Raw genomic sequence first — 115,343 nt, 5'->3', positions numbered from 1 at the left:
TCTGCTGCTGGTTTTGCGGTTTCAGTGGTGGTGGTTTCCGGGGCTTTGCCACAGGCTGCCAGACCAAGCGCTATCGCAACGCTTAAGGCTGTTAAGGTAATTTTTTTCATCCGAAGGGTTCCTGCCAAAATTCAGAGGGTTGACTAACTGAACCATACTACTCTTGGCGGCGTTTTTTTGTTAATGGAAGTTGTAACAAAATATAAAAAAACCGGCAATGCGAAGCAGTTGCCGGTTTTTTCACTCAAAAGCTAAGCTTATTTTTTCTTGGCTTTTGGATTTGGCAGGTCCGTAATAGAACCTTCGTACATCTCAGCTGCTAAACCAATAGATTCGTTTAAGGTTGGGTGAGCATGGATAGTCAGAGCGATGTCTTCAGCGTCTGCACCCATTTCTACTGCTAAGCAGATTTCACCTAACATTTCGCCCGCGTTAATACCAACAATAGCTCCACCTAAAATACGGTGCGTTTCTTTGTCGAAAATTAACTTAGTGAAGCCTTCAGTACGGGCTGAAGCGATAGCACGGCCAGAAGCTGCCCAAGGGAAAGTTGCAGTTTCAACAGCAACGCCTTTTTCTTTAGCTTCTTTTTCAGTGATACCTACCCATGCCATTTCCGGATCTGTGTAAGCTACAGAAGGAATGCAACGTGGGTCGAAGAAATGCTTCAGACCAGAAATGACTTCAGCAGCCACATGGCCTTCATGCACAGCTTTGTGCGCTAACATTGGCTGACCAATCACGTCACCGATAGCGTAGATATGAGGTACGTTAGTACGCAGTTGTTTATCTACATTGATAAAGCCACGCTCATCTACATTCACACCAGCTTTTGCAGCATCTAACAGCGCGCCGTTTGGACGACGGCCTACTGCCACTAAAATTTTGTCGTAACGTACAGGTGTCGCAGGTGCGTTTTTGCCTTCGAAGGTCACATACAAACCATCAGCTTTAGCTTCAACAGCAGTCACTTTAGTCGACAGCATAATGTTGAAGTTATCTTTGTTGTATTTAGTGTAAACCTTCACCAGATCAGTATCAGCAGCAGGAACCAACTGGTCAGCAAATTCAACTACAGAGACTTTAGAGCCTAAAGCACGGTACACAGTACCCATCTCTAAACCAATGATACCGCCACCTAATACCAGCATTTCGCCAGGAATGTCTTTTAATTCCAGAGCGCCGGTAGAGTCGATCACACGGGCATCATCTTTTGGAATAAATGGCAGAGCAACAGGCTCTGAGCCAGCTGCGATAATGGCGCTGTTAAAAGTAATAGTGGTATCACCAACAACCAGCGTATTTGGGCCAGTGAATTTGCCATAGCCAGTCACTACTTTGACTTTACGCATTTTAGACATGCCAGATAAGCCGTTGGTCAACTGACCTACAACTTTGTCTTTCCAGGCGCGGATTTTGTCTAAATCGATTTGTGGAGCACCAAAAGTCACACCGTGTGATGCCATTTCTTTCGCATCGTCGATCACTTTGGCTACATGTAATAAAGCTTTAGATGGGATACAGCCAACATTTAAACAAACACCACCAAGTGTGCTGCGTGCTTCAACTAAAGTCACTTCCAGACCTAAGTCAGCAGCGCGGAATGCTGCAGAATATCCACCAGGGCCGGCGCCTAACACCACAACTTGAGTTTTGATTTCGTTGCTCATCGTTTTACCTTTTTATCTTTTGCTAAGATAGCCGTAAGTTCATGCAGACGGCCAGGAAATAAAGTGACGGAATTTTATCACCCTACCTGAAAGATGTCCCGTATCTTTTCAGAGCACAGGACAACTTTCAGTCGTGTTTCGTCTTACATAATGATCTGACGAATATCCGCCAGATAAGATGCCAGAGTCGCAGTGAAACGCGCAGCTAAAGCACCATCAATCACCCTGTGGTCATAAGAGACAGACAAAGGCACCATCAGGCGTGGTTCAAACTCTTTACCATTCCACTTAGGTTTGATATCAGATTTTGACACACCCAGAATAGCCACTTCAGGCGCATTGACGATAGGCGTAAAGGCCGTACCACCAATGCCGCCTAAACTAGAGATGGTGAAACAACCACCCTGCATATCTGCAGCAGTCAGTTTACCTTCACGGGCTTTTAACGAAATATCCTGCAGTTCGCGGGATAACTCGATAATGCCTTTTTTATTCACATCACGTACCACAGGCACCACTAAACCGTTTGGTGTATCAACAGCTATACCTAAATGCACGTATTTTTTCAGAATAAGGCTGCCGCCATCTTCCGATAAAGAGCTGTTAAAGGTTGGGAACTCTTCCAGAGCTTTCGCCACAGCTTTCATAATAAAGACTAACGGGGTGTATTTAACGCCCATTTTCTTTTTATCTGCCAGCGCATTTTGCTCTTTGCGGAATTCTTCCAGAGTTGTGATATCAGCTTCGTCGAACTGAGTCACATGCGGAATACGCACCCAGTTGCGGTGTAAGTTAGCACCAGATAATTTCTGAATACGGGATAAAGGTTTCTCTTCCACAGTACCAAACTTGCTGAAATCCACTTTTGGCCAAGGAATTAAATCAAAACCCACGCTGTTGCTACTGCTGGTAACATTGCCTTTGCCTGAAGCCACTTGTGCAAGAATGTTTTTCACATAATTTTGCACGTCTTCACGCTGCACACGGCCTTTACGGGCAGTACCAGTGACCTTGCTTAAATCCACACCAAACTCACGGGCCAAACGACGCACCACAGGAGATGCATGAGCATAAGCCTGATTCTCGGTAAATTCGCTTGCAGGAGCCGCTGGTGCAGCAGCCGGAGCTGATACTGCAGGCGCAGGAGTTGCTACCGGAGCAGGCGCAGCTACAGTAGCCGGAGCTGCTACAGCTGCAGCGGCCGGAGCACTGCCAGCCACTTCAAATACAAAGACCGAAGAGCCTGTTTGTACTTTGTCGCCAACTTTGACTTTGATTTCTTTGACAGTACCAGCAAATGGCGCTGGCACTTCCATTGAAGCTTTATCACCTTCCACCGACAACAGCGATTGATCAGCAGCAACAGTGTCACCTACTTTCACCATCACTTCAGTCACTTCAACAGCGTCACCACCAATATCTGGTACCTGGACTTCTTTTAACTCTGCAGCTGCAGGAGCAGCCGGAGCCGATGCAACCGGAGCTGGTGCAGCCACTGGCGCAGGAGCCGCGGCGGCTGGCGCTGCAACCGCAGCACCTTCAGCTTCAAATACCATAATCAGCGAGCCGGTTTTTACTTTATCGCCAGCTTTGACTTTAATTTCTTTGACAGTACCGGCTTGTGCAGCTGGTACTTCCATCGACGCTTTGTCGCCTTCTACCGATAACAATGACTGGTCCAGTGCAACTTTGTCGCCCACTTTCACCAGTACTTCGGTGACTTCAACTTCATCCGCACCTATGTCCGGCACATGAATTTCAATCGTCATGACAAATCCTCTTATGCGTACAGTGGGTTAGTTTTATTGGTGTCGATGCCAAAACGGGCAATGGCGTCCGCCACTAACTGCTTGTCGATTTCACCGCGTTTAGCCAGTTCACGTAACGAAGCCAGAACTATGTAACCTGCGTTCACTTCGAAGTGACGACGCAGATTCTCACGGCTGTCAGAACGGCCAAAACCATCTGTACCCAGAACTTTATAAGACACCGCAGGTACAAAAGAACGCACCTGATCGGCATAGTTTTTAATGTAGTCGGTCGCTGCAATAGCAGGAGCTGAACCTAACACTGTGGCAATATATGGCACTTTTTCTTCAGCCATAGGATGCAGCATGTTAAAGCGTTCACAATCCTGACCATCACGAGCCAGCTCGTTAAATGAAGTCACAGAGAACACATCTGAACCTACGCCATAATCTTCACTTAAAATTTCAGCCGCTTTACGCACTTCGTTCATGATAGTGCCGCTACCTAACAGCTGAACCTTGGCTTTTTCACCGACATGGCTTTCCAGTTTATAGATACCACGACGAATACCTTCTTCAGCACCTGCAGGCATAGCAGGGTGATGGTAGTTTTCGTTCATCACTGTGATGTAGTAGTAAATATTTTCCTGTTCAGTACCGTACATACGACGGATACCGTCCTGAATGATCACCGCCAGTTCATAAGAATAAGTCGGGTCGTACGAAATACAGTTTGGTACTGTGCCTGCCAGAATATGGCTATGACCATCTTCGTGCTGCAAGCCTTCACCGTTTAACGTAGTGCGGCCAGCAGTAGCACCTAACAGGAAACCACGGGCTTGCTGATCACCAGCTAACCAGGCCATATCGCCGACACGCTGGAAACCAAACATCGAGTAGTAAATATAGAACGGGATCATCGGCAGATCGTTAGTGCTGTAAGAAGTAGCAGCGGCTACCCATGACGCCATAGCACCCAGCTCGTTGATACCTTCCTGCAATACCTGACCTGAAGTTTCTTCTTTGTAGTAAGACACCACAGCGCGGTCTTCCGGCGTATAGGTCTGGCCACGAGGGTTATAAATACCAATCTGACGGAATAAACCTTCCATACCAAAAGTACGGGCTTCGTCAGCAATAATAGGCACAATTTGCTGGCCGATATTTGGATCTTTCAGCAAGACGTTCAGTGAACGCACAAAAGCCATAGTGGTGGAAATTTCACGCTTTTGCTCTTCAAGCAAAGGCTCAAATACGTTCAGCTCTGGCAGAGTTAAAGCCTTAGTGAAATTCGGTAAACGCACTGGCGTATAACCATTTAACGCGTTACGACGGGCATGCAGATACTGATGTTCAGGTGAACCTTCAGGCAGCTGAATATAAGGCAGGCTTTGTACATCTTCTTCGCTGATGTAGTCTTCCAGATTCAGGCGCTTGCGGATTTGCAGCACATGGGTCATATCCATTTTCTTGACCTGGTGCGCGATGTTTTTGCCTTCAGCCGCTTCACCCATGCCATAACCTTTAATGGTTTTGGCCAGGATCACAGTTGGGCGACCTTTGGTTTCCTGAGCAGATTTAAAGGCAGCATATAACTTGGACGGCTCATGACCACCACGTTTTAACGCGAAGATTTCTTCGTCTGTCATATCAGCCACTAAAGCTGCAGTTTCAGGGTAACGTCCGAAGAAATGCTGACGGACATAAGCACCATCTTTGGCTTTGTAAGTCTGGTAGTCACCGTCTACAGTTTCGTTCATCAGCTGCAGTAACTTGCCTGTGGTGTCTTTGGCTAACAGCTTGTCCCAGCCACTGCCCCATACCACTTTAATCACGTTCCAGCCGGCGCCGCGGAATAAACCTTCCAGTTCCTGGATGATTTTACCGTTGCCCATCACAGGACCATCTAAACGTTGCAGGTTACAGTTCACCAGGAAACACAGGTTATCCAGCTTTTCACGGGCCGCAAAAGATAAAGAACCACGGCTTTCCGGCTCATCCATCTCGCCGTCACCTAAGAAGGCATAGACACGTTGTTGGCTGGTGTCTTTCATACCACGACCATCTAAATACTTCAGGAAACGGGCCTGATAAATAGAAGTGATAGGACCTAAGCCCATAGAAACAGTAGGGAACTGCCAGAATTCAGGCATTAATTTAGGGTGTGGGTAAGAGGATAAACCTTCACCGCCAACTTCCTGACGGAAATTGTCCAGTTGATCAGCGGTTAAACGGCCTTCAACAAAAGCACGGGCATAGATACCCGGAGAAATATGGCCCTGGTAATACACCAAATCGCCGCCGTCTTTTTCATTCGGCGCACGGAAGAAGTGGTTAAAACAGGTTTCGTAAAACGCAGCTGAAGACTGGTAAGACGCCATGTGGCCACCTAAATCCAGCTCTTTTTTCGAAGCGCGTAAAACGATCATAATAGCGTTCCAGCGGATCACTGAACGGATACGTTTTTCCAGATTAACATCACCCGGATACGCAGGTTCCTGCTGTGGCGGAATGGTATTGATGTAATTGGTGGTGATGCCTGTTGGCATATCCACGCCTTCCAGACGAGCCTGTTCCAGCACTTGTTCTAACAGGAACTGAGCGCGCTCTACACCTTCGGTGCGAACTACAGATTCAAGAGCCTCTAACCATTCTTTGGTTTCGAGCGCGTCGATGTCAGTCTTATTGACTTCAGACATATCAAAGTTTCCTTAATCAGTTCCACGCCAGAGAGCGGAACATTAACAGTTAAAAAGTATGCTTACGCTCATTCGCTCTGTTGTGAACGTCTGAGCGAGCGTTCAATGCGTGAGCGCTCCCGGTCAGCTTCCAGCAATGCCTCTTCGATAAAGGCTAAATGGCTGTTGCTGGCTTGCCGGGCTTGCTCCGGCTCGCCATTGATCACCGCTTGCATCAGGCGATGCCTGTGCGAATTCAGCTGGCTCACTATGCCTTCTTTTTCCCGCAAAACTTCAAGGTTTAACTTGATGTTTTGCTCTACCAGCGGCGTTAAGCCGCGCACCAAATGCAAAAGCACCACATTATGCGATGCCTCTGCAACCGCCGAATAAAACTGGCCAACAGACCGCGCTTCAGCGTCTAAATCCTGTTGCTGCTGAGCAGCACAAATTTCTTCGTAACGTTGTTTAATCAAGTCGTAGTCAGCTTGTGTACCACGCAATGCTGCGTAATAAGCGCAAATGCCTTCTAAAGCGTGACGAAACTCCAATAGATCAAATTGCGACTCCGGGTGACGACCAATCAGAGCAAATAGCGGATCGGTTAAACCCACAGCCAGATTTTCACAAACATAAGTGCCACCACCCTGACGGCGATTGACTAAACCTTTGGCTTCGAGCTTCTGAATCGCTTCACGTAAGGATGGACGGGAGACATCAAATTGCAGCGCAAGTTCACGTTCAGGCGGTAACTTTTGTCCGGGCGTAAAAGTACCTTCCAGCAGCATATGTTCCAGTTGCTGGACTATTTGGTCGGACAATTTGGCTGGTTTGATTCTCAGACTGGACATTTCCACCTTGATGTTAAGTCTTTGGTTATTGTTTTGGCTATTTCAAGTTGACCACTTGTAAATTGGTCTTACCAATTCAATTTAGTGCGGCATAACTTAGCAGAAAGGAATCAAACTGTAAATTAAACTGCGGAATTATGCGACCAAAGCGGGCAAATAATTAGAGCAATAGCTCAAAAATGAAGAGAGGAAAATACAGCAAGAAAATTGGTCTGACCATTGATAATGAATACATACCGTCCTTCCATGGACATCGTCGCAACACTGTTCCCTACAGTTGCGACATACCGTCCTTCCATGGACATCGTCGCAACATTGTTCCCTACAGTTGCGACATACCGTCCTTCCATGGACATAAAAAAAGCAGCCGAAGCTGCTTTCTTATATTTGTTCTGTTTAACCCAGCCAGCCTGACAGTGTCAGCACTGCGACTAAAGCGAGAAAAAACAGCACATTACGTTTAGCTAACTGCACCATACAAGCGGTTTCTTCTGCACAGTTATAGGCATCATCAGGCAAAGGCTCAGCGGCTTTGGCTACTGTGGTCACCACTTTATCTGCAGGTGTTGAGAAGTCGCCTAAAAAGGCTAACAACGCAGCAGAAGCACGGGAGAAATGCCCCACCAAAGCTAAACCTACACCAAATAAACGTGCCGGCACCCAGTCAGCCCAAAACATCAGTTGCTGGAAGACAGCAGGAATATCAGGTGTGGCTTCAACAAATTCAGCAGTTTCATCACCTTCTTCAGCCAGTTTTACCGGTTTATCCCAGCTGGCAGGTTCATTCATCTGGCGCAATAAAGCGTAAGTAATAGCCCCGGCACCACCTAAAATAGCAAACCAGAACAATACTGCGGCGTAATAACGAAAGTTCAACCAGACCAGACGTTGGCCATAACTTAAATCAGCATCGGTTAAACCCACGTCCGCGCTTAATTGCTGCATAGTTAAAAAGGCAGCTTCGTTATCCGCTCTTTCACTGGCATTTAAATACTGTTTGTATAACTGGCGGTAATGCCAGCAACCAATACACACCAGCAATACCAGCGTGTTCAGCACTAAAGTCACCAGGCTACTGCCGATTAACCACAGCACCAACGCATATACAATGCCAGGCAACAGCACCCAGAGGTATTGGCCTTTGCTTTCGCTGACTAATTTGGACAAACCTGAGCTTTGACTAACAGACAGGTACTTTTTGGCATAAAACAAAAACTGCCATGCCTCACTGCGAACCGCCAGCCGTTCAATAATTAAGGCGATAAGCATACTGATCAAGGTCATTTATCCATTCTCCTTTAACGCAGATTGATAACGGTCCCAGTCAAACGACGGACCAGGATCGGTTTTCCGACCCGGCGCAATCTGCTGATGTCCCACAATACGATCCAGGCTGATAGCCGGAAAGTCTTGCATCAGTTGTCTGGTTAATAGCACCAGACTTTGGTACTGCGCCTCTGTATAAGGCAAATGTTCAGTACCCTCTAATTCTATTCCTATCGAAAAATCGTTACAGTTTTGCCGCCCGTTAAATTCCGATACACCGGCATGCCAGGCTCTATAGTGAAAAGGTACATACTGCCGGACCAAACCGTTTCTGAAAATAACACAATGCGCCGATACCCGTACGCCAGCTAAATCAGCAAAACTGTGATCGGCCTTTGTATCCAAAACACCCATAAATAAATCATCGATGTAGCTGTTGCCAAACTGGCCCGCAGGCAAACTGATGCAATGGATCACCAACAGGCTGATATCAGCGATATCTGGTCTCAAGTTCCAATGTGGACTTGTGCGCTGTTCAAGTTCTAAGGAAACCTGATCTTGATTCACCCTACGGATCCTGTTTTGCAAAAGCGCTTCATGCTCGGTTAAGCTGGAGCCTTTATTGTCAACCCTGAGACTTTGGAATGCAAGCATCTGACAATACAACTAAATTAGGTCGATTATTTAGCTGGATCAGTTGGCTGCTGTTGCTTGGGCTACTGTACTGGTTTTTTGAAGATCAGATTTCGTTACAAATAAACCCCAATCAGCAGCTGCAAAGTCAGATTGGTAGTAGCGGTGAAAAAGTCACAGTGCTCAAACGTAACAAAGCCGGCCACTATGTGGGTACCGCCTTGTTTAACGGCGTACCTATGGAGTTTATGCTCGATACAGGGGCTACAGTAGTCGCTGTATCAGAGCAGGCCGCACAAAAGCTGGGCATGGCCAAAGGCCAGCGTTATCAGGTCAGCACGGCCAATGGACCAGCCGCTGCGTACGACAGCAAACTGAACAGCCTGCAACTGGGTGATATTATGCTCACCGACATACGCGCCAGTATCACACCAGGCTTACATGGCACAGATATTTTGTTAGGCATGAGTGCCCTAAAACAATTAGAATTCAGCCAACAACAGGATGAGCTGAAACTAATCCAACGCTAATTTTTAATAGGCTTTTAGCCTGTGACAACTGCGGAACTATAAATACAGATGATTAACGTCCCTTACCTTACTGATTTACAACGGGATATTGAACTGACTGTTCGTCAGGCTCTGGCTGAGGATTTAGGCCATTTACCGCTGGAGCAAGGTGATATTACCGCGTCTTTGATCCCAGCAAGCCAACAAGCCAAAGCAACTATTATCAGCCGCGAAGACTGCGTGTTTTGTGGCAGCGCCTGGCTGACCGAAGTGTTTCGTCAATTGTCCGCAGAGGTTCAGGTGGAATGGTTTGTTCAGGATGGTGATAAAGTTACTGCCAACTCCGTCTTGTGTGAGCTGACAGGCCCAGCCCGAATTTTATTAACAGGCGAGCGCACCGCGCTTAACTTTATCCAGAGTTTAAGCGGTACAGCCACTACGACGGCTTTGTATGTGGCGTTATTGGAAGGCAGCGCCACCCGCTTGCTCGATACCCGCAAAACTTTGCCTGGTATGCGTTTGGCTCAGAAGTATGCTGTGGCTTGTGGTGGTGGTAAAAACCACCGTCTGGGTTTGTACGATGCGTTCTTAATCAAAGAAAATCATATCGCAGCTGCTGGATCTATAGATAACGCGGTCAACATAGCGCGGCAAAATTTCCCGGGGAAACCTGTCGAAGTCGAAGTGGAAGATCTGATTGAGTTTGAGCAAGCTCTCAAAGCGGGCGCTGACATTATCATGCTCGACAACTTCCATATTGCCGATATCCAGCAAGCCGTCAGTCTGAACAAAGGCCGGGCTAAACTGGAAGTATCAGGCAATATCACTGCTGAAGCTTTACGTTCGTTAAGTAGTACAGGTGTGGATTACATCTCCAGTGGTGCTTTAACTAAAAATCTGCAGGCCATTGATTTATCGATGCGTTTACGCAGTATCTGAATCGAAATTAGCAGATGAGACTTTGGCCTCATCTGCTGTCATTCGTCGCAGCGACCAGCAAACTGATAAAAGGCTGATACACTTTATCTAGTGTTCCCGCACCGCTGTGATCGCTATGAATCCTGTCTCTCTATTGCAAGGCACTGTCAGCTACTGGCGTGACGACAAAGGTTTTGGTTTTATTACAACCGATACTTCAGAGCGGGTGTTTTTTCATATCCGCGACTTCACGCAGCCACCGGCAAGGCGTCCACAGCAAGGTGACAGACTGAGCTTCCAGCTGGGTTTTGACAAACAACAACGCTCTTATGCTCTGTCGCTGCAACTTGAAGAAAGTACCCTAGCGCCGACAAAGCCAGCCAAAGCAACAGGACCAAACTTTTATCAGATCCAGCAGCAAGCCTGGTGTTTCCGCTATTTGTTTTTTGCCCTGCTGTTACTGTCTTTATTGGCTGGCTCTTTTGCTTTGACGGTGCCTCTGTTTTATCTCGAAGCCAGTCTCTTTACGTACTGGCTGTATCAAATCGATAAAAAACTGGCCGCCAGTGGACAAAGCAGTCGCTTACCTGAAGAGAGTCTACAAATGTTCAGCTTAATCGGAGGTTGGCCTGGTGCTCTGGTTGCACAAAAACGTTTGCACCATAAAGTACATAAGATGCCCTTTCAACGTGAATTCCGTTTTGTGATTTATGGTAACAGCTGCTTTTTGTTATGGCTTTTATCCGATTCAGGTGCTGAGTTTTTACATAAAGTAGCGCTGTTCTAAACAGAGCCTACTGAACACTGTAGAATGCCAGCGGAAAATGCGCTTTAAAAATCAGTAATTTAACTCACCATTCACTTTTTCGACCCGCTTTGTTTGCAACTACAATTAAACATCAGGCCAAAGCTTGCTTAATAACAAATATTAACCAGAATTAAGTAGCCCCAAAAGTGGGCAAACCAATCAGGAGATGTTCCATGAAACGTAATCAAGGTTTTACCCTTATTGAATTAATGATAGTTGTTGCCATCATCGGTATATTAGCTGCTATTGCTTTACCTGCATATCAGGACTACACAGCCAAAGCTAAAGGTTCAAATGCAGTCGCATCCTTAGGTGGTCAAAAAATTAAAGTGGCTGAAGCTTATGCCACCAGCGGTACTTTAGGTTGTACCGACACCGCTGGTACAGCTATCCCGGATTGTACGGGTAATGGAGTGCTTGCACTGACTTATGATGGTATTACTGCGACCATGACACCAGCAGCCCCGGCCGCTGCCGGCGAAAACATTACCTGGACTTGTGCTCTGACTGGTACTGGCGCTGTTCCGATCAAAGGCTGTGGTATTTAATTCTGGCTATCTGCACGGACAACGGCTCTTCGGAGCCGTTTTTATCCCGCTGAAACCACACAGGGCCAGCTTTACCATAGAGGATCTGTATGGCATTAAACCCAAGCTCAATTTTACTCAAACGTTTGCATCAGGCGAATCTGGTTGACCCGCAGATCACCGCCAAACTGTTGCAGGAAAAAAGTCATCAGTATCAGACCATTGCCGATTTGCTGATTGGCGAAAAACTGATTCAATCAAAAATACTGGCAGAAGCCGCAGCCTCTTTCACCTTACATAGCGCTTTGGATTTAGACTTTTTTGATATCAATGCCATCCCGGAGCAGCTTCGTAACGAAAAACTGATTCGCAAACACCACATCCTGCCGCTGAGCAAAAGACACAAAACGCTGTTTCTTGCTGTCGTTGACCCGACGGATATGACCTCTGTAGAAGATTTTGAATTTAATACCGGCCTGAACGCCGAAATGATAGTGGTCGAGTTTGATAAGCTGCACAAAGCCATCGACAAGCTCTTTGATACCACAGCCACTGACAGCTTTACCGATACGCATTGGGATTTGGCCAAAATGGGTCTGGCCGGAGGTGAAGAAGAAGACACCAAAGCTGTGGGGTCTGACAGTGAAGATCAGCCTATTATTTCTTTTATCAACAAAATGCTGCACGACGCTATTCGTAAAGGTGCTTCGGATCTGCATTTTGAGCCTTACGAAAAAAGCTACCGTATCCGTTTCCGTATTGACGGTATTTTGCATGAAGTCGCATCACCGCCTGTGGCTTTATCCACCCGCCTTTCTGCCCGTTTAAAGGTGATGTCCAGATTAGATATAGCCGAAAAACGCGTGCCTCAGGATGGCCGCATTAAACTGAAACTATCACAGAAAAAGTCGATCGACTTTCGGGTCAGTACTTTGCCTACTTTGTGGGGCGAAAAAATAGTCATGCGGATCCTCGATTCCGACAGCGCTATGCTAGGTATTGATATTCTGGGTTACGAGGCAGAACAAAAGCAGCTGTATCTGGACGCCTTAGCCCAACCACAAGGCATGATTCTGGTCACTGGCCCGACAGGCTCAGGTAAAACCGTCTCTTTGTACACAGGGCTGAATATTCTCAATACCGAAGAAACCAATATATCCACAGCTGAAGATCCGGTGGAGATCAACCTGCCAGGTATTAATCAGGTACAGGTCAATCCAAGAGCAGGCCTGACCTTCCCTTCCGCGTTAAAAGCTTTTTTACGGCAAGACCCTGATGTCATTATGGTAGGTGAGATCAGGGATATTGAAACGGCTGAAATCGCCATTAAAGCGGCTCAAACCGGGCATTTGGTGTTAAGCACCTTACACACTAACTCGGCACCTGAAACCTTAACCCGCCTGCTGAATATGGGTGTGCCAGCCTATAACGTCGCAAGCTCAGTCACGCTGATTATCGCTCAGCGCCTGGCCCGGCGCTTATGCAACCATTGCAAAGCTGCTGAACAGTTGCCTGAGCAGGAAGCGTTAAAACAAGGCTTTTCTGCCACGCAGCTCAGCCAACTCAAACTGTTTAAGCCTGTAGGTTGTGATCATTGCACTGGCGGTTATAAAGGCCGTTTGGGCATTTATGAAGTGATGCCTATTACAGCCCAAATTGCAGCCAAGATTATGGCAGGAGCAAATTCGCTGGATATTGCCGCTCAGGCACAAGTGGAAGGATTCCCAAACTTACGCCAGTCGGCGTTAAAAAAAGCAGCTGCAGGCCTTACCAGCCTGGCTGAAGTGAATAGGGTGACCAACGCCTAAGCTATTACAAAGCGCAGCAAGGATCAGAACCATGGCCGAAGTAAAACTCAAGCAGCTGGATATCTTCCTGTGGAAAGGCATTAACAGAAGAGGCAAAACCAGCAACGGTGAAATCAGGGCTGGTTCTGTGGCTGAGGCCAAGGCTTTGCTTCGGCAACAAGGCTTTACTCCTTCTTCAGTGAAGAAAAAAAGCAAACCTCTGGCTTTTACTCAGCCATCGATCAAATCCTCGGATATTTCTGTCGTCACCCGACAAATAGCTACTATGCTGGGCGCTGGTGTGCCTTTGGTGCAAAGTATTGATTTGATTGCCAGCGGTGCAAGTAACGAAACCTTACGCCAATTGATGGCAAAAATATCCGTCAAAGTCCAAGGCGGTACGCCATTATCTGAAGTCCTGCGTGAGCATAAAGAGCATTTTGACGAACTCTATTGTGATTTAGTCAAATCCGGTGAACAGTCTGGTGCTCTGGACAGAATTTTTGACCGTATAGCCATTTACAAAGAAAAAGCCGAAGCGCTGAAATCTAAAATTAAAAAAGCCATGTTTTATCCCATAGCAGTGATTGTGGTCGCGGGCATAGTCACCTCCATTTTGTTGATTTTTGTGGTGCCACAGTTCGCTGAAATTTTTGGCAATATGGGTGCAGAGCTGCCAGCTTTTACCTTGTTTGTGCTGGGTATCTCAGAGTTTATGCAAAACAACTGGTATATAGCGCTTGGTGTTGTAGTAGCTGTTGTGGTTGCCATGTCTAAGTCCTATAAATCCAATCAGAGTTTTAAAGTCGCTGCCGACCACGCCATTTTAAAACTGCCGATTATCGGTATGATTTTAAATAAAGCGGCAGTCGCTCGTTACGCTCGCACTTTATCCACCACTTTTGCGGCCGGTGTGCCATTGATTGAAGCTTTGGAATCTGCAGCAGGAGCTGCAGGCAATGAGAAATACCGGGCTGCTATTTTGTCAGTGCGCGAAGAAGTGGCTGCGGGTAATCAAATGCATCTGGCAATGAAAAATACCGCGTCTTTTCCTGAAATGGTGAACCAGATGGTGGCGATAGGTGAAGAGTCTGGGGCACTGGACAGTATGCTGTCCAAGGTCGCGACTATTTACGAGCAGGAAGTAGATGATGCGGTAGATGGCTTAACTGCCTTGCTTGAACCCTTGATTATGGCGGTGTTAGGTGTCTTAATAGGCGGACTTATTATTGCGATGTATCTTCCGATCTTCCAACTGGGCAGTATTGTGTAATGGATTTTTTCTCTCCTCTGGTGCAAGTGTTCGAACAGTCTGTACTTACTTTTTATATCATAGTGACGCTTTTTAGTCTGGCAGTCGGTAGTTTCCTCAATGTGGTGATTTATCGATTGCCTAAAATGATGGAATTGGCCTGGCAGCAGGATTATCAGCAGTACTTTAGTCAAAATGCTGAGCAAACAAAAACCAGATTTAACCTGGCTTTACCACATTCACATTGCCCTAAGTGCCAGCATCAGCTATCTGCTTTGGATAATATTCCGCTAGTCAGCTGGCTGCTGTTAAAGGCCAAATGCCGTTATTGTAAAGCCCCTATCAGTGTGCGTTATCCGGCTATTGAAGCCTTTACAGGCTTATTGTCTCTGCTGGTGGCTATGCATTTTGGTGTGACAGAACAGACGCTGATTTATTTAGTGGTGACCTGGTGCCTGATTGCCTTGTCTTTTATTGATATCGATAAAATGTTGTTGCCGGACCAAATCACTCAGCCATTACTCTGGTTTGCTTTATTACTCAGCGTCACAGGCTTTACTGTGTCCCCCACCGACGCATTGATAGGCGCTGCTGCAGGTTACTTAAGTTTATGGTCAGTATTCTGGTTATTTAAACTGGTCACAGGTAAAGAAGGCATGGGCTATGGTGACTTTAAACTGCTGGCTATTTTTGGTGCCCTGCTCGGCTGGCAATTATTGCCACTGATTATTTTATTATCTTCCGTGGTAGGTGCTGTGTTGGGTTCGCTGATGTTGCTGGTTCAAGGCAAAGGCAAAGCAACCCCTATTCCTTTTGGGCCCTATATAGCGGCTGCAGGCTGGATTGCGATTTTATGGGGCAAAGATATTACTGCCTGGTATCTGGGCACTATGGGTCTTTAGTCAGCACAAGGCAGTTAGAGTTATGTCCGGATATATAGTAGGTCTGACCGGCGGTATAGGCAGCGGTAAAACCACTGTCGCCAATTTATTTCATGACTTAGGCGTGCAAAGTGTAGATGCCGATCTGGTTGCGCGTGAAGTGGTGATGCCGGGAGAACCGGCCTTGGCAGCTATAGTGGAACACTTTGGCGCTGGCATTTTGCAGCAAGATGGCCAACTGGACCGCGCAGTATTGCGAGCCAAAATCTTTGCTGATGCAGCCGAAAAGCAGTGGCTGAATCAACTATTACATCCCCTGATCCGCCAACGCTTGTTGCAGCAGTTGCAGCAATGCACATCAAGCTATGCGCTATTGATTGCCCCTTTGTTGCTGGAAAATAAGCTACAAACCTATACAGACCGCGTGCTGGTTGTCGATGTGCCTGAAGCGCTGCAACTCAGTCGCACCATGCAGCGAGATCAGGTACCGGCCGAGCAAGTACAAAACATCCTGCAAAGCCAAATAGCGCGGCCAGAGCGTTTGCATCTGGCTGACGACGTGCTGCTTAATACAGTACCGGTTTTTGAGCTTCAACCGCAGATACAGCAGCTACATAGCCGTTATCAGCAGTTTGCCAAGGAAAAACTAGCAAAAAGCTCTACTTAGGTTTATGGTAATGAACATTGTTAACAAATGTTTCAGTTATGACTTCAATCATCTACGAACATCCGCTGAACGAAAAAGTACGCACCTATTTACGGGTGGAGTACTTGTTTCAGCAAGTCACCAAGTTGCTGCCACTGGAAACAGAATGGCAACAACAGGGCTTTTTTACCTCGTTGTTTTCGTTGATTGAAGTATTGGAACGTAATGATGTTCGCCCTGATCTGATCAAAGATGTCGAACGCTGTGAATCTGCTTTGGTGAACTGGTCACGTCATCCTTCGATTTCGGATGAAATGCTGCAAAGCATGTTACAAAAAGCAGTGCGTTTGCAAAGTGATTTATTAAGGTGCGGCAAGTTTGCCACCAGCTTAAAAGAAGATAAATTCCTTGCCCCTTTACGTCAGCGCTTTTTTATTCCCGGAGGCACCTGCTACTTTGATTTACCTCAGCTGCAATACTGGTTCTCACAGCCGTTAGCTCAACGCAAAAAAGCAGCGCAGGACTGGCTGGATCAGTTGTCTTTGGTGGAAACTGCCATCTCCTATGTACTGACTTTTATCCGCGAACGGGGTCAATTTCAGCCATTAGTCGCCGAAAATGGTTTTTTCCAAAGCAATACCGAACAGTTTGAATTGCTGCGCATTGAGTACTTAATGGAATACCAGAGTTACCCTACCATTAGCGGTAACAGATACCGTTACGCCATACGTTTTATGCAGCTTTGCGACAGCTTAGGTCGCACCACCATGGATAAAGCTATTCCTTTTAAGTTAGCCTGCTGTTAATCCCCTTCGTACTTGAAGCCACAGCGTTGTTGACTGCGCTCTTTCGCCCCAATCACATAGACTGCTATGTTCATGGGGTCTCATTCTCTTGTCGCCTAGCTGCAACTCCAATTACTTTGGGTATTTATGCTCGCTTGAAATCTGCAGTCTGCGGTACACTAGCGCACTTTTGAATTAGCTTCCGGAGTACGCCTTATGGCCACTATCGTCAAATGCCCGACCTGCCAGAAAGAAGTCGTCTGGGGTCCAGAATCCGCTTTCCGGCCTTTTTGTTCTGACCGTTGTCGTTTAATAGATTTAGGCGCCTGGGCCAATGAAGAACACAAAATACCGGATAAAGGCCGTGCCGACTTGCCGCTGTCAGAGCAGCAATTAGAGCAGTTAGAAAATGAGTTATTGGAACAAGATAACGAATTCTTTAAATAAATCCGTAGGGGCGGGTCTTGTACCCGCCCGTCTGTTGACACCGCGGTACAGATGAACGGGCAGGGACAAGCCCTGCCCTTACATGGTGCCGAATTCGGCCAACAACTTATCTAAAATCGGCTGATTCGCATCAGGAAACTGATACTGATTGAGTTCAGACAAAGGCACCCAGCGCACTGGTTGCCCTTCCAGACCTTTAGCTTCCCCTGCAAAGTCTTGCACCAGATGAATATCCAGTAACACTGTCTTTTCAGGGTAGGCATACTGCAGTTCAAACCAAGGGTTTGAACCGGCAATATCCAGATCCACTTCTTCTTTCAGTTCACGCGCTAAGGCTTCTGAAGTCGTTTCACCTGCTTCTACTTTGCCACCAGGAAACTCCCAGCGACCGCCCTGATGCAATTTATCCGGCCGCAGCGCCAATAACACCTGCTGCTCTTTTAAAATCACACCTACAGCTACGTGAACTACTTTGAGCGTCATGATTTAAACCAACTTACCGTGACACTGTTTGTATTTCTTACCTGAGCCACAAGGACAAGCGTCGTTACGGCCTACTTTTTCCGCATCACGAAACACAGGTGCAGGACTGGTTTGTGGTACTTCAGTGGCTACCTGTTCCATTTCTTCGTGCTGGAACTGCATATCGGTACTTTCGGCTTTACGACGTTGCTCTTCTACAGCATCAACATCTTCGGCAGCACGGATTTGCACGCGTGACAATACGCCAATCACGTCCAGTTTCAGGCTATCGAGCATAGTGGAGAACAACTCGAAAGCTTCACGCTTGTATTCTTGCTTCGGGTTCTTCTGCGCATAACCACGTAAGTTAATACCCTGACGTAAGTGGTCCATCGCAGCCAAATGCTCTTTCCAGTGCGTGTCCAAGCTTTGCAGCATCACTGATTTTTCAAACTGGCGCAGCACTGAAGGACCGACCATATGCTCTTTCAGCTCGTAGGATTTATCGACCACTTCGTGGATTTGCTCACGCAGTTTTTCTTCAAACAGTTTCTTATCGTCAGCCAACCATTTAGCAATAGGCATGTCGATGGCAAAATCAGCGCGGAAACGGGCTTCTAAGCCTGGAATGTCCCACATCTCGTCCAGAGACTGAGGTGGAATGTATTGATCCAGCACAGAGGCAACCACGTCGTGTCGGATAGCATTGATAGTTTCAGAGATATCAGCCGCATCCATCAGTTCGTTACGTTGCTCGTACACCACTTTACGCTGGTCGTTCGCCACGTCATCGAATTCCAGTAATTGCTTACGGATATCAAAGTTACGGGCTTCTACTTTGCGTTGTGCATTTTCAATAGCGCGGCTAACCCATGGGTGTTCAATGGCTTCGCCTGGCTCCATACCCAGTTTACGCATCATGCCAGCCATACGGTCTGAAGCAAAAATACGCATTAAAGCATCGTCTAACGACAGGTAAAAACGTGAAGAACCCGGATCGCCCTGACGGCCTGAACGACCACGTAACTGGTTATCGATACGGCGCGACTCATGACGTTCAGTACCAATGATATGTAAACCACCAGACTCAATCACAGCGTCATGGCGTTTTTGCCATTCCTGTCTGACCTGTTCAATCTGCTCTGCACTGGCTTCACCTAAAGCAGCCAGTTCGGCCTGCAAGTTACCACCTAATACAATGTCCGTACCACGACCAGCCATGTTGGTCGCTATAGTCACAGTGCCCGGCTGACCAGCCTGAGCAATAATTTGTGCTTCGTTGGCGTGGAACTTAGCGTTTAATACCTGATGCGGGATTTTGGCGTCATGCAACAATTTCGACAGATACTCAGAACTTTCGATTGAAGCTGTACCGACCAGAATAGGACGTTTCAGCGCACGGTTCTCTTCAATGTCTTTGATAATGGCCTGATACTTTTCTTCCACTGTTAGATAGACCAAATCGGCCATATCTTTACGCACCATAGGTCTGTTGGTTGGAACTACTATAGTTTCTAAACCATAAATAGACTGGAATTCAAAAGCTTCAGTATCTGCTGTACCTGTCATACCAGCCAGTTTGTCGTACAAACGGAACAGGTTCTGGAAAGTGATAGAAGCTAAAGTCTGGTTTTCGTGGTTAATATGCACGCCTTCTTTGGCTTCAATGGCCTGGTGTAAACCTTCAGACCAACGACGGCCTTCCATAGTACGGCCTGTATGTTCATCAACAATAACGATTTCGTTATCTTTGATCACATAGTCCACATCTTTCTTAAACAGGTTGTGCGCGCGTAAGGCGGCATAGGTATGGTGCAACAAAGTAATGTTGGCAGCGGAAAATAAAGAATCGCCCGGTTGGATTAAACCTAACTCCTGCAGAATTTCTTCGACACGGATTTGACCCAGTTCAGTCAGATAAATTTGTTTGGCTTTTTCGTCGATGGTGAAGTGACCATCGCCCATAGCGCCTTCTTCATCTTCTTTTTCCTGCTTCAATAGCTGAGGCACTACAGTGTTAATCACTCGGTACAACTCAGAGCTATCTTCAGCCTGACCAGAGATAATCAGCGGGGTACGGGCTTCATCTATTAAAATAGAATCCACTTCATCGATGATGGCATAAGCCAAATGACGCTGCACACGCTCAATGGCAGAAAACGCCATGTTGTCGCGCAGATAGTCAAAACCAAATTCATTGTTCGTACCGTAAGTGATGTCGGCACTGTAAGCGGCTTGTTTATCCAAATGCCCCATACCAGGCACGTTAACACCGACAGTCATACCTAAGAAATCAAATAAAGGTGCGTTAGTTTCAGCGTCACGACGGGCTAAGTAGTCGTTCACTGTAATCACATGCACAGACTGACCACTTATAGCATTTAAGTACGCAGGCAAAGTAGCGGTTAAGGTTTTACCTTCACCTGTACGCATCTCAGAAATTTTGCCCTGATGCAGCACTATACCGCCAATCAGCTGTACATCGAAATGACGCATCTTGAAGATACGTTTACTGGCTTCACGCACTGTGGCAAAAGCTTCTGGTAATAAATCATCCAGCGTTGCGCCATCTGCGAAGCGCTGTTTAAATTCAGCGGTTTTTAATTTGAGTTCTTCATCGGATAAGGCAACAAAAGAAGGTTCCAGGCTATTAATCAGATCAACCGTTTTTTTCAATTTCTTTAAATAACGATCATTACGGCTACCAATTAATTTGGCGAAAAATTTTCCAAACATTTTATAAATACCACTTCTTGGTTGAGACTCGATCCGAGTCCGGCCTGAGCCTTTTTTTAACCCGTTCACCTGACGCTTTAGGTAAGCGGGTATATATTATTGGGTACGGCGATTAACAAACATCATAGGGTCAATTTGTTGACCATTTTTCAGTACTTCGTAATGCACATGCGGCCCTGTTGAACGGCCTGTGTTGCCCATAATGGCAACTTCCTGACCTTTGGTCACCATCTGTCCAACCTGAACAGTGGTTGCCTGAGCATGAGCATACCGGGTGCGATACCCATCACTATGCTCAATTTCAACCATTTTACCGTAACCAAAACGTTCACCAGCCCAGGTCACAATACCACCTGCTGTTGCAAAAATAGCATCGCCTTCTTTACCGGCAAAATCTACCCCACGGTGCACTGCGGGTTCACCACTAAAGGGGTCGCTGCGCACCCCAAAACTCGACGACAAGTAACCACTTAATACAGGACGGCCGGATAACTGGACGCTTTTTCCTATATGGTGATTCAAATCCAGAGATTCAAGCATGGCAAAACGGGTTTGTTCTGATTGCAAATTCTGCTCCAGCTCATTGAGCTGCAACAACACGGCATTCAGTTCAGCCAGACTGATTTCAGTCGGCGTTTGCGAAGGGCCACCCATCGCTGGAGTCTCGTGTAAATTAAACTCTTCGGTCGACAGATCAGCAGCGTCAATTAAACGTTCACCGACCATATTCAGTCGGTTCACCTGAGCCTGCAGCGTCGCAACTTTGGCAGTTAATGCGGCCAGCTGATTCTCAGCACGACGGCGAATCTCAGCAATTTCTTCTGTTTCTGCAACGCGGCTCAGTTGAGCTTTCTCAAGTTCGGCATTGCCTTGCTGAAACAAATTAGCAAAGGCTGCACCAGCGCCAGAGGCGATACAAAACAATAAGACGGCCGTGACTGTCAGTTGCGATGGCGTACTGCCAAAGCTGAAGTGGCGATGTCGGCCACGATAGAAAACTGTTACACTCATGCAACCTCAGTATAAATTCATAAGTTAAGATGGCGCGCTATTCTCAGAAACCAGTGGATCTAAGTCAGTTGCTGCAACAAAGCTCTTTGTTGTCGACCATGCAGCATGCCGATCTGTTGCGCCAACTTAATACCGAATTAGCGCAGTTTCTGCAACTGGATCCATCCGGTTTTTGCAAAATTAGTACCATAAAAGCGGGTCGCTTAGTTATTTTGTGCCAATCGCCCGCTTGGGCGACCCGGCTGAAAATGCAAAGAGAGGCCATTCTAGACAATTTCCGCCAGAAAATCTCGCCGGATTTGGCAGGTATCGACATTGAAGTCTCACCCAATACCCAGCTGCAATATGTCAAAGCGGAAGAAATCAAAACTGAAGGACCTAAAATCTCTGAACAAGCGGCGGTGTATTTACTGGCTTTAGCACAAAACAGTGAAGGTGAGTTAAAGCAGAAACTACAAAGGCTGGCAGAGCTGGCTCAAAAGCCTCGCCCTGCCCCCAAGACTTAGGCCAATTGTGGTGCTAAGTATGATATTGGCATTTGCGCTTCTTTATCGAAGCTGACAAATTCCCAGTTCGCCTGTTCAGCAAGTACTGCAGACAACAACTGGTTATTTAAAGCGTGGCCCGTTTTATAAGAGCGGAACTCGCCCAGAATGCTGTAACCGGCCATATATAAATCACCGATTGCATCCAGAATTTTGTGTTTGATAAATTCGTCTTCGTAACGCAGACCGTCCTGGTTTAACACCCGGAATTCATCCAGCACTACGGCGTTATCAAAGCTGCCGCCTAATGCCAGATTATTGGCGCGTAAATATTCAATGTCCTGCAGGAAACCAAAAGTACGGGCACGGCTGATGTCTTTAATAAAAGACGCAGCTGAGAAGTCGAGCTTCATGCGCTGTTTGGTTTCAGAAATCACAGGGTGATCAAAGTCGATGGCAAAATCCATACGGAAACCGTGATGTGGCACAAACTCAGCCCACTTGTCACCGTCTTCAACCCGTACTTTTTGCTTAATGCGGATAAACTTTTTGGCTTTTTTCTGTTCGCTGATACCGGCTTCCAGTAACAGGTAAACAAAAGGGTTGGCACTGCCGTCCATAATTGGAATTTCAGCAGAGTCCACTTCGATAAACAGGTTATCGATACCTAAACCAGCCACAGCAGCCATTAAATGCTCGGTGGTGGACAGGCGTACGCCGTCATCGTTGATCAAACACGTACACATCACAGTGTCGCCCACTAATTCAGGGGTGACTTTAAAATCAACGATCGGGTTCAGATCGACACGCCGGAACACAATACCGGTATTATCAGGAGCAGGCCGGAGAGTAAGCGTAACCTTTTCTCCCTTGTGTAAACCCACCCCGATCGAGCTGATTGATTTTGCAATGGTACGTTGTTTAATCATATTTTTTCCTGTTCAAATATTGAACAAATCCAAAATGGCGGCGAAGCATAACATAGCTGACCAGCTATGCCAACCTTTGAGCCTTTTGTAAGCTGACTAAAAATTAGTCAGCTTGTTTACGTAAAAACGCCGGAATATCGAAAATATCGATGTTCGCTTGTTTTTCGGCTACTGGCTTACTTTGCACATTAGGCACTTCTAACGGCGCTTGTGACATGTCACGAGCAGCGTTGCCCTGATGGTGAGCATAGCTTGTACCAGCATTGCCATAAACGTGCGCTGAACGAACTGGTTCATGACGGTGATTTGGCACCAGGCTGATGTCAGGCTTACGCTCTGCACCTATACCTGTGGCAACCACAGTGACACGAAGTTCATCAGACATATCAGGATCAATAACAGCACCTACTACAACAGTAGCATTTTCTGAAGCAAATGCTTTAACCGCATTACCTACAGTTTCAAACTCTTCAATGCTGATATCCAGGCCAGCCGTGATATTCACCAGAATACCCTTAGCACCTGATAAATCGATATCTTCCAGTAACGGGCTGGAAATCGCTTGTTCAGCGGCTTCTTCTGCACGGTCCGGACCTGAGGCACGGCCAGTACCCATCATAGCAGTACCCATTTCTGACATCACTGTACGCACGTCGGCGAAGTCGACGTTAATCAGACCAGGACGAGTGATCAGCTCAGCAATACCTTGCACTGCACCTAACAACACGTTGTTAGCCGCTTTGAACGCATCGAGCAGACTGGTGCCTTTGCCTAAGACTTTTAATAATTTGTCGTTAGGAATGGTGATTAATGAGTCAACATGTTTTGCCAGCTCAGCAATACCTTCGTCTGCATAAGCAGAACGTTTTTTGCCTTCGAACGGGAATGGCTTAGTGACAACAGCAACAGTCAGGATACCCATTTCACGGGCTACTTCAGCCACTATCGGAGCAGCACCAGTACCAGTACCACCACCCATACCGGCAGCGATAAAGATCATGTCCGCGCCTTGCAACGTTTTCTTGATCGTTTCACGGTCTTCTTCTGCAGAACGACGGCCTACATCAGGGTTAGCACCAGCGCCTAAACCTTTAGTCACGCCAGCACCCAATTGCAGGGTCATATGGGCAGAAGAATTACGCAGCGCCTGCGCGTCAGTATTGGCAGCAATAAACTCAACACCTTCGATGTTGCTTGCAACCATATACTCAACAGCGTTACCGCCACCACCACCAACACCTATTACTTTAATGACAGCTTCTTCGCTGTGGTTTTCCATTAACTCAAACATAGCTCTCTCTCCGTTTTAGTACGCTTACTCAAAAAAGTTAAAATTCGCCTTTAAACCAGCTGGTGAGACGTTTCACCATGCCGCCGACCGACTCGCGGGCAGCAACAGCTTTTCTCTGCTGGGTCCGCATGTCTTTTCCATAAATCAATAAACCCACTACGCTGGCGTAAGCCGGGTCCTGTACATATTCTCTTAAACCTGTAATGCCAATCGGGTAACCCAACCGCACCGGCATCTGGAACACATCTTCAGCAAACTCAATAGCACCTTCCATTTTGGCGGTACCACCGGTCAGCACTATGCCTGCGGCAATTTGCTCTTCCAGACCAGAGCTGCGGATTTCTTCCAGCACCAGTTCAAACAATTCCTGATAGCGCGGTTCTACCACTTCAGCCAGGGTATGGCGTGACATGCTGCGGGCCGGACGACCACCCACGCTTGGCACTTCAATGTTTTCTTCTTTGCCTACCATGCTGCGCAGTGCACAGGCGTATTGCACTTTGATATCTTCGGCGTGGCCTAAAGGCGTGCGGAAGATTTTGGCAATATCGCTGGTGACCTGATTACCGGCCACAGGGATCACTGCGGTATGGCGTAAAGCGCCATTGGTAAAGACCGAGATATCTATAGTGCCGCCGCCCATATCGACCACGCAGACACCCAGCTCTTTTTCATCATCCGTCAGCACCGCATAGCTTGATGCCAATGAAGAGAAAATCAGCTGGTCGACATGCAGCTCGCAGCGCTCAGCACATTTTTCGATATTTTTTGCCATATCATTGGCGCACGTGATGATGTGAGCCTTGGCTTCCATCCGCACCCCTGACATGCCGATTGGGCTTTTAATGCCTTCCTGCATGTCGACTGAAAATTCCTGTGGCAGCACATGCAACATGCGACGCTCAGCTGAAATAGGCACTGACTTGGCGGCATGGATCACGTTGATCACATCTTCAGCTGTCACTTCGGCATCGTTGATTGGCACCATGCCACTTTCGTTCTGACAACGAATATGTTTGCCGGTAATACCTAAATACACAGAAGACACGCGGCAATCGGCCATCAGTTCGGCTTCTTCCACGGCGCGGCGCACAGACTGCACCACCAGGTTCAGATCGTTGACACCACCTTTGTCCATACCACGGGCCACATGAGTACCCACACCAACAATACTTAATTGATTGTCAGCGGTAATTTCGCCCACTAAGGCTTTTACCTGTGCTGTGCCTATATCTAAGCCAACGATAAGATCACGTTCTGTCGACTTTGTCATCTTGTTCTCTTTGTTCTGGCGCTTCGACCCAACGTACAGCGACGCCTGTGTCATAACGCAAATCAACTTCGGCAACTGCCTGAGTTTTATGTTTACTAATCACAGGGTACAAATCGATAAACCGCTGCACCCGCTTTGCCGTATCTTCACGGCCCAGAGTCAATTGAATGCCCTCTGCTAAATTCAGTTGCCAGGCCTGACGGGCTGACACTGTTAATCCTGTTGCCGCATGCTGATGGACAGTCAGCATTTGATTCAATTGATTGAACATGGTCAGTGCATCCTGCTCGGCCCCGTCCGGACCTTGTAACTTTGGCAATGGCTGCTTTAGTTCAGCGACAGGAGCGACAAAGATCTGACCTTGTTGATTGAGTAAATATTGGTCATTCCATACCGCGACTGGCTTATGTTCAGTCACCACCACCACGAGCGTATCAGGCCATTGTTTGCGCACGGCTGCCTGAGCTACCCAGGGTTGTTGCTGCAGAAACAGCTGCACCTGATCCACGTTCAAATTAAAAAAGTTACCCAGATACTGTTGTTGCAGCTTTTGGTTTAAACCTGCAGCTTCAATCTGAGAAAAATCGCCATAGACCTTCACTTGCTGGATAGGTGCACTTTGTTGATCCTGACTCCAGAGCCAGATCTGATAACCCATCCAACAGACAAACCAGACAGCAAAGCAGAAAAAGGCAACACCAGCCCAGAAGGCTTTGTTAATAGGTGCGCTCACTGTCTTGCCGTTTTTGGTCATAAGGTCTGTTCTAAAATCTGCAGAACTAACTGCTCAAAACTTAAACCCGCTGCTTTCGCCGCCATAGGCACCAATGACTTCTCCGTCATGCCAGGCACAGTATTGACTTCCAGCAGATAGAAATTACCCTGCTCGTCCAGCATCGCATCAACACGGCCCCAGCCTGACGCACCAACAGCAGTAAAGGCAGCAGCTGCAGCTTGTTGCAAAAAGGCAGTCTGATCGGCTGTTAAAGGCGCAGGACAAAGGTATTCAGTGCTATTGGACTGATACTTGGCTTCATAGTCATAAAAAGAGCGGGGAGTACGCATTTCAACTATGGGCAGTGCCTTACCGTTTAATACAGTCACGGTAAATTCGCGGCCCTGGATCCACTGTTCAACCAGTACATCCGAATCGTATTTAGATGCCACAGCTAAGGCCTGTTCCAGCTCTTGTGCAGTGCTTGCCGCACTCATGCCGATACTGGAGCCTTCATTCGCTGGTTTCACCATCACTTTACCAGCTAATTGCTGCAAAATATCCTGATAATTCAGTTGTTTTCCAGCTTCAGCCACTAAAAATTTTGCTGTAGGCAGGCCTTGTGCCTGAAACAGCCATTTGCAGCGGATTTTATCCATCGCCAGGGCTGAACCTAAAACGCGGCTACCCGTATAAGGTAAACCCATCAACTGCAAAGCACCTTGCATAGTACCGTCTTCACCACCACGGCCATGCAGCACTATAAATACACGGTCAAAACCAGCTGAAGTTAAAGCACTTAACGGCTGATCTTTTGGATCAAAAGCATGAGCGTCAACACCTTGCTTTTGCAAAGCGGCCAGCACAGCGGCCCCAGAACGTAACGACACTTCACGTTCTGCTGAGGTTCCACCAAACATGACTGCTACTTTGCCAAATTTGCTGCTCATACTTCAAGCTCCCTCACTTGGCTTTAATACAGAAATTGCTAATTTAGCAGCCGCCAGTTGTTTGGCCAGCGCACCTATATTGCCAGCGCCCTGAGTCAGCAGCACATCACCGTCCTGCAACACGTCAGCTAAAGCAGCAGGTAAATCGGCAGGTGTAGCCACATAAATAGGGTCCAATTGACCACGGGCACGAATAGAGCGGCATAAGCTGCGGCTGTCTGCGCCAGGAATAGCGGCTTCGCCTGCAGCATAAACTTCAAGCAATAACAATAAATCAACAGAAGAAAGCACTTTGGCAAAGTCTTCGTATAAATCACGGGTTCTGGTGTAACGGTGTGGCTGATAAGCCATGACGATACGGCGCTCTGGCCAGGCGTTACGAGCCGCAGCTAAAGTGGCAGCGACTTCGCTTGGATGGTGACCATAGTCATCGACCAGCAGCACTTTACCACGGCCTGTATCAAACTCACCGTACTGCTCAAAGCGACGGCCTATGCCTTCGAATTTTTTCAGCGCAGCTAAAATGGAATCCGTTGCTATGCCTTCATCTTTGGCCACAGCAAAAGCAGCTGTCGCATTGAGCGCATTATGACGGCCTGCTAAATTCAGCTCAATCTGACTGGCTACGCCGTTTTTATCAGTAATAACAAAATGGCTTTGAGTGCCGGTCTGGCCGAAGTCGCTGATGACATAATCTGCATCTTCACTAAAACCATAAGTAATGACAAAACGGCCAATTTGTGGGATCAGCTCACGCACGACAGCATCGTCGATACACATCACGGCCACGCCGTAAAATGGCAGGTTATGGCAAAACTCCAGATAGGTGGCTTTCATTTTTTCAAAGTCACCCTGATAAGTTTCCATATGATCAGGTTCAATATTGGTGATCACTGACGCCATAGGCTGCAAATGCAGGAAAGAGGCGTCGCTCTCGTCCGCTTCGGCAATTAAATAACGGCCAGCACCAAGGCGAGCATTGGTGCCTGCAGAATTCAGTAAACCACCAATGACAAAAGTGGGGTCAGTGCCAGCTTCGGCAAAAATAGAGGCGATTAAGCTGGTAGTAGTGGTTTTACCATGGGTACCGGCAATAGCAATGCCATGGCGGAAACGCATTAATTCAGCCAGCATTTCAGCACGGCGCACCACAGGAATACGGTGTTCAATAGCAGCAGCCACTTCCGGGTTATCAGTTTTAATAGCACTGGAAACGACAACAACGCTGGCACCTTCGATGTTTTCAGCTTTATGGCCAATCACAATACAGGCACCTAAGGACGCTAAACGATCGACCACTGGGTTTGGTGCTATATCTGAACCCGAAACTTTATAACCTTCATTGACTAATACTTCGGCAATACCACCCATACCAGCGCCGCCGATCCCCACGAAGTGGATCCGCTCTACTCTGCGCATTGCATTTTTGTTTTGTTGGTTGCTCATTTAGTCTTACCTATCACTTCACCACAGACTCTAACAACTTGTTCTGCGGCATCATCTATTGCTGTTCTGCGGGCATTATTTGCCAAATGACGCAGTGCACTTTTGTCCTGCAACCAGGACTGGAGTAAAGGCAACAAAGCACCTTTACTGAATTCGCTTTGTGGCAGTAACACTGCCCCTTGTTTTTGCACTAACCAGCTGGCGTTGGCCGTCTGATGATCATCAATAGCCGACGGCAAAGGCACAAAAACTGCCGCTACGCCGGCACACGCCACTTCAGAGACTGTTAAAGCACCAGCGCGGCAAATCACTAAATCAGCCCAGGTGTAAGCCGCAGCCATATCTTCAATAAATGCACTGGCACTGGCCTTTAATTCAGGCAAAGCGGCATAAGCCTGTTGCACTTGCTGCTCCATCGCCTTACCGGTCTGATGCCGTATTTCCAGCACACCAGTCTGAGATGCTTGTGCAAACAGAGCAGGTAATTGCTGGTTAAAGACTTGCGCACCTAAACTGCCACCTACCACTAATACTTTTAAACTTGGAGTGGGCGCCTGCAGTTGTTTTTGGCCAGACACAGCCAGCACTTCGGCACGCACAGGGTTACCCACTACTAATCTGTCTTTGCGATCGGCAAAGGCCTGTGGAAACGCCACTAACACTTTTTTGGCAATACGAGCCAACAATCTGTTGGTGGTGCCCGCTACTGCATTTTGCTCATGCACTATTAAAGGCTTACCCGCTAACCAGGCGGCTAAACCACCAGGCCCACTGGCATAACCACCAAAACCTAACACCAGTTCAGGGTTCAATTGCTTGACTAAAGCACGGGCCTGACTGATGGAGCGCCATAACATCAGCGGCGCTTTGACTAAGCTCTTTAAGCCTTTACCCCGTAAACCAGCCACAGCAATGCTGTGAAACGGGAAACCAAACTGCGGCACTAAAGTCGCTTCCATTCGATCCGCTGTCCCCAGCCAATGAATACTCCAGCCTTGTTGTTTTAACAATTCAGCCACAGCTTTAGCAGGGAAAATATGGCCACCAGTGCCGCCCGCCATAATCAAAGCTGTTTTTTGCTGTTTGTCAGTAGTCTGCATCAGCTCAGGCATGAGGACCTCCACTGATGGCATGACGACCTTTCAGCCGTACTTCAAAATCAATACGGATCAACAAAGCTGCCGCCACTAACATAATGATCAAGCTACTACCGCCTGAACTGACAAAAGGCAAAGTTAAACCTTTGGTGGGCAATACGCCGCTTGCCACCCCCACATTGACGCAGGTCTGAAAACCAATCCAAATCGCCAGCGCATAAGCTAAAAAGCCGTGAAAGCTCATGCCTTTAAACAAGGCTTTGTTGCCAATCCACAAAGCACGGCTGACCAGTAAAAACAGCAAACTCAAGACCACAAACACACCAATCAGGCCTGTTTCTTCTGCAATCACCGCAAAGATAAAGTCGGTATGAGCTTCTGGTAAATACTCAAGTTTTTGTACGCTGTTACCCAGGCCCTGACCAAACCAGCTACCACGACCAAACGCCATCAAAGATTGCGTGAGCTGATAACCACTGCCAAAAGGATCGGCCCATGGATCTAAAAACGAGGTCACACGACGCCAGCGGTATTCGCTGTATAAAATCAGCACACCAATAGCTGCAAGACCTGTGAAAATTAAACAGAAAAACTGCCATAACTTAGCACCAGCCAGAAACAGCAACACCACTGAAGTGGCAAACATCACAATGACGGTTCCAAGGTCTGGTTGCATCAGCAGTAAAACGGCCAGAATAAACATAATGATCAAAGGTTTGATAAAGCCTTTGATGTTTTCCCGCACTTCTTCATGCTTACGAACCAGGTAGCTGGACAAGTAGACAAAAAAGAATAATTTGGCTGGTTCAGCCGCCTGAATATTGATTGGGCCTAACGCCAGCCAACGGGTTGATCCATTGACATTGCGCCCCACCAGCAAGACAGCGATCAATAACACCAAGGCCAGCATCAGCAATAAGATATTGGTTTTGTGCCACCAGGACACTGGTACATTCAGCACCACATAAGACACACCTAAACCTATCACCAGATACACCAGATGACGGATAGTAAAATGCATAGGATTGCCATATAAACGTTCTGCCACAGGCACTGAAGCACTGGTGACCATAATGATGCCAACACCAATCACCAAGACCAGCAATACCAAAAACAGCTTGTCGTAGCTGTTAGCTTCGTCGCGCTGCCACCACTGAGCTATGGCTTCAGTGGGTGAAGGGATCAAGTTCAGCAGCATTTGCTTCATAACCACACCTTCTGCACAGCCGCGGCAAACTGCTGGCCACGGTCTTCGTAATTTTTAAACATATCTAAGCTGGCGCAGGCTGGTGATAACAACACCAAATCATTAGCAGTGGCCAGTTGAGCTGCAGTTTTTACTGCAGCCATTAAATCTCTCACTTCAAAGCTGCCCGCTTTCAGCGCAGCAATAGCAGGACCGTCCTGGCCTAAAGTAATTAAGTGATCGACATCACGATTCAGCACTGTTGCCAATTCACTGAAATCAGCACCTTTGCCATCACCGCCTGCTATTAAAATCAATTTGCCTAGAACTTCAGGGCGTAAACCTGCAATAGCAGCAAGAGTCGCGCCGACGTTAGTAGCTTTAGAGTCGTTGACCCAACGCACAGCTTTACTGTCCAGCACTAACTGGCAACGGTGCGGTAATGAGGTAAAGGTTTGCAGCGCTTTGACTAAGCCATCACGGCTTGCACCGGCTGCTAAAGCTAAAGCACAGCTGGCCAGGGCATTAAACTGGTTATGCAAACCCACTATGGTCATTTCACGCACTGGCATTAAAGGCGCGCCCTGAACCAACAACCAGCTTTCGCCCTGATGTTGAACCACACCGTAGTCAGAACCTGCTAAATCTAAAGCCAGGGCAGGCACCGAAGTTTTTGGCGTCGTTAAAGCATCGGCTTTATTGTAAATCGCCAGCTCCGTGCCCTGATAAACCCATTGTTTGGAAGCAGCATAAGCGGCCATAGTGCCGTATCTGTCCATATGATCTTCAGTCACATTTAAAATACAGGCGGCTTTGCTTTGTAAAGAATGAGTGGTATCCAGCTGGAAGCTCGACAGCTCCAGCACAAATACATCGGCATCACTTTGCAGCGCGTCCAGAATAGGCAAACCAATATTGCCCGCTGCTACAGCCCGTAAGCCGGAACATTGCAGCATATGGGCGGTTAAACTGGTGACAGTCGACTTGCCATTGGCGCCGGTAATAGCCAGCACAGGTTTCTGGTTTTGCAGTGCAAACAGCTCGACATCACCAATTAGATGAGCACCTTGTGCCAAGGCAAAACGTATAGCCGGATGTTTAGGATCTAAGCCAGGGCTGACCACCAACACATCCATATGAGCTAAACGGTTCGCATCCAGTTCACCTAAATAAATACCGTCCACTTTGTCGGCCGGAATTTGCTCCAGCCCTGACACTTTTAAGCGCGTATCCATCAGCACTGGTTTGACGCCTTGTTTCAGCAAAAAGCGCACTGTGGCCAGACCTGAAAGGCCTAGTCCTATCACAGCAACACGTTTTCCCTGGAACAACTTAGCGTTCATTTTTTATCTCAGTTTTAAAGTAGCTAAACCAATCAGCACAAAAATAACGGACAAAATCCAGAACCGCACAATAACTCGTGGTTCAGGCCAGCCTTTTAATTCGTAGTGGTGGTGAATAGGCGCCATACGGAAAATCCGCTGGCCCCGTAATTTGTAAGAACCGACCTGCAAAATTACAGACACAGTTTCCATCACAAAAACGCCGCCCATAATAAAGAGCACTATTTCCTGACGGACTAAAATGGCAATCACGCCCAGCACAGCACCTAAAGCTAAAGAACCTACATCGCCCATAAAGACCTGAGCCGGATAGGTATTAAACCAAAGGAAACCCAGGCCAGCGCCGACTAAAGCAGCACAGACCACCACCAGTTCACTGGCATGCGGCAGATAAGGAATATTCAGATAATTGGCAAAATTCACGTTACCGCTGGCGTAAGCTATGATGGCAAAAGCAAAGGCCACCATAATGGTTGGCACTATGGCTAAACCGTCTAAACCATCTGTTAAATTCACCGCGTTGCTGGTACCTACAATGACGAAGTAACACAAAGCAATAAAGATAAACCCCAGCTGTGGCAGCACATCTTTAATAAATGGCACCACTAAACTAGTCTCAGCCGGACGTTCTGCCGAGGCATACAGGAAAAAGGCGATAGCCACGGCAAACAAGGACTGCCAGAAGTATTTCCACTTGGCGATCAGACCCTTCGGATCCTTGCGCACTACTTTGCGATAGTCATCAATAAAACCAATCCAGCCAAAGCTAATCAGCGTAAAAATAACTACCCACACGTATTTGTTCGCCAGATCGGCCCATAACAGAATACTGGTCAGTACTGAACCTAAAATCAGCAAACCGCCCATAGTCGGAGTGCCTTTTTTCGAGAAATGGCTTTGTGGGCCATCATCCCGTACGGTTTGACCAATTTGCAGTTGTTGTAACTTAGCGATCAGCTTGGGGCCAAAATACAGGCTCAGCATTAAGGCCGTTAAAATACCCAGAATAGACCTGAAGGTCAGGTAGCTGAATACGTTAAAGGCATTGATATATTGAGTTAAATACTCGGCTAACCACACTAACATGAGCTGATCTCCTGCTGACATCTTTCTAGCAAGTCCTGCACGACCAATTCCATTTTGGCGCTGCGCGAACCTTTGACCAGCACAGTCGCATCAGACTGCTCATCAAGGATCGGGCTTAACTTTTGGATCAGTTGCTGACGGGAACTAAAATGGGCCCCTTGGCCGTTAAATAAATCACTGGCGCTCTGTGATAACACACCCAGGGTGAATAACAGATTAATCCCCTTTTGTTTGGCGTATAAACCTACTTCTTCATGGTACAAACGGGCATCAGCGCCCAGTTCGCCCATATCGCCAAACACCAATACTCTGAAACCGGGATAAGTCGCCAATAAGTCGATAGCGGCCTTAGTGGATTCAGAATTCGCGTTGTAGGTATCGTCAATCAAACGTAATTTATCACTGGCTACTGTGACATTAATGCGGCCTTTGACTGGCTTCATTGCCGCTAAACCCAACTGCACATCGGTCAGGCTGGCACCTAAAGTCAAAGTAGCAGCAGCTGCTGCTAAAGCGTTAGCCACATTATGTTTACCAGGTAACACCAACTGAATAAAAATACGGCCTTGTGGGCAAACTAAATCAAAGCTGGCACAGCCTTGCTCATTCAGCACTATATGTTCAGCGGTAAAATCAGCCGCCTGAGTGCTGCTGAAGGTCAACACAGTTTTATCCTGCAGACGCTTTAACCAGTAATCAGAAAATTCGCTGTCTAGTGGCACTATAGCAACGCCATCAGCACCTAAAGAGCCATAAATTTCGCCTTTGGCACGAGCTACACCAAACAAGTCACCAAAACCTTCCAGATGGGCTGCTGCCACATTGGTGATAATAGAGACTTCAGGTTTCACCAACGAAGAGGTGTACGCAATTTCACCTAAATGATTGGCGCCGAGCTCCATCACTGCGTACTGATGCTGCTCTGTTAAACGTAATAAGGTTAAAGGCGCACCAATATCGTTATTAAAGTTGCCGGCTGTCGCCAGCACATTACCGATACGGTCTAAAATAGCGGCCATCATTTCTTTGACTGTGGTTTTACCGACACTGCCAGTCACAGCCACAGACTTAGGATTGACCTTTTGTTTCACAGCAGCACCTAAAGCACCCAAAGCTAAACGGGTGTCGGCGACAATAATTTGCGGCACTGCTACAGGCAGTTGCTGATCAACAATCAAAGCCACAGCGCCTTTGGCAATCACTTCAGCAGCAAACTGATGACCATCAAAGTTCGGGCCTTTTAAGGCAATAAACAAATCGCCTTGAGTAATATTGCGGCTGTCTGTGCTGACGCTCTGAATTTGAATATCAGCGCCAACCAGTTGTCCCTGCACTAACTGTGCTATTTCTTTTGTTTGTAAAGGGATCATAAAGCAGTCTCCGTCACCAGTTGTCGGACAAAGGCACGTTCGTCGTAGGGTAAAACTTCATGGCCAATGATTTGATAATCTTCGTGGCCTTTACCGGCGATCAATACCAGATCACCAGCCTTGGCTTGTTCCAAAGCAGTGCGTATCGCTGTTTTACGGTCTGTGATCAGCTGATACTGCTGTTGGGTGCAACCTGCGGCTATATCCAGACAAATCGCCATCACATCTTCAGTGCGTGGATTGTCGGCAGTAATAATTAACTGATCCGCTAAACGCTCCGCGATAGCCCCCATTAAAGGCCGTTTGCCTTTATCACGATCGCCACCACAACCAAACACCACCCAAAGTTGGCCCTGACAATGGTTACGAACTGCTATTAAGGTTTGCTCCAGCGCATCAGGCGTATGGGCATAATCAACCACAGCCATCACAGCGCGGTGGGCCTGATAAAACTGTTCGATACGGCCAGGCACACTGCACAATTGCTCTGCAGCACCAACTAAAGCCTCAAAGCTATGGCCTAATTGCAGCATGGCCCCCATAGCGGCTAAAACATTTTGAATATTAAATTCACCCAGCACTTTAAGCTGCAGCTGCTGTTGACCTAAATGGCTGCTTAAACGGAACTGATAACCCAGTGCGGTGATTTCCAGTTGGTCGTAAGCCAAATACTCGCTATAGCCCTGGCAATCTTTGAGCTGACCATAAGCCAGCACAGGCAGAGTGCAGTCAGCTGCTAATTGGCGGCCAAAGTCGTCAGAGACATTAATCACAGCTTTTTTGGCTAAATCTGCTTTAAACAACAACGCCTTGGCTTCGCCATAGGCTTGCATAGTGCCGTGATAATCCAGGTGATCGCGGGTTAAATTGGTAAACACAGCCACTTCAAACTGCAGGCCAGCGACACGTTGTTGCACTAAGGCATGAGAGGACACTTCCATAGCCACTAAAGCACTGCCCTTAGCGGCTTCAGTCGAAAGGATACGGTGAATATCCACCAGATGAGGAGTGGTGTTATTCAAAGCGGTCAGGCTACGGTAATCGCCATACCCCAAAGTGCCAATCACAGCGGCTTGTTGCTCTAACAACACCGCCAACTGATTGACAAAAATAGCAGTACTGGATTTACCGTTGGTGCCGGTAATACCCACAAGTTGCTGCGCCTGATGCGGATAAAAAGCGGCAGCCAAGACGCTCAGCAATTCAACTAGCTTAGGGACAACCACAATACGTTCATCATTCAGCGCGCTTTGAGTATCAGTCAGTACCACTACAGCACCCGCTGCTAATGCTTTTTCAAGAAACTGATTGCCATGAGTTTTAGTACCAGGCAGCGCCAGAAACACATCACCTTTTTGTACTTCTGAACTATTGATGCGTAAATGCTGTAATGGCAAAGCTGCCACAGAAGTTGGCAGCTGGATTGCAAAAGGAGTCAGCCACAGTTGGAGTGAGTTAGCCTGCATTGGGCACCCCACTGACTTTGGTAATACGGCTATCGTTGGCATCAGGTGCGATATTTAATAACTGCATCGCAGCACCAGACACGGCAGAGAACACAGGAGCCGCGACTTCACCACCATAATAATAATCGCCGCTTGGTTCGTTGATAATAACTACTACAGCAATGCGAGGGTTTGAAATAGGTGCTATACCAGCAAAAGAGCCAATGTAATCATCGCTGTAACCACGGATACCAGCTTTTTTCGCAGTACCTGTTTTACCACCTACACGATAACCTGGTACTGCAGCTTTTTTCGCGCTGCCACCAGGGCCAACTACTGCTTCTAACATGGCGACCATATTGTCAGCATGCTCTTCGCTGACCACTCGTTCACCTAAAGGCTTTTTATCACTTTTGAAAATAGACAATGGGTAAGACACACCACCATTGGCGATGGTGGCGTAGATACGGGCCAGTTGCACTGCGTTGACGGTAAAGCTATAACCAAAAGAAATGGTCGCTAACGCATGCTCACCCCAACGGCGTTGTTCACGTAACACACCAGGAGTTTCACCTGTCAGGCCTAAACCCGTTTCTGAGCCGACGCCCATCTTGTAATACATATCAAGGAACTTGTCGGTCGGCAGACCTAAAGCTAAGCGGGTCACACCTATGTTACTGGACTTGCGCATAATGCCAGTCAGGTCCAAATCGCCATAACCATTGATATCCCGCACTAAACGACCGCCAATACGCACAGGGCCATAACCAGTTGAAATCACTGTATCCATAGTGGCAGTGCCATTTTCCAATGCTGCTAATACAGGCAAAGGTTTAATGGTTGAACCTGGCTCGAAGGTATCGGTAATAGCGCGGTTACGGTATCTGTTGCTATCGGTATTTTTTCTGTTGTTTGGGTTGTACGAAGGAGCATTAGCCAAGGCCAGTACTTCACCGTTATGCACATCCACTACGACAACAGAGCCAGAGGTAGCACCAAACTGCATCACAGCTTTTTTCAGCTCACGGTAGGCCACAGCCTGAATACGCTGGTCGATACTCAGTTGAATATTATTGGATGCCTGACCATCGGTTTGTGACAGCACTTCAATTTCACGGCCTTTGGCATCTTTACGTATAGTTTTGAGTGCAGGTTTGCCGGTTAAAACGTCGTTAAACTGACGTTCAATGCCTTCCATGCCCTGATCATCCACATTGGTAAAACCCAACAAATGCGCAGTGACTTCACCGGCCGGATAATAACGGCGTGATTCCTGCTGAAAGGCAATGCCCGGAATTTTTAGCTGTTTAATGTAATCCACTGTGGCAGGACTAGCCTGACGTTGCAGATAGACAAAACGTTTGGAGTCATCGGCACCAATTTTATCCGACAGTTGCTGCGGGCTGATTTGCAGCATATCCGCCAGTGCATGCCAACGACGTTCATCAATTTTGTGTCTGCTGCGCAGCACCAGTTGTGGGTCAGCCCAAATCGACTGCACAGGAACGCTGACCGCCAGTTCTTCGCCGTTGCGGTCTAAAATCATACCGCGCATCGCAGCGTCAGATTTCACCCTTAAGGTGCGCATATCACCCTGTTCCAACAGCATTTCAGGTTCTAACACCTGCAAATAAGCTGCACGGATAATCAGGCCGCTGAATACCGCAAATAAGGACACAATTACAAAAGCAAAACGCCAACTGATGACAGTCGGCTGTTGATTCTTTTTCGCCTGCTTTTTAGGTGCTGCTGGTTTCTTTATCATGGTTCCTGCACCACCACATCTTGCGGGCCGCTGGGCCTGACCATATTCAGTTTGGTAGCTGCCAGCTCTTCCACCCTGCTGTGTTCAGACAAAGACCGTTGCTCCAGCAACAAGTTGCGCCACTCCATTTCCAGGGTGTCGCGATGTTGCAGTATTTTATCTTCGTGCATGGTCAGTTGGCGGTTCATATGAGTGAACTCCACCACAGCTAAAGCTGAACCTAAACAGCACAACATCAACACCAGCAGAAATTTATGCTGCCAGATATCGCTGATGATCAGACGGTTCAGTTTAATGGCGCTCATGCGGTTTTCTCCGCAATACGTAATACAGCGCTACGGGCTCTGACGTTGTTTTCCAGTTCAGCGTCCGACGGCATAATAGCTTTGCCAATCAGCTTTAATGGCGTGTACAGGTTCAGTTGGTCTTGCGTTAATGGCAAACCTTTAGGAATGGCAGCGCCTTTGCTTTTCAAACGCATAAACTGCTTCACCATCCGATCTTCCAGCGAATGGAAGCTGATCACTGTTAAACGGCCACCAGGTTTTAATACGTGTACAGCAGCGTCCAGCGCAGTTTTGATCTGGTCCAGCTCGCTGTTGATATAAATGCGAATGCCCTGAAAGCTGCGCGTCGCAGGATGTTTTTTCTCTTTATGACTTTTTGGGACCACAGTGCTGATTAAGCTGGCCAGCTGAGCTGTGCGGGTCAGTGGTTGCTCACTGCGGCTGTCGACTATGGCATTGGCTATACGCCAGGCTGACTTTTCTTCACCGTATTCACGCAAAACAAAAGTAATGTCTTCCACATCAGCTTTGGCCAGCCAGTCGGCAGCAGAAATACCTGATGTTGGATCCATACGCATATCCAGTGGGCCATCACGCATAAAGCTGAAACCACGTTCAGCGTCATCCAGTTGTGGTGAAGACACACCTAAATCCAGCAATATACCATCGACTTTGCCGGTAATACCTTTGTCTTCAGCAATTTGAGCCAATGCAGCGAAAGGACTATGGGTAATAGAAAAACGTGGGTCGGCCAATAATGGCTGGGCGGCAGCAATAGCAGCCGGGTCGCGATCAATACCGTATAAACGGCCTTGTTCACCTAATTTAGATAAGATCACTCTGCTGTGACCACCGCGACCAAAAGTACCGTCGAGATAAATCCCGTCGGGTTTAATGGCTAATCCGTCTATGGTCTCGGCCAATAAAACGGAGATATGGGCGCTTTGATCCATCAGAGTACAAAATCCTGCAGCCGTTCGGAGATCTCAGCGTCGACGGACATATCACGTTCAATTGCCATATCTTCGGCAACACGTTTATTCCACGTCTCTTCGTCCCAGATCTCGAATTTATTAAGTTGTCCGACTAAACGGATGTTTTTTGTCAGGCTGGCATGGCTTCTTAGTGGCGCAGGTAATAGAATGCGGCCGCTTTTATCCATGTCACAATCCGACGCGTGGCCTATCAATAAACGTTTAAAGCGCAACTCTTGTGGGTTTTGGTTGGATAAACGCTGCAGCTGTTCCGCAACATCTTCCCATTCAGGTAATGGATACAGCAGTAAACAAGGATCTTTGGTGTGAATAGTACAAACCATGGCACCTTCTGCATCAGCAAATAAGGCATCACGGTAACGCGTTGGCAGCGCTAACCGACCCTTATCATCCAATGTTAAAGAAAACGACCCACGGAACATATTAATCCCACTTCATTGTTGTTTGATCCTGATATTTGATCCACAAATACCCACAATTTCCCACTGATGTACAGTTTAGGGCCGCAGAAGAAAGCTTGTCAAGGTGAAAACCCCTTTGTTTGATCATGATAGATCCAGTAAAAACAAGGCTTAGCGCGAAGATCCTGATTTCTGTGGGGAAAAGTGGAAGAAAAAAACCTTAAAATACTTTGAAATATTTTATTTAGTTACGCATAACCCAACACTTCAGACTAATGGCTTGCAGTATGCGACTAAGGCGCTGTTACTAAACTGATTACAGCGATTTTTTAGAGCAAAGGATAGTTATAACCTTATGATTTTGATTGAAAAAAACTAATATCCTGATGGAAGAAAGCAGTTAGAGCTGAGATAAACGATAATAACTGCAAAAGCTTATCCCGCTCAAAACGAAGCAAAAAAAACGTGAAAAAATGCGAAAATCCAAACAAAGAAACCAACCATAGAAAGGGATTTAAAGTAAGCGAGCGCTCACAATCAGACATAAAAAAGCCCTGTCTGCCATAAGACAGTCAGGGCGAAAAACAGGAAGTTCAGCGACGCACTGCAGAAGCAGGTCGGGCTAACTGAAATATATCAGCAGCAACCCTGCTGTAACCTGAACCACCAATACGACTGATTAAATCCATTTTGTAGGGATCAGGCATGCCATTGGCATCCAATAATGTGGGGTTGATATAAATCGCCAGCACTTCTGCAAAAATCACTTCACAGCTTGGATTTTCCGGCGGATAAGGTTGTAACCTGGATAACCTGCATTCAAGAGCTACCGGAGCTAATGCGACACGAGGTACTTTGATTTGGCTGGACGCCGCTTGCTCCAGTCTGGCTAAGTCAAATTCACTTTCATCTGCTGGCACTGCAGCTGCGCTGATATTCATTTCATTCGCCAGCGCATGCGGCACCAGATTGACTACAAAATCCCGGGTCGCTTCAATATTTAAACTGGTGTCTTTGCGACGGCCATCGGCTTTATGCTGAGTGGAGATCATCAAGGTCGGCGGCTGGTCTGTGATCATCTGAAAAAAACTAAAAGGGGCTAAATTTAATACGCCCTGTGCAGACAGACTCGATACCCATGCGATAGGACGAGGGGTAATAGTGCTGGTTAACAGCTTATAGGCAGCTGAAGGGTCCAACTGCTGCAGATCAATCCACATTAATAACTACTCCAAAAAGATAAAACTAAACCCAACAGTGCGGCTCCCGCTATCACTCGCATCAACCCCTGCTTTGCCACAAACAAGGCAATAGCCGCCAGTACAGTGATCAATACAGCTTGCCAGTCGATGGCCCCGGCAAAACCCGTTGGCCACACCACATGGTAGGCAAAAAACAGCGCTAAATTAACAATAACCCCGACGACAGCAGCGCTAATTGCCGTTAATGGCGCTGTGAGCTGTAACTTGCCTTGAGTGGACTCCACCAGCGGGCCCCCTGCAAGAATAAAAATAAAGGAAGGTAAAAAGGTAAACCAGCTGACCAGAAGCGCGGCTGTAATACCGGCCTGCAACATTAAATCAGGGCCAAAGCTGGCATGCACATAAGCGCCAACAAAAGCGACAAAAACCACCACCATAATCAGCGGCCCAGGTGTGGTTTCCCCTAAAGCTAAACCATCCATCATCTGCCCAGGCGTTAACCAACCAAATTTATCCACAGCGCCCTGATAGACATAAGGCAACACAGCATAAGCCCCTCCAAAAGTAAGCAGCGCAGCTTTGGTAAAAAACCAACTCATTTGGGTCAGTTGATGTTGCCAGCCCAAACTAAAGGTCAATACCAGCATAGGCAGAGCCCAAAGGACTAAACCACAAGCTACTACCACCACAAAGCGGCTCCAGCGAAATAACGCATGTGAAGGAGTTGGGGTTGTATCGTCAATCAAAGCCGGACCATAACTTTTTTGGGAAGCCGCATGACCGCCAGATGAAAACACTGCAGGTGTCACTTTACTGCCGATAAAACCAATCAAGGCGGCAGACAAAACAATGAGCGGGAATGGGAGTTTGAAGGCAAAAATAGCGACAAAAGCAGCAACAGCTATAGCCCATAATAACAGGTGTTTCATCACCCGCCCGCCTATACGCCAGGCTGCATGCAGCACTATGGCGGCTATCGCAGGTTTAATACCATAAAACAAAGCTGCCACCCAGGGGTGCTCGCCATAGACCAGATAACCCCAGGACAGCAGCACTAAAAGCAGCAAAGACGGTAGAATAAACAACAAACCCGCCACCACGCCACCCAAAGTGCGGTGCATCAGCCAGCCTAAATAGGTCGCCAGTTGCTGCGCCTCAGGCCCTGGCAACAACATGCAATAATTCAGCGCATGCAAAAACCGGCTTTCACTGATCCAACGGCGTTTTTCGACCAGCTCAGTATGCATCAGGGCAATCTGTCCGGCAGGCCCACCAAAGCTGATACAACCCAGTTTTAGCCAAAACCAGAAGGCGTGCCAGAAGGGAATAGCTGTTGCTACCTGTTTCATTTTATCCTGCCCAAAAGTGTTGCAATCCCCAGCCTACCAAACCAGGCATGCAGCCTCCAGTCAAAGTAGTTGAATTGACTTCACTTCTGCTAAAACCAAAGATTAAAAATCCGGCTGGACGTGTAAAAAAATGCTGCTTATTATTTCATTATGCCAACAGGGTAGACTTTGCTTTACTTCTCTTTCTTCGTTGCTCCCAATTGAAGCAAAAGGAGTCTGCTGTCTGGCCTTAACAATAACAATAAATATGGCCAGCTTACTCCAGTGCACTGCCCCCGGAGAACGGTTTGCGCCTAATCAGAGGGTAAATCTATGACATCCATCATCAAATTGAGCTGGCTGCTCGCAATTTCTATTGTTCTGACCGGTTGCGCAGCCGAAGCCAAGCTGGGAAAAGCTGACGTATCAGGCTTTAATGCAGCCAATGCCACCGTAAAGGTGGAGTACAACATACCAACAGACGCAGAGCTCAGCGCTGAAGAAATGACGGAGCAACAGCAGCTTCGCCTGACTGAAGTTCAGGATTTATTAACACAGCATGGCTTCAAGCCAGTGTCTCAAGACACCAGCAATTTCAAAATAAAAATCAGCGAAAGCGCTGTTGAAGAAACAACTGGCGAATGGGCTGGCGCTTTGGGTGCCAACGCTGTGATTTTTACCCTTGGCGTCGTGCCAGCCATCTTTAGTTATAAAACCAGAATTCATTATGAGTTATGGGCAGGGCAAGAACTGTTGCACAGCATCGATACCCCAGCAGAATGGGACGAAGCCGTAGGCTTAATCTCAGTGTCATCAACTTTAAGTGGCGCCGAATCTGCCAAAAACTCCGCTCGCACCGAAGCCCATGATAGCGTGCTTCGCTTGTGGATAGAGCAAGGGTCTTTTGAATGAGAGGCGGCCACAACCTGCTGCGCTTAGGCAGTTGCCTGACCTTGCTGCTACCGCTGCTATGCGACGCAAGCCGCTATCAACCTGATGCTCTGTGGCTGCAAAATATCAAGTCTGCTGAGCCTTTCCTGCAGTACCGGCTGGGTGTGATCGAATTTAAGGAAGGAAACAGCGACGAGTGGCTGGAATATATGGGGGATTTGCGATCCACCTTGCGAGCCAGCAACTATTTCCAAACTTCTCAAGCCCCAAGACTGAAACTGCAGATAGAGCGTGGTTATCAATCCGGCGACGTCAATGAAGACGGTTGCAAAACCACAGCAGGCAGCCTGTCGCTCACCTATAGATTTTATGAAGGCAGCAACGAGGTGAGTCGCTTTTCTATTACCACTCAGGCACCTGTAGATGGTGACAGCAACGATTTTGATGCGGCCATGGCGGGAAACCTGAAACTGCTGTTGCTGGAGCTGCGAAAAATTCATGGCGATGCCGCATTCAGCGCACAAGCCAGCAACCTCGAGGGTGCCATACAACAAGAACTAAGTGGCGGTTCTAACTTTGGTTGTTCTGTCGGGGTAGCGCTGGCTAATGGTTTTGTCGCCACTGTCGAAGGCACCATGGAGGTGGTCTCAGGCATGGGTGAAGTGGCAGGCACTGCTCTTGAAGTTGCTGCCAGCCCCGAATTTCAAAATACCTTAAATGCAGAAATGGCGAACCATCAGGCACAACAAGCTCAGCAAACCGCCTATCTGAATGACCTACAGGCACAAGCTGATGCGCAGGCAGAAGCGCAGCGCCGCCAGCAGCAGGCGGAACAACTGGCTGTACAACAAGCAGAGGCTGCCCAACAACAGGAGGGCCGCGAAGCGCTGGCCAAACAACTGGCCGATGGCATTGCCTACCGTAACCAGCAGATGTCCAAAACCACGGATCCAGCCACTTTGCAACGACTGCAGCGCGATAACGCAGCCGCTATGCAGGCAGCACAGCAAATGGGTATGTACAGTCAGGTCGATAGCATGGCGACCCAAAGTACTCAAGCTGGTTATGATGAAGCTCGGCTTCAGCGTTCTGCCGATGAACAGGCCGAAAAACAACGGCTGGCCGCGGAACGTCTTGAACAGGAGCGGCTGCAGCGTGAGCAGGAGGCCGCACAACGGGCTGAACAACAACGGCTGGCAGCAGAAAAAGCTGCCAAAGAACGTGAAGAACGACAACGTCAATTACAGCAAGAAGCTGAAGAGCGGCGCCTGGCAGCAGAACGGGCTGAGCAACAGAAAAAACAGGCCTGGACGAACTGGCTGGCCGCTTATAAAAGCAGCATTCGTCTTGGCGCCAAGCAATGTGATGGCAAGGACAAACCCTATCGCCTGATCGGTGACCGACCTGCCAATCCATTACCGAAAGAAATTAACTATTACTCGTCATGTATCTCAGTGCAGTACGAAGCGCGTTGCCCGGGCACGCCGAGGGGCTCAGGCCTTCGAAGCACCCAATATAATTTCACTGGTATGGGCTTAGGGTGTTTGTCGGCAGAATCCCTGATGCCACAGCGCCTTGCGTGCAAGGACGATGACGTGATTGTTGAGACGCTGGATGTCACAGGCTGCGGCGGATAAAGAAACTACAGACTACAGTCACTGCACAAGGCACTGGCTGTAGTCTGGAACAACGAGGAAAAGTGTGAGTCGGCCCGTTAAGCCGGGTTCTGTCGTGGACAATCATTCCTCTAGGGCGTACGTCACCGTACGCCTCAAGCAACCTACCCGCCCCCAACGCGGGCCGCGCCAAAGGGGGCCTATTTGGTCTTGCTCCGAGTGGAGTTTACCGTGCCACGAACTGTTACCAGCCGCGCGGTGCGCTCTTACCGCACCCTTTCACCCTTACCTGATCCCTTGCTTGCGCAAGGGCCATCGGCGGTTTGCTCTCTGTTGCACTAGTCGTCGGCTCGCGCCGCCCAGGCGTTACCTGGCACTCTGCCCTATGGAGCCCGGACTTTCCTCCCCCTGCTTACGCAGGCAGCGATTGTCTGGGCCAACTCACGGCGCGCATTATAGGGGAAGAAAAGCGCAAGGCCCAGCTATAATTCGCGCTAACCTACGGCATCAGGCAAATTAGTCTTCAGCGCCCCAACTTAACCCCAGTTTATACAAGGCGTTTTTCTTTTCACCGTGAATTTCAGCGGTTAAAGCAGCGGCTTTTTTCAGTGGTAATTCACTCATCAGCAGCTTCAGAGTTTGCTGAGCTGCCGGGTTAATTTCCTCTTCGGCAGCTAAAGTCGGCGCTATCATCAGCACCATTTCGCCCTGACAACGGGCAGGATCTTCATCCAGCCATGCTGTAATTTGTGCAGCAGTACCATAAACAAAGTTTTCAAAAGTTTTGGTCAACTCTTTGGCCAGTACCAGCTCACGTTCTGCACCAAAGACTTTCACTACATCTTCTAAACAGTCTTTAATACGGCGCGCCGTTTCATAACAAATTAAAGTGCCTACACCTTGTGGAATAGCGCTGAGTACATTCTGGCGTTGCTGACTTTTGGCGGGTAAAAAGCCAATAAAGTGGAATTTATCTGTAGGTAAACCAGCGCAGCACAAGGCACTTATCAAAGCACAAGGACCAGGGATTGGTACGACGCGCACACCAGCATCACGGCATAACCTCACCAGGCTATAACCCGGGTCACTAATCAGCGGCGTGCCCGCATCTGAAATCAGGGCGACGTCTTCACCCGCCTGCAATTTCTGCAATAAAGTCGCAGCACGTTGCTTTTCATTGTGGTCATGCAGCGCCAGCATTTTAGCTGAAATACCTAAGTGACTGAGCAACTTACCGCTGTGTCTGGTATCTTCCGCCGCCACCCAGGCCACAGTGCTTAAGGTTTTGATGGCGCGCTGACTGATATCGTCTAAATTGCCAATAGGCGTGGCTACTATGTATAAATTTCCGCTTTGTGCAGTCATATGGCGCTTATTCCGTTGTACTTGAATTACTTTGGCTGGAATTCATTGAGCTTAGGCACGGCACTGAGTAAGATACCTGCATGTTTCCTTCATTGTACCTGTGCATTGTGAAATCCAGCAAACTGAAGCCATTTATTCTTTTGGGCAGCGCCATAGCGTTAGCCAGTTGTTCTTCCGCACCACAGCAGGTTGCTCCGGTAAAACGAGCTCCTGTAGTCCAGCCTATTATTGAGGCAGAAGATGACGTGGAAATCGTTAAAATCGAACGGCCTTTGTCAGGCGCCGACTTTATTGAACAGGCAGGCCAACAGCAAGGTTCAGAACAGCAATGGCAATTGCTGGAAGCGGCCAAAGCACATTTGCAACAAGGCGAAATTGAGCAGGCATTAGCTATTAGCCGGGTTTTGGCACAACAAGCCGCACCTGATGTGCAGCAAGCTAACTTATTGCCCTTTTTTCAGGGCCTGATCGCAGCAGATGATCATGAAGATATTGAAAAATTCAGCAGCCAGTATTCGTTAACCTCGTTCAGAGACGAAGACAAAGCCACTTATTTACAAAGCCTGGCCCAGTATCAAAGCAGCAGAAGAGAACCGGATAAAGCCGTTAAAACTTACCTGCAATTGCTGGCATTACAACCAGAGCAAAGTGCCTTTCAAAGTGCCTTGTGGCAACAACTGGGCATGCTGACGCCGGACCAGTTAGAAAAATTGCGCCAAAGCTCAGATCCCACCACTCAGGGTTGGGCCCAGTTACTGCAACTGCATCAACAGCATTTAGGCAATACTCCGGCTTTAACTCAGGCGATTAGCGACTGGCAACAACAATACCCAAATCTGCCACCTTTGCAGCAGCTGCCAGCAGAAATTCAGCAATTAAGTGCTGTAGATGCGTTTTCGCCTAAAACTATCGCGGTATTGCTGCCTTTTAGCAGTAACTTCCGCCAGCACGCCGAAGCCATTCAACAAGGCATTCTGGCCGCCTCTGCCAATCAGCAAGCCCGTTTGATTTTTATCGACAGTCAAACAGACACTGCAGCTTTGCAGCAACAACTGGCAGCAGAGCAAGTGGATTTTGTGATTGGGCCTTTGCTCAGAGAACAAGTGGATGCCATTTCACAACAAGCGGACTGGAACATTCCAACGCTGTTTTTAAATGGCAAAACCGATTTGGTGAAACAATCTGCCGATAAGTTTTATTTTTCCTTAAGTGTGGAAGATGAAGCGCACCAAATGGCCATGCTGTTTAAACAGAAAAACTATAAACAACCTGTGCTGATGGCATCACGCAACCCGTTAAGCCAGCGTATGGCTGAACAATTTGGCCGTGACTGGAAACAAATAGCGGGGAAAGAACCGGAAGTTTATTGGTTTGCTGATCAGGCGGGGATGGAAAGCACCATCAAACAATTACTGGAAACTGCAGCCAGCGAGCAGCGTATCCGCGAAATCAGCCAGTTGGCTGGCGAAGCGGTCAAAGCCGAACCTCATAGCCGTCAGGATATAGACGCTATTTATTTGTTAGCTGACCCTTCGCAAACCCGTTTACTGAAACCCTACATTGATGTGTCAGTAGCCCCGACTAAAACCACTGTGCCTGTATATGCCAGTTCACGCAGCCATCAAAAGTCGGCAGAGTTTACTGACCGCCGCGACCTGCAGGGTTTAACTTTTACCGAAATGCCGTGGATGTTAAGTACTGGCCAGCAGCAAGAATTCCGCCAGCAATTTGAACAGCTGTTTCCACAGCAGGATGAAACTCTGCAGCGTTTATTTGCCATGGGGTACGATTCTTACCACTTAATTTTCCGTTTAAAGCAGCAGCAACAGTTTCCAGCTCTGCGTTATCAGGGCTTAACAGGCAATCTGGCCTTGTCCACTGGTGGACAGGTTCAGCGACAGTTAACCTGGGGCAAATACAGTAAGGATGGTTTGCTGACACCACGGACCCCTTAAATGAGTACAAGCACTGGGCAGTTTTATGAACAACAGGCCTTAGTGTTTTTACAGCAACAAGGCTTACAACTGGTGCAGCAAAATTACAGTTGTCGCTTTGGTGAAATTGATTTAGTGATGCGCGAGCAACAAACGCTGGTTTTTGTTGAAGTGAAGTTCAGGCGCAGCAACCATTTTGGTGGTGCTGCCGCGGCTGTAACTATCAGCAAACAACAAAAATTAACCCGCACAGCTCAGTGTTATTTACAAAGTGTTGGCCAGCAGCATTGCCGTTTTGATGTAGTGGCCATTACCGAACAGCCAGCAGATATTCGCTGGATTAAGAACGCTTTTGCAGGAACAGCTAACTAATGCAAGACCATATCAGGCAACTTTTTACTGAAAATATTCAAACCATGATAGCGACAGGCGAAGCATTGTCTGCCCCTATCGAAAACGCCGCCGTCAGTCTGGTGAACTGCCTGATCAATGGCGGTAAAGTGATTTGTTGTGGCGAAGGCGCATCAGCTGCTTTAGCCACTCATTTTGCTCAGCTGTTATTGGATCAGTTTGAAGCAGAACGGCCTTGTTTACCGGCTTTTGCTTTGTTGAGTAACAATTCCAGCTTACAACCTGGTAATCAGGAAAACCCTGATCATCTGGCGCGTCAGGTACGGGCTTTAGGCCAGGCAGGTGATGTGCTGGTGGCTATATCGATGACAGGTGAAGAACATAATCTGATTAAAGCGGTCGAAGCCGCGTTAACCAAAGATATGACTGTCGTGGCTTTAACTGTAGATAACAGTGGCGAATTATCGGGTTTATTAGGTAATCAGGATACCGAATTAAAGGTGCCGGCGCACAGACCAGCACGGGTGTTTGAGTGTTATACCTTTTTACTGCACGCGTTATGCGAACTGATCGACATAACTCTGTTTCCGCAACAAGGAGATCTTTGATGTTGAATAAATTAATACTGGTGTTACTGACTAGCTGGTTATTACAAGGTTGTGCCGCAGCTGTATTAGCAGGTGGAGCCACAGCCGTTAAATCAGCAGGCGATCCACGTACGCTGGGCAGTCAGATTGACGATAAAAGTATTCAGGTGAAGGTGATCCGGGCTTTAGACGAAAATCCTGAAACCAAAGACAAAGGCAATATCAATATGACTAGTTACAACGGCATAGTGCTGTTAACAGGTCAGGTTCCCAACGAGCGTGTGCGTGAAGTGGCTGGTGAAGTATCCAGAGTGGAAGGTGTCAAAGACGTACATAATCAGTTACGGATTGCCAGCGAAATCAGCTTTGGCACAGGCAGTAAAGACAGCTGGATCACTACCCGTATCAAAGGCAAATTTCTGGCCGATGAAAACGTCAGTGGCTTAAATATCAAAGTAGTCACAGAAAACGGTGAAGTGTTTTTAATGGGTCTGGTCAGTCAGCAAGAAGCTGAAAGAGCCGTGAACTTAGCCCGCAACGTGGATGGTGTAGCCCGCGTTATTAAAGCTTTTGAATACAAAGAGTAAGTAAAAATGGGGTCAGAACACATTAATCGCCAAGCGATTAATGTGTTCTGACCCCATTTTTTAGCATTCCTGCAAAGCCTTCAGCGCCTTTGAATGAAACTCGCGATGTTTCATCACCAGCAATACCAGCACAGACATAGCCATAAATAAGTTCGGATCAATAAACCAGGACAAGGTAGCTAACGAAAAATAAATCGACCGCAAGCCATAGTTAAACGAATGCCCAGCCTGATCAATGACCTTGGCCGTTCTGTTGGCGTACAAGGCCTGTTCTTCTGCAGTCATCTCACGACCATCTGGCGCAGCGCCAATCAATACACCACCAAAACCATACTGGCGCAATGACCAGGTAAACTGGAAAAAAGCAAAGACATAAATCACTGCCAGAAACAGTATTTTCACCTGCACAGTTTCTTTATTTTGAGTGGCCCATGGCGTCAAATAACTTAATACTTCACTGATACTGCCGCTTGAAGCCAAAGCCGTTAATAAACCCGCCAGCATCAGCAAGGTACTGGATGCAAAAAAAGACACATTGCGCTCCAGCGTTGAAATTAATCCGACATCCGCCATTTTATTGTCGCGGTTCAGCATTTGTTTCATCCAGTCGTTGCGCTTACGGCGTAGCTCAAAAGACAAACAACTGGCCGTTCTGGCTTTGCGTCTGGCCACTATGGTGTAGCCAGTCCAGAGCGATAAAAACCAAAGCACCGCAATTAAATCAATCCACGTCAGCATAACAAACCTTATTCCAGAGATAATTCAGTTGCCAAAGGCAAGGTAAAATAAAAACAGGCTCCACCTTGCTCAGAGCGCTGGTAACCAATTTCGCCACGCATGGCTTTAATCAAATCTTTACAGATAGCCAGGCCGAGCCCTGTACCTGTTACCTGCCGCCGATCCGATGAGTCGGCCTGTGAGAATTTCTCAAACAAACGAGGCTCAAAACCCGAGGCTACGCCAGTTCCCTGATCGGTCACAGTCACTTTAACCATCTTAGGTGATAACTCCATACTCACCAGCACAACTGCGCCTGTTGGTGAGTGCCGTATCGCATTAGCCAGTAAATTAGCCATCACCTGCTGCAAACGCACTTCATCGACTTCTACCCATAAATCATCCTGTTCAGCACAGCGGAGCTCCAGCTTCACCTGTCGCTGCAAAGCCACTGGCTGGTTCAGCTCTATGGCTTGCCTGAGTAACTCGTTTAAAGGCCAGAGCCTGAATTTAAACTGCATTTTATTCACAGCCAGTTTTTCGATATCCAGCAAGTCGTTAATTAACTTCCCTAAACGTTGACTATTTTGCTGCGCAAGCATCAGCATATGCTGCTGTTTTTCATTCAGCTCACCCAAAGCCCCACCCACAGCCAACCCCAAAGCACCTGTGATAGCAGTCAAAGGCGTACGTAGTTCATGACTGACGGTAGAGACGAAATCATTTTTTAACTGTTCTACCTTTTTTCGCTCGGAAATATCGCGGATCAACCAGACATAACGGGCTTTTCCCTGATGTTCAGTGCTGTTACGCGATAAGTCCATCGCAAAAATTTCGCCGTTGTGACGAACCCCAAGCAATTCAACCGCAGCCCCTTCCCCGGGAGATTGCGCAGCTAATGCTTCGGCTTGGCCCGGCGCTAACAATAGACTAAAAGGCTGACCCGCCAGTTGAATAGGTAAATAACCAAACACAGTACTGACAGCACTGTTGACCCTGTCAATGGTGCCATCCACATCTGTGGTCACTATCACGTCCAGTACACTGTTCATAATACGACGTGAGTACATTTCATTGTCTTGCAGGGCATCGGCAAACAAGGCACTGCGCCTGTAGGAGTAAAGCAACCAGGCCAGCATCAGGCAAAATACAACCGACAAGGATGCCCCTAATAAACGCCATTGCCACAAGCCCCAACCTGTAGCGTCATCCATAAAACGCACCGCAATTTGCCAGTCTGCCCCTTTGATATTTAAATCCAGCACCAGCGAATCTTCACTGAATAAATGCGAATAACCAAACAAAGCACCGGAAGGCTGATCTTTTTCACGGATCCCTACCTGCACCTGAAGGCTATTCGCTTGTTGCAATAGCATCTGATTAAAGGAAGTTAAATCCAGTACAGTGCTGATAATGCCCCAGTAACTGCCATCATTCAGAAACAATGGCAGACGATATACATAGCCCTCCCCACCTTGGATCAAGGCTACTGGCCCGACTAATTTGGGTTCTTTCTCTTCAATCAGCTGTTTAATTTCAGACCATTGTTGAGGCAAGTTTTTGTAATCCAGTCCCAAAGCTCTTTCATTGCCCTGCACCGGATAAATCAGCGTCAGCACATTGTCAGGCGCCAACCCTATATTGCGGATATGTTTGCCTTGATCCAGTAAGTTTTGCAGTAAAAACAACATTTCTTTTTCAGAAAGTTTGCCATCGCTGGCGCGTAAATGGGACGCCAGCCCAAGGCTCATATACAAAGAGGTGTTTAATTCGGACTCAACAAAAGAACGCAGCTGGCCTGATAAGCCAATGAGCTGCTGCAGCGCCTGATTTTGCCGCTGCTCCACCAGTTGTCTCGATTGGTATTCCGTCACAATGCCAGCGCACAGCAAACAAAATAGCGGCACCAACCATTGCCAGGGCAACAGCCATTGGGATTGTTGTTTTAACGCGCTGCTCTGTTCCATGGTCGGTAACCTGTTGAACATCTTGTAGTATCGGTACTGACTATAACCTATCCGAATGGGATTACTCCATTCCCGCATCACCGTAAGCAGCAGAATAAAAGTTTAACCTGCTGTGCTGAGTATCCCGCTGAGCCGTGTTAAACTGCCACGCCCTGACGGCATGACACTGCATCAGTAGAGGAGAAGCGCTGTGACTGAATTAATTCTGCAAACCCCGGACGACTGGCACTTACATTTTCGCGACGGCGATATGCTCAAAGAAACTGTGGCAGCCACTGCCCGTTGTTTTAAGCGTGCTATTGTGATGCCCAATCTTGTTCCTCCTGTAACCAATGCTGCAGAAGCTTTAGCCTACAAAGAACGTATTCTGGCAGCCCGACCTGCAGGCAGCAGCTTTGAACCTCTGATGGTGTTGTATCTTACAGATAAAACTTCAGCCGAAGACATTAAAGCCGCCAAAGCTAAAGGTGTAGTGGCCGCTAAATTGTATCCGGCAGGCGCTACGACCAATTCTCATTCTGGTGTCAGCAGTTTAAGTAAACTGTACCCTGTGCTGGAAGTAATGGCTGAGCAGCAAATGCTGTTGTTGGTACACGGTGAAGTGACCGACAGCCATATCGATATTTTTGACCGTGAAAAAGTATTTATCGATCAGCATTTAACTCAGCTGATCGACACTATTCCAGGCCTCAAAGTGGTATTTGAACATATCACGACTGCAGACGCTGTTGAGTTTGTTAAAGCAGCGCCAGACCGTGTTGCAGCCACTATTACACCTCAGCATTTATTACTGAACCGCAACGATATGTTAGTGGGTGGTGTACGGCCGCATAACTACTGCCTGCCGGTACTCAAACGCCGCACGCATCAGGAAGCCTTGCGTGCTGTGGTCGCCACTGGCAATAAAAAGTTTTTCTTAGGCACAGATTCAGCACCACACGCTAAACATCGTAAAGAAGCAGCTTGTGGTTGTGCCGGTTGTTACAGTGCCTGGAGTGCAATTGAACTCTATGCTCAGGTCTTTGAAGACTTAGGTTGCCTGGACAAGTTAGAAGGTTTCGCCAGCCACTATGGCCCGGACTTCTACAACCTGCCACGCAACAGCGGCACCATCACTTTAGTGAAACAAGACTGGACAGTACCAGCGGAGATCACCTTACCTGATGGCAGCCCTATAGTGCCGTTTTTCGCTGAACAGCAATTAAGCTGGCAGTTGAAAAAAGGACTCTAAACCTAAACTCTAAAAATGGGGTCAGATCACATTGTTAACAGTTAACAATGTGATCTGACCCCATTTTATTATTTCGCAGAGCAGTGCTGGTAACACCCAGGCTCTCGTGGACAATGATTACCGCGCGAACAAATCAGCTGGGCTGGTTTATCTAAACTGCGGGCCACCCAGTTGATATTCAAAATATTCGACACCGTCGTTAAAGTAGAGCGAATAGATTTGGGCACTACGGCTGCCCCTCCTTGCGTTCGACAGAGTTGTTTTAACTCCTGCGCCATAGTCTCCACATCCATGCCCTGAGCTTCAATCGCAGGATTTAAATCAATACCAGCACAAAGCACATGAGCATTACCCGCTAAATCAGAGACTTTGGTGGATTCACAACAATAAATCCGTGGCTGGCCCTGCACATCTAAAATAGACAACTGCGCTGAATGGGCAGACTCGGCCGCTTCAAACATCCGAAATACCGCCCAGTGCTGACAAGGATCTTCCACCTGCCGCATATTGCCCCAGGGCAACGGAATTCCATTCCCCCGATACACCGCCTTTAATTTACCCGGTGTGTAGGCATCAAAATAATGCCAGTGGCTGTATGGCGACACCGCCGTCATACGGCGCATAGCGACAGAGGCCGATACACCAGCTAAGTGATGTGAGCTGATTTCATAACCTTGTTTGTCTAATAGCTGACGAAACGGCATTTTAGGACATAACAAAGCACCGGCAAAAAAGCTCGATTCAAAATCACGCCAGGCATGCAAAATATCCTGTGGTGCCACAGCACTGTCGTCCGTCGGCACGGATTCAAAAGCACCACCTACCATCATGCCGCTTTTCACACCATCTTTGTTATGCAGCACAGCATGGCCAATATGCACGGCCAGCTCGTACTTCAGTCGGGTTGGCCACTGTTGCAGTAGCTTATTTAAATGCAGAGTTGCGGGTGGTAAGAAATACGATGTAGGGACATTTTTCGACAATACCCCCAGCTCATCCAACACTTCTTTTGGCGTTTGCTCAAACCAGCGTACCTGCAGACCCAACTGCTGCACTATCTGCATTAAATCTTCCACCGACAACGGCATACGCTTCAGGCCCACTTCTTCAGCAGCCCGTTCCAACTCAGGGAAATGGTTTTGGTGATGCTCCTGATGCGCGCGAATAAGCAGCTGGGCAAACTGGCGACCGCTAATGCCGGTTTGTGACAACATCTCCGGAATAGCAATTTGCAAAATGTCATTGGAAAACAAAAAGCCCGGTTCCAGCGCCATACCAGATACTCCGCCTCTACTGCCTTTTTGCGGTGTGATATCCAGTTGCTGCTCTTCGCCATCAAGAAACCATTCAACTTCTTTTTGAAAAACTTCAGCAATGACCTGCAGCATATCCAGGCTCGGCACCCGTTTGCCGCGCTCAATCATCGACAAATAAGACACGGACGGCGCGTACTCAGAGTTCACTCTGATACAACGGGTCGACAAGTCTTCCATAGTTAAGTTATTGCGCTTTCTAAGGTTTCTGATCTTAGTACCAAGGAAATGCGACTTTCTGAGTAAACTTTTATTTGCTGTCATTTTGTAAAATTCACACTGTGAAGTTTTAATTGTGAAATTATTCAGAAAACTAACATAGACTAAATATCAAGCAACAGCAATGCTGCTTTACTGGCCCTACAGCCTTAAGAACTTATTAAAAGCAACACACAACAGGACAGAAATCATGAACATGACAGCCACCCAAAACTCACACCAGGACCATGATATCCGGGAAGAGATCAGCTACATAGCCGGGCTGAACCAGAGTCATGTCCGTCAGATCATGGATTACTCCAAAGCTTTTCTGGATAAAGTTTTTCCACTGGACAGAGGCTCACACAAAGAAGTCTGCAGTTATGTGGTGTATTACCAGCATGTATTGGCTTTTTTTGCCGACGGTAGCAACAGCGGCTTAAGAACACCGGCGCAGTTTGTCGCTTTTGGCGGCCATCCGGAGCAGCCACAATCGCTGTTATTAAAAGATGGCGAACGCCATGTCGAATTATTGTTTTGCCACAAAGGAGCACATGGCTCCATGGATAAAGCCGGTATTGAAGACATCCAATTGCAGCTGACAGGTGAGCAGACTGGCTGGTTCAGTATGATCCGCGGCAACGCTCAGGCACAGCCTTGCGTAGCCAGTACACAAAATAGTCCATGCTTTCGTGCAAAAGAAGGTGGCGATTACAGAGTAAATTAGTTATAACTAACGCAGTTGATTTTTTGTACTCAAAGTAATAGAAATTACGAGTACACATATTTGCCTAACCTGATAAAAATCAGGGGTAAAAAGAATAAAAACAACAGGGGACGATAGACGTCGACGGGGAGAAAAAGGCCAGCAAATTGCTGGCCTTTTTTATAGTCCCAATCAGAACTGATAGGTCATACTTAAAGTCACAGAACGCGGCAGAATATAACGGCCGTTCGGTGAAGTTGGGTTACGTGGGTCGCCTTCGGTTAAACCTTGTTTATCTGTCAGGTTATCCACCGACAACTGAGTTTTTAACTGCTCTGTTAACTCCAGCTGTAAACCCGCATCAATTTTGGTGTAACCCGCTAAAGTCACAGTATTTTCATTGTCAGCATAACGGTCAGACACAGCAGCTATAGTGCCGTAAACAGAAGCAAAGGTATCTTCAAAAGCTTCAAAGCCATAACTTGGGGTTAAACGCACTTGCCATCTTGGTTGACGCTGAGCTCTGTTGCCTTCGTTAGTTGGGCTTTCGGTGATTTCAGTTTTTTGTAGCGTTGAATTCAGGTTCAGTGAAAAACCTACGCTGGTGAAGTAGTTAAAGTCCAGTTCTACACCATAAGCTCTGTTGGTCATCACTTCAGCCGGATCACCCGGACGACGGACAAAAGTATCGCCTTCCACCTGGTTATAAAATGAAGTGGCGTAAAAGCTATAGTTTTGTTCGGCCCATTTGTAGCCTAACTCAAACTGAGTCACTTCTTTAATCAGCTTTTCACCGCTGGTAAAGGCACCGTAGTTATCGCGGAAGTCGTCAAAAAATGGCATCTTGTTGCCTTTATTAACGCGGGCAAATACCCCCATATTTTTTTGCCACATCCAGTTCACACCAGCAGTCCAGGCAATTTTACTTTCGTCATAACTGACAGCTTTGCTGACCTGCCCCGTTAAACCTTCATCTACTGTGTAATCAATAGTGTGGTTTTCATTACGCAGACCAAGATCCACTGTCCATTGCTCATTTAACGCCACTTCAACAGCGGCGTATAAAGCACGTGTTGTACCATCGCCTGTGGCATCAATATCGTAGTTCCAGCTACAGCTGTCCTGATTGTCGTTACAATCTATGCCCGTTAAAGCTTCGCCACCAGATTGCACCACATGCCAGGACTGGTTACCTATAGACCACCAGTCTTTGACAGAAAAGGCGGTGCTGTAGACACCTACAGTGTATTTAGCACTGTCGGCGGTTTTGGTGACAGCTAAGTCGTTGGTAAAGGAATCCAGCTCTTTTTCAACGACCCAGCGGCCAATTTGCTGCACCATGGTATCGCCATCATACAAAGTACCAGTGGTTGCACCTGTTGCATTTAAACCGTTGTCAGCAACAGTGCTTAACGCCACAGCGCCAGCTTCCGGCACTAAACCTAAGGTATTGGCATCGCCCTGGGTATAGTTAAAGCGATACAGCAGTTTCCAGTCGTTGTTTAAATCCAGGCCCACAGTACCGCCTGATACTGAGCCTTTCCAACCACGGCCATCACCAAAATCAACACTGCGGCTTTCACCGTCCGGACCAAATTGAATAGTCCCTTGTCTGTTGTTTGGGCCAATCTGGGTGTAGGTATTATCCACACCAGCCACATTCAGTGGGGTTGGCAGATACCAGACACCGTGATCATCGGTCTGACGGGTATATAAATTGATACTGCCGTTGTCCAAATCTTTGGTGATATTCAGCGTAAACTGATGGCCTTCTTCTGAATTAAAACCCGCATCACGCACACCTTGTGAGCTGCTGATATAACCACCCATCATAAAATACAAGTCGTCAGCCAATTCGCCACTGACCACGGCATCCATGCGCTGCAAGCCATAATCCGAAGTAGATAACTTGACTAAACCTTCAGTTTCTTCTGAGCCTTCTTTTAACAAAAAGTTAGTGGTTAAACCCGGCTGGCCATTGGAGATCACAGGAGTTGAGCCACCACGCAAAGCTTCCATAAAGTCGACTGTTTCATCGAGGCGAAACATCGACGAGTTTTCTAAAAAAGATAAAGTTGGCGGTGGGAAAATAGGCACGCCCTGCATTTGCACAGTTAAAAATGGCGCATCACCACCACCTGGAAAACCACGGACAAAAACGTTGGCACCAGCTACACCGCCTGAGCTTTCAGACCATACACCAGGCACCAGAGTAAATAACTCGGCCGTGCTTTTTGGGTTCATTTTTTCGATATTTTCTGCCGACACGTTCGTGATGGCGTAGCTGGCATCTACACGTAAACCTGCAATACCACTGGCTTTACCTGTAATGACTATTTGTTCAATCTGACTTTCTTCGGCTGGCTTTTTTGCTGCTGCAACTTTTTTAGTGTCTTCGGCTTGCTGCTGAGCCTGTAACATACTGACTGGCAGTAAAGTAATGAGCATGGCTGACGCCAGCTTAGTGAGCTGTAAGTTCATCTGATCTCTCCCCGTTGTCTTTGATTACGCAGCTATGACGCTATTTATTTATTGCTGCTTAAATAAACATAATTCATCTTGCAATCGATTGCAATAAAGAAACAGGAACTTTTGCAATCGTTTGCAATATCATTTTGTGTTAGGGTTTTAGCTTATAAGTTCCCCCTAAGTAATTGGAGTTGCAGCAAGGCGGCAAGCGAGCGAGACCCCAGGAGCATAGTTGTCCTATGTGACTGGGGCGAGTAGCGCAGCCAACACAGCTGCGGCTTCAAGTACGACGGGGGCTCGATTTGGCATCATCCTTTTGTCATAATCAATTGAGTTGGCAGGGGTAACTGCAGTTTTTATGGAAAATAAGTTGTGAATTCAGGTAAAAAAATGATGACACTGGCCGACATAGCAGCGCTAGCTGAAGTGTCCGAATCTACTGCATCCAGAGCATTACGCGACAACCCTGTAGTGAACATAGAAACTCGCCTGAAAGTACAACAAATAGCTCAGCAGTATCAATTTAACGTCAACCCTACGGCCCGTAGTTTACGTACACAAAAAAGCTACACCATAGCCGTGATCATTTTGTTTGATGCCAAAAGCCAGCAAGCTATTTCTGACCCCTTTTTGCTGGAAATTTTAGGTGTAATTGCCGATGAGCTGACGCACAAAGGTTATGACATGTTGCTCAGCACCAGCAAAACCAAAGACAAAGACTGGAAAACTTATTACATAGACGCCAAAAGAGCCGATGGTTTGATCATCATAGGCCAGGGTGAACACGATCAACGTATTGAACAACTGTCGCACAGCAAAGTGCCTTTTGTCGTCTGGGGCGCCAGTTCAGGCCATGACAGTTTTACAGTAGTAGGTAGTCAAAATCGCAGCGGCGCAGAAGCTGCAGTTAGTCATTTAGTGGCTCAAGGTTGTAAACATATCGCCTTTTTGGGGGATTACCGCCACAACGAAATTGAACAACGTTACCTGGGGTATCAGGATGCGTTGCAAAAAGCCGGTCTGGCTTTAGATCCGGCCTATGAACTTATCACCGACTTTACCGCTCAGGATGGTTATGTAAAAACCCAGCAACAATTATTCCCGTTGCTGCCTAAGCTGGATGGTATTTTTGCTGCCAGCGATGCCATAGCTTTAGGTGCGATGAAAGCGCTGCAAGAGCATGGTGTACAAGTGCCACAACAACTGGCTATTGCAGGTTTTGATGATATTGCGATGTCGGCTTATTGCTCGCCGGCACTCACCACAGTGAAACAAGACACCATCAATGGCGGCAAATTGCTGGTGTCTAAGTTATTGCAGCAAATGGACGGCGAACAGGCAGAATCTGAACTCTTACCTGTGCGGTTATTAACCCGTCAAAGTTCTGCCCGGCGTTAAGCTCACAAGGTTAACAGCTTGGTCAGCAGTGTCTGATCCAAAGCGGAGATGGCAGGGATCACTAAATCAGCCTGAGTTAAAGCGTGCTCCTCACCAATCCCCAAAGCGTACATGCCAGCAGCTTTGATCGCAGTCACTCCGGCTGGCGCATCTTCCACTCCAATACAACGCTCTGGCGCTACGCCCAAAGCCTGAGCGCAAGTGAGAAAGATCTCAGGGTCGGGTTTGCCGTTTTTAATCAGATTGGAGTCGGCGACATAATCAAACAAATCCGGAATACACAACTTTTGCAGCACCAAAGCAGCATTTTTACTGGCTGAGGCCAAAGCTGTTTTCACTCCTGCTGCTTTTAAACTGCTAAAAAGTGGCAATACACCTGGGAATAAATCAGCCGGCGACATGCTCTCTACCAACTTCAAATACTCTGTATTTTTTTGCTCTGCCAGCATCAGCTTTTCATCCAAACTTAACTGCTTCTGTCCTAGCTGCAGAATAAGCTCCAGCGATCCCATGCGATCAACGCCCTTTAATAGTTCATTGTCCGCACGGCTGAATTCGATGCCAAGTTGGGTCGCCAATTGTTGCCAGGCTAAAAAGTGGTATTCAGCTGTATCGGTCAGCACGCCATCCAAATCAAAGATAAAAGCCTGGATCATGATTTCACTCCAGACAAAGCTGCTGACAAGGAAAACAACTGACTTTGGCCTGCCGCTAAACTAAAACGCTCTGTTTGATGCTGCAAAGTTAAATCATCACCACTTAACAACTGATAACTCACTTGTTTTTGACTGACGTGCACCTGCAACACCCGGCCTCTGTAGTTGAGTTTAAATTTCAGCTGTGGCCAGGCCGCTGGCAGTTTAGGTTCAAAATACAACCCTTCAGGACGGCTGCGCATACCAGCAAAACCACAAACCACAGACAACCAGCTGCCGGCCATACAGGCAATATGCACACCGTATTCGGTATTGTGATGGTAGTTATCCAAATCCATCCGCGCTGTGTTGGCAAAAAACTGATAAGCGCGTTCCGTCTGGCCTGTTTCAGCAAAAGCTACAGAATGAATACAGCTGCTTAAACTGGAATCATGAGTGGTTAACGGCTCGTAATAGGCCAGGTTGCGGGCTTTTAAATCACGATCAAACTGCTGGTCGAGTAAATACATCGCCAGCACTAAATCCGCTTGTTTTAACACCTGATGACGATAAATGACCAGCGGGTGAAAATGCAGCAACAGCGGGTATTTGTCGGCAGGAGTAGCAGCAAAATCCCATGGCTTTTTAGCTAAGAAACTGTCGTCCTGTGCACTGATCTGCAGTTTGTCGTCATAAGGTAAATACATCAGCTCTGCCGCTTGTTGCCAGCTTTGTATTTCTTCTGGTGTAACCCCCAGCCTCAGACAAAAACTCTGATAAAACTCAGCGTTTTGGGTCGCAAGCTTTGCCAAGACTTCAGCGGTAAAACTTAAATGTAGCTGCGCCATAGCATTGGTGTAGAAGTTGTTATTGACCAAAGCCGTATATTCATCAGGCCCTGTCACCAGATGAATTTCAAAACGGCCGCCGTGCTTACTGAAAAAGCCCAGTTGCAGCCATAAACGCGCTGTCTCCACCAGCATTTCAGCACCGGCCTGCTGCATAAAAGCCCAGTCATCTGTCGCCAGAACATAGCTTCGAATGGCATAAGCTATGGCGGCGTTAATATGATACTGAGCTGTGCCTGCCGGAAAATAAGCCGAACATTCATCACCGCTGATGGTGCGCCATGGATACAAAGCACCTTTGTCATGCGACATCTGCCGCGCTCTGTTTTTGGCTTGTTCCAACTGACTAAAACGCTGCAATAACAACTGACGGGCAGTGTCTGGCTGGCAAAAACTTAAAGTCGGGATCACGTAAATTTCGGTATCCCAGAAATAATGGCCATCGTAACCAGGCCCGGTCAGGCCCTTAGCGCCAATATTGCTGACACCATTACGGCCAGCCGACTGCACCAGACTAAATAAGTTAAAACGTAAACCTTGTTGCAGCGCAGGGTCGTCACTGATTTGGATATCTGACTGCAACCAGAAATCGGCTAAATATTGCTGCTGCTCTGCCGCCAGTACTGCAAACCCATCAGTGACGGCTTGTTGCAGTACGTTTTTCGCTGCTGGCAATGGCATTTCGGCCTGTTTGGACGCCACTTGATAACTGATGTATTTGCTAAAACGAACAGCCTGACCTTGCTGCAGATGCAGCTCAAATAATTGAGTCAGTAAGTTAGGTTCAATCTGCTGATCCATAAAACGCACATCGTCAGCAAACTGATGCTGAATAGCCGACACCAGCTGAAAATCAGCACCATGCACCTGATGCAGCAAATAACTGCAATCGGCTTTGTCTTTTATGCCCTGCTGCGCCACAGGCTTTAAGCTGGTTTCCAGCGCCATATCGCCGACACGCGGATCGTCTGGTTTAAATACCGATTTGTACTGACCATTCAAACAGGATTTTAATAATACAGCGCCAGAGAAGTTTTGTGCTGTGATAGTCCATTCAATAGCCATCAGTTCAGGGTGCTGAAAACTGACCAAACGGCGGCTTTGCAGTTTGAGCTGTTTGCCGGAAGGACTGGTAAACACCTGCTCACGGCTTAAGATACCGGTGCGTAAATCCAGGCTACGTTCACCGGGTTGTTCTGCCGACACAGCCAGCCAGTGTCCGTCCAGCGCCAGTTGCAGGCTTTTACCATCAGGCACTTGCAGCATTTTGTCGTTATTTTTAGCAAAACCGTAAGCCGACTCGCCATACACAATAGGTTCGGAGCTATAAACACCGTTTAAGTAACTGCCTTCACAGCTGGCGCCTGCACTGCAACCTTCTTCGTAGGTGCCGCGGCTACCAATAAAGCCATTCGCCAGACTGAATAAGGTTTCTTTTAGCATCAGCTGATCGGGGTCAAACTGCTGATCCACAAGCTGCCACTCGTCAATTTCAAGGGCATGGTTTATGGTTTGGCTGGCTACTGCGGATAAAGTCACTGTTCTACCTTCAAATGATCTAAATTGGCTACTATTTTTAATAATACAAGCATTGCAATCGATTGCAATAGCTGTATGATGATTTTCAGACAGGGTGAAAAACCAACAATAAAAGCTAAAAAGAGTAAATCTATCTATGCAAAGCATCCGCATCAAAGCAGCCTTGCTGCTGATCTATTTTATTTTCGCCATGCTGCTCAACAGCGTCGGCATAGTGATACTGCAAGTGATCCAGAATTTTCAGGTCAGCAAAGAAGCCGCCAGTGTGCTGGAAGGTTTTAAAGACTTGCCCATTGCCATAGTGTCTTTTCTGGTGGCGTCTGCCCTGCCCAAACTGGGGTACAAAAAAGCGCTGCAAATTGCCTTGTTGCTTATTGCTGGCGCTTCGGTGCTGATGCCGTTATTCCCTTCTTTTGATACCAGTAAGTTATTGTTTTTCTGTGTAGGTGTGGCTTTTGCGCTGACCAAAGTCTCGGTCTATGCCACCTTAGGTTTAATCACCAAAAGCAAAGCTGAACACGCTTCAGTGCTGAATTTTATTGAAGGCTTTTTTATGCTGGGCGTACTGACCGCCTATTGGTTTTTTGCTGCCTTTATGACGGAAGGCACAGGCAACGGCTGGCTGGATGTGTACTGGTATCTGGCCGGATTAAGCCTGCTGGCTTTCGCGCTGGTCAGCTCCACCGACTTCCCTGCTTTAGAGCTGGACCCGCAAAGTACTGGTTTTAACGACTTTATCGCCATGCTGAAGTTAACCGCCAAGCCACTGGTTTTTGTGTTTGTTGTTTCCGCCTTTTTGTATGTGCTGATAGAACAAGGCATAGGCAGCTGGTTACCTACTTTTAATAACGAAGTGCTGCATTTACCCAGCCAGTTAAGCGTGCAAATCACCAGTATTTTTGCGGCTTCCCTGGCAGCAGGGCGTTTATCTGCAGGTTTTATCTTACGTTTTATTCCATGGCACCTGCTCTGTAATATCTGCCTGCTGGCGATGGCAGCTTTGGTGCTGCTGACTTTGCCTTTAACCCACGAAATTCAGCCCGATCCAGACGTGACTTTATGGACAGCACCTTTGTCGGCTTATCTGTTGCCGCTGATAGGTTTTTTTATGGCGCCTATTTACCCTATGCTGAACTCAGCCATATTAACCAGCCTGCCACAGCAACAACATGCGGCCATGACAGGCTTAATAGTAGTGTTCTCCGCTTTAGGTGGCACCACAGGTTCTATAGTCACAGGCCATAGTTTTGCCGCTTTAGGCGGACAAACCGCCTTTTATCTGACACTGCTGCCTCTGACCTTATTGCTGTTAAGCAGCAACAGTTTTCATAAACTCAAAGCTGCGGCATAAAAAGCCGCAGTTCGGGCTGCCGCGCTATTGCAGTTGGCAGCCTTACTTGCTCTACTGACTATCAGTTAATCCATAAGGACCCACAAGGAACTGTTATGTCGGATCAGGTTCATTCATTGTCACCAAACTCTGCCTGGTTTTCTGAACTCAAACAACATGCCGGCGAACACAAACTGGCTGCTGTAGGTTTAGCTTTAGGTTTGTTTGCTGTGCTGATTTTGTTGGCTCAAAGCATAGTGCATTTATCCAACTCACCTTCCTCTGAAAACTTAAAGCTGGCGTTAATAGGCGGCACAGCAGGTTTTGTTGCTACCACCTTAGGCGCTTTACCAGCTCTTTTATTTCGTAGTTTGCCTCAGGCGATGGAAGACAGCTTATTAGGCATAGCTGCAGGCATGATGCTGGCGGCCAGTGCTTTTTCTTTGTTATTACCAGGCATTGAAGCAGGCACAGAACTCTTTCAAAGCGACACTTTGGGTGCTTTGGTGGTGGTCTTTGGTATGTCATTGGGCGTATTACTGATGCTGGGTTTGGATGCCTTTACCCCACACGAACACGACAAAACCGGCCCTTGTGGCCCTGGTTATCAGGCCTGCGACCGCATCTGGTTATTTGTGTTTGCTATCGCCTTACATAACTTACCTGAAGGTATGGCAGTGGGCGTTAGTTTTGCTAATGGTGATATGTCAGTGGGTTTACCACTGGCAACAGCCATAGCGCTGCAGGATATCCCTGAGGGTTTAGCTGTGGCTTTATCCTTAAGAGCTGCAGGTTTCAAACCTGGTTTTGCCGTGTTTGTCGCAGCAGCCAGCGGTCTTTTAGAGCCTTTAGGCGCTTTAATTGGCGTAGGTTTGTCCAGTGGTTTTGCCGCCGCTTATCCTATGGGCTTAGGATTGGCAGCGGGTGCTATGATTTTTGTGGTATCACATGAAGTGATACCCGAAACCCATCGCAACGGCCATCAGACAGCCGCTACTTTGGGCTTAATGGTCGGCTTTGCGGTGATGATGGTGTTAGATACGACTTTAGGTTAACTAATGGCCTTCGTGCTGGCATAAGCTCACTAGTTTAGCTTTCAGGCAAGCCTGCAGATCCGCGGGCTTCAGTCCTATCTCCAGCCCTCTTTTACCAGCGCTGACATAGATAGTTTCAAAACCAGCAGCCGAGTCGTCGATAAAAGTCCGTAACAGCTTTTTTTGCCCAAGCGGACTAACACCACCCAGCACATAACCACTGGAACGCGCTACATCAGCAGCTGCTGCCATAGCGGCTTTTTTTGCACCAGCCGCTTTGGCCAGCTGTTTCATATTCAGCAGCTGATCCACAGGCACTATAGCGGTGACCAGTTCTTTGCCATCCAAAGCCGCTACTAAGGTTTTAAAGACGTGAGCCGGAGCTAAACCCAATTTAGTCGCAGCTTCCAGACCATAAGATTCAGCTTGAGGGTCGTGCTGATATTCCAGCACCTGATGCGGCACTTTGAGCTTTTTCAGCAGCAAAACAGCGGGAGTCATCAATTTCTCCGGTATAACCCTGATAGTTCGTTCATTAATCTACGAAATGCACACACAAACAACCAGCGTTTTTTCGCCGCAACTTATACTATTGGTTAATTTTTGTGCCGTTAAACCCCAGCAACAGAATTAGGCCAAATGCTGGCTGGACAATAACCACAAAGCCCCATAAAATGGCCGCCGTTACGCACCCGTAGCTCAGCTGGATAGAGCGTCGCCCTCCGGAGGCGAAGGTCCCGCGTTCGAATCGCGGCGGGTGCACCACTAAATTCAAAGCCTGCAGAGGACTTCACTCTTTTGCAAACTCCTGTCGTTTTAAGCATATTATGAACTTTATGGATCAAATAAAATCAGTCACTTACGTATTTTTGAAGCATAAGTTGAACTCTACAGCTTAAAGCATAAAGTGAACTTTTTACGCTCTTTCGGCCCTTTCGCTGTAATTATATTACTTAACTGAAAGTTAATCACAAACAAGCTGTAGTTTTTGATTCAAGGAGATTACTTCAAAGGTTTGAAGATCTTTTTGGAGCCGAGGGAAAAAATATCTAGAAAAGCACATTGCCAGTCATTCATTGGTAGGCGGTTTGCCGTATAAGGAAGGCTTTGTCGCGTTAATGCGCTGCTTATTCTGCAAACGCAAAGAACAAACCATCTTAAAAGTACTATAATATTGAGCACTCTTGTTTTCAGTATTGGGAATTAGAGCGGGGGGATAGGCTTCCAGCTTACGCCTTCCATCTATCTTACCCCTTGTTTTCTGTACGAAAATATTTAAAAATCGAATTCTGTAGTTAGCAACTATGCCTCTCTTAAGCGATTATCGTAGTCTAACGATGAGCCAATATCAATAGCCAAAGGACTGAAAAGTGAAAATAGACCGACAGCTAAACAAAGCAATTTTCACTCCTTCACAGCTATTTTTCCTCGGCTGTTGGTACAACATGACCAATATTTCTTCATTAGACTCTTATAGAGTTAAAACTATCAACCCGTTAAACGCCATCGAAGAGATGTCAAAAATGTTTAACATTTCAATATCAAATAATTCAGACATTGAGATGGTTTATAGTGAAGCCAAGCATGTTTTAACTTCTGATCCACTCCTCAAACTTGAGCATCGTTTTCAAGAGACGATAATCTATCTAATAGAGCACTTAAAAAAGCCGGCAGCAGAAAAAAAATTTCAAAAAAACTGCACGCTCACTAACTCTCTGTTGAGAGAGGCAAAGCACTATGTACATGAAAATTACATAAACCTATGCTTTGATTTTTTCCATAATGCATTAGTTGAAAATGCAGAGCTTAGTGACCAAATTAAAAAAGATATAAGTTTAGTCACCAATAACTTTTTAAGTCTTCTAATTAACTCAGGTTCTAGCATCGATACATTATTTAATTACTACATCAATATACTGAAAAACAACAAAAAAAACGGCTCGTCGCCTAATTTTCAAAGTAGGTTGAAGTTGCTAAAAAGAATAGTGACAAATAATGATAATGAATACGAAATAATATTCAGATTGGAATTTCATAATAAAGAATTAATAGATGCATTCCCAAATGAGATAGCGGAGATAAGGTTTTTATCGGATGTTTCAGATGTAAGAAGCGGAACATCCTTCATCGATAAAATACTTACTTCGAAATATCCAACCTTAAAATTTGCCAAACTAAAATTAAAAGCAAAAGATGAGCGGCATGCTGGTGCTTTAGCTTACGAAAAAATATATTCTGTTATTGACCTAATAAGGTTCGAGTATATATCTAAGCCTATAACAATATTAGATGAATTTATTTGTATTAGTACAGATGAGAACCATAAATTTAGACTGTTAGAAGTTGATAAAATTTTGCAGCATCCTTCATCATCTCTGACCGAGGGACGATTTGAAGATTTCACATCGATGGTTTCTAAACTTGTCGACAACCCCCAAATTCCACAAAATGATAAAGACCAAATTTTTTCAGCTTTCAAATTTTATAGAATTGGCGGCGATACAAACATAAATGAAAATCGAATTATAAATTGGTGGGTCGCTATTGAACATCTATCCCAATCTAACAGCTCAGGGAGTGCCATTGGAGAGAAAGTAATAAATACGCTACTCCCCGTTATGTGCATAAACTACTTTAGAAAACATTTTGAATATCTCAGAAGAGAATTAGCAGACCTTGAGTTTGAACATAATGGCCAAAATATAAAAATAGACGAAAAGAGTTCATTAGAGTTATATGAAATACTGATGCAGGATTTTTTCTTAGACCATTTAAAATCTCATTATACAGATGAATACTTTTTAATATTTAAAGTTGAAGAAATAAAAAGTCTCCTGTCATCTGGAAAGTCCATAAATAAAGCTATAACCGACCACAAAGACAGGCTAAAAAAGCAAATCTATCGAATTTATAGGGCCAGGTGCGACATTGTACATAGTAACAGTGCTGTAATTAGCTTGTCGCTATTATGCTCTAATCTAGAATTTTATCTAAAGCAGACTCTATCTTTTATCCTAAAAGAGATCGTCGAAAAGCCAACTTTAAATTCGATTGAGGAAATTCTATTGCGCACAAATTTGACTTTTGGCCAATTAATGGAAACTTTAAATAAGGAAGATTTTGATAAATTTAAATCACTATTAAAATAATATTGGAACAGACAGAAATATCATGTCTATTTTTATACTGATGATACAATATACCTACAGAGTTACGTGTCGGACAAGCACTAAGCCTAGTGTCAGTTACCGTCACTCTAAACCGTCGTTAGCTACTCTCCATATTAGCATTTGTAAATGATACTTTTGATATCTAAGCCGCCTACACGGCGAGTTTGACCCTGAGTGACCTTTCACCGGAATTAATACCAATCTCAGTAGCGACCTAGACATCAGCTAAGATCTCTTGTTATGTCGCCCGGTTCAGGAGCTGGTTGTAACTAAGCTTCATATCTTCAATAAAATCTTCACCAAGTGTAGGGAAGTTGTACACAAAGCGTTCACGTTCTCGGACTCTGAACAAGTTATAGAGATAGCTTTCGTTTATATTAGAAACATGGATTGCCTCAAAAGGACGACTTTTAACAATTGCTTTGTTTAGTTCACTACCTTTTATGAGGTTATATTGATCTCCAGTTATATCAATTGCAATCTCATCAATTTCCAACCAATAGTGCGTTATTTGATCATTTTTTCCAGTAGCTGCACTGACGCCCTTCACTTCAAGCTCCGGCCATAATTCAAGAAAGTGATAAGACAAAAGCATTGAGGATAGTTTACAACTCATAATTGGAAAACAATCAATCACAAGTTTTGTATTCGATTTATCACACTTCTCAAGTAGCCTCCGGAATTTAAGCACCTCTTCTTTTATCTCGCTGATTGTTGGCAAAGCTCTCTTTTCCCTAATGACACTTGGCTCCTCAATAATGGGGACGGATTTGTTGCATACTTGATTAACTTGTTATGTGTTCTCTTGCAAGCGCTTATTAACTTTCTCGACTAAAGACTGATTTATCTCAGGAAGCTTGCCTGTGGGGTCATCCCAACTTAGTCTACGCTCAATTTCACCGAGCTTACTATCAGACCTATCTCTGATGATAAAATTCTTTAGCCTAAACCCTCTTTTCGAATAAGTTTTAACTTCACCTGCCTCTACATAACCGACGTTAAAAAGTAGTTCAGAAATATACGGCATGCTCTCGATACATTTTGTTTTTAATTCATCACTCGAATAGTCAAAGCAGAACTGCATATAAAATTTGGCTACGATGACATTTATATGTGACGAAGGGCCGTGAATTTCTTTCGCCAGAGATTCAGAATATTGCAAGCTCTCAGTGCGATCTCCTGGGTAAACGAAAACACTATACTTTCCGTCTCCTTCCCTTATTGCACGAAACGCTATATTTTCTGAAGCATCAATAACCTTCCCATAATTCCATGCTTTGAACATATCATATGCTTCTTTCGCGACATCCTTGTATTTGAATATGATTACGAAACCGAGCTCATCAATTGTGTCTGTATTTTCTGTAAACCATGAGGTTCCGAGCCTATGCGACAGCATACCTTGAGTAGGCATTGGCATCACATGCAAAACACCATATATAAATACAAACCGATCCAAAACAAATGGGATAATAGTAAACGCGATGCTAACTGGAACTGCCACTTCTAGCGGTAGAGAAAAAAATGAAAGTGCAATACTTAGTAGGGGTATCAAAACTAGCAATGCTCTTACAAAAAATCGGTGTTTACCTTGTATTTTGAATTTCAATCGTGCCCCCATGACATATGACGCATTTCATAACCTCCGGCAGTGATGTTGACGTCCGGCGCCGTAAGGCGAAGTTAATGACTCTGTTAACTTTTCAGCTTCGGAATGTTCTTGTTGATAACTGAATATAGGGTTCCTCGCCCCTCAATCTCTGCCCTACATGTAGCTTCCATTTCAGCAACAGCTGCCTTAACGCGATTGTTTAATTCGTCTTCTTCCGACATCATGCTCCAAAATTTATCTTCATACTTTTCGATCAGCGCCCTATGGTTCTGCCATTGTTCATCTGTTCTGAAATGATCACGTGGCCAAAGACGGGAAAGTGCATTTGCTGCTGATAACACCTCATTCGTAACATTTCGAATCTCGCTTAACGGTTTGGCGCTGTCCTTGCCAAATTGTGTCATAAATCGGTATCTCATAGCATGAAGCTTATTGAAAAGCTCTTGGTGCTTGTTATAACGAACGAAAGCAACATTTGCATTCCTACGCGCCTGCCATTGCGCTTCAGATTCGGACTGTCCGCGCTCAATTTCACCATACTCGCCAACAAATGAAACTGGGTGCCGTATTTGTTCAATAATATCAGATGCTTCATACATGAGAGATAACGCTTCTTCAGCAGTGTCAGCCCTCTTCCTACCAATGTGCTCTCTGCGCCAGGAATCAATGCCATAAATGGCAACCCAAAGAGCTACAATTGCTGAAATTTGTGTTATTACCTCGATCATTAGTACCTACTTTTCAATAAATTTTGCTGCTGCAGTTTATGTTGTTTACGTCAAATTTTAAGCTGGGGCAATATGCGAGTTATTCATCAATTAACTCAAATCCATTACCTGAGAATTTCACCAGTGGCTACATGGCGTTTTAGACGACATAATAAGTGCTCTATAAAGGAGGAAGGCAAAGCCTCAGTCGGACCTTGGCGCATAACATCATTCAAGTGGAGTTTCCGGTTAAATCAAAGTTTTATTTAATGCGATTAAACTGATGTGTAAGATTTATCCGGTACGCGAAAAACTACAAATTGCCCCTGCAAGGACAAGCAGTAAGTCTAGTATCACTTGCCGTACCCTTAAACCGTCGTTAGCTACTATCCGGCGGAATTCACAATTAGTATCTGTAACTTATACTTCTGGTCTCTAAGCCACCTACACGGCGGATATCACGAGTAGAACCAGGGACTTTTGCTTCCGGTTTTTAAGCCACCTACACGGCGGGCTACAACTCGACCAACTGAGTATCAATATACTCGTTTTTCTAAGCCACCTACACGGCGGGCTACACGTTATGTATTTCGCCCTCTAATCCTTCAATTTTCTAAGCCACCTACACGGCGGGCTACTACACAATACATCTAGTAAAGTATTTAAAATCAATGGATTAGAATAGTGATGGCTAGTCTTGCCATAATTTTATGCTCTATCATTTAAGCTGTAAAACCATGCGCTTACCTAACACCTTGAAATAAAGAGTCTTAGACAAGGTACTGATCCCTTAAGCTCAAGTCTATTTCCTAATCCGTAACTGCTGAAATCTGACGGTTGTTTTTTCTCGCATTCTAAACGACCAATACTAAGCAAGAAATCTGCACCACTGGAGCTACCGAATATTAATCGGTGGGCAAAAGGTATTTCGACGCATTTGGATGCTTCAAGTTTAGGTACGTAGTCGATACCTCTCAGCAAGGCTCTAGCTTGCAAACGCTTTAATTCTCTTTTTTTAGCAGATGTAGATTCTTTTTCCAGTCTTCTTTCCCTGTAATAGATAAATTCCTGATATTCCTGCTCATCAGGCAAAACCTGAATATCACTAATTCGGAAATATCCATCTTCAGCCATGCGTACAAAGTAATTCTGCTGACTTAGGGTTGTCAGCGGGCTTTTCGATTCAGACACAAAAGCGATAGTTCGACCTATACTGCTATCCTCCCAATCAGGGAATGTCACACCAATAGTTCGTAAGTTAAATCTGGTCTGATAGGCATGTAAAATACGAATACATTTTCCTGCCAGGAACTCGCAGTTTACGTCCTCAGGCAAATATCGAATATAGAAAAAGTACCTGCTCAATTGGCTGCCCCTTTCTGAAACAAACCGCCTTTGATCAGATTAGCTGCCAAAAAGTGAGCTCGGTTGTTAGGTTGGTTTTTTGCTTTTATCTCGTCCGTCAGTTGTTCAACCTGCGTAATTGTACTGAAAAAATCTAATCCATTTTCAGGGCTGCGAAGGGCGGTACCTGACTTTTTGTCGACCCCGTATTGGCCAACTCGCAAAGGCTCAATAGCATCATCAAACCAATCGTCAATCTGAGCGATTGCCGCACCAATCTTGTATGCCCCCAAAATAGGGCTGTCGACGCCATCAACCTGAGTTCTTTGAAATACCCGGCTAGCGGCTTCGCTATTTCCGCGCTCGTTAAATGCCTGGCTCGGATAAATCTCCTGGCAAGTAACCGGAATTAGCTCTGCTTCTATCTCACATAGCAGGAACTTGCTATGATCAGTCAGTGCATTACTAAAATCTTCTACTAATTTTGTCCATCCAACCAGTTGGTGTTGCCAATCTTTTCGCATTCCGTGCGCGTGTACGTTTTCCGCAGTAACATTGTGGCCGGTATTGGTTCTGATCCTTATTGCGGTGCTGAGCGAATATTGATTTCGCCATAACCATGTGCCTGAAATAATTTGCTTTAGATAGCGTTCTGCAAGGTAGGTATACCCGTTTACATCGCTGTAAGCCTTTACGAATCCAGACATAGCCTCAAGAACACTTGGGTCATTGCAGACTTCTGGCGAAATAGAGTTCGCATTTACCGTCAACGAAAATCGGCAGAACATTCGTTTTGCATCGTAAGGAACATGACAATACTCGACGGTATGTAGGTTGCCTTCGCCGAGTTTTTTTGCTGTTGCAGAAGCTTTTGGCATCATAGAATTGTCAAAACCCTCAGTAACACCTTCTTTTTGGCCAACAATTTTTACACTTTTGAACGACAGCGGTTTTTCTACAGACTGTTTATCTGCATAGGTAAAAACCCCAATACTGGGAGATAACGAACGACGGTAGCTAAATCTCTGTGGTAGTTTCATATTCAGTTCCCTCAATCCCTAATAAAAAGGCATTTGGAAGTACTGCAATCTTCCAGAAAAATTCATCTTCTACAGCATCAGCGCTGGCATGATATTGGCGCACTTGCCCAATGACAGGTTCTGCAAACGCATGTGGCAAGTTATCCACTGCACCAGGTTTTTCTGCTGGTTTCTCTAAAAGCTGATAGCCAACATTGGTTAGAAGCAGATCAGGTGTTGCCAGCATATCTGCAACGTCAACAGGTGAAAAATCAGTATTGGGTAACAGCCAGCGGCCTCTTTTGTCAGATATAGCCAAAGCAGCCTGATAAAAAGATCCGAAATAGCCGCTCTTATTAAGCTGTTCTATTTTGGCGTGTACAGCGCCTTGGCATAGTGAGTTCGGCAAGTATGAATAGAGTTGTGTAGCCTCTGGCAACTGGTTGTTGGCTTTAATTTTTAGCACAAAGCTAACCACCAAATCGCAGTAACGTGTTGGCAGCGTTGCAGGTGTCAGCAGCGTTTTTTGTTCGACTTTGACTTCTCTGGTCAATCCACGGTTATCGAGACTAAATCTATGCAGGCAGAGTGCAAAACTCTCGATTCTAAAATCATTGATGTTGGTCCAGCGCTGAACGTTTAGTTCAAACGCGTGTAGAAATCCCCATACACCGATGAGTGATGGCAGGCCAACGGTATAGGCTGAGCTGATTGCAGATGCTCCCGAGACTTTCATCCCAGGTAACAACAAAAAATTGGATTTTACTTGCTCAACAGAAGCTGTCTCGTTGGTATCAATAATTTTTGAACACAACTGATTTAGCAACTTTGTAACTTCAGGCCGATATGCCAGATGATGCCCACTTTTGATTTTACTAAGATGGACGTTAAATCGCTCAACTATTGCGCTGAGCTTAGGTTTTTCTTGATGTAAAAAATAGCGCTGCATCCAGATTTCGATATATTGCAGCACCTCTTGTTGCCACTGAACGATCAGCTTTTTTCGGATATTTTCAGTCAGGAGTAACTGTTCAACCTGTATTAACTGCCCCAGTGCAGTTAAGCCTTCTTGCGGTAATTGGTTAGAAGGACTCAAGGTATGTCTCATTCGAAGCTTTTGTGGCAACGTCTTAAACGTAAAGAGTTTACCAGCTGCAGCCGCAACTAAATCGCCAACACTCGCAGCTCTGGTATGCCCAGATACAGACTTTTGTTGTCGTTCATTTTTTAACGCTAAATGTATTTCCCGCTGCAAATTATGAGCTGGTACGGGTGTAAGTGCGCAATAATTTTTATGATACGGTAACCTGATTTGGCGGAGTTCAGAGCCAAGCTCAAACACCGTTTTTCTTTGAGTGATTTGCTGAAGCTCTTTCTCTATCCACTGGTAATCTTTTTTATACATACCAGCATTATGCAGTGAGCGTTGAAAGTCAGCATTTTTCAGACATATCAGATCCGCGATATTGCATATGGCACCTCGCCAGATAAAGTTCGCACAGAAAAATAGTTGGTAATTGATATCAGCAGAATTTTGCGACCAACCTAACCTGTGTCGGTCTTTGCAAAGTTGGGATGATATATAACCAGCGGGGAGCTCTCCTATCGGTTCCAGACGCAATACGCCACGATTCTTGTAATCCGGATATTTCAGATTGTGGGTATGCCTGAACTTGACGGTATTTACGCATCTGGATAGCCAGATTTCTGACCTGAGTAAGCTACAAGCCTCAGTTTTTGAGGTAACATCTATTGAATCAGATAGTTTCGTTGTCAGGTTTGCCAGTACAAAGATGGCTTGCATTTCGTATCCATCAATACAAATCGGTTCACTCAGCGCATTAAACGCTTTTTTCAGCTGAACATTTCTGGCGGTAACATCTTCTTGGTCTAGAAGCTCCTTTAAATGCATCCGAGTTACCACCTAGAGACAAGATAACGCCGGTTTGACGTGTCGCTTTGATAGGATGTTAGCCAACAACACAGTACATCGGCTAACCGAAAGATGGGGGATGTTAAGGTTGTTATCTCACTGTTCTTCAGTCGTATTCGGGTCTGCAGAATTCCTTGCTCGTATAGCGAGGCAATTTGTTCCGTTGTGGTGTTAAGCAGTATTGCCGCTTCAATACTATTAATAGCTAGCTCACCGATTGGACTGCCGTTTTCTATGACTTCATCTGACAAGAAACGAACAATATCTCTCAGCACAATATTGTCTGCAAGTGCAGAGCCAGGCAATCGACATGACAACATTAGAAGCTCACCAAAAACACCTTTGAAGGTCATTTCATTTGGGGTTATTACCGACAGCTCCGAAGCTTTTGCATAATCAGCTTTTAACTTTTCAAACAAAACTTCTGGCCAGGCTTTAAAGTAACTGAGGAATTGTGTCCCTGGCTTGTCGCTGTCAGGTAACACATAGAGCTTATACCAGTGCAAAAGCCCCCATCTATGGCTATCAGCAACCTGTGGAAGCTGCTCACTCGGTTCTCCTGCCAACCACGATGAAACCATGATCTCAGTTTCAGAGGCCTTCGTTACTTGGTCTGACAGCGAATCTCCACATACGTGGCAGGTTTCGGAAAAGTCTTGCTCAGACATACTTAATGTTGCACCACAGTGACAAGAACTAAGTAAACTTGTTCGATGGTAATGGCACGCTGTGTATGACCTAAAATGCCAAATTTGACGACCATAACCATTTTCTTTTAGACACAAGGGGCAAACCGGAACTTCATTGAGTGGGATTAGTTCACTCAAGGGGATAGTAATACCTTGTCTGTAAAGGCTCGCACGTTTTTTTGAAAATGTGACGGCCCCACGAGCCAGGCAAATATCTATTAGTTCGCTGAATACACAGCCTGTTAAATCAGCAAATTGGCGGAGCATTTCAACCCGCCGTCTGCTGGATAGTTGCGCGTGGTAAAGGTTTGCAGTTGTTATGTCTTTAGGTAAAAAAGATCCGAACCTCTCATGCTCCGATTCAGGAACGTCACTTTTTAGTGAATCGACAAATGTTGAAAAGTTAGAGTACCCGTTGCCTCTAGCAACCCGCAGCATAAAGGATTCAAGACTTTCGTCAGATTTGGGTTTAGGGCGGATCAGATAGCGCAAGGTAATCTCTGGTTATTCGAATATCCCTTTGTAAATCAAGCATAGACCGCCTATCGCTTAATTCAATATTTACATTAGCGACGACGAGAGAGGTAGTGGTACACATATGTCAGTTGAAAGGGGAAGCAGGGAGATAACGATAATTCAGGCTCTATATTAATGATCAAAAGTGTTTTGTATCCAACTGGGAGATGTGGTTATTAACAAGCTAAGCAAGCTGGACATGAAGATGCCAATGCAACAATTCGCCGTAAACGAGAGCGATGTATTTCATTTTTTTTGACAATTGCTTCAGGTATTTAACAACGCCATTCTATACAGGTGAGGTGTAGTGTGACCTTGTGGCATCACAAGACTCTCTCGCTGGCGGATTTGATCTTGTAGCTATGGATGATTTCTGGATAAGATACCTCATCACTATAAGGAGGACCATACAAAATGCTCCAGACAGAGAAGCCCACACCATGCCTTTCATTCCTCAGTTAAATACAAAGGCGTTATGAAAAAAGTGCTTTCTGCTCTTGGTAATCTAACTTCAGTGTGGAAAATTCAGGAAATGACGACATAAAAACTATTCAGTGGCCGAAGAGCTCATTGCTGGAACGTCTTGTAAGATTTTCCCATTTAGTTCCCATAAGAAAATATCGAAGACACGCTCTTTGAACCATTGTTTTTTTGCTAAGAGTTCAATTTCAGTATCCGATAAATTTGTATATGGCATAAAACTTCTTCCATATTTAAGATTTATAATAGCATCCTCTATTGACGTTTCCAAATTTAAAAACTCGATTTTCCAAGCTTCAAAGTACTTTAGATAGTCCTTTCCTATGTTTTTATGGCCTAATTTTCTAAGAGTATTAACAGCACGTTTATCATATATAACGTAAGGATCTCTGTATGAAAGCCAAAGTAATTTTGACGCAGATGATATATTGTATTGAGAAAAATGTTCTTCAAATGCTTTTGCTAAATCAATGACTTTTGATTGCGGTGTTGCGAGTGAAGAGTTTCCTTTGACATTAATTAAAGCTGTCAGGATCTTATTCTGAACAAATATCCCTGTATTTAATCCTTTGAAGTTTCTTGCAACCTGAAAATAGCTTAGCGCTTCAGTAACGTTAAGAGCTGAAGGATTACACGAAATTGACACGTATAGTTTTTCCTCTCGCAACTCCCATTGGCGAAGAAACCTTGCAGCGCAGTACTCTAAAGGGAACATTTTAATGTGATTTCTTATAATCATATAAGCTCTAAAATTAACGGAAGCTAATGTCTTAAATACAATAATTCTAAAATTTTTGGCTTAGAAAAAAATTTAATTATTCATTTTTATATAAAACGTACGCTGATAATTAATGTTACAGATTCCAACATGGTTCATGCCAAAGAAATAAATTTGAATATATACGTTTCATGGTGTCTAAAATGAAAGTTGATACTAGTGATTTCATAGTAAAAATAAACTGAATTATTGGAGAAAAATTATTTAACTTTTTGCCCCAGTATTGCAAAAAGGATGCATAAGAGAGCCATTCGATGGAGCACCTTTGCCACCGTCTCTAACTCTTTGAATATGGTCAAATGATATTGAGTTGCTGTGTATGAATCCATGACAATGCGCGCATGTTGATGTCTTGGGGAGTGCATCTTGGATATAAATCTGAGATTTGACATCGCCAGAAAATCTACTTGACGCTATTTCGACATCATCATTACGAGGTAAAAATGAATAACTAGAAATAATTTGTTCAACAATGGAATCATCGCTCTCATTTCTTTGCATCAATTTTATTGTCAGCAAAATCATGCTACTTATATGTTTGTTGCTTTTTAAGCCGCTGCCATATTTCGCATTAATTCCAGCAATGAAATGTTTGTATTTTAATAAAAATAACTCAAACCGATTTCTAATGTGAAGAAATGAATTTATGGATTGTTTTGACTTGTTGATTTCTGCGATTACGTCTATCCACGCCAATACCGCTGAGTAAATCTGATTTCCTCGCTTATTATAAAAATACACAAGAGGATGCAGCCCTAAAGATGAAGCGTGAGACGAATTGACTAACCGTAGAAACTTTATTACGCTTTTTAAATTTCTGATAGTTTCTTCTCCATCACTATCGTCTTCAATTTTATAAGTGTCTCCGGTTAGCCTGTTGCATTTCTTTACTAAATCAAAAATAAAACTATTGGTTTGTGGCGAGTTGTGTTTTTTTATTAATGGTAGATCTAAAGTCTTAACTGGGCCTGATACTTTTGGATGAAAAATTAACTCATGAATTTCTTTAGCTAAATTCTCGATTTCTTCCATCTTTTCTGGAGAAAATTTAGACCAATATTGGTGACCGTTTCCTGCTCGAATGATTGCTCTTGATGCTATAGCAAATGACTTCCGCCTAGATCTTAACAATTCAATTTCTGTATCATTAATTTTTGAAGCTTTTTGGTTTATTTTGAAAAATGACTCCTCAGCTTTTTTTGAGCCACCGGTTACCCATTGTAGCTGGATCGACGTTCTGCCAAGACTTAAGGCTTTTCGGAGCATATCTTGATCGCCATCAATGTGATTCAAAATGGCCTTTTTATATTCACTATATGATTTAACAGTTTTTTGTATTTTCTCTCTAGTTCTCTTGGCTGCTTCTTTTTGCTCTTCATCTATCTCATTGTTGTAAAATTTTTGTGATATGGTTCCATCACCATAGTCATCGTTAATCCAAGCGATCAGGGCACCAAGCCTATGTGCTCCATCAATAACAAAATTATATGGTCCAGAATTCCAAAGAATAACTGCAGGAATCAAATCTCCTTCAATAAAGCTCTTAATGAATTCACAAATCTGCTCATCACTCCAATCTGAGGTTTCCCGCTGAAAATCTGGCTTTCTTAAGCCCGCATAAAAAAACTCTCCACGCTCTAGATCTTTAACGCCTACATTCTGGTTGAAAGAGGATGCATTACTGGTGTTATCTATAACTTCGAAATCTTCTCTTGGAATCAACGCGTCCAAATTGACATTTGACATAAAGTTTCCTGCTTTTAAGGTCCATTTATCGGGAGGAGTTTAGTGCCTGAGATTTACACAGTCTCCATCATTTATGATCGTAACTCGCAAACCAACCTATCTGGTTTCCTTAAAGACTTCAACAGGACGTTATAAGTTTTTATGGGTATAGATATTTAAAACGTACTATCCTTCAGTATCTCCATAGCTTCAGATAATTTTGTATTAAAAATTAGGTAGTATTGGCGTTGTAAGAGCACTTAGCTGGCATCGGTAATTCAGTGTGAGTAACCTACTCTAGGACAAGTAACCATAGTTTATTTTTATAAATGAGTGCCTTATAGATGCTTTAGTTAGCTGATATGTCTAAGTTTCCTTTTTACTGCTTACTGCTTACTGCTTACTGCTTACTGCTTACTGCTTACTGCTTACTGCTTACTGCTAGAGCCTTGCGTCGACCTGTAATGCTTTGATTTTAAAAATATTTAATTCTAAGTGTGAAGCGTATCACATCGCGGATCATTATATAATCAACGCGGAAAAATTCCGCCTCGAGCCTATTTAGTGATTGCTATTGTCTAACTGTTTTAAAAGTCATTTTGCTTGACCTAGGATGCTAGTTGTGTGTTTAAATAGTAGGGAAATTTTAATTTTGTGATGAAGGTTTCTTGCTTCATCTGTATAGGGACATATGATTTATCCGGACTTTCAATTAAAGCAACTGATTAAATATTGGCGTAATTCATTAGCTGATGAAGCGCTGGCTGGATTGAAAGGATTAACGTTTCCAGTGCGTGTGCCCATCAAGCAATTGAAATCAGGGATTTTAAACCCTGAAGACGTTGAAAAGTTGCAGGCCAAGTGGGTAAAGCATAAAGAGGATTCAAAGGATCAGCGTTTTAAAACGACCGCTGCAGCCATTGAAGCCGTTCCGGTCATTATTTTGAGTCACGGTTTTTCGCCAGTCCATGAACATGGCCAAATACGTGGTAAGGATCAAGAGTCAGTCTATATCTTACATATTCCTGCACTTCTTCAGCCTTCTGGAGAGCTTGTCAGGAACGAACAGTCCTCACCTTGGATAGGGCGTCAGTATTTACGCCCAAGCCAACATGCAGACGGTACTGAGTTATTGTTAAGTGATGTGTCCGTTCAAGATGAATGGCTCAGCAAAAATCCTTTAGAAGGTCTATCTTGGGCTGAGTATATTAAGCAGTGCGATACGCTTGCTAAAACTATTATTGGAGGTCATTCCCTAGATAATTTTGTGTCTCTTGATGATGCTCTAATTGATATCGCAGTTTCAACCGATAACTATTCACTTGCCTTAATGCGTTTGTATGATGACCTTTGGGAGCTTAAATCCACTCCCAAATTACTAGAGCGAATTTGTTATGGCCGCTCTGATAAGTTCACGGTTGATCAATCACTTCGTGTCAACCAACTGGATTCAATACGAGGCATGATGAGCAGCAGCTACGGATTAGCCCCGAATCAAGCTGATGCCCTAGTTGCATTTAGTCGACATCAATATGGCGAAGTACTGGCTGTCAGTGGTCCTCCTGGAACGGGTAAAACAACATTACTGCATAGTGTCATTGCCACCGAGGTAATCAAAGCAGCTATTGCAGGAGGTGAGCCTTCAGTTATCGTCGGGACATCCACAAACAACCGGGCTGTAATGAATATTGTTCGAAGCCTAAATGACATTCGGCATCAAAACCTTTCTAGTGAGCATTTGATATGGGCCTCACGCTGGATTGAGGATTGCGACTCTTATGGGTTGTATTTTCCAACAAATGAAGAGAACACAAATCTCGCGCTAAGTAATGGTCATAAAATAGCTTTCAGAAAGCAACAGAAAGGTAAGCCAAAGAACCCATGGGATGGATTCCCTGAACGCGAGATGGATGAAGTTTTTGTCGAGAGAGCCAGAGTTAATTGGTTAGCGTTTTATGCCAAGAGCTATCCTCAGCAAAACGTGGAAACGCTAGAGGACGCATTAGACAACCTCAGGAAAAACATACAAACAGCTTATAAAAGAATAAGCGATATAAAAAATGTTGTTTTACGGTATGAAGAGCTTAACAAATGGTGGGGTGACACAACAAATGGCGTCAGTCGGTCAGAATTTGTTCAACATGAGTCTGATAGGCTAAGCGAGGCTATTAAAGCGGCCCAACACAAAGCGCTGGAGGCCAAATTGCTCATGGCTGAAGCATGCGTGCGTCTAGACATTGAGAAAGTTGAAGGAGAAAAAAAACGTCAATTAGCGAAAGAACGCTTCGAGCAGCAAGAGGCATTGATTACCGAAAAACTATGTTTAGCGTCAAAAGTGAAGAAAGCATTAGTTCCAGATGGGCTATTAGAGCATGTAGCTGATGCTTTTAACCTCACTAAATATTTGTTTGCTTCAAACAAAGCCTCAAGAGTTTTTGATGTCGTCTCTCAAGACTCAAAACTCAGAGAGATGTTCGCTGATGTCCTTACCCGTTCAGATAATCAAGCGTTAATTAACAAAGCCCAGGATGTTATCAATAATGCGACATCAGAACTTGCTGTATTGAATAAAGAGCTGAGCAGAGAAGAGCTCATAGCGAAACAAGCCTTTGATTCAGCAAGGGTCGTGCTTTTAGAGGCGGAGAAGAAAAGTAAGCTCGCAGCGAAAGTTGTAGAGCAAGCGATAAATAATAAAACTACTCGACTAAAAGAGTTAGAAGATAAAGACGTTGCTTACCAAGAGGCAAAACAGCAGTTAAAAATAACTCATTCAAAATTGATTGAGCTTATTGATGAGCGGTTTTGTAAGCCAAATCTGGACTTTTTAATAGATAATGAAGTCCCAAGTCTCAACAGCATTGATAATCTTCTCGACATCAGTTGGCGACATATGGCGTTTCAGCTAGCTATGCGCTATTGGGAGGGGAGATGGATTATTGATGCAGAGGATGTTCAAAGTGGCGTAACGAACAACAATAATGGTGAAGAGGCTGTTAAAGCAAGGTTTCGTCGATGGTGTATGCTCACCCCTTGTCTGGTTACAACTGCAAACTCTATCGCAAATATTTTTCATTTCATCAGTAAATCAGGCTCCGATGAGTTTAAGAAAAATTACCTTTATGACTACATCGACCTACTTATTATGGATGAGTCTGGCCAAGTTGCTCCTCATGTTGGAGCCGCAGCATTTGCTCTAGCTCGAAAAGCTCTCGTTGTAGGTGATATTTATCAGATAGAACCAGTCGTCAAAATCTCCAGAGGTAACGACCATGGAAATGCAATCCGGCAAGGTTTAGGGCAACTGTGGAACGACTCAGACCCGATAACGCCTCATTCAGTAAGTTCGTCTCGCTCAAGCGCGATACAAGGCAGTGTGATGCTTTTAGCGCAAGGAGCTACTTATGCAATATCTGCAGGACAAGAGGATACTCCAAGCATATTTCTTACCGAACATCGTAGATGCCGCAAAGACATCATTGATTTCTGCAACAAGCTAGTATACCGAGGTCGCTTAAACCCACTTCGCAAAGAACTCTTTTCCGAATCACCTTTGCGCCCAATGATGTGGGCTCATGTAACTGGCGTCACGAAGCACGAAGATAATAGCAGAAGCAATGACATTGAAGTTCAGACAATTGCTCAATGGATATTTGAGAATGCGGACAGTTGGATAGCTCGCTATCAAATGCCGATTGAAAATATTGTAGCCGTAGTCACACCATTTAGAGCCCAAGAAGAAGCAATCCAAAAGATGCTGAAGCGATATGGGGGGCGATTTGATAGAGTTACTGCTGGTACAGTTCATAAGCTTCAGGGCGATGAAAAACCCATCGTTATTTTCTCGCCTACTTACAACGCCGATTTTATGAATGAGGCGTTCTTCGATCAAAAGCCGAACATGCTAAATGTCGCCGTTTCGCGTGCTAAAGATGCATTTGTCGTTATAGGTGACATGCGTCTGTTCAGAGATAGAGGTCAAACACCTTCATCGATTCTAGGGAGTTGCCTATTTGCAGACCAAAATAACGAGCTTACTGATATAAACGTAAGTCACCATATCTCTGCGCCTCTGCGGATAGGTGCAGAGCGCATCGCAACTCTTGAGGGGCATCGCACACTTTTACGAAATGCGCTTTTGAGTGCATCGTCCATTACACCGGTTGTTATCGTCTCGCCTTGGATCACATTGAGAGCAATTGAGGATGATAGACTTGAGGAGCTGGTACACAGCGCTGTTCAAAAGCGTAAAGCGAAAGTATGGATAATCATTGATGGTGAGTTATCAATACAAAATAGTAACCATGGTGCTGAAGAGGCTATTAACTTGCTCAAAGACGTTGGTGCCAAAGTCTGTAAGGTTCAAAATCTCCACTCCAAAACCTTAATTGTTGGCCGGAGCGAAATCACAGAAGGATCGTTTAATTGGCTATCAGCACAACGAAACCCAAACGGGAGCTATGTCAGGTATGAGTCATCATGGAAAGTTACTGGACAGTTTGCCGAACAGGCTATCCAAAATACTTTAAATGATCTAGAAGCTTTAGGCGTTGACTCATTTAACGAGATGCAATTGAGCTCCATTATGACTTGTACATGATGCTGAATATATTTCCTCTGGTGGACGCTACTTATATTATTCTTAATTCTTAGACTGAGAAGATAACAGTCAACAGTACAGGATGTGTGATAAGTTGCGTTCCATCTAGCTCACTTATGCAGCGAAAAATCAAATGGACAGATTTGATAAACCAGTGTCGAAGTCAATTGAAATGTTTTCTTAATTGATACAAATTTTTGTTCTCAAATATTGAACATGTTAATCGAATTGAGTATATTGGGACTGTGTTTTCTAATATGGGTATTTTATGTCTGGCTATTTTTCAAAAAAGTTTAAATTTGTTAATGTTTTTTTTATGGTAGCTGTTGTTCTGGCGGTAATATTTATATCAGGTACGTTATGCACATATTATTATCAAAAAATATATACCTCTAAGATCGCAAATGACGAGCTTCAATTGGAGAAAGTCTTTTTGGGTGAAGCTTGTGCATTGAAGGATGACGGAAAAGACATCGATAATGCTACATGCAAGGCTGCAATCATTCTCGCGGGCTCTATAGGAGAAGGCATGTTTGAAGCCTTTGAGAATTTTCTTTTGGAAAATAAAGAGCACCCAAATTTAGTATGCTTTATGTCGAACGGAGGTGAGTTAAATGGTGCTGAGAAAATAGCCAATAAAATTAGAGGTGAAGGTCTAGACACTTGCATGTCAGATCGTATAAAAGTGACAGGAAAAGATCTTTCCTCAAAAATCGCGTCAAATTGTGAAAGTGCCTGCCCTTTTGTGTTGCTCGCGGGTAGTAACAGAGTTGCTATCGGAAGCGATTTTAAAATTACGGTTCATCATCCAGGAAGCACAACCTCATTTTGTATATGTGACATTAAGTTTAATAAAGATGGATTTACTGACTCAGAGAATGTTTATACGAGAATAATTCAAGCATCAGCTGAGGATGTCCGAGATTCGCACATGGATTTTTATAGAAGAGCGATGTCCACACCTTTCTATGAAGATAGTCTGGACCTGATCAAGTATGAAGAATTTAAGAAATACAAATTATTTACAAGTTACCTTTGATATATGGAGAAATCACCAATTCCTTTAAAAGAATTGGTGGACTTTACACATATAAAAACGAAAAACGGTTCATTCATGTTCAGCTTGAAATAAAGCAATGTGAGCGATTTCAGCTTTTTGTATTTTGATTTATAAAGTGCTTTAACTTATTAAGTGATATGGTTCAGTATATGGATGGAACATCTGCTCAAAATTTATTTGGTGGTACTGGATTTGATGAAAAATATATGCTTGAAAAGGCTGCTCGCGAGCTAGTTTTGATCAAAAAAAGTACAGATCCGATTGTTATAAATGACCACATAATTAATTTTTCAATAACTATCGCCTCTATTGCCAGTTGGATGTTCCATCTTAAGTTAGTGGAGCACCCTGAGTGGGAAAGTAGAAGAGAAACAGACTTTGTTAACTGGGTTCGTTTCACTAATCCTGTAGTCGCAGCATTTATTGATGTAGCAAATGAGAGTAAGCATGCAAACAGGCATAGTAAAAGTAATTATGCTGAAAAAATAGAGATGAGATACTTTAGCGACTTGTCTAAATTGACACCTGAAGTGAGAGCCTTGCTCATTAAAAAGGGCTTTACTAAAGAAGTTAATCGTAAAGATTTATGGTTAATTGTCCCCATGATAAAACTCAGTTCTGAGTCTAAATTTTTATATGATGCTGCTGATCTAGCGTTAGGTTGGTGGAATAGCTTCGAGCCTGACCATGCGCTTCCCTTGGACATTTAAAGCTAGCGAAAAGAAATTAGTTAAAACACATCCGAAAAGGTAAGTACCTTTGGATTGTCCTTAATACCAACATTGACTCCTTTTCCGCAGGTATAGTCATCCCAGCCCACATATTTTCCCGGCTCTATAACTTTTAACTTATCCATAGGCAGCAAAAATGGGTTGTTGTCTTTTGTGAGTTCAGAGTTGCGGGAACTTGCTTCTTCGGCAAATATTTGTTTACTTACATGAAGTTCGCCGTTTTCGAGCGCGGCTTTATAAGCCGCATTGAGTAAATTCTTTAACTTTTTAAGGTTACCACTCGAATATGCATACAACCGACGAAACATATCTTCAGACGTGAAGTTTGATGGCTCAGGTAAATCCATTAGGCCTTCAAAAAATGATAACAAAGCTAAGTATTTGTCTTGCTCATCATCAGTACTGATACGAAATGGGCTAAGCACTCTTCGGCGCTCGAAGCGACTAGCTAACTGGCTGACACTATCTAAAATCACAGAACTGTACGGCATACCAAAAAGCGCCATTGGAATTTTGGTATCGACGATCAGGCTTTTAATGGAATTTGCAGTTTCCTTGAGTATTTTCAGACTTTTTCTCTCAATCAAGTGTTGGAATTCGTCGACAATGATGAGTTCTAATCGGCAGTTACGCGCAAGATCCTTGATTTGCTTACGTAGTTGTACCTCGTTGTTTGATTCAAATGGGTATGGATGGCCGAGATCAGTTAGAATTTGTTGAAAGAGTGCGACGGAGTTGGCTTCACCAGGCAATGTGGTAGAAAGCACAGGAATAACAGTACCTTCGTAAGAATCTTTCCTTGCATTTAACTCTAGGTACTTATTGATAAGTGATGTTTTGCCAGCCCCAGTATCACCGGTAACAATCATGCATTCAGGATCACCACCAAGTTTTGATAATTCCCGACACTCATCTAGTTCTTTAAGAACTGCTTTAAGATAAGGGCTACCTATGAACGCTGAACGGAAACGGAGCAGCTTGTCTTTGATTTCCTCTTCGGTGAATTTCGCTACCATTTTAAAGTAACTCCCAACCAGTTGTATCTATGGGTTTAATTACTCTCTGATCTGATTTTTCTTCATTTTTGGCGTTGATAAGTGGGACCAAATTCTCATTATGCTGCTCAGTGGCCAAAGATTTTGCCCGTTCTGAATCCTCTACGTACCTGGCTGCTTTCGAAGTACTGCCTGTCCGTCGTTTGGACTGAATTTTTGCTAGGAAGGCTTCCTCAATCAACAAATGAATTCGGCTTTTTGCTTCGATAATATCCTCCTCGCAATACTTGTCCCCAACGGTTTTACGGGCAACGATACAGTTGATTTTATGCTGATGGAGGGTTACTGAAGATGCATACTCGAATTTAACTGCTGGAACTTTAAGAAAAGACTTAGTTAGTTGGTTGGAAATATACATATAGCCCAGATTTTCTGGATCTATTTTGTATGTTACTCGATGATCACCGACTCTCCCCCGTAGTTCAGCTGACGCATCGCAGGAGTAATGGAGGCGTTTAAACACCACTCCATCTCGTCTCAACTGACCGGTAAAGGTCCGACAGAAGAGCAGGTTTAAATCTTCAGGATCATAATCATTTTGGACCGGAGCAAATCGCTCGAAGGCTTTGACCCACTTAAGATTCGGGATGTGGTCACGCCTAGAGTTAGGGCCTGCGTGGTAGATATCACAAATCCAAATGTGAACAATATGTAGGAGTCTATCCATATCAACTACAGCATTTTTCGCTGGGTCATAGTCCTTAGAGCGCTTTAATGTTGCTAAGGTATGTCCAGGATGTGCACGAAGTAACTCCGAGTTTTTCTTTCCAAAGTAACGCTCTACTATCGGTTTAAGATAGGGGGTTGCAGTTGGATTCTTGCCTGCATTCATAAGTAGCTTGCCGAGTACTAACTTGAAGTCTATGTCATCGAATTCTTTCCCATTGTCGGATACGATGAACTCGGGCTTTCCGAAGCATAACCAAGGATTCTTAATATCAGGATATCTAATTAACACATAATCTTTGGGTAAAAGAGCATGCTTCAAAGCCCTTGCCGCAGACACAAAACTTGGCGGTGTGAACCCGATATAAAAGCCGAGTACAGAGCGGGAATGCACATCACAAAGTGTTGTGACCCAAGGCCTTCCAAGCGGAATAAAACTTTCCTTTTCGACAACAAAAAAATCGAGCTGGGTATGGTCAATTTCGACTCTTTCTAGAAGGCGATTTGTTTTTATCATCTCAGCAATGTGTTTGAATTCTTTGTTTGCCTTAAATTTACCTCTGCATTTTACTGCCATTTCATAAGGTGAGATTTTCTTAAAACGCGCCCAAAGGGTCTGAATTGATGGTGCCTTGAGTGCCAAACCAGACCTTTGATTAAATTGGAAGACTAGATGCTGTAGATAACTGTAGGCACTGGATACGGCACCTGATTTGGTGTCTTTAATTCGATCCAGAGCTTGTTGAATGAGCTCTTCCATCTCTGTGGATAACCTATGTGCTTTATTGCCACGTCCACTGATATTGGGAGACAATGCCTTTATTGAACGGCCTGACTCTTCATATATTTTTGCCCAACGTTTAATGGAAGATATAGATGGCGTTTTTTCCGCAAATTCTGATTCGAGTTCTTTATAAATTGCAGCAAGGCGTTGATTTGAAAGCACTCCGTTACATAACTCGCCAACTTTACTCAGTACTTTCCAGCGAAATATGGCCTGCTCACGTTCTCTTTCTGGCAAGGCATCTAAGTGCTCATAGGAATCAACTTCGTCTAAACGCTGCTTTACCTCTTTACGAAAAGCCTCTTTAAATTCGTCATGAGTAATATGATCAGGCACGGGTAATATTTGCTCAAAGACTTTACCCATTCTGCACTCAATTAAAGGCAGTGGCTTATGAAATACTGTATTGATGTCTAACGGCGCATAAAGCGGGAAAGATAGCTGTTTTTTGGCGACTAGATTGAGTAAGTATGGAATTATTATAATTTCTTGCAGTTGAAGTTGCTCAGATAAGCTGCTTACCGATAGCTGTGAGTTAGATATGAGTTTTAGAATGTTTTCTTGTTCAGCTGTATTGGGTTCGCGGTTCATATACCGGTGAACCAGTTTCAGATTCTCAGCCATCTTCCCCCGTGTTAGTTGCAGGTCTGTCACCAGTTCTAAACGCAGCTCTCTTTCAACAAACTGCTTTTGTAACATCTCCCACTTCTGACTAAACTTGTCTGTGAGGGTTATGTCATGGGGTTTAATTTCGAAATAGACTTCCTGCTGATTATGTAGTCTAACCCAAAAATCAGGGGTATAGATGAGGGGGCGGGTTCTGTCTTCTATTGGAAATGCAAACTTTTGCGGTTGAGCTTCAAAATCGATAACTAAAGAGGAGAATTCAAAGTAGTGGCAAGCGATGAATTCGTTGTAACCCTCGATGGTGATAGGCTCCAGCTTGTTGTATGAGACAAACCTGAAGATGTTGGTAACGGCAGACTTAGTGATTTTCCGCTTTTGCATGTCTAGTTACTCTCGTAACAAAGTTACATAAGCCTGGCAGAAAACTACAGAAGTGCAAGTTATGGTTAAAAAAGTTCAACTTATGCTTAAAACGACAACTCCTCTCTGGGACAATTTTGGGACACTCCAAATCAAAACTTAATTTTTGATAAGAGTTCTACAATGAATACGCCCACAAATAACTCTCTACAGCACCGCATTTTCAACCCTTTACTGTATGCGTTTTGCACACCTGATGTTCAGATCTCTCTGCTGATTTCATGTTCAGGAGAGATTGTATGGCTGTCATAACTAAACGTGGTCAAGAGCGATATCAAGCCAAAATCCGTAAGACTGGCTACCCAGTGGTCAGTCAAACCTTTCTTTCAAAAGCCGTAGCAGAAAAATGGGCGCGGAAAATCGAATATGAAATGGATAGTGGCATTTACAAGTTGCTAAAGAAGTGGATACGGCTAAGCTGAGCTATTTTTTGGATAAATATTCAGATGAAGTCGCAACCACCAAAAAGTCCTGTGCAAATATTCGCTCACGGCTAAAGATCCTGAATACTCATTTGGGTCACTACGCCCTCTCTACACTCAGTCCTCTAGTGATAGCTAATTATCGGAATTATCGGCTTGATAAATCGGGGAAAAATCCAGATAAAGCTGTCAAGACAGAGACAGTCCGAAAAGAACTAAGTGTCTTAAATAGTGTTATCAAGCAATGTCTCACGGAATGGCAGATCCACATACCGAATGGCAACCCACTCGATAAAGTAAAACGGCCACCGAAAGGTAAATCAAGAACTCGCCGCTTAGAGTCAACCAATGGCCTATCTGAAGAACAACTGGCCCTAAATCAAGCTCTGAAAAGTAAAAGCATCATCGGCGACATACTGATCTTCGCACTTGAAACAGGGATGAGGCGTTCAGAAATCACGAAAATTGAACGACAGCATATTGACCTAACCAAACATACCATTGAATTACTCGATACGGAAAACGGTGATGGTCGAGTAGTTCCCCTTACTCCCAAAGCGATAGAGATCATAAAAAAGCAAAAGGTATCTGGCACTAAACTGTTCGACATTCGGCCAGACTCCGTCGGCCAAGCCTTACGAAGATTAAGGGAAAAATGTGGTATTAAAAATTTAACCTTTCATGACTTGACCTATCTCCCAAATCAGGAGCAGTGCAAGTTTGGATGTGACTATTCGTAATGTTAAAGATATCCGACTGCATAATTACTGGTTGGCCATATATAAAGGGTTCGGCGATGCCTAAGCTTGAAGTGGATGAAGCATTAAATTGAGCTGCTCAGTTGTACTAATCAAAGGTGAATGGCATATCCTGCCCATCCTAAAACATGCATTTGGGTTATTGATCAGACGCATCAACTGAGCCAGCGCTTAGCAGTGTAAGAAGTCTGATTTAGCTTTTAGCTCTTTCTTTTAATCTCTTTATAGTATCCGATAACTTTTTGTCTTTCCGTCTGTCTTCGATAACAAAATCAAGGAGTCTGCTCATTCTCTCAATTTTTAGGTTGTGCATATGAGCCCAGAATCCCATCAGGTACAACCCAGGTAGCGAATATGCAATTATTTCAAGCCAGCCGCCCGAAATAGGTGCTTTTTGCCAAGTAAAAAGAAGAGCAAACAGTCCTGGTACAATGCCAACTCTGCTAATCGCCCCCACGACTAATGAGATTCTTTTGTCGAAGGCATCTTTCCCAGACTTCAACTCAAGAGCTACAAGTTCTAATCTGCGTAAAGGATAGCGTGAGAACATGGGAAGGTATTTTGTATCCACCGCAGAACTCACGCTTATTTTAGTTAGTATGAGATTCTTCGGGTCTTTAAAGAAATTGCTTATGGATCTTCCATGCACAATCAGCATCACAAATGGTTGCGCAATACCTGCAATATAGGTTACTAATAAAAAATATAAACTAGGCGACCTTAACCATAAAAACCCAGTTATATCCATAATAAATATTAATATTAATGCTGAGAAAAATGATATTACACATGCACCAAGAACTAAGTTCTCAATATGATAGCGCCATTGCCTCTTCTTCTCTTTATCTTTATCTTTATCTTTATCTTTAATTAACTTACTTTCACACAATTCTATAACTTTGAAAACTCTCAGTATAGAGTCATTATTCTCAAACATATATGCAGAAACCTCTAAGAAAAAAACATTTAACAACACTCACTGAGAAGTTTTAGAATACTTCGATTTTTAGCATCGACAAAGCCTTTTGATGCAGCTTGAATACCTGACTCTTACTCACATCCAGGATGTCAGCTATGTCAGAAAAGCTCTTCTCTGTCAGATAATATAGATTTAATACGGCCTGAAGTTCGACGGGTAAGCTATTCTTTTTTTCAATTATTTTACTTAGATAGAGTTCATACTCCTGATCAGTATAAATATCACCACAGACATTATTGCTACCAAATACAGAGTCTTCTACTTCAAAAGATTCAGCCAGTAGAAAATCATATGCCAACTCGTTAACTATTGCAGATAACTTGGACATTCCAGAGACGTCCGACGCGATGACCTCCTCTAGAGTACTGGCAACATAGTCTGACTTATTTTTTCTAACACTGTTTATCCGCCAATCTTTTTCAGAAAACTTGAATATTGAGTTTAATATTGTGCCTCTGATCCGCAAACCTGCATACTTCATAAAGCTCTGTTCTTGTTCTTGATCACGGCTACTTACGGCCTCGAGTAAACCTAACAAAGCATACTGAATATAATCGCTATACTCCGCCTGAACAAAACTAGTTTTCCCATACAGTTCATGTGCAATGGAATATGCCCAGTTTTGATACTTCTCGTAATATAGCTCTTGAGTGCTTTTATAATCGGTCAAGAATCAGGTTCCGAAACTTCCAATCAAAGAACTGGCAAGTAAACTCCAGCCGTCGATAAGCACGAAAAGCATAATTTTAAGCGGTAAAGCGACAGTTATAGGCGGAACCATGATCATTCCAAGTGACATCAAGATACTGGCGACAATGAGATCTATTGCCAAAAACGGAAGAAAAATAACAAAGGCTATTTTAAAAGCTGTGGTTAATTCACTTAGCAGGAAAGCAGGAATCAACTGTATAAAGGACGTTTCGCTGACATTTTTTGGAGCTGCAGCTCCCGAAACGTCGACCATCATTGAAAAATCTTTTTCATCGGTTTGGAGAAGCATAAAGTTTTTTACAGGTATCGACGCTCTGTCAAAAGCTTCAGATAACTCAATTTTATTCTCCACGTAAGGGGTATATGCTGTATCAATAACTACTTGATAAACTGGGCTCATTGTAAATAACGTGAGAAATAACGCTAAAGTTATTAAAACAATATTAGGTGGCGACTGTTGCAAACCTATGGCATGTCTCAGCATTGCAAGCACTATAATTATTCGGGTAAATGCGGTTGTCGCAATCAATACAATAGGAATAAGCGACAATAAGCTGAGCCCGCCTAATATACGCAACTCGGGAGAGAACTCTTCCGCCCCTCCCAGCATAGTGTCAACCCAATTCACTTCCACTGCATGCACACATGGAACAAACACCATGAGTAGACCGATATATAAAGCCTTTTTCACTTCACTTCATTCCTGCATCTGTAACTTTTACATTCAACTTCTCGACACCATATGAAGATTCGTATAAAAGATATTCATATCCATCGTTGGTAATTTTGACAATAAATCTATTTTTCCCCAAGGAGGTGATCTCTGTCTTTAATTGTGGCAATGTCTTGTTCAGATTGTTACCACGCTTCTTCAACCAATACGCTATAGCTGCAAGCATCAGCAGAAATAAAATGATAACGATAATTCGGTAGGAATCGAACTCGTTGTCGGTTTTAAATGCTAAATCATCCATTAACTATCTCGGCCACTTTAGTTATTTCAATTGCATACTTATCATCAACAGCGGCAAGGTGGCCTTCAGCAACCAGCACATCATTCATAAATAGCTGTACCGGATGCTCAATACTTTCAACTAACTCAACTACATGACCTTTCTTCAGCTGTGTTAATTGCTCTACTGTTAATGTTGAAGTACCGATTACAGCGGTCAATTTTGCTTCAACATTTTTAACCAGATTTATATGAAACGCAGATATATTGGTTTCGACCATTTCTATATCATCAACCTGTGTGTAAGAAACTTTTTGCGTTTTGTCACTCATTTATTTATCCACCAGCAGTAAAGACTTTCTATTATTAGAATTAACGAGGAAACCTGTTAAACCAGACTCTGACTTCAGAGGTTTTAAGGTAAGAGGCTCAGTAAGCTTATGATCTAATTTGATGAGGTCACCAAGCTGCAGATTTAGCAGTTTATCAATAGCGATTTTCTCTGAAGATATTTCGATAGTCATCGGAAGTTGTTCATGCCTGAGACTACAAACACTTATTTGCAACGGAGGTATAGCCTCTGTTTTTTCTAAGGAACGAAGTCCCTGTACAAGTGCTGAACTCAATATCAAAGAAAAATCTTTTCCTTTCCAGCTTATCGATATTCTCAAAGCATTCTGATATTGAGGTTTGGTCGATACATTTGAAAAACTTAACTTCTCGGTAGTTGCTTTGCTATTTGTCAAACTTTTCAGAATGAGTGAACATAAAGATGAAAATGCGTCCTCAGTTACCGCATCAAGCAATACCTGCCCACATTCGTTCAAATTTTGAACACTAAGGCGCATAAGCTGGCTTTGATACCACTTCAGCTTGTCTCTTTTAAAATAGAAACTGACCCCATGCTCTGAATGCATACAGACGTCAAATGCATTTAGCCCTGTAAATCGATTAAAAGGTCGTCGTCCATCAGGACAAAATTCAACGGTTATTTCATCAGGATGGCTTGAAAACCATGTGTCGATCCATTTCGAAGTCTGTTCTAACAAAGCTTGTTTTAATTTTTGCCTGGACTGTTCAGTCAACAGAATGTGTGAAACCAGCGCCATTATTAGCCCCCTCTGGTATTCTCATACAGCTTCTCTAGTAACTGATCTGCTGCATTCAACACCCTTGAGCTGGCTTGATAACCCCGCTGAATAATTAACATATCAGCAAATTCTTGTGAAAGATCCACGTTAGACATCTCAATACTACGTCCAATGATTTCGCCGAAACGACCATCACCAGCAGAGCCGATAATTCGGCTTGAGTTATCATCAGCTTTAAATACGGCTCCACCAACAAGCTCAAGGGCTTTCTCATTCGAGAAAGAAGCTATCGCCAGCTTAGGTCCAGTCTGACTTTCACCATTTGAATAGGTGAATTTTATTGCGCCATTTTCAGTAAACTGCAAAGAGCTCAGCTTACCTAAAACATTTCCATCCGCAGCGGTAGCTGTAAGGGTTGAAGTTGTACCACCATTAACCGAAGTTGCTCCTGCATAACTGCCATTTTCACCAAAACTTACAGTGATTGGTGACAACCCCCCCATAGAATCTTCAATATTGAAACTCAATTGGTTAAAACCAGTTAACGGAGTTCCGTCAGTATCAAAGCGTATTTCTGCGGAATGAAGTACGGTGTCATCCTCTCCAACCACATCAACTAACCAACTGCCAGTGACACTGGTATTGTTATTAGAGAACTTCAGAGAGATTGTCTCTTCTTCTCCTAATTTATTGACAACTTTTATTGTGGATACTTCGTGGCTCACACCACCAGACGATAAGTTTCCCGCAATCTTCAATGAAGTTGTGGCTTGTGGAGCGGAAATTTGGAAGGCTTCAATGTTAAAATTGACTAATTGTCCATTTTCGTTAAATGCAGCAACGTTTGCCCCAGTATTTTTATCAATCAAATTACCAGTTTGGTCAAAGGTGAATTGACCAGCTCTGGTATACATCGTTTTTCCATCCTGAAGTAACACAAAAAAACCATCTCCGCCGAGTGCCAGATCAGTCACATTACCAGTTTGTTTTATATCGCCGCTGGCGAAGCGGTATCCTATGTCATCAAGTTGAGTACCATAACCCAGACCGTTTCCACCATTCAGACTTTTGTAAAAAGAATCTGTTCCGCGATATCCAGGAGTACTCATATTGGCGATGTTATTACTTACACTATCCAGGTTTTTTGAAAATGAAAATAAACCTGACAACCCTGTATAAAATGATTGAAACATACAATTAATCCTTAATTTTCAATGAGTCTGATTTGACTCAAAGTGATATTTTTCAATACCTCTCCCTGAGCATTTCTGACAGTTAAAGACGGGCCGGTAGAAGAGTAATATGCCTCATCAACACGTCCCTCAAAAGTTGCACCAACGTTTGTTAAGACCTCAACATTTTTACCCAAAATTGATAAAGACTGTTCTGACGAGCTCATCGCCAACAAACTTTGGAGATTGTCATTCGTGAGGCGCCCCTGCTCAAGAGTTGAGAACTGAGCCAACTGAGCGAGGAACTCCCTGTTATTTAATGGTTCAAGCGGATCCTGAAAGTTTAACTGCGCAAGAAACAACTCAACAAAATCCTCTTGAGAGATACTTGTATTGCTCATATCGGTAGCATTTGTACCCAACTGCCCCCCTATTGCGTCAATCGCCATAAACCCCTCCTAAGGCTTTACCGTTAATACTGATTTTATTTAATGTAACAGTCGAGCCAAATGGGTTAGCAGCGACTAATTTAGCCATGTGTGCAATTACTGATTCGCTCGAGTAGAAATCTCTAATCCAAATATTTTGCTTACCGTCTTTGGTTTGGGTGGTGATTAGACTTCGCTCCAACAATGGAGTGAGTGGAGCTAGAGGGATGGCTGTAAATGACTGATATGTATCTGAAACGGCAATTTTTTGCTCTCTAATTATGCTGAAATGCTGAATAGCTGCTTGCCCATAATCCCGAATAGATAAGTTTGCTTTTGCAGTGCTCTCAGAGTGCAACATAGAGGTTTGCAGCACAGTCGAAGCTTCATTAGTAGACTTGTTATTGTGAAGATCCACACTTAATAATTTCACAGTTTCATCTTTCGACAGATTCCCATCATTTCCTAAGGGGGTCTCAATATTGCTCGCAATCCAAAGCATAGGAATGGCATCGTATTCTACATTCCCAAAACTAAGGTATCTGGACTTCACTTCAGTCCGCTGATCTACTATTTCCGCAGCAAAGGAATCTGACTTTGGGTATGCATTATTTAATAAACCTAACAGATGTTCTGTAGGCTGAGCGTCAAATATTGAGTACTCGTTTGCAGGCCTGGCCATATCGGTTTCGATTGAGCGGTCTTGTAACAATGTATCGAGACCATTATTGCGTCCATTTTGCAACTCACTGTCATAACTACCAGGGTTAAATGCCAGTACCTTTGACTGTTTATTTACAGATAATAACTGCAGATCTGTTAAAGGCAGAGCATCAAAACTTATCATGCATTTTCACCTTATTTAGATAAGAAAGTGTCGCAATTTCATTCAGTTGCGATGCTTCTTGCTTCTCGGTTAACACCAGAACTTCTGCACAAAAAGCTTCTTTGAGTCTATCCAGATTATCAATCTCATCACGCGTCCGTTGCATATCCAACGACAGAAGATTCATTTGATGGCGACGTTTAACCAAATCATTTTCGCCCTGTTCGAGTTGTTCATTGAGCTGGCGGCTGTAATTAGTTCGGTTTTCTAATGTCGTCAGCACCTCTCCATTAAACTTGAATCCATGATCCAAAGAAGTGACCGTTCTCCGAATATCCTCTACCCGTATATTTTCATGACTGTAACACTGCTGCTGTTCCATCAATTCGTGAACTATTCCCCTTAATTTCATTTCAGGGAATTTGTTTAAAATACGGATCATGCGTAGTTTTTTATTCATTTTTGATAGATTAGACACTCGCACTCTCCTGCCATGAAGCTGTGATAGTTGCCAGACGCGTTTGGCCCGCAACTAAAGACTCAATGCTGCGAGTGTCCTGTAATAAGAAATCTTCTATTTGCAGCCATCGATTAGAGATACTTAGTAAACGGCCAGGATCTCCCCCCGCAACTCCCAATTCCATCAGCTCGCGGTTTTCCTGATATTGAACTATTGCCCTTTTGACACTCGCTACATTTTGAATATGAGCAGCACTGTTTATCTGCCTGAATAACCGACTTGTGCTTTTTAATACATCAATAGCAGGGTAATGAGCTCTTTCAGCCAACTCACGGGTTAAAACGACATGTCCATCCAGGATAGCCCGCACACAATCAGCAACCGGATCATTAAAATCTTCACCTTCAACTAAAACACTGAAAATGGCTGATATTGCTCCTCGTTGCCGGAAGCTGCCGCATCGTTCGATGATCGCTGGGATTTCAGAGAACACTGAAGGGGTATACCCTTTCACAGTCGGAGGTTCGCCAGTAGATAATCCCAACTCTCGTAATGCCATTGCAAAACGGGTGACGGAATCAAAGGTAAACAGGACGTTCTTTCCCTGTTCTGAAAAATATTCTGCTATCGCCATTGCGGTGTAAACTGCATGAACACGTATTAGCGGAGGCTGTTCAGCTGTAGCACTGATGACAACTGTCTTTTCCATCATGCCAGTCTCTGCAATGGCCTGGACAAATTCTTCCACTTCTCTTCCGCGTTCACCTATTAACGCAATAACATTCACATCTTCACTGATGTTGTGGCATATAGCAGCAAGCAATGTGCTTTTCCCCACCCCGCTGCCAGCAAATAACCCCATACGCTGGCCACGACCAATGGTGATGAAACTATCGATAGCTCTGATACCGGTTGATATAGGCTCAGTAATTGCCTTGCGGGTCAGAGGATTTATGGGTTCTTTATATAACGGATACTCTGTATAACTACAGAGCTCACCTTTGCTATCAATAGGGTTACCAAAAGCATCAACAACTCTGCCCAGCAAGTTATCCCCAACTTTGGCTACGGCCATTTTACCCGTGGCGTATACAATACTTCCTTGAGAAACACCCTTGATTCGCTGGTAAGGCATCAACAAAACTTTGTTTTTGTTAACCGCGACTACTTCCGCCACAATATTTTGACTACTAAATTTTGCGTGTACCTCACATATCTCTCCGATGTATGTATCGGGGCAGGTTGCTTCAATAACCATGCCTTTATTTTGCAACACTTTTCCATGGCGCTTGCAAACAGGTATTGTATCTAACGCAGTGAGGTATTTTTTTATCACTTTGGGTCACCAGCAAGGCGTTGAAAGGTTTCTGTGACCGACTGATAATTCTGGCTCAGGGAAAATTCTAAAGTCCCTGATGCTGATTTAATCTTATAACTGGCAACATCAAGCTCCGAGGAAGCTTTGAGATTTATGCCCTGCGGAAGCTGTATCTTGCATTGTTCGAACGCATTAAAATCAAACGGGCTCAAATGGATTTCAACACCTTGTTCCTCGGCGTATTCCCTTGCAATGTCACGCACCAAACCAGGTACGCGCTCTTTAAACTGCAAATGCTCAATCATCAAGACACTCAGTGCTTTGTGAAGCACTGCAATGCAATCAGCTTCTTCGGCTAACTTAACGTCCATATCGGCACTTGACCAGTCCTTTAACAATGACGATAAGCTTAAAGCCAGCTGTCTTAATTCCTCTTCACGGCTCAGCAAAACCTCTCGAGCTTCCACCTGTCCAGCCGCTTCCCCTTTTGCGAAACCATGTTCATAACCTTGGGCTTCTGCTTGTTCAGTCGCCTTAGCAAGTTCATGGGCAAATGCACTCGCAACCAAAGCCTGTTTTTGATCTTCAGTCAGTATGGCTAATGCTGCTTCTGCATCCTGCAATGGCGTCGTTTTCAGCTCTATTGTTGATGGAACTGATGGAGGCTTTGAGGGGGAATAAGTTTTAATAACAGCATGTTCCATTAGCTACTTTTCCCTTTTTCGCTTTCAAACCCGACCATGGCATTTTTTATAGACAGCTGCAGTGCAACAGGTAACTCAGACGTATTGTTTTGTACCTTTTCGATGAGGCGAGACAACTCTTCACCCATATGGTCAAACGATTGCTGCTGTTGAGGTACCGACGCAATCGAATGACGCCGTTCTGTTTTATGCTCCTGCAGCCTGGACTTTACAAATGCACGCACATCAGGGGTTAATCTGACGAAAATTATGAATCTGTCCCACCAGCTTATTTCACAAATAATATCCATCAAATGGCTGAGTCGATTGTCATCATTATTTGATTTCATATCCCCCCCTTCTGACTTAACGCTGCATTATTTAACTCAAGCAACAGAGTATTTCGTTGTTCAGCAGTCAGGCTCATCCTGCGCACAGTTCGATATACAAAAAAGTTACTCAGCAGCAATAGCAGAATAAACACGCTAATCACTTCAAAACTCAACCAATTTGTTTCATTTTTATCATGGTTCACTAAGGCGCTTTGAGCTGGCCCTGATGGAGTGGGCTGTGATATCCGCGCAGGTACTTCCGCATTGTCTTTTCCTGCGCCTACAGGCTTAAATACATTAATAGTCAGCATGTCCCCACGCTCAGGAACAATACCAACTCCTGCCGATACCAACTCCTGAATCTTAGTGCGTTCTTCTTGAGTTATATTGGCTAATAATGCAACAGCAACTGAAAGTCTGGTTATTTTACCCGGGCTAAATACAACTTCTTCGGTTTGGTTGCCGTGCATATATTCAACTTCAGAGCTGGATTCAGTATTTTGAACTTCAGCAGAAGCCGTATCGTCCCGACTCACTTTACGTTCTGTTTTTCGCACCAAAGCGCCTTTAGTATCATTGCCATATGGAACAACAGTTTGTACTGTTTGTTTCTTCTTGGTCAGATCTACAGCAATTTCTATTGAGGTGGCAAAAGTAGAAGGCTCAAAATACAAAGCTAATATGTGATCCACTTTGGCTTGCAGTGCTTTTTCAAGACTGGTTTTATAATCAACCAGACCAGCATTCTGCTCATTATTTGCATACCCAGTAAGGAGGTTGCCGTTTTGATCGATCAGAGTGATGTTTTCAGGACTGAGATCTTCAACCGCAGCTGCTGTCATATTTCGGATTGCAGCTACCTGCTCTTGTGTTAAATGATGGTTTGGTTCGAGACTTAAAGTAACAGATGCTTTTGCATTGTTACCCTCGGCTTTAAACAAACGACGCTCGCCAAAGGTTATATGTACTCTTGCACCTTTAATGAAAGACAAACCAGTCAGAGTTCGCTCCAACTCACCTTGAATAGCTCGTTGATAGGTCACCTTTTGAGTATGTTCTGTCATACCATATTCAACTGAATCATAAAGCTCTAAGCCCTGCGTATGATCGGCTCTGACAGACAACGCATTAAGATTCACACGCGCTTGCTGCATCACAGTTTCGGGTACTGAGAGTGCGGTGCCATCTGCGGACAACTGCACGTCAATTCCTTGTTCCTGCAACTTCTCAATCAGCGTGTTTGACGATTCAGGGGTCAAAGATTCAGCCAATACAACGTATGCCGGATTAACCACGTAATAAATGGCAGTACCAGCCGCTATCAGTATTAAAGTGACACCGACAGCAAACGAAATTTTTCCCGCTTTTGATATATTCTCAAACATAAACCACTTCATTATTAATTAACGATTCACTTTGAACACACTGATTAAAGTGGCATCTTCATGACTTCCTGATAGGCTTCCAACAGTTTATTTCTCACCTCAACGGCTAACTGCAGGGACATTTTTGCTTCTGACATTGCAAGCATCACTTCATGAGTGCTTATTTGCTCGCCCATTGCCATTTTTTCTAAAAGCTGGGCGCTTTGCACTAAATCAACATTAAGTTCCCCAACAGACTGCTGGATAGTATCGATAAAGCTTGATTGAATATTGTTCCGACTTATCAAATCAGATTCATGCACTGACAGTTCACTGCCAATTGCGGATACAGAGTCTATGACCATGGCTTACTTCCCTATTTCCAATGCTTTTCCACCCATCTCCCGATACGCATTAAACACCTTGATATTGGCTTCGTAATTGCGGCTCGCTTTGTTTAGAATCAACATCTGCTCAACCATATTGATGTCACTCGTATAGATAAAGCCTTGCGCATCGGCCTGTGGATTTTCAGGCTGATAAATGGCTTTCGCTGGTACATTCTGTGGAAGGAGTAACACATCCGTTTTATCACTGCTGGTTTGCACAACAGCTGAAAAAGGTTGAGCAACGTCAGCCTGGTTACCCCAAACCCGATTTGCATTAGCTATATTCAGACTTGCAGCTTCAATCTCGGCACGTTGTAATTTCATGCCCAGTAAACTGTTCTCATAAACACCCTCAACCATTAACTACGTCCTCCTATTGCGGTAGTCAACAAGTCCAGCCTGCGATTCAGGCCTTCAGCTAACGCTTTATATTTGCCGGAGACCATTATGGACTTTGCAATTTCCTCATCGAGTGAAACCTGTTTATCTGTTGTGGTGTAATGTTCAGAAAAGCTGTCAAAACTGCGATTAATCTCTTTGAGCATTAGATTTTTATCTTCAACAGTTGCGTTTTGAAAAGATGAATAAAACGCAGAAAAATCAACAGACTTATTCTCAGCTTCTACTCCAGAAACGTTCTGTGATATTACTTTTTGTTCATACTCAAGCGCAGACAAACGTAATTGAACCAGACCAACAATATCCAAATTATCCATTTTCAGTCCTTATTGAATAATGAGTTCTGCATGCAAACCACCACCTTTTTTAATGGTCTGCAAAATTGAAATAATATCTCGTGTAGTCAGATTGAGTTGCTGCAGAGAACTGACTAGCTCCGCCACATTAGTCCCTTGTTCATTCACATACACGACGTTATTGTCTTCATTTGCGGCAAGCTCCGTATCAGGTACCACTCTGGTCCCTATGCTGTCAGGTGCGCGCACCAGCACGGCTTCTGGTTGAGAAACCAGATAGTCGGTTGTAATAGTTAACTTTAAAGAGCCATACGAAATCATAACGTTGTCAACCATGACATCAGCGCCGGAAACTATCACACCGGTTTTTTCATTAATAATCACTTTGGCGCTGCGCTCAGGCTCAACCCGAACATTCTCAATGGCAGCCATCAGTGATACGACAGAGCGGTTAGTATTTGGCGTTATTCTTATGCGGCTGGCATGAACTGCCTCCACTTGAATATCCGAGAATTCGTTCGCTAATGTAGTAGCAACATTATTTGCAGTAGAGAAATCCTGACTATCCAAAATCAGATAAATATTCCCGTCTTTTGAAACGAAGTCATTATTTAAGCTTCTTTCCACTGTTCCGCCAGAGGGAACCACACCAGCAGTTGGGTGATTCTTTTGCATCAGATTGTCAAACTTCTCCAGTTGGTAGCCGCCAACAGAAACGGATCCCTGAGCAAGAGCATAAATTTCACCGTTAATAGCATTCAGAGGGGCTAACAGCAGTGTTCCACCGGTAAGACTTCTTGCATCACCCAAAGACGACACCTGCACGTCAATCTTGTCACCTGATTGGGCAAAAGCAGACAGTTCTGTAGTCACGATAACTGCTGCCACATTTCGGCTGTATATATCATTGTCAGCGACAACCACTCCAAAGTTTTGCAACGTATTTCGGATAGATTGAATAGTTGCCTTGGAACGTGCCGAGTCTCCTGAACCTGATAAGCCAACGACCAGACCATACCCAACTAAAGATTGACTTCGCACTCCATCAAAACGCGCTAAGTCCTTTATTTTCACACTGCCTTGAGCTGCAGCAACTGAGCAAATACCCAATAGTAATACTGCAGCCAGACCATATATTCCTTTGACTGTCATGCCAAACCCAACCATTTCATTGCTTTATAAAGAAACCCTGAGTCTTTACCGTCACTCACTTCACCCTGACCGGTAAAACTGATTTCTGAATCAAAGAGTCGGGTTGAGATCAATGTATTTTGGGAACTGATATCCGTAGATCTGGCTTTCCCTTTAATACCGATGGTCTGTTCTTCGCCATCAATAGTGATACTTTGTTTACCCTCAATCACCAGAATTTGATTATCACCAACCGCAGTAACTACGGCGGTCAATTGGGCCCGGATAAATCCGTTCCTCTTATTCGCCGCATCACCTTGCTGCTGCGAGGACATTCCGATATCCACATCAGTTCCCCACAATGGCTGACCATTTTTATTCTTAGCTGAGGCATCCACTCCCATAGAAAAATCACCCTCAGCTTTGTTACCGGCACTTGAGCTTGCCTGTGCATTTTCAAGAATGATGATGGTCACCGTATCACCCACTTCAGCAGCTCTTTTATCCGCTGTTAAAGACTGGTAGCCCGACACATCAAACTCGGAATCACTGGCAGCAGCATATGCTGTTATACCGACCATGACACAAACACACATTCTGAGAAGTTTCATGTATTAACCTATATTTTAACCTGACCGATACCTATAACTTTCGCCTCAACGGGTCGTAAAGCTTGCTCAACTAATATGCTTACTCTTTGCCCCAGGTAACCTGGAGCAAGAGCTCTGGCAACAGCCTGAATTCTTACTGCCCCATTTTCCATTTGTACTGTCACCTGATCACCTGTATTGACAGGTAATAATTGACTGATATCACTAAGCGATAATCGACTTCCCTGCTCTAATTCAACTTTCGTTACGTATCGAATATCAGGCAAAAACCTGTCCAGGTATTTAGCTGACTTAGCAGACTCTGCATCGATCCACTGCCAATCAATATCTTCTTCGCTAACAGCTTGATTCTGTTTCAGCTCAATCCTGGCAACAGCAACTCTCTGTTTAATGTCAGCGGCAACCCATGCAAAAATCTGTTTCTGTTCCACAGTGGTTAATACAACCCGCATCCTTTTCTGTCTGACGGCTGTATGCTCTAGTTGAACCTCTGATAACGGACTATCCAGACAAATATCTTTTGACGATACAAATCTGAAGCCATCGATACGGCGGCTGCCATTCATTAGGTTCGTTTGTTGCAAGAGTCGGCGAACCACATCCGCTTCATCCAGTTCAGCGCATACTTCCAGTAAAATGTTTTTTCGCCCTGTCACTTTGAAGTCACGTAATTCCAGGGATTCACCAATTAAACCTGCCAGTTGGCTTTGGCTAAACCATTGACGACCTGCGAGGATCGGCAATGGTTTAGCCATAAGCTCAGCGGGTATTTCACCGCTGAGTTGCCCTAAGCTGTTCAGAGTTACAGGGCTGACCAGTGTTAATCTTGATTCCTTCAACTCAAGCTCAGCAGCACTTAAGTACATAGCCAGGAACAATATAAGTACAACTATCGATCTCAAAACTCAGCGTCTCAGGTTGTTGATGGTTTCCATCATTTGATCGGATACCTGAAGAATACGTGCGTTTAACTGATAGCCCCTTTGCGCCATCATCAGATTGACCATTTCTTCATTCATTGAGACATTCGACATTTCACTGGCACCTTGTAACAAAGCGCCCATGCCTAACTCAGAAGGCGGAGCATAAATAGCTTCACCAGCCTCATTTGTCGCGAGATACAAGTTATTTCCGATACTCTGAAGGCCTTGTGGGTTATTGAATCTGACAAGTTCAATCTGGCCTAGCTGAATAAGATCAGTTTCACCATCCACCAAAGCTTCAACAGTCCCGTCACTCTTCACACTTAACTGTTGTGTGTCTGGTGGAATAGCAATATTAGAAGATAGCTTCATACCATTTTGAGTGATTAGATTTCCGTCAGCGTCCACCCGGAATCGCCCAGATCTGGTATAAGCCAGCTCACCACTGTCCAATTGAACTTCAAAATAACCTATGCCACTAATAGCAATATCAAGAGGATTATTGGTTTGCTTCAGTGTACCTGGGCTATGGTCAAGGCTGACCTCGCCAACGCCAACACCTGCACCAATGATGGATGTATTATCTGCATATTCCCGCGATGCAATCTGGGCCTGCTGACTATCAGGTTGAACCACAATATCAATAAAATTAACAGATGACTTCTTGAAACCTGAGGTAGAAGCATTGGCAATATTATTGGAGATAATATCGATCAATTTTTGCTGAGAATTCAAACCACTTTCCGAAATATATAAAGCATCAAACATTATTTACCTCCAATATCGCTAATACCTTTAGACAGCATTTCGTTATAGGTCTGTGCTGCCTTTTGTAAACTTTCCGTGTGCCTGCTCAGTTGCAACAGACGGGACATCTCATACGCAGGGTTTACATTAGAAGTGTTAATCGCGCCCTGCGTTACCTCGCCTTCAACATCCAGCAATCCACCCTCTGTGAGTTGATACAATCCATCTCCAGCCGGCCGAAGTTGAGCATTGGTTGTGGGTTCAACCAAATTAATTTTCCCTATTACCTTGCCGTTTTCAGAAACTTCGCCAGTGGACGAAACTGAAAACTCAGCACCTTGTAAGTTCATTGGTGCACCATCAACCAACAACTTGCCTCCGCTGATGTGAGTCAGTTGCTTTGATGCATCAATATGAAATGAGCCATTTTTTGTAATGTAGCGACCAGAATCTTTTTCTATCAGGAAAAATGCTTTACCTGTGATTGCGAAATTCAGTTCCTGTCCCGTCGACCTGACACTATGGCCATTGACTTTATGGACTAAGGTTTGACTACCGTCGAAACTCGAAGCAAAACTTTGGGCGTTATAACCTGGTGTATTTATATTGGATACGTTCTGACTCACAGCGCGTAACTGTTCCAGATTATTGGTCAGTGGGGTCAGATACAATTGGATCTCATCCATGTTAAGCCCCCTTCGCAACTAAGGTTGGAGACTCAGATACAGTCGCAAATGCTTTCACATTGGTGTAGGAAGGTATTTCGTCAACTGACAAAATACTCAGTTGGGGGATGACACGTTCCATCAGTTGATTCATCGCAAAGCGAACCGATGAGTGAGTGATCAACACAGGTGGCATTTTTTTGATCAGCAACTGCTCTGTTTGTCTGGTCAGTTGCCCAATTAAGTTGTCCAGCAGTCCGGGCTCAAGGGCTAAAGAGGCTTTGTCATTTTCCTTTGTTAAACCAGCAACAATCTGTCGTTCTACTTTAGGAGACAAAGTAATTACGTTGAGATTACCTTCATTATCAACAAGACCAGCACAAATCTGCGACTTCAGACGTACCCGGACATGTTGTGTCAAAGTCAGAATATCTTTGCTATGACGTCCTTGCTCTACCAAAACCTCCAGAATTAACTCGAGGTTATGAATTGGAACCCGCTCTTTTAAAAGATGTTTCAATACCTTCTGAACATCACTATAAGACAATACACCCGGCACCAATTCATCCACCAGGCTGGCACTGCGTTTTGCTAAAACCGCAAGCATTGATTCCGTTTCAGCTCGTGTCAATAACTCGTGGGTAAAGCCTTTGACCACTTCGGTAACATGAGTCAATAACGTCGTTTCAGCATCAACCACTGTGTAGTTTGCTTGTCGGGCTGCGTTTAACTGAGACTCCTCTACCCAACAAGCAGGCAATCGATAGGTGGGTTCTTTAGATTCAATCCCTTTTACTGCAGTAAATTTGCCGGCGGGGTCGATGATTAGATATCGGTCGACATACAGAACACCCGAAGCAACATTGGCACCGTAAATTCGTATTTTATAGTCATAGGCTTTAAACAGAGGCTCAACCGTAACGCGTATATCTGCAATCAGGTATCCGGTCTTTTTAAAATGGTTCGCTTTAAAACCACTCAGTCTCTCCATAAAGACGTTGCCGTTACGCTTTAGGAAATGTTCTATTTCAGTTGAAACTAAAATCTCAATAGGCGCTGTATGAGTTAATCCATACGCATCTTTTTCTGGTTGAACATCAAGCGCTTGATCCTTAGGCACAGTATCTGCTTCTGTCGCTGTTTTTTGTTTCAGGCTCATCCATGACAGCGCCAAAAATGCTAAAGACATCAGAGCAATAGGAAATGAAGGGAAAGATGGTACAAAAACTAAGCAGCCTAACATTAAACCTACAATCACCAGAGTTTGTGGGGAAGACATGGCTTGCTTCGAGATCTCCTCGCCCAACTTCGCATCTGAAGCGGCTCTGGTGATCAGGATCCCTGTAGCCACAGCAATGATCAAAGAAGGGACTTGAGTGACAATACCGTCACCAATGGTCAATAAGGTGTAATGTTCCATGGCAACACCCCAATCAAGTCCTTTTTGAGCAACCCCAATAGAGAGTCCGCCAATAATATTGATCAGGATAATGATAATGCCCGCTATGGCATCGCCTTTAACAAACTTAGTAGCACCATCCATCGCGCCATAAAAATTCGCTTCCCGCTCAATATCTTTGCGCCTTGTTTTGGCCTGAGTTTCGTCAATAAGTCCCATGTTCAGGTCGGAGTCGACGCTCATTTGCTTACCAGGCATAGAATCCAGCGTAAAACGGGCAGCAACTTCCGCTACCCTTTGCGCGCCATTGGTAACCACTACATATTGAATAACAACCAGAATAAAAAACACCACCAGACCAACAACGTAATTGCCACCAACCACATAGGAGCCGATAGAAGAAATAACAACACCTGCATCTCCGTCATTGAGGATCAAACGGGTTGCAGAAATGTTCAGACCTAACCTGAATAAAGTTGCGATTAACAGTAAGGAAGGAAAAGTAGAAAAACTCAGCGGCCTTTCACTATAAAAGGTCAGCAATAAAATCAGCAGTGCAAGACTGACATTCAGGATAAGAAGAATATCCAATACAGCAGCAGGTATAGGCACAAACAGCATCAACATAATTGCCATCAGTGCCGTCACCAAAAACAGCTCGTTTTTTCCTTTCATCAAATTAACGCGCAGCATAGCTTCCTCTGAAACCTCCACGTTTACGCTGATAGAGCCACTGATAAATGGGTCCTAGTTGAGCATAAAAAGCAGGCGAAACATGACCATTTAACTGACATTCCCGATACATCTTTTGAGCCAGAGCTTTATCACGAATAACTGGAACATTGTGTTTTCTGGCTAAGGTCCGGATCTTAAAAGCCAGACCACCTTTTCCCATAGCAACCACCTTGGGTGAAATCATAGTTTTATGGTCATATTCAATAGCAATAGAAATATGAGTCGGATTGGTTACTATGACATCTGCTCTTTTTACATTGCTCAGTGCGGCTGTTTTTTGCAGTAATTCCTTTTGGATTTTCTTTTGTTTGCTTTTTATATCCGGTGAGCCTTCCCTTTTTTTATGTTCATCTTTAACATCCTGCTTACTCATCATCATTTTTTTCATGAAATCCCATTGTGTAAAAGCATAATCGACTAAAACAACGGGAATCATTGAAACAGCAAACCACAGTAAAAGCTTTCCAACGGTATATAAAAAATACCCCGGCACCGCTTGCGGGCTTGAACTAAATAAACCAACCGCGTTTTCCAATAATGAAGGCAGTGTTAAGTACCAGACCAGACCAAATATGGCTAACTTCACTATGCTTTTAAAAAACTCGAATAAAGTTTTCTTAGAGAATATTTTTTTTATTCCCTGAGCTGGATTCAACCTATTAAAGTCTGGTGTAAGTGGATGTCCGGACAATACAAAACCAGTTTGCAACACACTAAAAAATATATTGAAGAATGCAATAACCAAAATAATGGGCAATACTATAAATATCAATTTCATGCTCAAATCAATAAATAGCGAAATCAATACCTGAGGAGAAAAAACAATCTGGCCTGACAAGAGTATTAAATTACGGGAAATAACAGATATATCACTTGCCATTTTTTCACTGAAAATAAAAAACACAGCAACAATAACAAGTAAACTGAAGAAAAAACTAAGGTCCTGTGATTTAGCTACCTGCCCTTGTTTTCTGGCCTCACGTAGTTTATGTGAGGTTGGTTTCTCTGACTTATGATCAGCCATCAGGACACCATTCCATGTAACTGCTGAAACATAAGTTCAAAAATACGTCTGATGCTCTCGCCTGAACTTTTTATCATCGCCGCCAAAACAATCAAACCAATAGCGATCTTAAAGGGTAACATTACAAAATAGATGTTCATTTGTGGCATAGCTTTAGAGACTGCACCAGTAGCTACATCAACACACCAGATAATAAGGATCACGGGAGCAAACAAAAGCAAAGCAAGCACAAAACAGCTGGTCAGAAAAGGAACTACTTTGTTCAGCCAAAACCAGTTATCTGCGCTGCCAAGAGGGATCAACGCAAAAGAATGCCACCAAAACATAAATAGCTCTCGGTGAAACCCAAGAATAAAAAACAGAGTCGAAATTAAGGCCAGATAAGCTGTGCCAATTAATGCTTCCTGTGTTTGATTACCGGGGTCGATCACACCCGCAGCACCAAAACCTATTTGCAAATCAATCAGTCGTCCAAAAAACAAAACGGTGCCGTAAGCAGCGACAAAAACCCATAAGACGCCAAAGCCAAAAATTAACTCGGCTACGTACATCTTTAATAAACCTGATTCAACAGCAACTGGGGTTTGGTTATAAGCCACAAAAATTGCAGTGAATACCAATAGCAGCACAACACGAACGAAAGTGGGCAGATAACGGAAAGGTCCCATAGTACTGATCATGGCAGGTGATAATCGTGCCAGAATCAAGAAAAACTCATGTATGCTTACTACTTGTGCCTGGGCCATTACATACTCGCAATACCAGCAAATATAGACTTGCTGTATTCCATTAAAGACCCCAGCATCCAATGCCCCAACATTGCTAAGACAAACAGCGCCACAAATATTTTTGGTACAAAAGTTAGGGTCATTTCCTGAATTTGAGTAACAACCTGTATCACACTCACCAGTATTCCAACGGCCAAAGTCGATAGCAAAAGAGGCAAGGCAATTTTCAACGACAGCTCAAACATTTCAGACATAGCGTTTAGTGCAAATCCACTATCCATGAGTCTTGCTGTCCTGTAACTTTTCAAGCTTTTCTAAGATAAGTCGCTGGAAAGATACACCATCCGCAGCAGAAGCTTTCAACATAAGCTGAATCAACTGCTCAGCCTGCGCAGTCTCACCTTTTGCATTCAGTAACAAGGCATGGGCATAACGTCCTGTAAAGCCTCGTTTATCCAGTCTTATTGCCTTATCAACAAAAACTTCAGCGCTATCAATATCATTATTATCTAAAGCAACAATAGCCATGCCCGCCTGCGAGTCTGCAAACGTTGGGTCCGTAGCAAAGGCCGCACGAAATGCAGCAAATGCTGCTTGTTTATCTCCCTGCAAATACTCTGTCCAGGCTAGCATATGCCAGCTACCCAGATGAGTAGGCATCAGACTGGTCGCAATTCTGAGTGCATCTCTGGAAGAGACAAAATCAAGTTTTTCAAACGCCAATTGACCTTTTAACGCCCAGGCTCGCCCCTGATTTGGAAATCTATGAATACAGTAATCAACCAATTCCCCGGCCTGACGATAATGACGTTGTTCAATAAATAAAGAGGCGAGAGCAATACGGGCGAGATATGAGTCTGGTAATTCACGAAGAGCAGCTTCTGCGCATACACGCACCTGATCAAACTGCCCTACTTCAAAATAAAGTAAAGACTTGAGCTCATTGATTTCAGGATGCTCCATATCATCCTGCAATAAAGAAAGCGCTTGTTCCACTTTAAGCTGCATATAGAGAGCTCTTGCCACAAGCAACTTACTAGAAGGCGAGGATTGTATTTCACTTTGATAAGTCGAGTGGAAATCAGAAATGTCATCTAATTTGTTTAGCAAAAACAATTGAACTAAGGAATAGTAAACAAAAGCACTTCTATGCTCAACAGAGTGCTCTAGCACTGGTAGGTAAGATGTAACAGCCTGAAATTGACCACTATTGAGAAGGTATTCAACAACTACAACAGCAAATTTTGCTTCAATAGACGCAGGATTCCCCAACTGATCGATCAGAGCATTTGCCTGCTCTGGTTTCCCCTCCCGAAGACTGCAACTAAGCAGATCAGCCAGTAGCAATGTATTACTTTGGTTTTTACTCCACAGAGGAAGAAGTGAATCAAAATCTGTCATCAGTATCCCTACAACCAGTCCTGCCGAGTTCATCCCTAATGTGGCGAACAACAACGATAGCTAACCGACTTGATTATAAGCATAGGAAAAGGAACAAAATCAAATGTTTTTTTACTACTCTATCGACCCTGTCAATGAAACATGCAAACCATGTTTCATTGACGTTAATCAAAAATAAAATATAAGTTTAGTTCATGTCCACGATAAAATTCCCAGCATGGTTATGGATAAGCAAGAGTTCCCCTGATAACCATATTTGAGAAATATCGCTCAGGTATCGGCGCAACTTATTACATGAATCAAGAACAGCGAGATCGTTGTACATAACAAAGCAGACCTCTTGATCTGCTTTGTTTGTCACGAGTTATTATGCTGTTATCACACCGCCTGCACTTTTCTACGTATAAAAACAGTGGCACAGAGCAGCAATAACCACGAAAGGCTGCCGGAACCGCCGCCGGAATCAGATGAAGATTCGTCTGGAGTATTAGTGTCAACCGCAGGCGGCGGCGTAGTGACAGGCTTTTCAGCTATATGATAATCGGTAAGTCGATAAAGAATGCCCTCTTCTTCAATAGCCACTAATCCAACACCTGCTGCGAAATAAAGGGTTGTGTTGTAATTTGCGTTGACCTGATAACCATCAATGGTGGTATTGGTCTCGGCATGAACCAGGCTTGCCACAACATCAAAGTCTCCAGCTGGCGTCTGAAGGCTTACGAGCCTTGCCTCTACAACTGCATCCCACGAGGTGTTGTGTTTTCCGAAAGTAGGCTGAATGTTCAGTTGCCCCGATCCGGTCCGGGAGTTGTTTTTATTCAGTTCAGATACTTCATCAAAGGTAAAGTCCGCAGTGTAAGAATTGCCGTCAGCCTGAGTTTGAGATAAATAATAGCCATGGAACAGTAATGCATGATTTAAAACAATTATTTAGCAACAAAGGCAAGTACCATTTTGCAACAGTACCTGCCCACACTTTTTCCGTTAATGCTGAGACTTAACGACTTTGTTTGGTTCTAACAGTAAACGCTTATTTGGTGTTAAAGAACCAGCAGGTAAGTTAAGCCTGTCTGTAACTGCAGAGTCAGTGGGTTGTGCAGTCTGATTCCAGTAATCAAACGACATCTCCTCATAAAAATTCAAACGAGGCCCCAGTCCATAAACTATGTACTCCGGGCTTGTGCTGTTTTGTCTGTATACCTGAGACTCCAGGACGTAAATTCTTTTCCCCAGAATACCGTCTTCAACTTTCAGTAGTTTCCAGTCACGACGGCTGCAACTTTGTTGTGGATCATCAGCGCACATCCTTCTGTGTATTTCCAGATGCTGTTTTGCTCCTGACATGCTGTCTTTGGTCCAACTGAACCCTGTATTAAATTCTGGTGTAAATTCAGGAGGGTTTGAGCTTGACAGCGCCATAGTATAACCCTGGCCATCTTCCCGGAACTGGAAACCAAAATAGACTAGCCCGTTATCCCATAACAGCGTACCGTCGTGCCAGGCATCTTTTGCCCACAGGTTGATAGTGCCCTGCCAATACATATCTTCGGTGTTGATCTGCTCAAAATCACTAAAGTCAGAACCATCGAGTTTCACTGCATAATCTAAGTCTACAGCGATCAAATTGCCGTCAATGTCGTATGCAGAGGTAAATACCTGTATGTCATTACCAACCTGGTCTAACTTCACAACCTCCAGTGAAGTTCCATCGTCTAGATCAGCAACAAAAGCGCCCTTTGCATTAATTTCCCAGGTAAAAGGAACATTCTTCTCTAGCGCTGTTCCGGTACCGTCTGTATTAATGTCAAAAATATCAAACAACATATCAGCATAACCAAGGCCATCATCACCTGCATAGTAGTAACGATCAAAGGCCCATTGCCCCGCCATATCCGCAGCAGACAGATTCTGAGTTTGCAGTTTGTCGCCGTTACGCAGCAGTTGATCAGAGGAAGATGAATAACTGACCCCTTCCGGGTTAATCAGAACGTTGTAAATGGTCAGGGGAGTCATAGTTTCGATACCATGAGTGACCACACGGTAAGTGTCGGTTAATTCACCTTTAACAATACGCTGCATCGTAGCCATAGTCGGAACCTGAATTACTTCAACATAGTTAATGCCGTTATCCAGCAAATATGCAACCTGCTCTTCAGTTAAACCAGCAACGCCTACCGCCACGTCAGGATAATATGCAGTCCCCATACTTTCCAAATAAGTTAACTGCACTTTTCCGTCATTAATACTCCAGTTAAAACGATTAACACCATGACCGTAGCTTTCGGAACCAGAACCGTCAGCTTTAAAGTCATATTTGTCCCCCCCTCTGGAAAGGAAACCAGCAGCTGCAGGAGACACCTCAAAATAAACACTCGCCAGCGAGTCCGCATCTACCGGTGCCGTTAACTCAGGGTCAGCAATAATTTCGTTAACTGTTGCAGTCACAATACCTGGGACGGACGCTTCTGCTGTAGCTACGTAGTTATTGTAAGCTTCAGTATTGGTTAGCAGCTCAAGAACATTGGAGATCCCTTCCGGCAACGCAAAATCGCCCCCCTGCGTCACTAGTTTAACCACCGCAGCCGCCTCAATCAGTTCATCCGGGCTCACTGACTTTTCAACAACAGTAAAAGCGTCAAGATCTGTCGGAACCTCATTATTGTTCGCTTGAACAATTAACGAATACAAAGCCGTCGACATGGCGTTAATGCTTACAGTGTTTGGTACAGCATTCTCAGCATTGGCGTAAACTAAATTGATAAGCTGATCAACCATAGAAGCAGCTGCAGGTTCAGCTGTATCAGCGTCAAGTTGGTGAATAAAAGTGTAATATTCCACCCCATCCATTGCTTCAGAGCTGGCGGTTACACTGGTAAACAAATTAGTTTCGTCATCGTCTGCCGTAATCGAAAGATTAAAACTACCAGTTTCATCTGTTGTCGCACTAAAACTTTGACCTGCCAGAACAGCAGTCACCGCAGAGTTGGCAAAAGCCTCTTCAGCAATAACACCTGAAAGTGTATAGCTGTTGAGTTGCTGAGTGATAGTGACATCCTGACTCAGAGTGGTGGACTCGTTGTCATCATCGGTCACCGTAACGCTGAAGGTAAGCGCCGTATTTTCGGTAACACTGGGGGCAGTAAATGTAACTGTGCCGGTACCTATACCAGCAAGTTCTACTGTTGGTCCACCTGTTTGAGTCCAGGAATATGAACTGATTTCACCATCCTGATCTTGCGCTGTGACACTTAGTTCAGCACCCGACTTCTCAGTAACAGTAGCAAAGGAAGCGGCCAGTTCAGGTAGAAGGTTATTAGCTACAGTCACTGTCACATCGGCAGTTGCAGTTTGGTTAGCGCTGTCTGTAACTGTGACCCGAAGAACTGCGGTACTATCCGCCGAAACCGCAGGAGCTGTTATTCCTACAGAAGCGGTTGATACATCTGTCAAAGCAAGTGTTGGCCCAGAAACCTGAGCCCAACTGTAACTTAACTCTTCTTTATCATCCTGACCAGTTGCAGTCAAAGTAAGACTTCGACTCTCTTTCACCTGAGCGGTAGCAGCGACCGAAACAACAGGAATTTCGTCTTTATCATCGTCGGAGCAGCCTGCTAAAAGAGCTCCGGCGAACAATCCGATGTAGATTTTATGTAATCTATTATTTTTCATCAGTACTTCCTTGAATGGATACTTATAAACATCAGCTCTGCTTCACAAATACGGTATCCGGCGTTAAGCCTTGCACTCAGGTCACACGACGACTAACCATCGCTATCCCTTGCACTTTAGAATGACCAAACTGGAAGAAAGCTTCTTTTATACATTCCACAGAAAACTGAAATCGTGCACAGTTATTTTTATTTTCAGCAAAAAAAAATTCTTTAACTATTGTTCAACTGACATTGGTCTAACTACTCAGCAGCCCTTTATCCTTGTCATACCTGAGGCTGCAGCCATTAAAATATGCTGTACTGCGCAGTTGACCGGCGCTCAACGTATCCTGATAACCGCTGCCCTCCAGCCGGTAACCATACACCTCATCCCCTTCCCGGCTCCAGGCTGAGGTGAAGCTGGTTTAGTTGGGGCAGAGCAAAGGGGGCGATACAGTTTGTTTGCAACTAAATAGTTTTGAGTCGTTTTTATGCTGTTGATTGCATTGATGATATTCGCATTCCGCTTGTGACTTTGTGCTCACATGGCCCACAAGGCGTTTTGCCGTAAAACTCGTAAGAACCCTGCGTTTTCCACTAAAGTGCATACTCACAAAAAACCAGACTGGGCCATTGTTGAAATAATCCGCTTAAAAGCCCTGATGCCGGATTCTGGCTGCAGAGCGCTGGCTGACATTTTTAATCGCCACTTTGCAACGCAAAGGGTCTCCGTGGGTAAAACCTGGGTTGCCAATACCCTGCAACAGCATCGCCATGCCGTGCTATTAAAACGCAAAGAGCTAAAAACCAAACCAGCTTATCAGGTTCGGCCTTTTCGGTATTGGGGAATGGATTTAACCGGTGTCACTGATCAGCAAGGCACAACTCATACTGTATTGGGGCTATGTGAA

The 115,343-nt window shown here is 44.8% G+C and carries 105 protein-coding genes, 1 tRNA gene and 1 other RNA gene (1 of these 107 running past the window's edge); 30 read left to right on the top strand and 77 right to left on the bottom strand.

Annotated features, from left to right (window positions below; translation table 11 throughout):
• The 7 genes from LSG34_RS06840 to ampD all read right to left on the bottom strand — a co-directional run.
• A protein-coding gene (locus LSG34_RS06840) for a M13 family metallopeptidase (protein ID WP_233008082.1) crosses the window boundary here: on the bottom strand, nucleotides 1-110 show its start. 1,981 nt of this gene lie to the left of the window's left edge; only the first 110 of its 2,091 coding nucleotides appear in the window; its start codon is at nucleotides 108-110; its stop codon lies off the left edge, out of view.
• Nucleotides 111-257: 147 nt separating this feature from the next.
• A complete protein-coding gene (lpdA, locus tag LSG34_RS06835) occupies nucleotides 258-1,670 on the bottom strand; it encodes a dihydrolipoyl dehydrogenase (protein ID WP_233008081.1) in 1,413 nt (470 codons plus the stop codon).
• A gap of 143 nt (nucleotides 1,671-1,813) precedes the next feature.
• The gene (gene aceF / locus LSG34_RS06830; protein ID WP_233008080.1) at nucleotides 1,814-3,439 is read right to left on the bottom strand and encodes a pyruvate dehydrogenase complex dihydrolipoyllysine-residue acetyltransferase; all 1,626 of its coding nucleotides are present in this window, start codon (nucleotides 3,437-3,439) and stop codon (nucleotides 1,814-1,816) included.
• An 11-nt stretch (nucleotides 3,440-3,450) separates the two neighbouring features.
• Nucleotides 3,451-6,117 (bottom strand): pyruvate dehydrogenase (acetyl-transferring), homodimeric type, encoded by a 2,667-nt coding sequence (aceE, locus tag LSG34_RS06825; protein WP_233008079.1) that lies wholly within the window; start codon nucleotides 6,115-6,117, stop codon nucleotides 3,451-3,453.
• 68 nt (nucleotides 6,118-6,185) lie between these two features.
• Nucleotides 6,186-6,947, bottom strand: a complete 762-nt coding sequence (gene pdhR / locus LSG34_RS06820; protein ID WP_127686724.1) for a pyruvate dehydrogenase complex transcriptional repressor PdhR — start codon at nucleotides 6,945-6,947, stop codon at nucleotides 6,186-6,188.
• 396 nt (nucleotides 6,948-7,343) lie between these two features.
• A complete protein-coding gene (gene ampE / locus LSG34_RS06815) occupies nucleotides 7,344-8,231 on the bottom strand; it encodes a beta-lactamase regulator AmpE (RefSeq protein WP_233008078.1) in 888 nt (295 codons plus the stop codon).
• On the bottom strand, nucleotides 8,232-8,780 hold the full coding sequence (gene ampD, locus LSG34_RS06810; RefSeq protein WP_233008077.1) for a 1,6-anhydro-N-acetylmuramyl-L-alanine amidase AmpD: 549 nt from the start codon (nucleotides 8,778-8,780) through the stop codon (nucleotides 8,232-8,234). It lies immediately after the preceding gene.
• A gap of 77 nt (nucleotides 8,781-8,857) precedes the next feature.
• Between ampD and LSG34_RS06805 the strand changes: the two genes are divergently transcribed.
• The 10 genes from LSG34_RS06805 to yacG all read left to right on the top strand — a co-directional run bounded on the left by LSG34_RS06805 (nucleotide 8,858) and on the right by yacG (nucleotide 17,406).
• A complete protein-coding gene (locus tag LSG34_RS06805) occupies nucleotides 8,858-9,376 on the top strand; it encodes a retropepsin-like aspartic protease family protein (protein ID WP_233008076.1) in 519 nt (172 codons plus the stop codon).
• A gap of 48 nt (nucleotides 9,377-9,424) precedes the next feature.
• Nucleotides 9,425-10,294, top strand: coding sequence for a carboxylating nicotinate-nucleotide diphosphorylase (nadC, locus tag LSG34_RS06800; protein WP_233008075.1), 870 nt, complete (start codon nucleotides 9,425-9,427; stop codon nucleotides 10,292-10,294).
• Between the two features lie 115 nt (nucleotides 10,295-10,409).
• A complete protein-coding gene (locus LSG34_RS06795; RefSeq protein ID WP_233008074.1) occupies nucleotides 10,410-11,060 on the top strand; it encodes a DUF1294 domain-containing protein in 651 nt (216 codons plus the stop codon).
• A 194-nt stretch (nucleotides 11,061-11,254) separates the two neighbouring features.
• On the top strand, nucleotides 11,255-11,629 hold the full coding sequence (locus LSG34_RS06790; protein ID WP_233008073.1) for a pilin: 375 nt from the start codon (nucleotides 11,255-11,257) through the stop codon (nucleotides 11,627-11,629).
• Between the two features lie 89 nt (nucleotides 11,630-11,718).
• Nucleotides 11,719-13,416: a type IV-A pilus assembly ATPase PilB gene (gene pilB, locus LSG34_RS06785; RefSeq protein WP_233008072.1), complete on the top strand. Its 1,698-nt coding sequence runs from the start codon at nucleotides 11,719-11,721 to the stop codon at nucleotides 13,414-13,416.
• A 31-nt stretch (nucleotides 13,417-13,447) separates the two neighbouring features.
• A complete protein-coding gene (locus LSG34_RS06780; protein ID WP_233008071.1) occupies nucleotides 13,448-14,668 on the top strand; it encodes a type II secretion system F family protein in 1,221 nt (406 codons plus the stop codon).
• Nucleotides 14,668-15,549 (top strand): prepilin peptidase, encoded by an 882-nt coding sequence (locus tag LSG34_RS06775; protein ID WP_233008070.1) that lies wholly within the window; start codon nucleotides 14,668-14,670, stop codon nucleotides 15,547-15,549. Before LSG34_RS06780 ends, LSG34_RS06775 begins: the two co-directional genes overlap by 1 nt.
• Nucleotides 15,550-15,571: 22 nt before the next feature.
• Nucleotides 15,572-16,195, top strand: coding sequence for a dephospho-CoA kinase (coaE, locus tag LSG34_RS06770; RefSeq protein WP_233008069.1), 624 nt, complete (start codon nucleotides 15,572-15,574; stop codon nucleotides 16,193-16,195).
• A 38-nt stretch (nucleotides 16,196-16,233) separates the two neighbouring features.
• Nucleotides 16,234-16,980, top strand: a complete 747-nt coding sequence (gene zapD / locus LSG34_RS06765; protein WP_233008068.1) for a cell division protein ZapD — start codon at nucleotides 16,234-16,236, stop codon at nucleotides 16,978-16,980.
• Nucleotides 16,981-17,175: 195 nt separating this feature from the next.
• Nucleotides 17,176-17,406, top strand: a complete 231-nt coding sequence (gene yacG, locus LSG34_RS06760; protein WP_127025899.1) for a DNA gyrase inhibitor YacG — start codon at nucleotides 17,176-17,178, stop codon at nucleotides 17,404-17,406.
• 78 nt (nucleotides 17,407-17,484) lie between these two features.
• Here yacG and mutT read toward each other — a convergent pair whose 3' ends face one another.
• The 3 genes from mutT to LSG34_RS06745 form a co-directional block, all read right to left on the bottom strand.
• Nucleotides 17,485-17,889, bottom strand: coding sequence for an 8-oxo-dGTP diphosphatase MutT (gene mutT / locus LSG34_RS06755; RefSeq protein ID WP_233008067.1), 405 nt, complete (start codon nucleotides 17,887-17,889; stop codon nucleotides 17,485-17,487).
• A 3-nt stretch (nucleotides 17,890-17,892) separates the two neighbouring features.
• Nucleotides 17,893-20,604 (bottom strand): preprotein translocase subunit SecA, encoded by a 2,712-nt coding sequence (gene secA / locus LSG34_RS06750; RefSeq protein ID WP_233008066.1) that lies wholly within the window; start codon nucleotides 20,602-20,604, stop codon nucleotides 17,893-17,895.
• A gap of 96 nt (nucleotides 20,605-20,700) precedes the next feature.
• The gene (locus tag LSG34_RS06745; RefSeq protein WP_233008065.1) at nucleotides 20,701-21,615 is read right to left on the bottom strand and encodes a M23 family metallopeptidase; all 915 of its coding nucleotides are present in this window, start codon (nucleotides 21,613-21,615) and stop codon (nucleotides 20,701-20,703) included.
• A gap of 29 nt (nucleotides 21,616-21,644) precedes the next feature.
• On the opposite strand from LSG34_RS06745, the gene LSG34_RS06740 reads away from it, so the two are divergent.
• Nucleotides 21,645-22,121, top strand: coding sequence for a DUF721 domain-containing protein (locus LSG34_RS06740; RefSeq protein WP_233008064.1), 477 nt, complete (start codon nucleotides 21,645-21,647; stop codon nucleotides 22,119-22,121).
• Here the strand turns inward: LSG34_RS06740 and lpxC are convergent.
• From lpxC to chrA, 18 genes are all read right to left on the bottom strand, one after another.
• Nucleotides 22,118-23,029 carry a UDP-3-O-acyl-N-acetylglucosamine deacetylase gene (lpxC, locus tag LSG34_RS06735; protein WP_233008063.1) on the bottom strand — a complete coding sequence of 304 codons (912 nt, stop codon included), beginning with the start codon at nucleotides 23,027-23,029 and terminating at the stop codon, nucleotides 22,118-22,120. The two genes, LSG34_RS06740 and lpxC, sit on opposite strands and share 4 nt — an antisense overlap.
• Before the next feature lie 103 nt (nucleotides 23,030-23,132).
• Nucleotides 23,133-24,320, bottom strand: a complete 1,188-nt coding sequence (gene ftsZ, locus LSG34_RS06730) for a cell division protein FtsZ (RefSeq protein WP_233008062.1) — start codon at nucleotides 24,318-24,320, stop codon at nucleotides 23,133-23,135.
• Between the two features lie 37 nt (nucleotides 24,321-24,357).
• Nucleotides 24,358-25,593, bottom strand: a complete 1,236-nt coding sequence (gene ftsA / locus LSG34_RS06725) for a cell division protein FtsA (RefSeq protein WP_233008061.1) — start codon at nucleotides 25,591-25,593, stop codon at nucleotides 24,358-24,360.
• Nucleotides 25,571-26,326, bottom strand: a complete 756-nt coding sequence (locus tag LSG34_RS06720) for a cell division protein FtsQ/DivIB (RefSeq protein WP_233008060.1) — start codon at nucleotides 26,324-26,326, stop codon at nucleotides 25,571-25,573. The genes ftsA and LSG34_RS06720 overlap by 23 nt, the downstream gene beginning before the upstream one ends.
• Nucleotides 26,327-26,343: 17 nt before the next feature.
• A complete protein-coding gene (locus LSG34_RS06715; RefSeq protein WP_233008059.1) occupies nucleotides 26,344-27,258 on the bottom strand; it encodes a D-alanine--D-alanine ligase in 915 nt (304 codons plus the stop codon).
• 3 nt (nucleotides 27,259-27,261) lie between these two features.
• Nucleotides 27,262-28,704, bottom strand: a complete 1,443-nt coding sequence (gene murC / locus LSG34_RS06710) for a UDP-N-acetylmuramate--L-alanine ligase (RefSeq protein ID WP_233008058.1) — start codon at nucleotides 28,702-28,704, stop codon at nucleotides 27,262-27,264.
• The gene (murG, locus tag LSG34_RS06705; protein WP_233008057.1) at nucleotides 28,701-29,816 is read right to left on the bottom strand and encodes an undecaprenyldiphospho-muramoylpentapeptide beta-N-acetylglucosaminyltransferase; all 1,116 of its coding nucleotides are present in this window, start codon (nucleotides 29,814-29,816) and stop codon (nucleotides 28,701-28,703) included. Before murG ends, murC begins: the two co-directional genes overlap by 4 nt.
• On the bottom strand, nucleotides 29,809-31,008 hold the full coding sequence (gene ftsW, locus LSG34_RS06700; RefSeq protein ID WP_233008056.1) for a cell division protein FtsW: 1,200 nt from the start codon (nucleotides 31,006-31,008) through the stop codon (nucleotides 29,809-29,811). Before ftsW ends, murG begins: the two co-directional genes overlap by 8 nt.
• Nucleotides 31,005-32,330, bottom strand: a complete 1,326-nt coding sequence (gene murD, locus LSG34_RS06695) for a UDP-N-acetylmuramoyl-L-alanine--D-glutamate ligase (RefSeq protein ID WP_233008055.1) — start codon at nucleotides 32,328-32,330, stop codon at nucleotides 31,005-31,007. Before murD ends, ftsW begins: the two co-directional genes overlap by 4 nt.
• Before the next feature lie 3 nt (nucleotides 32,331-32,333).
• Nucleotides 32,334-33,416: a phospho-N-acetylmuramoyl-pentapeptide-transferase gene (gene mraY / locus LSG34_RS06690; RefSeq protein ID WP_233008054.1), complete on the bottom strand. Its 1,083-nt coding sequence runs from the start codon at nucleotides 33,414-33,416 to the stop codon at nucleotides 32,334-32,336.
• Nucleotides 33,410-34,786, bottom strand: a complete 1,377-nt coding sequence (locus LSG34_RS06685; protein ID WP_233008053.1) for a UDP-N-acetylmuramoyl-tripeptide--D-alanyl-D-alanine ligase — start codon at nucleotides 34,784-34,786, stop codon at nucleotides 33,410-33,412. Before LSG34_RS06685 ends, mraY begins: the two co-directional genes overlap by 7 nt.
• Nucleotides 34,783-36,252: a UDP-N-acetylmuramoyl-L-alanyl-D-glutamate--2,6-diaminopimelate ligase gene (locus tag LSG34_RS06680; RefSeq protein WP_233008052.1), complete on the bottom strand. Its 1,470-nt coding sequence runs from the start codon at nucleotides 36,250-36,252 to the stop codon at nucleotides 34,783-34,785. The genes LSG34_RS06685 and LSG34_RS06680 overlap by 4 nt, the downstream gene beginning before the upstream one ends.
• A complete protein-coding gene (locus LSG34_RS06675) occupies nucleotides 36,242-37,996 on the bottom strand; it encodes a penicillin-binding transpeptidase domain-containing protein (RefSeq protein WP_233008051.1) in 1,755 nt (584 codons plus the stop codon). The genes LSG34_RS06680 and LSG34_RS06675 overlap by 11 nt, the downstream gene beginning before the upstream one ends.
• Nucleotides 37,993-38,301 carry a cell division protein FtsL gene (gene ftsL / locus LSG34_RS06670; RefSeq protein WP_233008050.1) on the bottom strand — a complete coding sequence of 103 codons (309 nt, stop codon included), beginning with the start codon at nucleotides 38,299-38,301 and terminating at the stop codon, nucleotides 37,993-37,995. Before ftsL ends, LSG34_RS06675 begins: the two co-directional genes overlap by 4 nt.
• Entirely contained in the window at nucleotides 38,298-39,236 is a 939-nt protein-coding gene (gene rsmH / locus LSG34_RS06665; RefSeq protein ID WP_233008049.1) for a 16S rRNA (cytosine(1402)-N(4))-methyltransferase RsmH, read from the bottom strand. Before rsmH ends, ftsL begins: the two co-directional genes overlap by 4 nt.
• Entirely contained in the window at nucleotides 39,236-39,700 is a 465-nt protein-coding gene (mraZ, locus tag LSG34_RS06660; RefSeq protein WP_127025918.1) for a division/cell wall cluster transcriptional repressor MraZ, read from the bottom strand. Before mraZ ends, rsmH begins: the two co-directional genes overlap by 1 nt.
• 572 nt (nucleotides 39,701-40,272) lie before the next feature.
• On the bottom strand, nucleotides 40,273-40,899 hold the full coding sequence (locus tag LSG34_RS06655) for a flavin reductase family protein (RefSeq protein ID WP_233008048.1): 627 nt from the start codon (nucleotides 40,897-40,899) through the stop codon (nucleotides 40,273-40,275).
• Entirely contained in the window at nucleotides 40,899-42,230 is a 1,332-nt protein-coding gene (gene chrA, locus LSG34_RS06650; RefSeq protein WP_233008047.1) for a chromate efflux transporter, read from the bottom strand. The genes LSG34_RS06655 and chrA overlap by 1 nt, the downstream gene beginning before the upstream one ends.
• A 312-nt stretch (nucleotides 42,231-42,542) precedes the next feature.
• Between chrA and LSG34_RS06645 the strand changes: the two genes are divergently transcribed.
• Complete coding sequence (locus LSG34_RS06645; RefSeq protein WP_233008046.1) at nucleotides 42,543-43,121, top strand: hypothetical protein; 579 nt, start codon at nucleotides 42,543-42,545, stop codon at nucleotides 43,119-43,121.
• Nucleotides 43,118-44,737: an MAP7 domain-containing protein gene (locus tag LSG34_RS06640; RefSeq protein WP_233008045.1), complete on the top strand. Its 1,620-nt coding sequence runs from the start codon at nucleotides 43,118-43,120 to the stop codon at nucleotides 44,735-44,737. The genes LSG34_RS06645 and LSG34_RS06640 overlap by 4 nt, the downstream gene beginning before the upstream one ends.
• A gap of 62 nt (nucleotides 44,738-44,799) precedes the next feature.
• Here LSG34_RS06640 and rnpB read toward each other — a convergent pair.
• Together rnpB and rsmI are read right to left on the bottom strand one after the other, a co-directional pair.
• Nucleotides 44,800-45,159, bottom strand: an RNA gene (gene rnpB, locus LSG34_RS06635) — RNase P RNA component class A.
• A gap of 73 nt (nucleotides 45,160-45,232) precedes the next feature.
• Nucleotides 45,233-46,081, bottom strand: coding sequence for a 16S rRNA (cytidine(1402)-2'-O)-methyltransferase (gene rsmI, locus LSG34_RS06630; protein ID WP_233008044.1), 849 nt, complete (start codon nucleotides 46,079-46,081; stop codon nucleotides 45,233-45,235).
• 80 nt (nucleotides 46,082-46,161) lie between these two features.
• Here rsmI and LSG34_RS06625 point away from each other — a divergent pair, with 80 nt between their 5' ends.
• Genes LSG34_RS06625 through dolP form a run of 4 tightly spaced genes read left to right on the top strand, consistent with a single transcriptional unit; the run spans nucleotide 46,162 to nucleotide 49,540 of the window.
• A complete protein-coding gene (locus LSG34_RS06625; RefSeq protein WP_233008043.1) occupies nucleotides 46,162-48,036 on the top strand; it encodes a penicillin-binding protein activator in 1,875 nt (624 codons plus the stop codon).
• A complete protein-coding gene (locus LSG34_RS06620; RefSeq protein ID WP_233008042.1) occupies nucleotides 48,037-48,387 on the top strand; it encodes a YraN family protein in 351 nt (116 codons plus the stop codon).
• Entirely contained in the window at nucleotides 48,387-48,974 is a 588-nt protein-coding gene (locus LSG34_RS06615) for a D-sedoheptulose-7-phosphate isomerase (protein ID WP_147903563.1), read from the top strand. Before LSG34_RS06620 ends, LSG34_RS06615 begins: the two co-directional genes overlap by 1 nt.
• Nucleotides 48,974-49,540, top strand: a complete 567-nt coding sequence (dolP, locus tag LSG34_RS06610) for a division/outer membrane stress-associated lipid-binding lipoprotein (RefSeq protein WP_233008041.1) — start codon at nucleotides 48,974-48,976, stop codon at nucleotides 49,538-49,540. Before LSG34_RS06615 ends, dolP begins: the two co-directional genes overlap by 1 nt.
• A gap of 60 nt (nucleotides 49,541-49,600) precedes the next feature.
• Here the strand turns inward: dolP and LSG34_RS06605 are convergent, their stop codons facing one another.
• The gene (locus LSG34_RS06605) at nucleotides 49,601-50,278 is read right to left on the bottom strand and encodes a DUF599 domain-containing protein (protein ID WP_233008040.1); all 678 of its coding nucleotides are present in this window, start codon (nucleotides 50,276-50,278) and stop codon (nucleotides 49,601-49,603) included.
• 8 nt (nucleotides 50,279-50,286) lie between these two features.
• Entirely contained in the window at nucleotides 50,287-52,224 is a 1,938-nt protein-coding gene (locus LSG34_RS06600) for an ATP-binding protein (protein ID WP_233008039.1), read from the bottom strand.
• Between the two features lie 190 nt (nucleotides 52,225-52,414).
• Between LSG34_RS06600 and pyrC the strand changes: the two genes are divergently transcribed.
• A complete protein-coding gene (gene pyrC, locus LSG34_RS06595; protein ID WP_233008038.1) occupies nucleotides 52,415-53,455 on the top strand; it encodes a dihydroorotase in 1,041 nt (346 codons plus the stop codon).
• A gap of 68 nt (nucleotides 53,456-53,523) precedes the next feature.
• On the opposite strand, the gene LSG34_RS06590 is transcribed toward pyrC, so the two are convergent.
• On the bottom strand, nucleotides 53,524-55,032 hold the full coding sequence (locus LSG34_RS06590) for a DUF3612 domain-containing protein (protein ID WP_233008037.1): 1,509 nt from the start codon (nucleotides 55,030-55,032) through the stop codon (nucleotides 53,524-53,526).
• A gap of 145 nt (nucleotides 55,033-55,177) precedes the next feature.
• Here LSG34_RS06590 and LSG34_RS06585 point away from each other — a divergent pair, with 145 nt between their 5' ends.
• Nucleotides 55,178-55,693, top strand: coding sequence for an aldolase/citrate lyase/malate synthase family protein (locus tag LSG34_RS06585; RefSeq protein ID WP_233008036.1), 516 nt, complete (start codon nucleotides 55,178-55,180; stop codon nucleotides 55,691-55,693).
• A gap of 171 nt (nucleotides 55,694-55,864) precedes the next feature.
• Here the strand turns inward: LSG34_RS06585 and LSG34_RS06580 are convergent, their stop codons facing one another.
• Entirely contained in the window at nucleotides 55,865-58,153 is a 2,289-nt protein-coding gene (locus tag LSG34_RS06580) for a TonB-dependent receptor (RefSeq protein ID WP_233008035.1), read from the bottom strand.
• Nucleotides 58,154-58,513: 360 nt separating this feature from the next.
• Between LSG34_RS06580 and LSG34_RS06575 the strand changes: the two genes are divergently transcribed.
• Nucleotides 58,514-59,539 carry a LacI family DNA-binding transcriptional regulator gene (locus tag LSG34_RS06575; RefSeq protein ID WP_233008034.1) on the top strand — a complete coding sequence of 342 codons (1,026 nt, stop codon included), beginning with the start codon at nucleotides 58,514-58,516 and terminating at the stop codon, nucleotides 59,537-59,539.
• Between the two features lie 2 nt (nucleotides 59,540-59,541).
• Here LSG34_RS06575 and pgmB read toward each other — a convergent pair whose 3' ends face one another.
• Nucleotides 59,542-60,195 (bottom strand): beta-phosphoglucomutase, encoded by a 654-nt coding sequence (gene pgmB / locus LSG34_RS06570; protein ID WP_233008033.1) that lies wholly within the window; start codon nucleotides 60,193-60,195, stop codon nucleotides 59,542-59,544.
• Nucleotides 60,192-62,561 (bottom strand): glycoside hydrolase family 65 protein, encoded by a 2,370-nt coding sequence (locus LSG34_RS06565; RefSeq protein ID WP_233008032.1) that lies wholly within the window; start codon nucleotides 62,559-62,561, stop codon nucleotides 60,192-60,194. The genes pgmB and LSG34_RS06565 overlap by 4 nt, the downstream gene beginning before the upstream one ends.
• A gap of 136 nt (nucleotides 62,562-62,697) precedes the next feature.
• Between LSG34_RS06565 and LSG34_RS06560 the strand changes: the two genes are divergently transcribed.
• Together LSG34_RS06560 and LSG34_RS06555 are read left to right on the top strand one after the other, a co-directional pair.
• Entirely contained in the window at nucleotides 62,698-63,912 is a 1,215-nt protein-coding gene (locus tag LSG34_RS06560) for an MFS transporter (protein ID WP_233008031.1), read from the top strand.
• Between the two features lie 95 nt (nucleotides 63,913-64,007).
• Nucleotides 64,008-64,946: a ZIP family metal transporter gene (locus LSG34_RS06555; protein WP_233008030.1), complete on the top strand. Its 939-nt coding sequence runs from the start codon at nucleotides 64,008-64,010 to the stop codon at nucleotides 64,944-64,946.
• On the opposite strand, the gene ybaK is transcribed toward LSG34_RS06555, so the two are convergent.
• Nucleotides 64,947-65,426: a Cys-tRNA(Pro) deacylase gene (gene ybaK / locus LSG34_RS06550; protein ID WP_233008029.1), complete on the bottom strand. Its 480-nt coding sequence runs from the start codon at nucleotides 65,424-65,426 to the stop codon at nucleotides 64,947-64,949. It abuts the gene before it with no gap.
• A 187-nt stretch (nucleotides 65,427-65,613) separates the two neighbouring features.
• On the opposite strand from ybaK, the gene LSG34_RS06545 reads away from it, so the two are divergent.
• Both LSG34_RS06545 and LSG34_RS06540 read left to right on the top strand, forming a co-directional pair.
• A tRNA-Arg gene (locus LSG34_RS06545) sits at nucleotides 65,614-65,690 on the top strand.
• A gap of 605 nt (nucleotides 65,691-66,295) precedes the next feature.
• Nucleotides 66,296-68,074: a hypothetical protein gene (locus LSG34_RS06540; protein WP_233008028.1), complete on the top strand. Its 1,779-nt coding sequence runs from the start codon at nucleotides 66,296-66,298 to the stop codon at nucleotides 68,072-68,074.
• A gap of 259 nt (nucleotides 68,075-68,333) precedes the next feature.
• On the opposite strand, the gene LSG34_RS06535 is transcribed toward LSG34_RS06540, so the two are convergent.
• From LSG34_RS06535 to LSG34_RS06495, 9 genes are all read right to left on the bottom strand, one after another.
• Nucleotides 68,334-68,816: a hypothetical protein gene (locus tag LSG34_RS06535; protein ID WP_233008027.1), complete on the bottom strand. Its 483-nt coding sequence runs from the start codon at nucleotides 68,814-68,816 to the stop codon at nucleotides 68,334-68,336.
• 72 nt (nucleotides 68,817-68,888) lie between these two features.
• Nucleotides 68,889-69,704 (bottom strand): hypothetical protein, encoded by an 816-nt coding sequence (locus LSG34_RS06530; RefSeq protein WP_233008026.1) that lies wholly within the window; start codon nucleotides 69,702-69,704, stop codon nucleotides 68,889-68,891.
• 86 nt (nucleotides 69,705-69,790) lie between these two features.
• Nucleotides 69,791-70,435 carry a hypothetical protein gene (locus LSG34_RS06525; protein WP_233008025.1) on the bottom strand — a complete coding sequence of 215 codons (645 nt, stop codon included), beginning with the start codon at nucleotides 70,433-70,435 and terminating at the stop codon, nucleotides 69,791-69,793.
• A gap of 726 nt (nucleotides 70,436-71,161) precedes the next feature.
• Nucleotides 71,162-71,779 carry a type I-F CRISPR-associated endoribonuclease Cas6/Csy4 gene (gene cas6f, locus LSG34_RS06520; protein ID WP_233008024.1) on the bottom strand — a complete coding sequence of 206 codons (618 nt, stop codon included), beginning with the start codon at nucleotides 71,777-71,779 and terminating at the stop codon, nucleotides 71,162-71,164.
• Complete coding sequence (gene csy3 / locus LSG34_RS06515; RefSeq protein WP_233008023.1) at nucleotides 71,776-72,798, bottom strand: type I-F CRISPR-associated protein Csy3; 1,023 nt, start codon at nucleotides 72,796-72,798, stop codon at nucleotides 71,776-71,778. The genes cas6f and csy3 overlap by 4 nt, the downstream gene beginning before the upstream one ends.
• The gene (locus tag LSG34_RS06510; protein WP_233008022.1) at nucleotides 72,776-74,689 is read right to left on the bottom strand and encodes a type I-F CRISPR-associated protein Csy2; all 1,914 of its coding nucleotides are present in this window, start codon (nucleotides 74,687-74,689) and stop codon (nucleotides 72,776-72,778) included. Before LSG34_RS06510 ends, csy3 begins: the two co-directional genes overlap by 23 nt.
• A gap of 5 nt (nucleotides 74,690-74,694) precedes the next feature.
• Complete coding sequence (locus LSG34_RS06505; RefSeq protein ID WP_233008021.1) at nucleotides 74,695-75,891, bottom strand: TniQ family protein; 1,197 nt, start codon at nucleotides 75,889-75,891, stop codon at nucleotides 74,695-74,697.
• Nucleotides 75,892-76,462: 571 nt separating this feature from the next.
• Nucleotides 76,463-77,110 carry a hypothetical protein gene (locus tag LSG34_RS06500; RefSeq protein ID WP_233008020.1) on the bottom strand — a complete coding sequence of 216 codons (648 nt, stop codon included), beginning with the start codon at nucleotides 77,108-77,110 and terminating at the stop codon, nucleotides 76,463-76,465.
• A gap of 267 nt (nucleotides 77,111-77,377) precedes the next feature.
• Entirely contained in the window at nucleotides 77,378-78,919 is a 1,542-nt protein-coding gene (locus tag LSG34_RS06495) for an HNH endonuclease (RefSeq protein WP_233008019.1), read from the bottom strand.
• Between the two features lie 670 nt (nucleotides 78,920-79,589).
• Here LSG34_RS06495 and LSG34_RS06490 point away from each other — a divergent pair.
• From LSG34_RS06490 to LSG34_RS06480, 3 genes are all read left to right on the top strand, one after another.
• Nucleotides 79,590-83,495, top strand: coding sequence for an AAA domain-containing protein (locus tag LSG34_RS06490; RefSeq protein ID WP_233008018.1), 3,906 nt, complete (start codon nucleotides 79,590-79,592; stop codon nucleotides 83,493-83,495).
• A 268-nt stretch (nucleotides 83,496-83,763) separates the two neighbouring features.
• The gene (locus LSG34_RS06485) at nucleotides 83,764-84,534 is read left to right on the top strand and encodes a hypothetical protein (protein WP_233008017.1); all 771 of its coding nucleotides are present in this window, start codon (nucleotides 83,764-83,766) and stop codon (nucleotides 84,532-84,534) included.
• Between the two features lie 170 nt (nucleotides 84,535-84,704).
• Complete coding sequence (locus LSG34_RS06480; RefSeq protein WP_233008016.1) at nucleotides 84,705-85,265, top strand: hypothetical protein; 561 nt, start codon at nucleotides 84,705-84,707, stop codon at nucleotides 85,263-85,265.
• Between the two features lie 20 nt (nucleotides 85,266-85,285).
• Here LSG34_RS06480 and LSG34_RS06475 read toward each other — a convergent pair whose 3' ends face one another.
• Nucleotides 85,286-86,302 carry a TniB family NTP-binding protein gene (locus tag LSG34_RS06475; protein ID WP_233008015.1) on the bottom strand — a complete coding sequence of 339 codons (1,017 nt, stop codon included), beginning with the start codon at nucleotides 86,300-86,302 and terminating at the stop codon, nucleotides 85,286-85,288.
• A 1-nt stretch (nucleotide 86,303) separates the two neighbouring features.
• Nucleotides 86,304-88,799, bottom strand: coding sequence for a TnsA endonuclease N-terminal domain-containing protein (locus tag LSG34_RS06470; protein WP_233008014.1), 2,496 nt, complete (start codon nucleotides 88,797-88,799; stop codon nucleotides 86,304-86,306).
• Between the two features lie 278 nt (nucleotides 88,800-89,077).
• Between LSG34_RS06470 and LSG34_RS06465 the strand changes: the two genes are divergently transcribed.
• Both LSG34_RS06465 and LSG34_RS06460 read left to right on the top strand, forming a co-directional pair.
• Entirely contained in the window at nucleotides 89,078-89,260 is a 183-nt protein-coding gene (locus LSG34_RS06465) for a hypothetical protein (RefSeq protein WP_233008013.1), read from the top strand.
• Nucleotides 89,261-89,268: 8 nt separating this feature from the next.
• Nucleotides 89,269-90,000 carry a tyrosine-type recombinase/integrase gene (locus LSG34_RS06460; RefSeq protein WP_233008012.1) on the top strand — a complete coding sequence of 244 codons (732 nt, stop codon included), beginning with the start codon at nucleotides 89,269-89,271 and terminating at the stop codon, nucleotides 89,998-90,000.
• Between the two features lie 211 nt (nucleotides 90,001-90,211).
• Here LSG34_RS06460 and LSG34_RS06455 read toward each other — a convergent pair whose 3' ends face one another.
• The 29 genes from LSG34_RS06455 to LSG34_RS06315 all read right to left on the bottom strand — a co-directional run bounded on the left by LSG34_RS06455 (nucleotide 90,212) and on the right by LSG34_RS06315 (nucleotide 114,451).
• Nucleotides 90,212-90,955, bottom strand: coding sequence for a hypothetical protein (locus LSG34_RS06455; protein ID WP_233008011.1), 744 nt, complete (start codon nucleotides 90,953-90,955; stop codon nucleotides 90,212-90,214).
• Nucleotides 90,956-91,007: 52 nt separating this feature from the next.
• Nucleotides 91,008-91,667, bottom strand: coding sequence for a sigma-70 family RNA polymerase sigma factor (locus LSG34_RS06450; RefSeq protein WP_233008010.1), 660 nt, complete (start codon nucleotides 91,665-91,667; stop codon nucleotides 91,008-91,010).
• 3 nt (nucleotides 91,668-91,670) lie between these two features.
• Nucleotides 91,671-92,399, bottom strand: coding sequence for a flagellar type III secretion system pore protein FliP (gene fliP, locus LSG34_RS06445; protein ID WP_233008009.1), 729 nt, complete (start codon nucleotides 92,397-92,399; stop codon nucleotides 91,671-91,673).
• Nucleotide 92,400: 1 nt separating this feature from the next.
• On the bottom strand, nucleotides 92,401-92,682 hold the full coding sequence (locus tag LSG34_RS06440; RefSeq protein ID WP_233008008.1) for a hypothetical protein: 282 nt from the start codon (nucleotides 92,680-92,682) through the stop codon (nucleotides 92,401-92,403).
• The gene (locus LSG34_RS06435; protein ID WP_233008007.1) at nucleotides 92,675-92,992 is read right to left on the bottom strand and encodes a FliM/FliN family flagellar motor switch protein; all 318 of its coding nucleotides are present in this window, start codon (nucleotides 92,990-92,992) and stop codon (nucleotides 92,675-92,677) included. Before LSG34_RS06435 ends, LSG34_RS06440 begins: the two co-directional genes overlap by 8 nt.
• Nucleotides 92,993-93,769 (bottom strand): FliM/FliN family flagellar motor C-terminal domain-containing protein, encoded by a 777-nt coding sequence (locus LSG34_RS06430; protein WP_233008006.1) that lies wholly within the window; start codon nucleotides 93,767-93,769, stop codon nucleotides 92,993-92,995.
• A gap of 2 nt (nucleotides 93,770-93,771) precedes the next feature.
• A complete protein-coding gene (gene flgF, locus LSG34_RS06425; RefSeq protein ID WP_233008005.1) occupies nucleotides 93,772-94,944 on the bottom strand; it encodes a flagellar basal-body rod protein FlgF in 1,173 nt (390 codons plus the stop codon).
• Nucleotides 94,945-94,955: 11 nt separating this feature from the next.
• Nucleotides 94,956-95,372, bottom strand: coding sequence for a flagellar hook assembly protein FlgD (locus LSG34_RS06420; protein ID WP_233008004.1), 417 nt, complete (start codon nucleotides 95,370-95,372; stop codon nucleotides 94,956-94,958).
• A complete protein-coding gene (locus LSG34_RS06415; RefSeq protein WP_233008003.1) occupies nucleotides 95,362-96,198 on the bottom strand; it encodes a hypothetical protein in 837 nt (278 codons plus the stop codon). The genes LSG34_RS06420 and LSG34_RS06415 overlap by 11 nt, the downstream gene beginning before the upstream one ends.
• Complete coding sequence (locus LSG34_RS06410) at nucleotides 96,185-96,655, bottom strand: hypothetical protein (RefSeq protein ID WP_233008002.1); 471 nt, start codon at nucleotides 96,653-96,655, stop codon at nucleotides 96,185-96,187. The genes LSG34_RS06415 and LSG34_RS06410 overlap by 14 nt, the downstream gene beginning before the upstream one ends.
• The gene (locus LSG34_RS06405; RefSeq protein ID WP_233008001.1) at nucleotides 96,648-97,973 is read right to left on the bottom strand and encodes a FliI/YscN family ATPase; all 1,326 of its coding nucleotides are present in this window, start codon (nucleotides 97,971-97,973) and stop codon (nucleotides 96,648-96,650) included. Before LSG34_RS06405 ends, LSG34_RS06410 begins: the two co-directional genes overlap by 8 nt.
• The gene (locus LSG34_RS06400) at nucleotides 97,970-98,659 is read right to left on the bottom strand and encodes a FliH/SctL family protein (RefSeq protein WP_233008000.1); all 690 of its coding nucleotides are present in this window, start codon (nucleotides 98,657-98,659) and stop codon (nucleotides 97,970-97,972) included. Before LSG34_RS06400 ends, LSG34_RS06405 begins: the two co-directional genes overlap by 4 nt.
• On the bottom strand, nucleotides 98,659-98,988 hold the full coding sequence (locus tag LSG34_RS06395) for a hypothetical protein (RefSeq protein WP_233007999.1): 330 nt from the start codon (nucleotides 98,986-98,988) through the stop codon (nucleotides 98,659-98,661). Before LSG34_RS06395 ends, LSG34_RS06400 begins: the two co-directional genes overlap by 1 nt.
• The gene (gene fliF / locus LSG34_RS06390) at nucleotides 98,985-100,355 is read right to left on the bottom strand and encodes a flagellar basal-body MS-ring/collar protein FliF (RefSeq protein ID WP_233007998.1); all 1,371 of its coding nucleotides are present in this window, start codon (nucleotides 100,353-100,355) and stop codon (nucleotides 98,985-98,987) included. The genes LSG34_RS06395 and fliF overlap by 4 nt, the downstream gene beginning before the upstream one ends.
• A gap of 44 nt (nucleotides 100,356-100,399) precedes the next feature.
• Nucleotides 100,400-100,699 (bottom strand): flagellar hook-basal body complex protein FliE, encoded by a 300-nt coding sequence (gene fliE, locus LSG34_RS06385; RefSeq protein ID WP_233007997.1) that lies wholly within the window; start codon nucleotides 100,697-100,699, stop codon nucleotides 100,400-100,402.
• 3 nt (nucleotides 100,700-100,702) lie between these two features.
• Complete coding sequence (locus LSG34_RS06380) at nucleotides 100,703-101,083, bottom strand: flagellar basal body rod protein FlgC (protein ID WP_233007996.1); 381 nt, start codon at nucleotides 101,081-101,083, stop codon at nucleotides 100,703-100,705.
• The gene (locus LSG34_RS06375; RefSeq protein ID WP_233007995.1) at nucleotides 101,083-101,439 is read right to left on the bottom strand and encodes a hypothetical protein; all 357 of its coding nucleotides are present in this window, start codon (nucleotides 101,437-101,439) and stop codon (nucleotides 101,083-101,085) included. The genes LSG34_RS06380 and LSG34_RS06375 overlap by 1 nt, the downstream gene beginning before the upstream one ends.
• Before the next feature lie 9 nt (nucleotides 101,440-101,448).
• Complete coding sequence (locus tag LSG34_RS06370; RefSeq protein ID WP_233007994.1) at nucleotides 101,449-102,570, bottom strand: flagellar basal body P-ring protein FlgI; 1,122 nt, start codon at nucleotides 102,568-102,570, stop codon at nucleotides 101,449-101,451.
• Entirely contained in the window at nucleotides 102,567-103,160 is a 594-nt protein-coding gene (locus LSG34_RS06365) for a flagellar basal body L-ring protein FlgH (RefSeq protein ID WP_233007993.1), read from the bottom strand. Before LSG34_RS06365 ends, LSG34_RS06370 begins: the two co-directional genes overlap by 4 nt.
• Before the next feature lie 8 nt (nucleotides 103,161-103,168).
• Nucleotides 103,169-103,915, bottom strand: a complete 747-nt coding sequence (flgA, locus tag LSG34_RS06360) for a flagellar basal body P-ring formation chaperone FlgA (RefSeq protein ID WP_233007992.1) — start codon at nucleotides 103,913-103,915, stop codon at nucleotides 103,169-103,171.
• Between the two features lie 150 nt (nucleotides 103,916-104,065).
• Nucleotides 104,066-104,851 (bottom strand): flagellar basal-body rod protein FlgG, encoded by a 786-nt coding sequence (gene flgG, locus LSG34_RS06355; RefSeq protein ID WP_233007991.1) that lies wholly within the window; start codon nucleotides 104,849-104,851, stop codon nucleotides 104,066-104,068.
• Nucleotides 104,851-105,516 carry a flagellar basal body rod C-terminal domain-containing protein gene (locus LSG34_RS06350; RefSeq protein WP_233007990.1) on the bottom strand — a complete coding sequence of 222 codons (666 nt, stop codon included), beginning with the start codon at nucleotides 105,514-105,516 and terminating at the stop codon, nucleotides 104,851-104,853. The genes flgG and LSG34_RS06350 overlap by 1 nt, the downstream gene beginning before the upstream one ends.
• Nucleotide 105,517: 1 nt before the next feature.
• Entirely contained in the window at nucleotides 105,518-107,587 is a 2,070-nt protein-coding gene (locus LSG34_RS06345) for a flagellar biosynthesis protein FlhA (protein WP_233007989.1), read from the bottom strand.
• Nucleotides 107,574-108,653 carry an EscU/YscU/HrcU family type III secretion system export apparatus switch protein gene (locus LSG34_RS06340; protein WP_233007988.1) on the bottom strand — a complete coding sequence of 360 codons (1,080 nt, stop codon included), beginning with the start codon at nucleotides 108,651-108,653 and terminating at the stop codon, nucleotides 107,574-107,576. The genes LSG34_RS06345 and LSG34_RS06340 overlap by 14 nt, the downstream gene beginning before the upstream one ends.
• Nucleotides 108,653-109,360 (bottom strand): flagellar biosynthetic protein FliR, encoded by a 708-nt coding sequence (locus LSG34_RS06335; RefSeq protein WP_233007987.1) that lies wholly within the window; start codon nucleotides 109,358-109,360, stop codon nucleotides 108,653-108,655. The genes LSG34_RS06340 and LSG34_RS06335 overlap by 1 nt, the downstream gene beginning before the upstream one ends.
• A gap of 38 nt (nucleotides 109,361-109,398) precedes the next feature.
• Nucleotides 109,399-109,662, bottom strand: coding sequence for a flagellar biosynthesis protein FliQ (fliQ, locus tag LSG34_RS06330; RefSeq protein WP_233007986.1), 264 nt, complete (start codon nucleotides 109,660-109,662; stop codon nucleotides 109,399-109,401).
• Nucleotides 109,655-110,782, bottom strand: coding sequence for a tetratricopeptide repeat protein (locus tag LSG34_RS06325; RefSeq protein WP_233007985.1), 1,128 nt, complete (start codon nucleotides 110,780-110,782; stop codon nucleotides 109,655-109,657). The genes fliQ and LSG34_RS06325 overlap by 8 nt, the downstream gene beginning before the upstream one ends.
• A 378-nt stretch (nucleotides 110,783-111,160) precedes the next feature.
• A complete protein-coding gene (locus LSG34_RS06320; protein ID WP_233007984.1) occupies nucleotides 111,161-111,466 on the bottom strand; it encodes a hypothetical protein in 306 nt (101 codons plus the stop codon).
• Nucleotides 111,467-111,766: 300 nt separating this feature from the next.
• Nucleotides 111,767-114,451, bottom strand: a complete 2,685-nt coding sequence (locus LSG34_RS06315) for a PKD domain-containing protein (protein ID WP_233007983.1) — start codon at nucleotides 114,449-114,451, stop codon at nucleotides 111,767-111,769.
• A gap of 526 nt (nucleotides 114,452-114,977) precedes the next feature.
• Here LSG34_RS06315 and LSG34_RS06310 point away from each other — a divergent pair.
• A partial coding sequence (locus LSG34_RS06310) for a hypothetical protein (RefSeq protein WP_233007982.1) occupies nucleotides 114,978-115,343 on the top strand: 366 nt, incomplete at its 3' end.

This window comes from Rheinheimera faecalis (assembly GCF_021290965.1).
GTDB lineage: Bacteria > Pseudomonadota > Gammaproteobacteria > Enterobacterales > Alteromonadaceae > Pararheinheimera > Pararheinheimera faecalis.
This window is presented reverse-complemented; position numbering and strand designations above follow the sequence as displayed.

Bases quoted from the DNA above. Each gene is read 5' to 3' on its own strand.
- lpdA (WP_233008081.1), bottom strand. From the start codon at position 1,670: ATGAGCAACGAAATCAAAACTCAAGTTGTGGTGTTAGGCGCCGGCCCT.
- aceF (WP_233008080.1), bottom strand. From the start codon at position 3,439: ATGACGATTGAAATTCATGTGCCGGACATAGGTGCGGATGAAGTTGAA.
- aceE (WP_233008079.1), bottom strand. From the start codon at position 6,117: ATGTCTGAAGTCAATAAGACTGACATCGACGCGCTCGAAACCAAAGAA.
- pdhR (WP_127686724.1), bottom strand. From the start codon at position 6,947: ATGTCCAGTCTGAGAATCAAACCAGCCAAATTGTCCGACCAAATAGTC.
- ampE (WP_233008078.1), bottom strand. From the start codon at position 8,231: ATGACCTTGATCAGTATGCTTATCGCCTTAATTATTGAACGGCTGGCG.
- LSG34_RS06805 (WP_233008076.1), top strand. From the start codon at position 8,858: ATGCAAGCATCTGACAATACAACTAAATTAGGTCGATTATTTAGCTGG.
- nadC (WP_233008075.1), top strand. From the start codon at position 9,425: ATGATTAACGTCCCTTACCTTACTGATTTACAACGGGATATTGAACTG.
- LSG34_RS06795 (WP_233008074.1), top strand. From the start codon at position 10,410: ATGAATCCTGTCTCTCTATTGCAAGGCACTGTCAGCTACTGGCGTGAC.
- LSG34_RS06790 (WP_233008073.1), top strand. From the start codon at position 11,255: ATGAAACGTAATCAAGGTTTTACCCTTATTGAATTAATGATAGTTGTT.
- pilB (WP_233008072.1), top strand. From the start codon at position 11,719: ATGGCATTAAACCCAAGCTCAATTTTACTCAAACGTTTGCATCAGGCG.
- LSG34_RS06780 (WP_233008071.1), top strand. From the start codon at position 13,448: ATGGCCGAAGTAAAACTCAAGCAGCTGGATATCTTCCTGTGGAAAGGC.
- LSG34_RS06775 (WP_233008070.1), top strand. From the start codon at position 14,668: ATGGATTTTTTCTCTCCTCTGGTGCAAGTGTTCGAACAGTCTGTACTT.
- coaE (WP_233008069.1), top strand. From the start codon at position 15,572: ATGTCCGGATATATAGTAGGTCTGACCGGCGGTATAGGCAGCGGTAAA.
- zapD (WP_233008068.1), top strand. From the start codon at position 16,234: ATGACTTCAATCATCTACGAACATCCGCTGAACGAAAAAGTACGCACC.
- yacG (WP_127025899.1), top strand. From the start codon at position 17,176: ATGGCCACTATCGTCAAATGCCCGACCTGCCAGAAAGAAGTCGTCTGG.
- mutT (WP_233008067.1), bottom strand. From the start codon at position 17,889: ATGACGCTCAAAGTAGTTCACGTAGCTGTAGGTGTGATTTTAAAAGAG.
- secA (WP_233008066.1), bottom strand. From the start codon at position 20,604: ATGTTTGGAAAATTTTTCGCCAAATTAATTGGTAGCCGTAATGATCGT.
- LSG34_RS06745 (WP_233008065.1), bottom strand. From the start codon at position 21,615: ATGAGTGTAACAGTTTTCTATCGTGGCCGACATCGCCACTTCAGCTTT.
- LSG34_RS06740 (WP_233008064.1), top strand. From the start codon at position 21,645: ATGGCGCGCTATTCTCAGAAACCAGTGGATCTAAGTCAGTTGCTGCAA.
- lpxC (WP_233008063.1), bottom strand. From the start codon at position 23,029: ATGATTAAACAACGTACCATTGCAAAATCAATCAGCTCGATCGGGGTG.
- ftsZ (WP_233008062.1), bottom strand. From the start codon at position 24,320: ATGTTTGAGTTAATGGAAAACCACAGCGAAGAAGCTGTCATTAAAGTA.
- ftsA (WP_233008061.1), bottom strand. From the start codon at position 25,593: ATGACAAAGTCGACAGAACGTGATCTTATCGTTGGCTTAGATATAGGC.
- LSG34_RS06715 (WP_233008059.1), bottom strand. From the start codon at position 27,258: ATGAGCAGCAAATTTGGCAAAGTAGCAGTCATGTTTGGTGGAACCTCA.
- murC (WP_233008058.1), bottom strand. From the start codon at position 28,704: ATGAGCAACCAACAAAACAAAAATGCAATGCGCAGAGTAGAGCGGATC.
- murG (WP_233008057.1), bottom strand. From the start codon at position 29,816: ATGCCTGAGCTGATGCAGACTACTGACAAACAGCAAAAAACAGCTTTG.
- ftsW (WP_233008056.1), bottom strand. From the start codon at position 31,008: ATGAAGCAAATGCTGCTGAACTTGATCCCTTCACCCACTGAAGCCATA.
- murD (WP_233008055.1), bottom strand. From the start codon at position 32,330: ATGAACGCTAAGTTGTTCCAGGGAAAACGTGTTGCTGTGATAGGACTA.
- mraY (WP_233008054.1), bottom strand. From the start codon at position 33,416: ATGTTAGTGTGGTTAGCCGAGTATTTAACTCAATATATCAATGCCTTT.
- LSG34_RS06685 (WP_233008053.1), bottom strand. From the start codon at position 34,786: ATGATCCCTTTACAAACAAAAGAAATAGCACAGTTAGTGCAGGGACAA.
- LSG34_RS06680 (WP_233008052.1), bottom strand. From the start codon at position 36,252: ATGCAGGCTAACTCACTCCAACTGTGGCTGACTCCTTTTGCAATCCAG.
- LSG34_RS06675 (WP_233008051.1), bottom strand. From the start codon at position 37,996: ATGATAAAGAAACCAGCAGCACCTAAAAAGCAGGCGAAAAAGAATCAA.
- ftsL (WP_233008050.1), bottom strand. From the start codon at position 38,301: ATGAGCGCCATTAAACTGAACCGTCTGATCATCAGCGATATCTGGCAG.
- rsmH (WP_233008049.1), bottom strand. From the start codon at position 39,236: ATGGATCAAAGCGCCCATATCTCCGTTTTATTGGCCGAGACCATAGAC.
- mraZ (WP_127025918.1), bottom strand. From the start codon at position 39,700: ATGTTCCGTGGGTCGTTTTCTTTAACATTGGATGATAAGGGTCGGTTA.
- LSG34_RS06655 (WP_233008048.1), bottom strand. From the start codon at position 40,899: ATGTGGATTGATCTGCAGCAGTTGGACCCTTCAGCTGCCTATAAGCTG.
- chrA (WP_233008047.1), bottom strand. From the start codon at position 42,230: ATGAAACAGGTAGCAACAGCTATTCCCTTCTGGCACGCCTTCTGGTTT.
- LSG34_RS06645 (WP_233008046.1), top strand. From the start codon at position 42,543: ATGACATCCATCATCAAATTGAGCTGGCTGCTCGCAATTTCTATTGTT.
- LSG34_RS06640 (WP_233008045.1), top strand. From the start codon at position 43,118: ATGAGAGGCGGCCACAACCTGCTGCGCTTAGGCAGTTGCCTGACCTTG.
- rsmI (WP_233008044.1), bottom strand. From the start codon at position 46,081: ATGACTGCACAAAGCGGAAATTTATACATAGTAGCCACGCCTATTGGC.
- LSG34_RS06625 (WP_233008043.1), top strand. From the start codon at position 46,162: ATGTTTCCTTCATTGTACCTGTGCATTGTGAAATCCAGCAAACTGAAG.
- LSG34_RS06620 (WP_233008042.1), top strand. From the start codon at position 48,037: ATGAGTACAAGCACTGGGCAGTTTTATGAACAACAGGCCTTAGTGTTT.
- LSG34_RS06615 (WP_147903563.1), top strand. From the start codon at position 48,387: ATGCAAGACCATATCAGGCAACTTTTTACTGAAAATATTCAAACCATG.
- dolP (WP_233008041.1), top strand. From the start codon at position 48,974: ATGTTGAATAAATTAATACTGGTGTTACTGACTAGCTGGTTATTACAA.
- LSG34_RS06605 (WP_233008040.1), bottom strand. From the start codon at position 50,278: ATGCTGACGTGGATTGATTTAATTGCGGTGCTTTGGTTTTTATCGCTC.
- LSG34_RS06600 (WP_233008039.1), bottom strand. From the start codon at position 52,224: ATGGAACAGAGCAGCGCGTTAAAACAACAATCCCAATGGCTGTTGCCC.
- LSG34_RS06590 (WP_233008037.1), bottom strand. From the start codon at position 55,032: ATGACAGCAAATAAAAGTTTACTCAGAAAGTCGCATTTCCTTGGTACT.
- LSG34_RS06585 (WP_233008036.1), top strand. From the start codon at position 55,178: ATGAACATGACAGCCACCCAAAACTCACACCAGGACCATGATATCCGG.
- LSG34_RS06580 (WP_233008035.1), bottom strand. From the start codon at position 58,153: ATGAACTTACAGCTCACTAAGCTGGCGTCAGCCATGCTCATTACTTTA.
- pgmB (WP_233008033.1), bottom strand. From the start codon at position 60,195: ATGATCCAGGCTTTTATCTTTGATTTGGATGGCGTGCTGACCGATACA.
- LSG34_RS06560 (WP_233008031.1), top strand. From the start codon at position 62,698: ATGCAAAGCATCCGCATCAAAGCAGCCTTGCTGCTGATCTATTTTATT.
- LSG34_RS06555 (WP_233008030.1), top strand. From the start codon at position 64,008: ATGTCGGATCAGGTTCATTCATTGTCACCAAACTCTGCCTGGTTTTCT.
- ybaK (WP_233008029.1), bottom strand. From the start codon at position 65,426: ATGACTCCCGCTGTTTTGCTGCTGAAAAAGCTCAAAGTGCCGCATCAG.
- LSG34_RS06525 (WP_233008025.1), bottom strand. From the start codon at position 70,435: ATGATCGAGGTAATAACACAAATTTCAGCAATTGTAGCTCTTTGGGTT.
- csy3 (WP_233008023.1), bottom strand. From the start codon at position 72,798: ATGAAACTACCACAGAGATTTAGCTACCGTCGTTCGTTATCTCCCAGT.
- LSG34_RS06510 (WP_233008022.1), bottom strand. From the start codon at position 74,689: ATGCATTTAAAGGAGCTTCTAGACCAAGAAGATGTTACCGCCAGAAAT.
- LSG34_RS06500 (WP_233008020.1), bottom strand. From the start codon at position 77,110: ATGTTCCCTTTAGAGTACTGCGCTGCAAGGTTTCTTCGCCAATGGGAG.
- LSG34_RS06495 (WP_233008019.1), bottom strand. From the start codon at position 78,919: ATGTCAAATGTCAATTTGGACGCGTTGATTCCAAGAGAAGATTTCGAA.
- LSG34_RS06490 (WP_233008018.1), top strand. From the start codon at position 79,590: ATGATTTATCCGGACTTTCAATTAAAGCAACTGATTAAATATTGGCGT.
- LSG34_RS06485 (WP_233008017.1), top strand. From the start codon at position 83,764: ATGTCTGGCTATTTTTCAAAAAAGTTTAAATTTGTTAATGTTTTTTTT.
- LSG34_RS06480 (WP_233008016.1), top strand. From the start codon at position 84,705: ATGGATGGAACATCTGCTCAAAATTTATTTGGTGGTACTGGATTTGAT.
- LSG34_RS06475 (WP_233008015.1), bottom strand. From the start codon at position 86,302: ATGGTAGCGAAATTCACCGAAGAGGAAATCAAAGACAAGCTGCTCCGT.
- LSG34_RS06470 (WP_233008014.1), bottom strand. From the start codon at position 88,799: ATGCAAAAGCGGAAAATCACTAAGTCTGCCGTTACCAACATCTTCAGG.
- LSG34_RS06465 (WP_233008013.1), top strand. From the start codon at position 89,078: ATGGCTGTCATAACTAAACGTGGTCAAGAGCGATATCAAGCCAAAATC.
- LSG34_RS06455 (WP_233008011.1), bottom strand. From the start codon at position 90,955: ATGTTTGAGAATAATGACTCTATACTGAGAGTTTTCAAAGTTATAGAA.
- LSG34_RS06440 (WP_233008008.1), bottom strand. From the start codon at position 92,682: ATGGATGATTTAGCATTTAAAACCGACAACGAGTTCGATTCCTACCGA.
- LSG34_RS06435 (WP_233008007.1), bottom strand. From the start codon at position 92,992: ATGAGTGACAAAACGCAAAAAGTTTCTTACACACAGGTTGATGATATA.
- LSG34_RS06430 (WP_233008006.1), bottom strand. From the start codon at position 93,769: ATGGCGCTGGTTTCACACATTCTGTTGACTGAACAGTCCAGGCAAAAA.
- flgF (WP_233008005.1), bottom strand. From the start codon at position 94,944: ATGTTTCAATCATTTTATACAGGGTTGTCAGGTTTATTTTCATTTTCA.
- LSG34_RS06420 (WP_233008004.1), bottom strand. From the start codon at position 95,372: ATGGCGATTGACGCAATAGGGGGGCAGTTGGGTACAAATGCTACCGAT.
- LSG34_RS06415 (WP_233008003.1), bottom strand. From the start codon at position 96,198: ATGATAAGTTTTGATGCTCTGCCTTTAACAGATCTGCAGTTATTATCT.
- LSG34_RS06400 (WP_233008000.1), bottom strand. From the start codon at position 98,659: ATGGAACATGCTGTTATTAAAACTTATTCCCCCTCAAAGCCTCCATCA.
- LSG34_RS06395 (WP_233007999.1), bottom strand. From the start codon at position 98,988: ATGAAATCAAATAATGATGACAATCGACTCAGCCATTTGATGGATATT.
- fliF (WP_233007998.1), bottom strand. From the start codon at position 100,355: ATGTTTGAGAATATATCAAAAGCGGGAAAAATTTCGTTTGCTGTCGGT.
- fliE (WP_233007997.1), bottom strand. From the start codon at position 100,699: ATGGTCATAGACTCTGTATCCGCAATTGGCAGTGAACTGTCAGTGCAT.
- LSG34_RS06380 (WP_233007996.1), bottom strand. From the start codon at position 101,083: ATGGTTGAGGGTGTTTATGAGAACAGTTTACTGGGCATGAAATTACAA.
- LSG34_RS06375 (WP_233007995.1), bottom strand. From the start codon at position 101,439: ATGGATAATTTGGATATTGTTGGTCTGGTTCAATTACGTTTGTCTGCG.
- LSG34_RS06370 (WP_233007994.1), bottom strand. From the start codon at position 102,570: ATGACAGTCAAAGGAATATATGGTCTGGCTGCAGTATTACTATTGGGT.
- LSG34_RS06365 (WP_233007993.1), bottom strand. From the start codon at position 103,160: ATGAAACTTCTCAGAATGTGTGTTTGTGTCATGGTCGGTATAACAGCA.
- flgA (WP_233007992.1), bottom strand. From the start codon at position 103,915: ATGGCTAAACCATTGCCGATCCTCGCAGGTCGTCAATGGTTTAGCCAA.
- flgG (WP_233007991.1), bottom strand. From the start codon at position 104,851: ATGTTTGATGCTTTATATATTTCGGAAAGTGGTTTGAATTCTCAGCAA.
- LSG34_RS06350 (WP_233007990.1), bottom strand. From the start codon at position 105,516: ATGGATGAGATCCAATTGTATCTGACCCCACTGACCAATAATCTGGAA.
- LSG34_RS06345 (WP_233007989.1), bottom strand. From the start codon at position 107,587: ATGCTGCGCGTTAATTTGATGAAAGGAAAAAACGAGCTGTTTTTGGTG.
- LSG34_RS06340 (WP_233007988.1), bottom strand. From the start codon at position 108,653: ATGGCTGATCATAAGTCAGAGAAACCAACCTCACATAAACTACGTGAG.
- fliQ (WP_233007986.1), bottom strand. From the start codon at position 109,662: ATGGATAGTGGATTTGCACTAAACGCTATGTCTGAAATGTTTGAGCTG.
- LSG34_RS06325 (WP_233007985.1), bottom strand. From the start codon at position 110,782: ATGACAGATTTTGATTCACTTCTTCCTCTGTGGAGTAAAAACCAAAGT.
- LSG34_RS06315 (WP_233007983.1), bottom strand. From the start codon at position 114,451: ATGAAAAATAATAGATTACATAAAATCTACATCGGATTGTTCGCCGGA.